Annotated in this window: 104 protein-coding genes, 2 tRNA genes and 1 pseudogene (2 of these 107 only partly in view); 49 read left to right on the forward strand and 58 right to left on the reverse strand. The window is 65.1% G+C overall.

The window, feature by feature from the left end; genetic code table 11:
* Positions 1-1657: the 3' portion of an efflux RND transporter permease subunit gene (locus ACWJI3_RS10325; RefSeq protein WP_480203626.1), read on the forward strand. Its footprint begins 1505 nt before the window's first position; the window shows 1657 of its 3162 coding nt (coding positions 1506-3162); its start codon lies off the left edge, out of view; its stop codon occupies positions 1655-1657.
* A 755-nt stretch (positions 1658-2412) separates the two neighbouring features.
* Here ACWJI3_RS10325 and psaB read toward each other — a convergent pair.
* Together psaB and psaA are read right to left on the reverse strand one after the other, a co-directional pair.
* On the reverse strand, positions 2413-4626 hold the full coding sequence (gene psaB / locus ACWJI3_RS10330) for a photosystem I core protein PsaB (protein ID WP_094514338.1): 2214 nt from the start codon (positions 4624-4626) through the stop codon (positions 2413-2415).
* Between the two features lie 21 nt (positions 4627-4647).
* Positions 4648-6951: a photosystem I core protein PsaA gene (psaA, locus tag ACWJI3_RS10335; RefSeq protein ID WP_094514341.1), complete on the reverse strand. Its 2304-nt coding sequence runs from the start codon at positions 6949-6951 to the stop codon at positions 4648-4650.
* A 513-nt stretch (positions 6952-7464) separates the two neighbouring features.
* Here psaA and ACWJI3_RS10340 point away from each other — a divergent pair.
* Both ACWJI3_RS10340 and cobJ read left to right on the forward strand, forming a co-directional pair.
* Positions 7465-8934 carry a hypothetical protein gene (locus ACWJI3_RS10340; protein WP_480203627.1) on the forward strand — a complete coding sequence of 490 codons (1470 nt, stop codon included), beginning with the start codon at positions 7465-7467 and terminating at the stop codon, positions 8932-8934.
* Positions 8931-10721: a precorrin-3B C(17)-methyltransferase gene (gene cobJ, locus ACWJI3_RS10345; RefSeq protein WP_480203628.1), complete on the forward strand. Its 1791-nt coding sequence runs from the start codon at positions 8931-8933 to the stop codon at positions 10719-10721. The genes ACWJI3_RS10340 and cobJ overlap by 4 nt, the downstream gene beginning before the upstream one ends.
* 67 nt (positions 10722-10788) lie before the next feature.
* On the opposite strand, the gene ACWJI3_RS10350 is transcribed toward cobJ, so the two are convergent.
* Positions 10789-10862, reverse strand: a tRNA-Pro gene (locus tag ACWJI3_RS10350).
* Between the two features lie 67 nt (positions 10863-10929).
* On the opposite strand from ACWJI3_RS10350, the pseudogene lipA reads away from it, so the two are divergent.
* Positions 10930-11802 (forward strand): annotated as a pseudogene (gene lipA / locus ACWJI3_RS10355) (lipoyl synthase); the annotation flags it as partial.
* 79 nt (positions 11803-11881) lie between these two features.
* Here the strand turns inward: lipA and gltB are convergent.
* Positions 11882-16477 (reverse strand): glutamate synthase large subunit, encoded by a 4596-nt coding sequence (gene gltB, locus ACWJI3_RS10360; RefSeq protein WP_480203629.1) that lies wholly within the window; start codon positions 16475-16477, stop codon positions 11882-11884.
* 126 nt (positions 16478-16603) lie between these two features.
* Here gltB and ACWJI3_RS10365 point away from each other — a divergent pair, with 126 nt between their 5' ends.
* From ACWJI3_RS10365 to ACWJI3_RS10405, 9 genes are all read left to right on the forward strand, one after another.
* Positions 16604-18562: a phosphodiester glycosidase family protein gene (locus ACWJI3_RS10365; protein WP_480203630.1), complete on the forward strand. Its 1959-nt coding sequence runs from the start codon at positions 16604-16606 to the stop codon at positions 18560-18562.
* 187 nt (positions 18563-18749) lie between these two features.
* Positions 18750-19106: an AIR synthase gene (locus ACWJI3_RS10370; protein ID WP_094514356.1), complete on the forward strand. Its 357-nt coding sequence runs from the start codon at positions 18750-18752 to the stop codon at positions 19104-19106.
* A 53-nt stretch (positions 19107-19159) separates the two neighbouring features.
* Positions 19160-19534, forward strand: coding sequence for a 30S ribosomal protein S12 (gene rpsL, locus ACWJI3_RS10375; RefSeq protein WP_094514358.1), 375 nt, complete (start codon positions 19160-19162; stop codon positions 19532-19534).
* Positions 19535-19580: 46 nt separating this feature from the next.
* Positions 19581-20051 carry a 30S ribosomal protein S7 gene (rpsG, locus tag ACWJI3_RS10380; protein WP_094514363.1) on the forward strand — a complete coding sequence of 157 codons (471 nt, stop codon included), beginning with the start codon at positions 19581-19583 and terminating at the stop codon, positions 20049-20051.
* A 100-nt stretch (positions 20052-20151) separates the two neighbouring features.
* Positions 20152-22227 carry an elongation factor G gene (gene fusA / locus ACWJI3_RS10385; RefSeq protein ID WP_480203768.1) on the forward strand — a complete coding sequence of 692 codons (2076 nt, stop codon included), beginning with the start codon at positions 20152-20154 and terminating at the stop codon, positions 22225-22227.
* Between the two features lie 39 nt (positions 22228-22266).
* Positions 22267-23496 carry an elongation factor Tu gene (tuf, locus tag ACWJI3_RS10390; RefSeq protein WP_094514369.1) on the forward strand — a complete coding sequence of 410 codons (1230 nt, stop codon included), beginning with the start codon at positions 22267-22269 and terminating at the stop codon, positions 23494-23496.
* A gap of 176 nt (positions 23497-23672) precedes the next feature.
* Complete coding sequence (gene rpsJ, locus ACWJI3_RS10395; RefSeq protein ID WP_094514372.1) at positions 23673-23993, forward strand: 30S ribosomal protein S10; 321 nt, start codon at positions 23673-23675, stop codon at positions 23991-23993.
* A gap of 347 nt (positions 23994-24340) precedes the next feature.
* Positions 24341-25012 (forward strand): LON peptidase substrate-binding domain-containing protein, encoded by a 672-nt coding sequence (locus ACWJI3_RS10400; protein WP_255140368.1) that lies wholly within the window; start codon positions 24341-24343, stop codon positions 25010-25012.
* Positions 25012-26031 (forward strand): methyltransferase domain-containing protein, encoded by a 1020-nt coding sequence (locus ACWJI3_RS10405; RefSeq protein ID WP_480203631.1) that lies wholly within the window; start codon positions 25012-25014, stop codon positions 26029-26031. Before ACWJI3_RS10400 ends, ACWJI3_RS10405 begins: the two co-directional genes overlap by 1 nt.
* Here the strand turns inward: ACWJI3_RS10405 and pheA are convergent.
* Positions 25991-26845 (reverse strand): prephenate dehydratase, encoded by an 855-nt coding sequence (gene pheA / locus ACWJI3_RS10410; RefSeq protein ID WP_480203769.1) that lies wholly within the window; start codon positions 26843-26845, stop codon positions 25991-25993. The two genes, ACWJI3_RS10405 and pheA, sit on opposite strands and share 41 nt — an antisense overlap.
* Before the next feature lie 58 nt (positions 26846-26903).
* On the opposite strand from pheA, the gene ACWJI3_RS10415 reads away from it, so the two are divergent.
* Positions 26904-27416, forward strand: a complete 513-nt coding sequence (locus ACWJI3_RS10415) for a DUF1997 domain-containing protein (protein WP_094514383.1) — start codon at positions 26904-26906, stop codon at positions 27414-27416.
* Between the two features lie 137 nt (positions 27417-27553).
* Here the strand turns inward: ACWJI3_RS10415 and ACWJI3_RS10420 are convergent, their stop codons facing one another.
* The 3 genes from ACWJI3_RS10420 to ACWJI3_RS10430 form a co-directional block, all read right to left on the reverse strand.
* Positions 27554-28222, reverse strand: coding sequence for a ribonuclease HII (locus ACWJI3_RS10420; RefSeq protein WP_480203632.1), 669 nt, complete (start codon positions 28220-28222; stop codon positions 27554-27556).
* Between the two features lie 29 nt (positions 28223-28251).
* Positions 28252-30333, reverse strand: a complete 2082-nt coding sequence (locus tag ACWJI3_RS10425) for an Rne/Rng family ribonuclease (RefSeq protein ID WP_480203633.1) — start codon at positions 30331-30333, stop codon at positions 28252-28254.
* 464 nt (positions 30334-30797) lie between these two features.
* A complete protein-coding gene (locus tag ACWJI3_RS10430; protein WP_480203634.1) occupies positions 30798-33611 on the reverse strand; it encodes a TIGR03960 family B12-binding radical SAM protein in 2814 nt (937 codons plus the stop codon).
* Positions 33612-33828: 217 nt separating this feature from the next.
* On the opposite strand from ACWJI3_RS10430, the gene ACWJI3_RS10435 reads away from it, so the two are divergent.
* From ACWJI3_RS10435 to ACWJI3_RS10445, 3 genes are all read left to right on the forward strand, one after another.
* Positions 33829-35085 carry an LL-diaminopimelate aminotransferase gene (locus ACWJI3_RS10435; RefSeq protein WP_255101334.1) on the forward strand — a complete coding sequence of 419 codons (1257 nt, stop codon included), beginning with the start codon at positions 33829-33831 and terminating at the stop codon, positions 35083-35085.
* Between the two features lie 71 nt (positions 35086-35156).
* Positions 35157-35483 (forward strand): ATP-dependent Clp protease adapter ClpS, encoded by a 327-nt coding sequence (gene clpS / locus ACWJI3_RS10440; RefSeq protein WP_480203635.1) that lies wholly within the window; start codon positions 35157-35159, stop codon positions 35481-35483.
* Positions 35483-36340, forward strand: a complete 858-nt coding sequence (locus ACWJI3_RS10445) for a CPBP family glutamic-type intramembrane protease (protein ID WP_480203636.1) — start codon at positions 35483-35485, stop codon at positions 36338-36340. Before clpS ends, ACWJI3_RS10445 begins: the two co-directional genes overlap by 1 nt.
* Positions 36341-36991: 651 nt before the next feature.
* Here the strand turns inward: ACWJI3_RS10445 and ACWJI3_RS10450 are convergent.
* From ACWJI3_RS10450 to cofG, 4 genes are all read right to left on the reverse strand, one after another.
* Complete coding sequence (locus tag ACWJI3_RS10450) at positions 36992-38188, reverse strand: HlyD family secretion protein (protein WP_480203637.1); 1197 nt, start codon at positions 38186-38188, stop codon at positions 36992-36994.
* A 38-nt stretch (positions 38189-38226) separates the two neighbouring features.
* Entirely contained in the window at positions 38227-40374 is a 2148-nt protein-coding gene (locus ACWJI3_RS10455; RefSeq protein ID WP_480203638.1) for a peptidase domain-containing ABC transporter, read from the reverse strand.
* Between the two features lie 399 nt (positions 40375-40773).
* Positions 40774-42330 carry a photosystem II high light acclimation radical SAM protein gene (locus tag ACWJI3_RS10460; RefSeq protein WP_480203770.1) on the reverse strand — a complete coding sequence of 519 codons (1557 nt, stop codon included), beginning with the start codon at positions 42328-42330 and terminating at the stop codon, positions 40774-40776.
* A 98-nt stretch (positions 42331-42428) separates the two neighbouring features.
* Entirely contained in the window at positions 42429-43439 is a 1011-nt protein-coding gene (gene cofG, locus ACWJI3_RS10465; protein WP_480203771.1) for a 7,8-didemethyl-8-hydroxy-5-deazariboflavin synthase subunit CofG, read from the reverse strand.
* Positions 43440-43657: 218 nt separating this feature from the next.
* Between cofG and psbA the strand changes: the two genes are divergently transcribed.
* Entirely contained in the window at positions 43658-44737 is a 1080-nt protein-coding gene (gene psbA, locus ACWJI3_RS10470; RefSeq protein ID WP_255140374.1) for a photosystem II q(b) protein, read from the forward strand.
* Positions 44738-45045: 308 nt separating this feature from the next.
* Here psbA and ACWJI3_RS10475 read toward each other — a convergent pair whose 3' ends face one another.
* Both ACWJI3_RS10475 and ACWJI3_RS10480 read right to left on the reverse strand, forming a co-directional pair.
* Entirely contained in the window at positions 45046-46437 is a 1392-nt protein-coding gene (locus ACWJI3_RS10475; protein WP_480203639.1) for an APC family permease, read from the reverse strand.
* The gene (locus ACWJI3_RS10480; RefSeq protein ID WP_480203640.1) at positions 46434-47333 is read right to left on the reverse strand and encodes a methyltransferase domain-containing protein; all 900 of its coding nucleotides are present in this window, start codon (positions 47331-47333) and stop codon (positions 46434-46436) included. Before ACWJI3_RS10480 ends, ACWJI3_RS10475 begins: the two co-directional genes overlap by 4 nt.
* A gap of 525 nt (positions 47334-47858) precedes the next feature.
* Between ACWJI3_RS10480 and aroC the strand changes: the two genes are divergently transcribed.
* Positions 47859-48947, forward strand: a complete 1089-nt coding sequence (aroC, locus tag ACWJI3_RS10485) for a chorismate synthase (protein WP_255100677.1) — start codon at positions 47859-47861, stop codon at positions 48945-48947.
* A 118-nt stretch (positions 48948-49065) separates the two neighbouring features.
* On the opposite strand, the gene ACWJI3_RS10490 is transcribed toward aroC, so the two are convergent.
* The 6 genes from ACWJI3_RS10490 to isiD all read right to left on the reverse strand — a co-directional run bounded on the left by ACWJI3_RS10490 (position 49066) and on the right by isiD (position 55496).
* On the reverse strand, positions 49066-49746 hold the full coding sequence (locus tag ACWJI3_RS10490) for a bifunctional 4-hydroxy-2-oxoglutarate aldolase/2-dehydro-3-deoxy-phosphogluconate aldolase (protein ID WP_480203641.1): 681 nt from the start codon (positions 49744-49746) through the stop codon (positions 49066-49068).
* Between the two features lie 73 nt (positions 49747-49819).
* Positions 49820-51664 (reverse strand): ATP-dependent zinc metalloprotease FtsH3, encoded by a 1845-nt coding sequence (ftsH3, locus tag ACWJI3_RS10495; RefSeq protein WP_094514883.1) that lies wholly within the window; start codon positions 51662-51664, stop codon positions 49820-49822.
* A gap of 55 nt (positions 51665-51719) precedes the next feature.
* Entirely contained in the window at positions 51720-52907 is a 1188-nt protein-coding gene (gene sat / locus ACWJI3_RS10500) for a sulfate adenylyltransferase (RefSeq protein ID WP_094514887.1), read from the reverse strand.
* Between the two features lie 178 nt (positions 52908-53085).
* Positions 53086-53904 carry a photosystem II manganese-stabilizing polypeptide gene (gene psbO / locus ACWJI3_RS10505; RefSeq protein WP_480203642.1) on the reverse strand — a complete coding sequence of 273 codons (819 nt, stop codon included), beginning with the start codon at positions 53902-53904 and terminating at the stop codon, positions 53086-53088.
* 112 nt (positions 53905-54016) lie between these two features.
* Positions 54017-55309: a bifunctional phosphopantothenoylcysteine decarboxylase/phosphopantothenate--cysteine ligase CoaBC gene (coaBC, locus tag ACWJI3_RS10510; protein WP_480203643.1), complete on the reverse strand. Its 1293-nt coding sequence runs from the start codon at positions 55307-55309 to the stop codon at positions 54017-54019.
* Positions 55299-55496, reverse strand: a complete 198-nt coding sequence (isiD, locus tag ACWJI3_RS10515; protein WP_198948334.1) for a protein IsiD — start codon at positions 55494-55496, stop codon at positions 55299-55301. Before isiD ends, coaBC begins: the two co-directional genes overlap by 11 nt.
* 204 nt (positions 55497-55700) lie before the next feature.
* Between isiD and ACWJI3_RS10520 the strand changes: the two genes are divergently transcribed.
* Positions 55701-55773, forward strand: a tRNA-Ala gene (locus ACWJI3_RS10520).
* Between the two features lie 431 nt (positions 55774-56204).
* Here ACWJI3_RS10520 and ACWJI3_RS10525 read toward each other — a convergent pair.
* Both ACWJI3_RS10525 and ACWJI3_RS10530 read right to left on the reverse strand, forming a co-directional pair.
* Positions 56205-56516 (reverse strand): hypothetical protein, encoded by a 312-nt coding sequence (locus ACWJI3_RS10525; protein WP_094514899.1) that lies wholly within the window; start codon positions 56514-56516, stop codon positions 56205-56207.
* Between the two features lie 553 nt (positions 56517-57069).
* On the reverse strand, positions 57070-57327 hold the full coding sequence (locus tag ACWJI3_RS10530) for a hypothetical protein (protein WP_480203644.1): 258 nt from the start codon (positions 57325-57327) through the stop codon (positions 57070-57072).
* Between the two features lie 138 nt (positions 57328-57465).
* Between ACWJI3_RS10530 and ACWJI3_RS10535 the strand changes: the two genes are divergently transcribed.
* The 3 genes from ACWJI3_RS10535 (at position 57466) to ACWJI3_RS10545 (ending at position 58542) form a co-directional block, all read left to right on the forward strand.
* Positions 57466-57627 carry a PCP reductase family protein gene (locus ACWJI3_RS10535; RefSeq protein WP_094514906.1) on the forward strand — a complete coding sequence of 54 codons (162 nt, stop codon included), beginning with the start codon at positions 57466-57468 and terminating at the stop codon, positions 57625-57627.
* Positions 57628-57763: 136 nt separating this feature from the next.
* Entirely contained in the window at positions 57764-57964 is a 201-nt protein-coding gene (locus ACWJI3_RS10540; RefSeq protein WP_094514908.1) for a hypothetical protein, read from the forward strand.
* Between the two features lie 218 nt (positions 57965-58182).
* A complete protein-coding gene (locus tag ACWJI3_RS10545; RefSeq protein WP_480203645.1) occupies positions 58183-58542 on the forward strand; it encodes a DUF565 domain-containing protein in 360 nt (119 codons plus the stop codon).
* Here ACWJI3_RS10545 and ACWJI3_RS10550 read toward each other — a convergent pair.
* Together ACWJI3_RS10550 and ACWJI3_RS10555 are read right to left on the reverse strand one after the other, a co-directional pair.
* Entirely contained in the window at positions 58529-59563 is a 1035-nt protein-coding gene (locus tag ACWJI3_RS10550; protein WP_480203646.1) for an aspartate carbamoyltransferase catalytic subunit, read from the reverse strand. The genes ACWJI3_RS10545 and ACWJI3_RS10550 overlap by 14 nt on opposite strands.
* Positions 59560-60315 (reverse strand): DNA-3-methyladenine glycosylase, encoded by a 756-nt coding sequence (locus ACWJI3_RS10555; protein ID WP_480203647.1) that lies wholly within the window; start codon positions 60313-60315, stop codon positions 59560-59562. The genes ACWJI3_RS10550 and ACWJI3_RS10555 overlap by 4 nt, the downstream gene beginning before the upstream one ends.
* A gap of 21 nt (positions 60316-60336) precedes the next feature.
* On the opposite strand from ACWJI3_RS10555, the gene ACWJI3_RS10560 reads away from it, so the two are divergent.
* Complete coding sequence (locus tag ACWJI3_RS10560) at positions 60337-60480, forward strand: hypothetical protein (protein ID WP_198948333.1); 144 nt, start codon at positions 60337-60339, stop codon at positions 60478-60480.
* A gap of 47 nt (positions 60481-60527) precedes the next feature.
* On the opposite strand, the gene ACWJI3_RS10565 is transcribed toward ACWJI3_RS10560, so the two are convergent.
* A complete protein-coding gene (locus tag ACWJI3_RS10565) occupies positions 60528-60827 on the reverse strand; it encodes a DUF6679 family protein (protein ID WP_480203648.1) in 300 nt (99 codons plus the stop codon).
* 80 nt (positions 60828-60907) lie between these two features.
* On the opposite strand from ACWJI3_RS10565, the gene ACWJI3_RS10570 reads away from it, so the two are divergent.
* Positions 60908-61771, forward strand: a complete 864-nt coding sequence (locus ACWJI3_RS10570) for a creatininase family protein (protein WP_480203649.1) — start codon at positions 60908-60910, stop codon at positions 61769-61771.
* Positions 61772-61819: 48 nt separating this feature from the next.
* Entirely contained in the window at positions 61820-62113 is a 294-nt protein-coding gene (gene gatC, locus ACWJI3_RS10575) for an Asp-tRNA(Asn)/Glu-tRNA(Gln) amidotransferase subunit GatC (RefSeq protein WP_255141607.1), read from the forward strand.
* Between the two features lie 10 nt (positions 62114-62123).
* Here the strand turns inward: gatC and crtR are convergent, their stop codons facing one another.
* From crtR to pstS, 5 genes are all read right to left on the reverse strand, one after another.
* Positions 62124-63164 (reverse strand): beta-carotene hydroxylase, encoded by a 1041-nt coding sequence (gene crtR / locus ACWJI3_RS10580; protein ID WP_094514934.1) that lies wholly within the window; start codon positions 63162-63164, stop codon positions 62124-62126.
* A 41-nt stretch (positions 63165-63205) separates the two neighbouring features.
* Positions 63206-64354 carry a sensor histidine kinase gene (locus ACWJI3_RS10585; protein ID WP_480203650.1) on the reverse strand — a complete coding sequence of 383 codons (1149 nt, stop codon included), beginning with the start codon at positions 64352-64354 and terminating at the stop codon, positions 63206-63208.
* Between the two features lie 13 nt (positions 64355-64367).
* A complete protein-coding gene (locus tag ACWJI3_RS10590) occupies positions 64368-65072 on the reverse strand; it encodes a response regulator transcription factor (RefSeq protein ID WP_255100663.1) in 705 nt (234 codons plus the stop codon).
* Between the two features lie 56 nt (positions 65073-65128).
* Positions 65129-65764, reverse strand: coding sequence for a Crp/Fnr family transcriptional regulator PtrA (ptrA, locus tag ACWJI3_RS10595; RefSeq protein ID WP_094514993.1), 636 nt, complete (start codon positions 65762-65764; stop codon positions 65129-65131).
* Positions 65765-66047: 283 nt separating this feature from the next.
* The gene (gene pstS, locus ACWJI3_RS10600) at positions 66048-67028 is read right to left on the reverse strand and encodes a phosphate ABC transporter substrate-binding protein PstS (protein WP_480203651.1); all 981 of its coding nucleotides are present in this window, start codon (positions 67026-67028) and stop codon (positions 66048-66050) included.
* 246 nt (positions 67029-67274) lie between these two features.
* Between pstS and ACWJI3_RS10605 the strand changes: the two genes are divergently transcribed.
* Positions 67275-67925, forward strand: a complete 651-nt coding sequence (locus ACWJI3_RS10605; protein WP_094514953.1) for a ParB-like protein — start codon at positions 67275-67277, stop codon at positions 67923-67925.
* A 21-nt stretch (positions 67926-67946) separates the two neighbouring features.
* Here the strand turns inward: ACWJI3_RS10605 and ACWJI3_RS10610 are convergent, their stop codons facing one another.
* The gene (locus ACWJI3_RS10610; RefSeq protein ID WP_480203652.1) at positions 67947-68180 is read right to left on the reverse strand and encodes a hypothetical protein; all 234 of its coding nucleotides are present in this window, start codon (positions 68178-68180) and stop codon (positions 67947-67949) included.
* Positions 68181-68304: 124 nt separating this feature from the next.
* Here ACWJI3_RS10610 and ACWJI3_RS10615 point away from each other — a divergent pair, with 124 nt between their 5' ends.
* Together ACWJI3_RS10615 and ACWJI3_RS10620 are read left to right on the forward strand one after the other, a co-directional pair.
* A complete protein-coding gene (locus ACWJI3_RS10615) occupies positions 68305-69120 on the forward strand; it encodes a sterol desaturase family protein (protein ID WP_480203653.1) in 816 nt (271 codons plus the stop codon).
* A 129-nt stretch (positions 69121-69249) separates the two neighbouring features.
* Positions 69250-69621, forward strand: coding sequence for an AbrB family transcriptional regulator (locus ACWJI3_RS10620; protein WP_094514962.1), 372 nt, complete (start codon positions 69250-69252; stop codon positions 69619-69621).
* A gap of 17 nt (positions 69622-69638) precedes the next feature.
* On the opposite strand, the gene ACWJI3_RS10625 is transcribed toward ACWJI3_RS10620, so the two are convergent.
* Both ACWJI3_RS10625 and ACWJI3_RS10630 read right to left on the reverse strand, forming a co-directional pair.
* Positions 69639-69890: a hypothetical protein gene (locus tag ACWJI3_RS10625; RefSeq protein WP_094514966.1), complete on the reverse strand. Its 252-nt coding sequence runs from the start codon at positions 69888-69890 to the stop codon at positions 69639-69641.
* Between the two features lie 245 nt (positions 69891-70135).
* Positions 70136-70300: a hypothetical protein gene (locus ACWJI3_RS10630; protein WP_255100659.1), complete on the reverse strand. Its 165-nt coding sequence runs from the start codon at positions 70298-70300 to the stop codon at positions 70136-70138.
* A gap of 159 nt (positions 70301-70459) precedes the next feature.
* On the opposite strand from ACWJI3_RS10630, the gene ACWJI3_RS10635 reads away from it, so the two are divergent.
* Positions 70460-71389, forward strand: a complete 930-nt coding sequence (locus ACWJI3_RS10635; RefSeq protein ID WP_094514970.1) for a transglutaminase family protein — start codon at positions 70460-70462, stop codon at positions 71387-71389.
* Entirely contained in the window at positions 71386-72240 is an 855-nt protein-coding gene (locus ACWJI3_RS10640) for a PhzF family phenazine biosynthesis protein (RefSeq protein ID WP_480203654.1), read from the forward strand. The genes ACWJI3_RS10635 and ACWJI3_RS10640 overlap by 4 nt, the downstream gene beginning before the upstream one ends.
* Positions 72241-72719: 479 nt before the next feature.
* Here ACWJI3_RS10640 and ACWJI3_RS10645 read toward each other — a convergent pair whose 3' ends face one another.
* A complete protein-coding gene (locus ACWJI3_RS10645) occupies positions 72720-73073 on the reverse strand; it encodes a DUF7734 family protein (protein WP_480203655.1) in 354 nt (117 codons plus the stop codon).
* Positions 73073-73687, reverse strand: coding sequence for a DUF3177 family protein (locus ACWJI3_RS10650; RefSeq protein ID WP_480203656.1), 615 nt, complete (start codon positions 73685-73687; stop codon positions 73073-73075). The genes ACWJI3_RS10645 and ACWJI3_RS10650 overlap by 1 nt, the downstream gene beginning before the upstream one ends.
* Positions 73688-73746: 59 nt before the next feature.
* Between ACWJI3_RS10650 and ACWJI3_RS10655 the strand changes: the two genes are divergently transcribed.
* Genes ACWJI3_RS10655 through ACWJI3_RS10670 form a run of 4 tightly spaced genes read left to right on the forward strand, consistent with a single transcriptional unit; the run spans position 73747 to position 78115 of the window.
* Positions 73747-75042, forward strand: a complete 1296-nt coding sequence (locus ACWJI3_RS10655) for an FIST signal transduction protein (RefSeq protein WP_480203657.1) — start codon at positions 73747-73749, stop codon at positions 75040-75042.
* A 6-nt stretch (positions 75043-75048) separates the two neighbouring features.
* Positions 75049-75750 carry a tRNA (guanosine(46)-N7)-methyltransferase TrmB gene (gene trmB, locus ACWJI3_RS10660; protein ID WP_255141617.1) on the forward strand — a complete coding sequence of 234 codons (702 nt, stop codon included), beginning with the start codon at positions 75049-75051 and terminating at the stop codon, positions 75748-75750.
* Entirely contained in the window at positions 75751-77091 is a 1341-nt protein-coding gene (locus tag ACWJI3_RS10665) for an IctB family putative bicarbonate transporter (RefSeq protein WP_480203658.1), read from the forward strand. It begins immediately after the preceding gene.
* Positions 77084-78115 carry a BadF/BadG/BcrA/BcrD ATPase family protein gene (locus ACWJI3_RS10670; RefSeq protein WP_480203659.1) on the forward strand — a complete coding sequence of 344 codons (1032 nt, stop codon included), beginning with the start codon at positions 77084-77086 and terminating at the stop codon, positions 78113-78115. Before ACWJI3_RS10665 ends, ACWJI3_RS10670 begins: the two co-directional genes overlap by 8 nt.
* On the opposite strand, the gene glmM is transcribed toward ACWJI3_RS10670, so the two are convergent.
* Together glmM and ACWJI3_RS10680 are read right to left on the reverse strand one after the other, a co-directional pair.
* Complete coding sequence (glmM, locus tag ACWJI3_RS10675) at positions 78116-79513, reverse strand: phosphoglucosamine mutase (RefSeq protein ID WP_255100653.1); 1398 nt, start codon at positions 79511-79513, stop codon at positions 78116-78118.
* Between the two features lie 65 nt (positions 79514-79578).
* Positions 79579-79797: a hypothetical protein gene (locus tag ACWJI3_RS10680; RefSeq protein WP_094514987.1), complete on the reverse strand. Its 219-nt coding sequence runs from the start codon at positions 79795-79797 to the stop codon at positions 79579-79581.
* A 113-nt stretch (positions 79798-79910) separates the two neighbouring features.
* Here ACWJI3_RS10680 and ACWJI3_RS10685 point away from each other — a divergent pair, with 113 nt between their 5' ends.
* Positions 79911-81908 (forward strand): lytic transglycosylase domain-containing protein, encoded by a 1998-nt coding sequence (locus ACWJI3_RS10685; RefSeq protein WP_480203660.1) that lies wholly within the window; start codon positions 79911-79913, stop codon positions 81906-81908.
* Positions 81909-81944: 36 nt separating this feature from the next.
* On the opposite strand, the gene ACWJI3_RS10690 is transcribed toward ACWJI3_RS10685, so the two are convergent.
* Both ACWJI3_RS10690 and ACWJI3_RS10695 read right to left on the reverse strand, forming a co-directional pair.
* Positions 81945-82481, reverse strand: a complete 537-nt coding sequence (locus ACWJI3_RS10690; protein ID WP_255141658.1) for a hypothetical protein — start codon at positions 82479-82481, stop codon at positions 81945-81947.
* Positions 82482-82509: 28 nt separating this feature from the next.
* A complete protein-coding gene (locus tag ACWJI3_RS10695; protein ID WP_094513552.1) occupies positions 82510-82923 on the reverse strand; it encodes an NIL domain-containing protein in 414 nt (137 codons plus the stop codon).
* Positions 82924-83027: 104 nt separating this feature from the next.
* Between ACWJI3_RS10695 and ACWJI3_RS10700 the strand changes: the two genes are divergently transcribed.
* Together ACWJI3_RS10700 and thyX are read left to right on the forward strand one after the other, a co-directional pair.
* The gene (locus tag ACWJI3_RS10700) at positions 83028-83594 is read left to right on the forward strand and encodes a thioredoxin domain-containing protein (protein ID WP_480203661.1); all 567 of its coding nucleotides are present in this window, start codon (positions 83028-83030) and stop codon (positions 83592-83594) included.
* Positions 83595-83623: 29 nt separating this feature from the next.
* Positions 83624-84349 carry an FAD-dependent thymidylate synthase gene (thyX, locus tag ACWJI3_RS10705; RefSeq protein WP_480203662.1) on the forward strand — a complete coding sequence of 242 codons (726 nt, stop codon included), beginning with the start codon at positions 83624-83626 and terminating at the stop codon, positions 84347-84349.
* 87 nt (positions 84350-84436) lie between these two features.
* Here the strand turns inward: thyX and ACWJI3_RS10710 are convergent, their stop codons facing one another.
* Positions 84437-85702 (reverse strand): glycosyltransferase, encoded by a 1266-nt coding sequence (locus ACWJI3_RS10710; RefSeq protein WP_480203663.1) that lies wholly within the window; start codon positions 85700-85702, stop codon positions 84437-84439.
* A 379-nt stretch (positions 85703-86081) separates the two neighbouring features.
* On the opposite strand from ACWJI3_RS10710, the gene ACWJI3_RS10715 reads away from it, so the two are divergent.
* Positions 86082-86429: a hypothetical protein gene (locus ACWJI3_RS10715; RefSeq protein ID WP_480203664.1), complete on the forward strand. Its 348-nt coding sequence runs from the start codon at positions 86082-86084 to the stop codon at positions 86427-86429.
* A 225-nt stretch (positions 86430-86654) separates the two neighbouring features.
* On the opposite strand, the gene ACWJI3_RS10720 is transcribed toward ACWJI3_RS10715, so the two are convergent.
* The 3 genes from ACWJI3_RS10720 to ACWJI3_RS10730 all read right to left on the reverse strand — a co-directional run bounded on the left by ACWJI3_RS10720 (position 86655) and on the right by ACWJI3_RS10730 (position 88755).
* Entirely contained in the window at positions 86655-87146 is a 492-nt protein-coding gene (locus tag ACWJI3_RS10720; RefSeq protein WP_480203665.1) for a hypothetical protein, read from the reverse strand.
* Between the two features lie 130 nt (positions 87147-87276).
* Complete coding sequence (locus tag ACWJI3_RS10725; protein ID WP_480203666.1) at positions 87277-88326, reverse strand: hypothetical protein; 1050 nt, start codon at positions 88324-88326, stop codon at positions 87277-87279.
* A gap of 228 nt (positions 88327-88554) precedes the next feature.
* Positions 88555-88755 carry a hypothetical protein gene (locus tag ACWJI3_RS10730; protein WP_480203772.1) on the reverse strand — a complete coding sequence of 67 codons (201 nt, stop codon included), beginning with the start codon at positions 88753-88755 and terminating at the stop codon, positions 88555-88557.
* On the opposite strand from ACWJI3_RS10730, the gene ACWJI3_RS10735 reads away from it, so the two are divergent.
* On the forward strand, positions 88684-88836 hold the full coding sequence (locus ACWJI3_RS10735) for a hypothetical protein (protein ID WP_480203785.1): 153 nt from the start codon (positions 88684-88686) through the stop codon (positions 88834-88836). The genes ACWJI3_RS10730 and ACWJI3_RS10735 overlap by 72 nt on opposite strands.
* Positions 88837-90537: 1701 nt before the next feature.
* Here ACWJI3_RS10735 and ACWJI3_RS10740 read toward each other — a convergent pair.
* From ACWJI3_RS10740 to ACWJI3_RS10770, 7 genes are all read right to left on the reverse strand, one after another.
* Entirely contained in the window at positions 90538-92061 is a 1524-nt protein-coding gene (locus tag ACWJI3_RS10740; protein ID WP_480203667.1) for an IS1182 family transposase, read from the reverse strand.
* A gap of 425 nt (positions 92062-92486) precedes the next feature.
* Positions 92487-93194 (reverse strand): macro domain-containing protein, encoded by a 708-nt coding sequence (locus tag ACWJI3_RS10745; protein ID WP_480203668.1) that lies wholly within the window; start codon positions 93192-93194, stop codon positions 92487-92489.
* A gap of 1 nt (position 93195) precedes the next feature.
* On the reverse strand, positions 93196-94017 hold the full coding sequence (locus ACWJI3_RS10750; RefSeq protein WP_480203669.1) for a DUF4433 domain-containing protein: 822 nt from the start codon (positions 94015-94017) through the stop codon (positions 93196-93198).
* Positions 94018-94195: 178 nt separating this feature from the next.
* A complete protein-coding gene (locus ACWJI3_RS10755) occupies positions 94196-94900 on the reverse strand; it encodes a hypothetical protein (protein WP_480203670.1) in 705 nt (234 codons plus the stop codon).
* 199 nt (positions 94901-95099) lie between these two features.
* Entirely contained in the window at positions 95100-95771 is a 672-nt protein-coding gene (locus ACWJI3_RS10760; RefSeq protein WP_480203671.1) for an EcsC family protein, read from the reverse strand.
* Between the two features lie 124 nt (positions 95772-95895).
* Positions 95896-96546, reverse strand: coding sequence for a hypothetical protein (locus ACWJI3_RS10765; protein ID WP_480203672.1), 651 nt, complete (start codon positions 96544-96546; stop codon positions 95896-95898).
* A 282-nt stretch (positions 96547-96828) separates the two neighbouring features.
* Positions 96829-97515 carry a hypothetical protein gene (locus ACWJI3_RS10770; RefSeq protein ID WP_480203673.1) on the reverse strand — a complete coding sequence of 229 codons (687 nt, stop codon included), beginning with the start codon at positions 97513-97515 and terminating at the stop codon, positions 96829-96831.
* Between the two features lie 361 nt (positions 97516-97876).
* On the opposite strand from ACWJI3_RS10770, the gene ACWJI3_RS10775 reads away from it, so the two are divergent.
* Positions 97877-98356 (forward strand): hypothetical protein, encoded by a 480-nt coding sequence (locus ACWJI3_RS10775; protein WP_480203674.1) that lies wholly within the window; start codon positions 97877-97879, stop codon positions 98354-98356.
* A 249-nt stretch (positions 98357-98605) separates the two neighbouring features.
* Here ACWJI3_RS10775 and ACWJI3_RS10780 read toward each other — a convergent pair whose 3' ends face one another.
* On the reverse strand, positions 98606-99235 hold the full coding sequence (locus ACWJI3_RS10780; protein WP_480203675.1) for a hypothetical protein: 630 nt from the start codon (positions 99233-99235) through the stop codon (positions 98606-98608).
* Between the two features lie 370 nt (positions 99236-99605).
* Between ACWJI3_RS10780 and ACWJI3_RS10785 the strand changes: the two genes are divergently transcribed.
* A complete protein-coding gene (locus ACWJI3_RS10785) occupies positions 99606-100229 on the forward strand; it encodes a hypothetical protein (protein ID WP_480203676.1) in 624 nt (207 codons plus the stop codon).
* 137 nt (positions 100230-100366) lie between these two features.
* Positions 100367-101014, forward strand: a complete 648-nt coding sequence (locus ACWJI3_RS10790; RefSeq protein ID WP_480203677.1) for a cell division protein SepF — start codon at positions 100367-100369, stop codon at positions 101012-101014.
* A gap of 723 nt (positions 101015-101737) precedes the next feature.
* Here ACWJI3_RS10790 and dcd read toward each other — a convergent pair.
* Positions 101738-102331 carry a dCTP deaminase gene (gene dcd, locus ACWJI3_RS10795; RefSeq protein WP_094513575.1) on the reverse strand — a complete coding sequence of 198 codons (594 nt, stop codon included), beginning with the start codon at positions 102329-102331 and terminating at the stop codon, positions 101738-101740.
* Positions 102332-102335: 4 nt separating this feature from the next.
* A complete protein-coding gene (locus ACWJI3_RS10800) occupies positions 102336-102884 on the reverse strand; it encodes a cob(I)yrinic acid a,c-diamide adenosyltransferase (RefSeq protein WP_480203773.1) in 549 nt (182 codons plus the stop codon).
* Positions 102885-103235: 351 nt separating this feature from the next.
* On the opposite strand from ACWJI3_RS10800, the gene ntcA reads away from it, so the two are divergent.
* The 3 genes from ntcA to ACWJI3_RS10815 are packed head-to-tail and all read left to right on the forward strand — an operon-like array spanning position 103236 to position 105747.
* Positions 103236-103964 (forward strand): global nitrogen regulator NtcA, encoded by a 729-nt coding sequence (gene ntcA / locus ACWJI3_RS10805; RefSeq protein ID WP_094513583.1) that lies wholly within the window; start codon positions 103236-103238, stop codon positions 103962-103964.
* Positions 103965-104002: 38 nt separating this feature from the next.
* Positions 104003-105238, forward strand: coding sequence for a DUF3084 domain-containing protein (locus ACWJI3_RS10810; protein ID WP_094513586.1), 1236 nt, complete (start codon positions 104003-104005; stop codon positions 105236-105238).
* Positions 105235-105747 carry a RuvC family protein gene (locus ACWJI3_RS10815; RefSeq protein ID WP_480203678.1) on the forward strand — a complete coding sequence of 171 codons (513 nt, stop codon included), beginning with the start codon at positions 105235-105237 and terminating at the stop codon, positions 105745-105747. The genes ACWJI3_RS10810 and ACWJI3_RS10815 overlap by 4 nt, the downstream gene beginning before the upstream one ends.
* Here the strand turns inward: ACWJI3_RS10815 and ACWJI3_RS10820 are convergent.
* The 4 genes from ACWJI3_RS10820 to psbH form a co-directional block, all read right to left on the reverse strand.
* Positions 105744-106001, reverse strand: coding sequence for a DUF3146 family protein (locus ACWJI3_RS10820; protein ID WP_094513590.1), 258 nt, complete (start codon positions 105999-106001; stop codon positions 105744-105746). The genes ACWJI3_RS10815 and ACWJI3_RS10820 overlap by 4 nt on opposite strands.
* An 82-nt stretch (positions 106002-106083) precedes the next feature.
* A complete protein-coding gene (gene pth, locus ACWJI3_RS10825; protein WP_094513593.1) occupies positions 106084-106725 on the reverse strand; it encodes an aminoacyl-tRNA hydrolase in 642 nt (213 codons plus the stop codon).
* A gap of 54 nt (positions 106726-106779) precedes the next feature.
* A complete protein-coding gene (locus tag ACWJI3_RS10830) occupies positions 106780-107130 on the reverse strand; it encodes a TatA/E family twin arginine-targeting protein translocase (RefSeq protein WP_480203679.1) in 351 nt (116 codons plus the stop codon).
* 103 nt (positions 107131-107233) lie between these two features.
* Positions 107234-107434: a photosystem II reaction center phosphoprotein PsbH gene (gene psbH, locus ACWJI3_RS10835; protein ID WP_071800830.1), complete on the reverse strand. Its 201-nt coding sequence runs from the start codon at positions 107432-107434 to the stop codon at positions 107234-107236.
* A gap of 122 nt (positions 107435-107556) precedes the next feature.
* On the opposite strand from psbH, the gene psbN reads away from it, so the two are divergent.
* Positions 107557-107700 (forward strand): photosystem II reaction center protein PsbN, encoded by a 144-nt coding sequence (psbN, locus tag ACWJI3_RS10840; RefSeq protein ID WP_233133062.1) that lies wholly within the window; start codon positions 107557-107559, stop codon positions 107698-107700.
* On the opposite strand, the gene ACWJI3_RS10845 is transcribed toward psbN, so the two are convergent.
* Positions 107688-110801: an alpha-mannosidase gene (locus ACWJI3_RS10845; protein ID WP_480203680.1), complete on the reverse strand. Its 3114-nt coding sequence runs from the start codon at positions 110799-110801 to the stop codon at positions 107688-107690. The two genes, psbN and ACWJI3_RS10845, sit on opposite strands and share 13 nt — an antisense overlap.
* Before the next feature lie 77 nt (positions 110802-110878).
* On the opposite strand from ACWJI3_RS10845, the gene ACWJI3_RS10850 reads away from it, so the two are divergent.
* Positions 110879-110998 (forward strand): photosystem II reaction center protein I, encoded by a 120-nt coding sequence (locus ACWJI3_RS10850; RefSeq protein ID WP_006172424.1) that lies wholly within the window; start codon positions 110879-110881, stop codon positions 110996-110998.
* A gap of 122 nt (positions 110999-111120) precedes the next feature.
* A protein-coding gene (locus ACWJI3_RS10855) for a DUF3769 domain-containing protein (protein ID WP_480203681.1) crosses the window boundary here: on the forward strand, positions 111121-112507 show its start. 1889 nt of this gene lie beyond the right edge of the window; 1387 of the gene's 3276 nt are visible here — the first part of the coding sequence; it begins with the start codon at positions 111121-111123; its stop codon lies beyond the right edge, outside the window.

The raw sequence follows: 112507 nt of genomic DNA on the forward strand, positions 1-112507 counted from the left end.
GCAGGAGCCGGCCCGGCTCAGAAGGTTGCTGCACAAGCCGCAGGTGTGGCTGGAGCGCCTCGGCCATCACTACGGTCGTGCCCTCGAGCGCAGCTTTCGTCGCCGGCGCCTCGTGCTGCTGGGGCTGGTGGGGGGCATCGTGCTGGCGGTCTGGGGCCTGGGGCAACTGCCCACCGGATTCATCCCCCAGGAAGACGAGGGCCAGATCCGGGGCGTGGTGATGTTGCCGGGTGGTGCCTCGATCCAGGCCACAGAAGCCGTGCTGGAAAAGGTGCGGGAACGGGTGGTGGAAGAGCCGATGGTTCGGATCGCCAACTTCTATGCCGGGCGTTCCTTCGGCGACAGCGCCCCCAACCGCGGCATCTTCTTCATCCGGCTCAAGGAGATGAGCGAAAGGGGCACCAGTCGTGAAAACAGCAACGTGGCGGTGGCCCGACGGCTGGAACGGCGGCTGCGGGCAGAGATCACAGACGCGGCGGTGCAGGTGAGCGTGCCGCCAACGGTGCGCGGCTTCGGTGGCGAAGGGGGTCTGGAGCTGGAAATGCTCGACGTCAGTGCGGGACGGCTTGACCTGGCGGCGTTCGAGCAGGAAACCCGCCGCTTCATCGCAGCCGCCAATGCCAGCGGCGACTTTGAGCGGGTCAGCACGCGCTTCAGCGCGGACGCCCCACTGCTTCGGCTACTGCCCGACCGGCTGCGCATGGCCTCGCTGGGGGTTGAGCTCAACACCGTGGTCAACACGCTGGGCTCCAGCTTCGGAAGCCGCTACGTGAACGACACCTTCGAGAGTGACCGTGTGCGCCGTGTGGTGGTGCAGCTCGACGGGAGCAGTCGGAACACAGCAAATGATGTGCTTGCCCTGCAGGTGCGCAGCAGCGCCGGTGACCTGATCCCCTTGCGTGAGGTTGTGCGCATCGAGCAGTCCACGGGCCCCACCACCATCAACCGCAGCCGGCTGTCGCGGTCCATCACGATTCAGGCCGTGCCGCGCTCCGGGCTCAGCACCGGGCAGGCGATCGCTCGCCTCGAAGCCATCCAACAGGACATGGGGAACGCCTTGACGGATCTGGAGTGGGTGGGGCTGGCGCGCGAGGAACAGCAGGCGGGCGGCAAAACGCTGACGCTGTTCGTGTTCGGCGTGGTGGTGGTCTACCTGGTGTTGGCCGGTCTCTACGAGAGCTTTCTCGACCCCCTGATCATCCTTGTGACCGTGCCACTCGCCATGCTCGGGGCGCTCGTTGGCCTGGCCAGCCGAGGATTGTTCCTGGATGTGTATGCCCAGGTGGGCTTGCTGGTGCTGGTGAGCCTGGCAGCGAAGAACGGGATCTTGATCGTGGAATTCGCCAACCAGCGGCTCCAGCAGGGAGTTGGCCTGAGAGAAGCGATCGAAGAAGCGGCCATCAGTCGCCTGCGACCGATTCTCCTCACCGCGGTGTCCTCATTGGTTGGTTTTCTGCCGCTGGTGTTCGCCACCGGCGCAGGATCAGCAAGCCGGATCAGCATCGGCACCGTGGTGTTCTCCGGCTTGTTGGTGTCCACGCTGCTCACCCTGTTCGTGGTGCCGGTGATGTACCTGGAGATGAAGCTGCTGGAGGGAAGAAAGTGGTGGCCCCAGCGAAAACTCACATCAGCGGCGACCGATTCCCGGCAAGGCTGAGAGCAAGGGATTGGTCCTGAGACCCCAGGCGCCTGGATGGTCCGGGGCTGGAGACTCATGACCCTGAGGTGGACCCCGAAAACTGAACCAGCCCTGAAAAGAACTTTCCGGCCGGCCAGACTTGGCCAGGAGAAGCCCCTGGCTTTCGCACTTCTGTCTTGGCGCGATACTGCCCTGGATCTTCCCAAGCAAGACCAGTAGAAGACCGAGCTGATGGGGAGCAAGCTGATCGTGCACCAGGCTGATACAAACAAGGCTGTCAAGATGCGGAGCTGAACAAACGCAGACCGGACGTCCGCCACGCTCATTCGAAACCCGCCTCGGCTCTCCCACTCAACGCTCCTCCATAACGAGACCAAAGAACGTCCGGCCCGACTTGCTGCCGATGAATCCAGATGCATGCAACTGAGTGGAGCCGCGTGCGGCTGAAGGCTGCTGGGTCCATGGTCCTCAGTGCGTGGCGGGTCGCCCCTCCCATCGGCCCTCACAGTGCTTGGTCATCCCAGGACAGCGCTGGACCACACCGCACTGAACTCAACGGATCTGAACTGAGCTGAACTGGACTGGACTGGACTGGACTGGACTGGACTGAACACATGGGGTATTGCCAGGACGAGGCCGTAGGGCTGTCGGTCAGGCTGCTCTCCACCATGGCCAGCCGTGCGCAACTGCGGAAGTGAGGCGCATGAAAAAACCCCCGGGTAGACCCGGGGGTGAAGGAGGATCGTCCCTCGAAGATCAGGCTGGCCGCAGGGTCAGCCGAATTTGCCGGAGGTGGATGCGATCAAGAAGGCTGCGTATGTGAGCACGTAGCCAACGGAGAAGTGCGCCAGACCGACCACACGGGCCTGAACGATCGAGAGAGCGACGGGCTTGTCACGCCAGCCCACCAGGTTGGCGAGCGGGGTGCGCTGGTGTGCCCAGACGATGGTTTCGATCAGCTCCTGCCAGTAACCGCGCCAGGAGATCAGGAACATGAAGCCGGTGGCCCACACCAGGTGACCGAAGAGGAACATCCAGGACCAGACGGCCAGGTTGTTCGACCCGAACGGGTTGTACCCGTTGATCAGCTGGGAGCTGTTGAGCCAGAGGTAGTCGCGGAACCAGCCCATCAGATAGGTGCTGGATTCGTTGAACTGAGCCACGTTGCCCTGCCAGATCGCCAGGTGCTTCCAGTGCCAGTAGAAGGTGACCCAACCCACCGTGTTCAGAGCCCAGAACACCGACAGGTAGAAGGCGTCCCAAGCAGAGATGTCACAGGTGCCGCCACGGCCGGGGCCGTCGCAGGGGAAGGAGTAGCCGAAGTCCTTTTTATCGGGCATCAGCTTGGAACCACGGGCGTCCAGAGCACCTTTGACCAGGATCAAGGTGGTGGTGTGCAGGCCAAGCGCGATGGCGTGGTGCACAAGGAAGTCGCCAGGGCCGATGGGCAGGAACACATCGGTGTTGCCGTTGATGGCATCGAGCCAGAAGTGATCACCAGGGATGTTGGCCGAAGCCAGGCTGGCGGCACTGCTGGGGTTCGAGAGCAGCACATCCATTCCGTACATGGCTTTGCCGGAGGCAGCCTGCACGAACTGGGCAAACACGGGCTCCACCAGGATCTGCTTCTCGGGGGTTCCGAACGCCACGACCACGTCGTTGTGGACGTAGAGGCCGAGGGTGTGGAAACCGAGGAACAGGGAGACCCAGCTGAGGTGGCTGATCAGAGCTTCCTTGTGATCAAGCATCCGAGCCAGAACATTGTTCTTGTTGGCTTCGGGGTCGTAATCACGAATGAAGAAGATCGCACCGTGAGCGAAGGCACCGACCATCAGGAAGATGGCGATGTACTGGTGGTGGGTATAGAGAGCAGCCTGCGTCGTGTAGTCCTTGGCGATGAACGCATAGGACGGCATGGCATACATGTGCTGTGCCACCAGGCTCGTGACCACACCCAGCGAAGCCAGGGCCAGACCGAGCTGGAAGTGGAGCGAGTTGTTGACGGTGTCGTAGAGGCCCTTGTGCCCAGCGCCGAGGTCACCAGGGGTGCCCTTGGGGGGGTTGTGAGCATCAAGGATCTCGCGGATCGAGTGACCGATTCCGAAGTTGGTCCGGTACATGTGACCGGCGATCACGAAGATGCAGCCGATCGCCAGATGGTGATGGGCAATGTCCGTGAGCCAGAGCGCCTCAGTCTGGGGGTGGAAGCCGCCCAGGAAGGTGAGGATCGCGGTGCCGGATCCCTCAGCGGTACCGAACACCTGGTTGACGGTGTCGGGGTTCTCGGCATACACACCCCAGTTGCCGGTGAAGAACGGAGCAAGACCGGCGGGGTGGGGCAGCACGTTGAGGAAGTTGTCCCAACCGACGTGCTGACCGCGGGCTTCGGGAATCGCCACGTGGACCAGGTGACCGGTCCAGGCGATGGAGCTGAAGCCGAACAGAACAGCCAGGTGGTGGTTCAGACGGGATTCAGCGTTCTTGAACCAGGCCAGGGAAGGCCGGAACTTGGGCTGAAGGTGAAGCCAGCCAGCGAACAGGGCCCAGGCCGACAGGATCATCATGAAGATGGAACCCTGATAAAGCTCGGCGTTGGTCTTCATTCCGATCGTGTACCACCAGTGGTACAGGCCGGAATAAGCGATGTTCACCGGAGAGGTGGCACCCGCCTGAGTGAAGGCGGTGATGGCCCCTTGGCCGAAGTGAGGATCCCAGATCGCGTGAGCGATGGGACGGACATGCAGCGGATCGGCGACCCACTGCTCGAAGTTGCCCTGCCAGGCGATATGGAACAGGTTGCCGGAAACCCAGAGGCCAATGATGGCCAGATGACCGAAGTGGGTGGAGAAGAGCTTCTGGTAAAGCTTCTCCTCGGTCATCCCGTCATGGCTCTCGAAGTCGTGAGCCGTGGCGATGCCGTACCAGATACGGCGGGTCGTCGGGTCCTGTGCCAGACCCTGGCTGAACGAAGGAAATTTCGTTGCCATTGGGAAAGGTCAGGTGTGAGGTCAGCCGACCGCGATGAGTCGGGACAGGAAGAAGGCCCAGGTGGTAGCGATACCGCCCAGAAGGTAGTGAGCAACGCCCACGGCACGACCCTGAGTGATGCTCAGAGCACGTGGCTGGATGGCCGGAGCCACTTTCAGCTTGTTGTGAGCCCAGACGATGGACTCAATCAGCTCTTGCCAGTAGCCGCGGCCGCTGAACAGGAACATGAGGCTGAAAGCCCAGACGAAGTGAGCACCCAGGAACATCAGGCCATAAGCACTGGAAGAGGTGCCGTAGCTGTTGATGACCTGAGCGGCCTGCGCCCAGAGGAAATCGCGCAACCAGCCATTGATGGTGATGGCGCTCTGAGCGAAGTTGCCATTGGTGATGTGCTGAACGCTGCCGTCCGCATTCACCGTGCCCCACACATCGCTCTGCATCTTCCAGCTGAAGTGGAAGATCACGATCGAGATGGAGTTGTACATCCAGAAGAGGCCGAGGAACACATGGTCCCAAGCCGAAACCTGGCAGGTACCGCCACGGCCGGGGCCGTCGCAGGGGAAGCGGAAGCCCAGGTTCGCCTTATCGGGGATGAGCCTGGAGCTGCGGCTGTAAAGCACACCCTTCAGCAGGATCAGCACGGTGACGTGGATCGTGAAGGCGTGGATGTGGTGGACCATGAAGTCGGCCGTTCCCAGGGGGATCGGGCCGGCAGCCACCTTGCCACCCACAGCAACAACAGCGCCATTGAACACTTCGCTCACACCGGCCAGCGCGTTGGGCGCAGTGGTGCCGGCTGCAGCGGCGTGCAGGCCCTGAATCCATTGAGCGAAGATGGGCTTCAGCTGAATGGCGGTGTCACTGAACATGTCCTGGGGACGGCCCAGGGCACGCATGGTGTCGTTGTGGATATAGAGGCCGAAGCTGTGGAAGCCAAGCCAGATGCACACCCAGTTGAGGTGGCTGATCAGGGCATCACGAGCTTTCAGAACCCGGTCAAGCACGTTATCGATGTGCTGGGCAGGGTCGTAGTCGCGGATCAGGGCAATGGCCGCGTGAGCGCCAGCACCCACCACCAGGAATCCGCCGATCCACATGTGATGCGTGAACAGCGAGAGCTGGGTGGCGTAGTCGATGCCGATGTAGGGATAGGGGGGCATCGAATACATGTGGTGCGCCACGATGATCGTGAGCGAACCAAACAGCGCGAGGTTGACCGCCAGCTGGGCATGCCAGGAGGTGGTCATGAACTCGAACAGGCCGTCGTGACCCTTGGGTGCGGGGAACAGCAGGGGATCGCCCTTCTGACCCTCAAGGATCTCCTTGATGCTGTGGCCGATGCCCCAGTTGGTGCGGTACTGGTGGCCGGCAACGATGAACAGGACAGCGATCGCCAAGTGGTGATGCGCGATGTCGGTCATCCAGAGGCTGCCCGTGACGGGATTCAACCCACCTTTGAAGGTGAGGAAATCGCTGTAGGCGGCCCAGTTGCCCGTGAAGAAGGCGGAAAGGCCCGCTCCGAAACCGGGGAACAGCTGAGCGATCAGGTCCTGGTTGAGGAATTCGTGGGGGAGGGGAATGTCCGCCACCGAGGCGATGGTCTTGCCATTGAGCACCAGCGGCTTGCCGGCATCCATGGCATCCATCAGGGCCGTGGTCGGCAGGGACACGTGCAGGAGGTGACCCGTCCAGGACAGGGACCCCAGCCCGAGCAGACCGGCCAGATGGTGGTTGAGCATCGACTCAACGTTCTGGAACCACTCCAGCTTTGGGGCTGCCTTGTGGTAGTGGAAGACACCGGCGTTGAGCATCAGACCGGCCATCACCAGGGCGCCGATTGCCGTGCAGAGCAACTGGAACTCACTGGTGAAACCCCAGGCTCTCCACACGTGGAAAAGACCTGAGGTGATCTGGATGCCGTGGAAGCCGGCGCCCACATCGGCGTTGAGAATTTCCTGGCCGAAAATGGGCCAGACCACCTGAGCACTCGGTTTGACGTGCAGGGGGTCGGCCAGCCAGCCGGTGTAGTTGGAGAAGCGGGCACCGTGATAGAAGGCGCCGCTCAGCCAGATGAAGATGACGGCCAGATGGCCGAAGTGAGCGCTGAAGATCTTCCGGGAGACCTCTTCAAGGTCGCTCGTGTGGCTGTCGAAATCGTGAGCGTTGGCGTGGAGGTTCCAAACCCAGGTGGTGGTTTTGGGACCTTTGGCGAGGGTGCGATCGAAGTGCCCGGGCTTACCGAGAACATCGAAGTCGACGGGAACGGGGTTCCGGTCAACCATGGCCTTCGCCGTTTTCCCACGCTCTGGTGGGCTGATGGTCATCGAGACGTTCCTCGAGGGACGGGGTCGAGGTGGAGGTGGAGGTGGAGGTCCACCGCTCCGGCCGGGTGCAGGCACCTGGCCGGCGGGCCGAACAGCACCGCGGATCGGAATCCGCCATGCCGTTGACTCCAGAGGGCAGGGGCGTGGCGAAAGCCAAAACCCGTTGCCACGACTGGGGCAAGGGCCCCGATGAGGGGACCGCTGGCGAGAGTATAGGGGCGAGCTTCTGGCCGTTTGCCGAGGAAGTAACAAAGGTTCAATCCCCTGGCTCTCCTGTCTGGGACTGGGCTCTCCCGCCCGATTCTTGTCATTGAAATGCCGGGGATAAGCCCCCATTTGTTATCCGGCAATTCCGGATGTTGGAGCGTTGATTCAAGTCCTCAGGTCGGCATCGATTCTGCGCTCACCAATGGGCCAGCAGAATGCCCAGGCCGTCGTCAGGGCAGGAGCAACGAGATGGTCATGGCGAGCCTGCCTGCCCGGAAGCTGCCGCACTTGCGGGGTTCACGCGCCTTGGGGCGGACCATCAGCGCCGGCCTGCTGTGCCTCACCGTGTTGCTCAGCGGAGGCTGGGGCTGGAGAAACGCCGGCTCACCTCCGCCTACCGCTGCACCGGCTCCGCTTGCCAGCGGCACCGTGCGCGAAGTCGCGCCGCCCCGCCCGACTGAGCAACTCAAGGAGGTGCTCAGCGCCCATCGCCCGCAGCTGACGATCGTTGCGCCGGCGCCGGACACCGTTCTTCCCGCCGACCCCTGGACCCTGGAGCTGCGTGTGGCTGACTGGCCGCTGGCGGGGACCAACCCAGACGCTCCCGGCCCCCATCTGGTGGTGCAGCGCGACCAGGAGACACCGATCCGGGTCGGTGCGATGCCTGCCAGCCGCAGCGAGGAGGACTCCGCCGATCCGCGCACAGTGAAGGTGCCGATGGAGCCGCTCACTCCAGGCAGCCATCGGATCAGCGTCTACGCCGCCTACCCCTGGGGTGAAGCGGTGAAAGCGCCCGGCGCCAGCACCCAGATCCGGTTACACCGCGCCGCCGCCAACCCCCTGGGAGTGCCACAACCCGCCAGCCCCCAGCTGATTCCGGCCATTCCTTTCGACCTGATCCAGGCAGAACCGGTGCTGATCGACTGGCTGCTGTTCGATGCCCCCCTGCAACACCTGCGCGACGGCGACGACAGCTGGCGGTTGCGGATCACCCTCAACGGCGACAGCTTCCTGGTGGACCGTCAGACCCCGATCTGGCTGAAGGGGCTGACCAGCGGGGAAAACGCCATCCAGCTGGAACTGCTTGATGGGAGGGGCGACCCGCTCAATGCACCCTTCAACTCCCTGGTGACGGCGGTGACACTCACGGCTGGGGCTCCATCGCGCTGGCCCTCCACTCCCCTCAATGACGCTGAGCTGAAGCAGGCCCTGCTGGGCGGAGCGGTCGGAACCTCCCCAGCAGAGCCGGCGCCGCCCAATCCGCCGGCGCCACCAGGGAAGCCATTTCCACTGGGGCAGTCATCTGCTTCTGGGCAATCTTCTGCTCCTGGGCCGCAGGATCCGGGCGACAACTCGGGCGCCAGCGCCAGAAATGCGGAGGAGGAAGCAGAAGCGGAGGCGGAGGAGCCGGAACCTGCCACCCTCGCCGCTCCTTCTGACACTGCTGCGCTCTCCGCTGCCGACCTCGCAGACGGGGAGCAGGTGGGGGCAGCATCCATCGCCGAGAAGGACGCCCCCCCACCTGAACCTGAGCTCGAGAGCCAACCTGAACGTCAGGCCAAAGCCGAAATCGAAACTCAGCTCAAAACGGGTAACAAACCTGGGCCCGAAATCGAACCAGAACACGAGCCGGAAGACCCGCCAGCTCTTGGCGATGGGATTGTCTCCATCCATGGTGCACCTCGCGAAAGCGATGCCGACGACGGACCGACAGCCGGCCCGTCCGCCGATGCGGGCGAATCGCCGGCGATCGGGCGTGCCAGGTTCGGCGCATGAACGACCCCACGCCTGACGCCTTGCCCTTGCCCTGCCGGGGACTCAGCCTCAGTCCTGCCGGCCAGCCCCTGCTTCAGCGGCTGCACCAGGCCGGGCTGGTGCAGGACATCGCCAGCCCCGAGGAAGCCGGCGGCACCTATCTGTCGCGGGAGTGGGGCAACAGCCGGTCCTTCGTGGCTGTGGGTGCCTGCGGCGCCATCACCCGGCTGATCGCACCACTGCTGCAGGGCAAAAGCCAGGATCCGGCGGTGGTGGTGGTGGATCCGGCCGGACGCTTCGCCATCCCGCTGCTGGGCGGCCATGGCGCCGGGGCAGAGCGTCTGAGCCAGCAGGTGGCGGCCCTGCTGGGCGGCCAGGCCGTGCTGACAGGCGCCAGCAGCGGCAGCGGCCGCCTTGCCCTCGATGGCTTCGGCACCGCGTGGGGATGGCGGCGCGGCAGCGGCGACTGGAATGGCCTGATGCAGGCAGCGGCCAGGGGGGAGCAGCCATTGGTGCAGCAGACCAGCGGCTCCCCCCTCTGGCGCGAGCTTGAGGCGGCCCGGCAGCTCAGCGACGTGCCCGACCCGGCAGCTCCTGTGCTGGTGATCAGCGATCAACTGGGTATGGGCTGTCGCTGGCACCCTCCCAGCCTCTGGCTGGGGGTGGGCTGCGAGCGCGGCACCAGCTTCACCCTGCTGGAGCGAGCGGTGCTGACGGCGCTGCAGGAGGCTGGGCTGGCACCGGAGGCCGTCGCCGGCCTGTGCAGCGCCGACCGCAAAGGGGATGAGCCGGCACTGCTGGCACTGGCCGCTGAGCGCCAGTGGCCGCTGCGGCTGTTCAGTGCCGCCGAGCTCGCCGTTGTGCCGGTGCCGACCCCTTCGGCGGCCGTGGCGCGGGAGATGGGCACGGCCAGCGTGGCGGAGGCGGCAGCGCTGCTGGCCGCCGGACCCGGGGGCTGCCTGCGCCAGGCCAAACGCATCGAACGCTGCCGCAGCGACGAACGCGGGGCCGCCACGGTGGCGGTCGCGGCCGCCGCCGAGCAGTGGGCGCCGCAACGGGGCCGGCTGCATCTGATCGGCAGCGGGCCTGGCGAGCTGGCCCTGCTCACTCCCGATGCCCGTGCCGCACTGGCGGCGAGCACGGTCTGGGTGGGCTACGGCCTGTACCTCGACCTGCTGGAACCACTGCGTCGGCCTGATCAGCTGCGCTGCGACGGCCAGCTCACCCTGGAGCGGGAACGGTGCCGCCAGGCGCTGGAGCTGGCGATGCAAGGCCTGACGGTGGCACTGGTGTCATCGGGCGACAGTGGCATCTATGGCATGGCCGGGCTGGCGCTGGAGCTCTGGCTGGCCCTGCCGGCCGAGGCCCGCCCCGGCTTCACGGTGCATCCGGGCATTTCCGCGCTGCAGCTGGCGGCCGCCCGCGCCGGAGCCCCCTTGATGCACGATTTCTGCACCATCAGCCTGAGCGATCGGCTCACCCCATGGGAAACGATCGAAACCCGCCTGCGCGGGGCAGCTGCGGGGGATTTCGTGGTGGCCCTCTACAACCCGCGTTCGCGCGGACGCGACTGGCAACTGGCCCGGGCCTGCGCCCTGCTGCTCGAACAGCGGGGCGGCGACACGCCGGTGGCCCTGGCCCGGCAGCTGGGGCGGCAGGACGAGCAGGTGAGCCTGCACCGGCTGGCGGACCTGCCGGTGGCGGAGGTGGACATGCTCACGCTGGTGCTGATTGGCAACAGCACCACACGGATTCAGGACGGCCGCATGGTGACCCCCCGCGGTTACCCCGGGGCTGATCTGGCCTGAGCCACGGTTGATCTTGCCCTTGACCGTGCCAACGCGGCGAAATCCGCGGACGCTGTGAAGTTGAAAGTCGGGATGACAGGATTCGAACCTGCGGCCCCTTCGTCCCGAACGAAGTGCGCTACCAAGCTGCGCTACATCCCGATGGGGAGAGGATAGGCGATCGCCGCTCCGGGGCCCCTAAATTCATGGGCTGTTCAGGCGTGGGTCCGTGTCGCAGCTCAAACCCGACTGGCTGCGCGTCAAAGCCCCGCAACGGGAGCGCATCGGCGCGGTTGCCGACCTGTTGGTCGACCTCAAGCTCAACACGGTCTGCCAGGAAGCCAGCTGCCCGAATATCGGCGAGTGCTTCGCCGGTGGCACGGCCACGTTCTTGATCATGGGGCCGGGTTGCACCCGCGCCTGCCCTTACTGCGACATCGATTTCGACCGAAGCGTGCGGGCGCTGGATCCCACCGAACCGGAACGCCTGGGCGAGGCCGTGGCCCGGCTGGGTCTGCAGCATGTGGTGATCACATCGGTGAACCGCGACGACCTCGACGACGGGGGCGCCAGCCAGTTTGTGGCCTGCATCGCCGCCGTGCGTGAGCGCTCCCCCGGCACCACCATCGAGCTGCTGATCCCTGACCTCTGCGGCAACTGGGAGGCCCTGGCCGCCGTCATGGCAGGTAAGCCCGAGGTGTTGAACCACAACATCGAAACGGTGCCGCGTCTGTACCGGCAGGTGCGTCCTCAGGGCGAGTACAGCCGCTCGCTGGAACTCCTGGCGCGGGTTCACGACCAATGGCCAGCCACGTACACCAAATCGGGCCTGATGGTGGGCCTGGGCGAAACCGACGCCGAAGTGCTCGACGTGCTCGCCGACCTGCGCCAGCACCACGTCGACATCGTGACGATCGGCCAGTACCTCTCTCCAGGGCCGAAACACCTGGCCGTTCAGCGTTTCGTGGAGCCTGCCACCTTTGCAGCCTTCCGCCAGCAGGGGGAAGGGGAGCTGGGATTCCTGCAGGTGGTGAGCTCACCGCTCACCCGCAGCAGCTACCACGCCGGGGAGGTGCGGCGGCTGATGCGGGAACATCCACGCGGCGACGGCAACCTCGGCAAGGAAACCGGGGCTGGCGGCACAGCACAGCCCCTCGCGGCAACGCGGAGCTAGTGGAGCCCTAGGCGGGCACCGTGACGCGGCCCTCAGCCAGACCGACGGTGGCCAGCTCACTGGGGGGAACGAGCACCTTGAAGCGGGGACGCCACTGAGGCCAGTTGGCAAGCACCTCGGCGGCCCGGCGGCTGCCGGTGAGCTCGAGATGGGTCTCCAGCAATGGCTTGAGCAGTTGCTCCTGCTCGGGGGTGTCCAGCGGAACCATCGAGACGATCTCCGGGTTGAGCCGGGCGGCGAGTCCGTCGTGCTCGTCGAGCAGGAATGCCACGCCACCGGTCATCCCGGCGGCCACGTTGCGGCCGGTGCTGCCGAGAATCACCACCACGCCTCCGGTCATGTATTCGCAGGCGTGATCGCCGCTGCCTTCGACCACAGCGACCGCGCCGCTGTTGCGTACGGCGAAGCGCTCACCCGCCCGGCCCAGCGCAAACAACTCGCCGCCGGTGGCGCCGTAGAGGCAGGTGTTGCCCAGGATCACCTGGGCGCCGGGATCGGCCGCGCCGGCAGGGGGCACCACCACGAGCCGCCCGCCGTTGATGCCCTTGCCGACGTAATCGTTGGCCTCGCCCACGAGGGTGAGCTGCATGCCGCGCAACAGGAAGGCACCAAAGCTTTGGCCGGCCCCGCCCTCAAAGCGGAGATCGAGCAGACCGTTGAACCCCTTGTTGCCGTGAAGCGCGGCGATTTCGCCTGCAATCCGCGCTCCCACACTGCGGTCGGTGGTGAGGATGCGCAGCTGGCGCTGGATCTTGCCATGGCCTTCGATCGCCGCCAGCACTTCAGCGTCCTCCAAGAGGCTGTCTTCGAGGATGGGGCCATTGCCGTGGGCGGACGCCTCGTGCTGCAGCCAGGAACGGTCGCCGGCGTGGGGAACCGTATCCAGCAGGCAGGAGAGATCCACCGAGCTGGTCTTGACCAGCTGCACCGACCGGCGCTGGAGCAGGTCGTTGCGGCCGATCAGGTCCTCCAGCCGCGCCACGCCCAGCACGCTGAGCAACTGGCGAACTTCCTCGGCCACGTAGGCGAAGAAGTTCACCACGTGTTCGGGGATGCCGGTGAAGCGCTTGCGCAGCGCCTCCTTCTGGCTGGCCACACCCACGGGGCAATTGTTGGTGTGGCAGACGCGGGCCATGATGCAGCCCTCGGCAATCATGGCCACCGAGCCGAAGCCGAATTCCTCGGCACCGAGCAGGGCGGCCATCACCACGTCCCAACCGGTCTTGAGGCCGCCGTCGGCACGCAGCAGCACCCGGTCGCGCAGGCCGTTGGCCAGCAGGCTGCGGTGCACTTCCGACAGACCCAGCTCCCAGGGGCTGCCGGCGTGCTTGATCGAACTGAGCGGCGAGGCACCTGTGCCTCCGTCGTGGCCGGAGATCTGGATCACATCGGCATTGGCCTTGGCCACACCGGCGGCGATCGTGCCGATGCCGATCTCAGACACGAGCTTCACAGACACCTTCGCGGCCGGATGGACCTGGTGAAGGTCGTGGATCAGCTGGGCCAGATCCTCGATGGAATAGATGTCGTGGTGCGGCGGCGGTGAGATCAGGGCGACGCCGGGTTTGCTGTTGCGCAGCCAGGCGATGTAAGCATCCACCTTGGGGCCGGGCAGTTGGCCGCCCTCGCCGGGCTTGGCTCCCTGGGCCACCTTGATCTCCAGCTGGGTGCCGCTGCGCAGATACTCCGGCGTGACGCCGAAGCGGCCGGAAGCGATCTGCTTGATGGCGGAGCAGGCTGTGTCGCCGTTGCGCAGGCCACCGATGGTGGGGAGGGTGGGGGAATGGCCGCCGGCGTCGACGTCGTGGAGCGGGTGATAGCGGGCGGGATCCTCGCCCCCTTCGCCGCTGTTGCTCTTGCCGCCGATGCGGTTCATCGCCACCGCCAGCACTTCGTGGGCCTCACGCGAGAGGGCCCCGAGGCTCATGCCACCGGTGCAGAAACGGGAGCAGATGCTTTCGGCGCTCTCCACCTGATCAAGGGGCAGCGGCTGGGGAGCGGGGGTGAGCTCAAGCAGGTCGCGCAGGGAGGTGACCGGACGGTTCTCCAGCAGGGTGCGGTAGGTGGAGAAGTGGTCGTAGCCGGGGCCCGCTGCCACGGCGGCATGGAGGGCCTTGGCCATCTCCGGGCTGTTGAGATGGAATTCGCCGCCGGTGCGGTATTGAACGAAGCCCATGAACTCCAGCTTGGTGCGATGGAGTTCGGGGAAGGCCTTGGCGTGGAAGGTGAGGGTTTCGCTGGCGAGATCCGCCAGGGTGAGGCCAGCCACCCGGCTGGTGGTGCCTCGGAATGCCAGCTCGATCAGGTCGGCGCCGATGCCGATCGCCTCAAAGATCTGAGCCCCGTGATAGCTGGCCAGCATCGAGATGCCGATCTTGGAGAGGATCTTGCGAAGGCCGGCTTCCAGGGCCTGGCGCACATTCGCCTGGGCCGCAGCGGCATCAATGGCGGGCAGCCGACCCCGCTCGATCAGAGAGATGGTCTTGGGCAGCTGCAGCCAGTGGCGCGTGGTTTCCCAGGTGAGCCAGGGGCACACAGCACTGGCACCGAAGCCGATCAGGCAGGCCAGGTGATGGGTGCTCCAGCACTGAGCGGTGTCCACCACCAGAGAGCAATGCAGCCGCAGGCCCAGACCCAGCAGGTGGTGGTGCACCGCACCCACGGCCAGCAGAGGCGGGATATAGGAGGTGGTGGGCGAAAGACCAGATCCGCAGCGGTCGGAGAGCACCAGGATTTCGGCCTGGTTTCGCACGGCCTGCTCTGCCTCCTGGCAGAGCCTCTGCACCGCATCGCCGAGGCCGGCCGGCCCCGCTTCCACCGGCAACAGGGTGGAGAGGGTGATGGTGGCCAGGCCCTGCTCCGGCAGTGCCTTGAGCTCCGCCTCATTGAGCAGCGGCGACTGCAGATGCAGCACCGAGGCAGAACCGGGCTCGGGCCGCAGCGGTGAGCCCCGGCGGCCGAGGTGCATCTCCAGGCTCATCACCAACTCTTCCCGCAGGGGATCGATCGGCGGGTTGGTGACCTGGGCGAAGCGTTGCTTGAAGTAGTCGTAAAGGAGGTGGGGCTTGGAGGACAGCACCGCCAGGGGGATGTCGTCGCCCATGCAATACGTGGGCTCCTTGCCCTGGCCAGCCATGTCCTCGATCACCAGATCGAAGTCTTCGGCGGTGAAGCCGAAAGCGGTCTGGTGCTGCAGCAGGTCGAGGGCCCCCAGGTTCGTCTCGGTGATCCAGGGCCGGCTGTCGAGCGAGCGGCGGTGCTCCAGCAGCCAGGCGCCGTAGGGATGGCGGGCCGCCACTTCCTCCTTCACCTGCCAGTTGCGCAACAGGCGGCCCTGCTCGAGATCGACGGCGAGCATCTGACCGGGGCCGAGACGGCCCTTTTCGATGATGCGGCTTTCGTCGATCTCCAGGACGCCGGTTTCCGATCCCATCGCCACCAGGCCGTCGCTGGTGATGCAGTAGCGGGCGGGGCGCAGACCGTTGCGATCGAGCGTGGCACCCACGCTGCGGCCATCGCTGAACACCAGCAGGGCCGGGCCATCCCAGGGTTCCTGCACACAGGCTGAATAGTCGTAGAAGGCCTGAATCGCTGGCCGTGATTCCAGCTCCGGTTGCTGCCGGAACGCCTCGGGCACGAGCGTGAGCAGGCTGTCGGTGATCGGCCGACCGCTGCGCACCATGAGCTCGAGCATGGCGTCGAGGTTGGCGGAATCGCTGAAGGCGGCGTTGACCACCGGCTTGAGGTCGTTGGCGGCGTCGCCCCAGATCGCATCGAGGTGCGACTGGGCAGCGTGAGCCCAGTTGATGTTGCCCAGGAGGGTGTTGATCTCACCGTTGTGACCCAGCAGGCGCATCGGCTGCGCCAGGGGCCAGCGCGGCAACGTGTTGGTGCTGAAGCGGCGGTGGTACACGGCGAAGCTCACCGCGAAGCGGGGGTCGCGCAGGTCGGCGTAGAACGCCGGCAGCACCTCGGAGCGCACCATGCCCTTGTAGACGACCGTGCGGCTGCTGAAGGAGGCGAAGTAGAGATCGCTGGGGCCGGGGCCCCAGGCTTCCCGCACCAGATCCCCGACGCGGCGGCGGCAACGGAAGAGCAGGGCTTCGAGCGCATCGCCAGCCACCTCGCCTTCCACGAGCCACTGCTCGATGGCGGGGGCCGTCTGGCGGGCCAGTGGGCCGAGCACCTCAGGCGCTACAGGCACCTCACGCCAGCCGATGCTGCGCAGGCCCAGGCCGGCGGCCGCCTGCTCACAGAAGGCGCGTGCCACAGCTCGGCGCTCCGCCTCGGCGGGCAGGAACAGCATCGCCAGACCGCGGGGCCGACCCTGTTCGCTGCGGGCGGCGGGCCAGACCGCTTCCAGGTAGGGCCAGGGGATGCCACAGAGGATGCCGGCACCATCCCCGGAATCGCCGTCGCCACCGCAGCCACCGCGGTGCTCCATGCAGTGGAGACCATGCAGGGCCTGGGCGAGCAGAGCATGGCTCGCCTCGCCGCTGAGCTGGGCCAGAAAGCCAACGCCGCAGGCATCGCGCTCGCCCGCCACGGCCTCAGGCGCCGGACTGTCGCAATGGGGCCAGACGGGACGGGAGAAGTGAGGCATAACCCAGGAGAGACCTGCGGTGACCGGCGGCAAACCCGAACTGCGGGATTGACCGCTCCTTGAGGAAGGGGAACTCTAGAGACAGGCCCACGGGGTTAGCGTTCACCACCAACGGAAGCTGGCCTGATGCCGAGGCCTTCGCCATTGCCGCTGTTCCGCCGTCGTGCCAGGCGGGAAGCCGTTGCTGGGTCTGGCGCCATCCAGGTGAGCGGCGGCCTGAGGCGTGTGCTGCTGCTGGGCAGCGCGTTCGTCAGCGGCAGCCTTTGCGCCGCATCGCTGCTCATCGCTCCGGGAGCGGGGGCGCAGAACCGCTGGCCGCCGCCCGTTCCGCCGCCCCCGGCCCTCGAACCTCAGCGCCTGCCGCAACGCTTCGGCACAGCATCCACCGCTGAGACCGGCCAGCGCCTGGAGATCAACGGCCGCCGGCAGACGGCTCGCTGGGAGCAGCGGGGCTCCGCCAGCCGGGGGGATCTGGAGCTGTGGCTGCCCCTGGAAGTGCTGGAGGGCCAGCTGGGCTTCACCAGCCGCTCGTCCACACAGGGAGGCCTGGAACTCGAGTGGTTCGGCCGCACGCTGCTGGTGCCTGCCGGGGCTCAGCGCAGCCTCGACGACGAGGTGGCCGTGGATGTGAGCCGCCTGCTGCTGGATGCCGGCGTGAGCTGGCAGCGGCAGGAGCGGGGCACCCTGCGGCTGGAACTGCCGGCGGCCACGCTGGAGCAGATCCGGGTGTCCTCGCCGGGGGCGATCGCCAGCTCGGGCGTACGGCGTGTGGTGCTCGATCTCAGCGGCCCGGCATTCGTGCGGCGAGAGGCTGGCGAACTGCAGATGGCGCTGCGCAGCACCCCGGCCCAGCTGGCCCAGCTGCAATCCCTCGGCCTGCAGGCGCGCCCCGGCAGCGACGGCCTGACGATCGCCTTGCCGGCCAGCGGACCCGGGGCCGTGCTCACCCTGGGCGGGCCGGCCCGCGTGGTGCTTGATCTGACTGGTGCAGCTCCAGGTCCGGTGCGCGCCACCGCGCCAAGCACCGCCCAGCTGCAGGCCCTGCTCAACAAGGGCATCACCGTGGAGCGACAGGTGCGCGCCCTCGGCAACCGACGCATGCTGGTGAACAGCGTGCGGCTCGATCCCCGCCGCAGCCCCGTGGAGCTGCGCCTGCTCACCAGCGCCGAGGGGATGGAAGGCCTCACCTCCCTTCCTCAGCTGGCAGGGCAGGAACAGGCCCTGGTGGCCATCAACGGCGGGTTCTTCAACCGGGTGCGGCGTCTGCCCCTGGGAGCCCTCAAAGACGACGGGCGCTGGCTTTCAGGACCGATCCTCAACCGGGGGGCCGTGGGCTGGCAGGACGGCGCCGTACCGCAGTTCGGCTGGCTGAGCCTCACGGAATGGGTGAGTGACGGCAGCGGCCAGCGCCTGCCGGTGATGGCCCTCAACAGTGGCTATGTGCAGCGAGGCCTGGCGCGCTACACCGCTGAATGGGGGCGAAGCTATCGGGCGATCAGCGGCGGGGAAACGGCCCTGCTGGTCAACGGCAGCATGGTGCGGCAGCAGTTCAACAGTGCCCAGCTGGAACAGGGCATCGCGCTTGGCCCCGAGGACGTGCTGCTGGTGGGGCGGGGCGGGGTTGTGCCGCCGTGGGACGTGGGCAGCCGGTTGAGCCTGAGCAGCCAGCCGACCCATCCGCTCGGCCAGAGCCGCTCGGTGCTCGGGGGTGGTCCGCTGCTGCTGCTGAACGGGCGCACCGTGCTCAATGGCAGCGCCGAAGGCTTCAGCGCCGCTTTCCTGCAGCAGGGGGCGCCCCGCACGGTGATCGCCAGCGATGGCTCTCAGATCTGGCTCCTCACCCTCCAGGGGGTCGAGCATGCGGGGCCCACCCTGCGGGAAACGGCCCAGCTCCTGCAGCAGCTGGGCCTGCGCGATGCGCTCAACCTCGATGGCGGCAGCTCCACCGGCCTGATGCTCTCCGGCACCCTGTCGGTGCAGGGCCGAGGGGTGGCCGCCCGCATCCACAACGGCCTGGGTCTGGTGCCTCGTGACCCCTCTCGCGCCGCCGCCGCCTCAGAGGGCTCCACAGCCAGCTCCCCCTGAGACCGCTGCCTAACGGCGAGCTGTTGCGTAACGGTGGGCTGCTGCTGAACGCGGGCTTACCGCCTACCCGCGGGCTCCGGTCTGGAACCTGCATGCGGCGCGGAAGCCTCCCATGGCCGGACAGCTCGGCAGGGTCGGGGCGCTGCCAGAGTGAAGGCCACCACGCCATCCTTGCTGAGTTCTCCCAATGCCCCGAGGCCTCACCGTGCAGCTGACGCCGGCAGCCGCCGCCGAACTCGGTCGCCAGGCCGCTGTGGCCGGCACGCCGGGGCTGATGCACCTCGATCTGGTGGAGGGCACCTGCGAGCAGTGGGTGATCCGCCTGCGTCCGGGGCATCTGGCCGGCACCCCTGTGGCCCGTGCCGATGGCCTCACCCTGCATGCACCCGCCGACCAGATCGGCCAGCTGGCCGGCCTGAGCCTTGATTACCGCGGCGATCTCAGCGGTGGCGGGTTTCTGATCCGGCCGGGCGAGGGGGTGGCGTGCTGCCCGTGCGGAGCCGCCTTCAGCCGTCAAGGGCGTCGGGGTGCCACGACAAAGTAAGGTGGCGGATTGTGGAAAACGGTCGGACGTCCGACCCATCTCTCCGGCCCTCAATGCCCACGATCCAGCAGCTGATCCGCTCCGAGCGGCAACGCCTCACCCGCAAGACCAAATCCCCAGCGCTGCGGGCCTGCCCCGAGCGCCGTGGTGTGTGCACCCGCGTGTACACCTCCACGCCGAAGAAGCCCAACTCGGCGCTTCGCAAGGTGGCCCGCGTGCGGCTCACCTCCGGCTTTGAGGTCACCGCCTACATCCCCGGCATCGGCCACAACCTGCAGGAGCACTCCGTCGTGCTGATCCGCGGCGGTCGGGTCAAGGATCTGCCCGGGGTCCGCTACCACATCATCCGCGGCACCCTCGACACCTCCGGTGTGAAGGATCGCCGCCAGAGCCGCTCCAAGTACGGCGCCAAGGCTCCCAAGGCCTGAGTCCTGCCTCTTCGTTTCCCTTTCCCGCTTCCCTCTCCTCAGGTTTATGTCACGCCGCAACGCTGCCGAGAAGCGCCCGGTTCTCCCCGACCCCCAGTTCAACAGCAGGCTGGCAACCATGGTTGTGGCCCGGCTGATGAAGCACGGCAAAAAGTCCACCGCACAGCGGATTCTTTCTGATGCCTTCGGGCTGATCAGCGAGCGCACCGGCGCCGACGCGCTGGAAGTGTTCGAAACCGCCGTGCGCAATGCCACCCCCCTGGTTGAAGTGCGCGCCCGCCGCGTTGGTGGCGCCACCTACCAGGTGCCGATGGAAGTGCGGCAGGAGCGGGGCACCGCCATGGCTCTCCGCTGGCTGGTCAACTTCTCGCGCGCCCGCAACGGCCGCAGCATGGCCCAGAAGCTGGCAGGTGAACTCATGGACGCGGCCAACGAAGCCGGCAGCGCGGTGCGCAAGCGCGAGGAAACCCACAAGATGGCAGAAGCGAACAAAGCCTTCGCCCACTACCGCTACTGAGTTCACCGGCTCTGCCTGGATCGCGGAATCCCGGCACACCAGAGCTAACCCTTACACTTACTCCGCATTTTTGTCGATCACCCTTCGGAGACCTCAGCTCGTGGCCCGCGCCTACCCCCTGGAACGCGTCAGAAATATCGGGATTGCCGCCCACATCGACGCGGGCAAAACCACCACCACCGAGCGGATTCTCTTCTACTCAGGTGTCGTCCACAAGATGGGCGAGGTGCACGATGGCGCCGCCGTCACCGACTGGATGGAGCAGGAGCGGGAGCGCGGCATCACCATCACTGCGGCGGCCATTTCCACCAGCTGGAAGGACAACCGCATCAATATCATCGATACCCCCGGCCACGTCGACTTCACGATTGAAGTGGAGCGGTCGATGCGGGTTCTCGATGGGGTGGTGGCTGTGTTCTGCGCCGTGGGTGGCGTCCAGCCCCAGTCCGAAACCGTGTGGCGGCAGGCCGATCGCTACAACGTGCCCCGCATCGTGTTCGTCAACAAGATGGACCGCACGGGTGCCAACTTCCTGAAGGTCTACGACCAGATCAAGGACCGCCTGAAGGCCAACGCGGCACCGATCCAGCTGCCGATCGGAGCAGAAGGAGAACTCAAGGGCATCATCGACCTGGTGCGCCAGAAGGCGATCATCTACACGAACGATCTCGGCACCGACATCATCGAGGGAGACATCCCCGACGACATGAAGGAAGAAGCCGCACTCTGGCGCGGCAAGCTCATGGAATCGGTGGCCGAAACCGATGAGGAGCTCCTCGACAGTTACCTTGAAAACGGCGAACTCACCGACGAGCAGCTGGTCAAGGGCATTCGCGTCGGCGTGGTGAAGCACGGCCTGGTGCCGATGCTCTGCGGATCCGCCTTCAAGAATAAAGGGGTGCAACTGGTGCTCGACGCAGTCGTCGACTACCTACCCGCACCGGTGGACGTTCCGCCGATCACCGGCCTGCTGCCCGATGGCACCGAGTCCAACCGTCCCTGCGACGACAATGCTCCCTTCAGCGCACTGGCCTTCAAGGTGATGGCCGACCCCTACGGCAAACTCACCTTCGTGAGGATGTATTCGGGGGTGCTGCAGAAGGGCAGCTATGTGATGAACAGCACCAAAGACAAGAAGGAGCGGATCTCCCGCCTGATCCTGCTCAAAGCAGACGATCGCGAAGAAGTTGACGAACTGCGCGCTGGCGATCTCGGGGCCGTTCTCGGCCTCAAGGACACCACCACCGGCGACACGCTCTGCGTGGAGAGTGCGCCCATCATTCTGGAATCCCTGTTCATCCCAGAACCGGTGATCTCGGTGGCGGTGGAGCCGAAGACCAAGGGCGACATGGAGAAACTCTCCAAAGCACTGCAATCCCTCTCTGAGGAAGATCCCACCTTCCGCGTTTCCACCGACCCCGAAACGGGCCAGACCGTGATCGCCGGCATGGGCGAGCTTCACCTGGAAATCCTGGTGGATCGCATGCTGCGGGAGTTCAAGGTGGAAGCCAACATCGGCGCTCCGCAGGTGTCTTACCGCGAAACGATCCGCGGCAAGGCCAAAGGTGAAGGCAAGTTCGCCCGCCAGACCGGCGGTAAAGGCCAGTACGGCCATGTGGTGATCGAAATGGAGCCGGGTGAGCCCGGTTCCGGCTTTGAGTTCGTCAACAAGATCGTCGGCGGCATCGTGCCGAAGGAATACATCGGTCCTGCCGAAAACGGCATGAAGGAAACCTGCCAGTCCGGCGTGATTGCCGGTTTCCCGATGATCGATGTGAAGGTCACCATGGTGGACGGGTCCTACCACGATGTCGACTCTTCGGAGATGGCTTTCAAGATCGCTGGTTCGATGGCCTTCAAGGACGGCGTCAAGAAGTGCAATCCTGTACTCCTTGAGCCGATGATGAAGGTGGAAGTCGAAATCCCCGAGGACTACCTCGGTTCGGTGATCGGCGACCTCTCCTCACGTCGCGGGCAGGTCGAAGGCCAGTCCATCGACAACGGACAATCCAAAGTCCAAACCAAGGTGCCCCTGGCCGAGATGTTCGGCTACGCCACCCAGCTCCGATCCATGACCCAGGGTCGGGGTATTTTCTCGATGGAGTTCAGCCATTACGAGGAAGTTCCTCGCAATGTGGCTGAGGCCATCATCTCCAAGAATCAGGGCAATTCCTGATCTCTCACCCCCAACCAACACCCCCGATTCTTTCCTTCAATGGCTCGCGAGAAGTTTCAGAGGAACAAACCTCACGTCAACATCGGCACCATCGGCCACGTTGACCACGGCAAAACCACCCTCACCGCCGCCATCACCAACGTGCTGGCATCCCTTGGCCAAGCGAAAGCTCAGGCCTATGACGACATCGACGGTGCTCCTGAGGAGAAGGAACGGGGCATCACCATCAATACCGCCCACGTCGAGTACGAGACAGAAGGCCGTCACTACGCCCACGTCGACTGCCCGGGTCACGCGGACTACGTGAAGAACATGATCACGGGTGCCGCCCAGATGGACGGCGCCATCCTGGTGGTGGCCGCCACCGATGGCCCCATGGCCCAGACCAAGGAGCACATCCTGCTGGCCAAGCAGGTGGGCGTGCCCGCCCTGGTGGTGTTCCTGAACAAGAAGGACATGGTCGACGACGAGGAAATCCTCGAGCTCGTCGAACTGGAAATGCGTGAGCTGCTCAGCAGCTACGACTTCCCGGGTGACGACATCCCCATCGTGGCCGGCTCCGCTCTGAAGGCCCTCGAGTTCATCCAAGGGGGCGGCAAAGGCAACCGGGGTGACAACGAATGGGTCGACAAGATCCTTGACCTCATGGACGCGGTGGATGAATCCATCCCCGAACCCGAGCGCGAAATCGACAAGCCCTTCCTGATGGCTGTCGAAGACGTGTTCTCGATCACCGGTCGTGGCACCGTGGCCACTGGCCGGATCGAGCGCGGCAAGGTGAAAGTGGGCGAAACCGTTCAGATCGTCGGCATCAAGGACACCCGCGAAACCACCGTCACCGGGGTCGAGATGTTCCGCAAGCTGCTCGACGAAGGCATGGCGGGCGACAACGTCGGTCTGCTGCTGCGCGGCATTCAGAAGGAAGACATCGAACGCGGGATGGTGCTGGTCAAGCCCAACTCGATCAAGCCCCACACCAAGTTCGAAGGTGAGGTCTACGTCCTGAAGAAGGAAGAAGGCGGCCGTCACACCCCCTTCTTCGCCGGCTATCGCCCGCAGTTCTACATCCGCACCACCGACGTGACCGGCCAGATCACGGCCTTCACCGCCGACGACGGCACCAACGTGGAGATGGTGATGCCCGGTGACCGCATCAAGATGTCCGCCGAGCTGATCTGCCCGGTGGCGATTGAGCAGGGCATGCGCTTCGCCATCCGCGAAGGCGGCCGCACCATTGGTGCGGGCGTGGTGTCCAAGATCGTGGAATGATCCTGATCTAGGGTCTTGGCCTTGGGGGGGTGCCTGCGCGCAGGCTTCTCCCCCCTCGGCTTGCCCCTTCCGGCTTTCAGGCCACTCGCACCTCGGCAATTCAGGCTTCAAGCCTGATTCATCGTTTTCTGCACCGGCAGCGTTCTTGCTGGCGGATGCCTCACCCGCATTTCCCCATGTCCACCGCCATCGCTCAGCAGAAGATCCGCATCCGTCTCAAGGCGTTCGACCGCCGCATGCTGGATCTTTCCTGCGAAAAAATCATCGAAACCGCCGATCACACCGCCGCCACGGCTATCGGCCCCATCCCCCTGCCCACCAAGCGCAAGATCTACTGCGTGCTGCGCTCACCCCACGTGGACAAAGACTCCCGTGAGCACTTCGAAACCCGCACCCACCGCCGCATCATCGACATCTACAGCCCTTCCTCGAAAACGATCGACGCGTTGATGAAGCTTGATCTCCCGAGTGGCGTCGATATCGAAGTCAAGCTCTGAGCCGCATCGGCCCCGCCCCTGCACCCGCCTGGCTGTTCGTGAATGGGTTGGCCCAGGCTGCCCCAGAATTCGCTTCCCCTTGCTGCTGCCTGCGCCCCATTGACGCCCCCGCCCGCTTCCCCGGCGGGCTTTGTTTTTTCTAGAATCGATCCGTCAGGCTGCCCGGCGCTTCAGGAGCTGCCAGGGCCGGCGCAGCCAGCGCCAGCCCTTGCCGTGTTGTTTTCTTCGAACATCGAGGCAAAACACTCCTCGCTGCTTCTTTCTGGCAAAGCACCCGGGCACCGGCCCTTTCAGGCCTTCTGCTCCCTTCCATCCGTTTTTCCAGCCCTTTCTCCACCCACCCATCCGTGACTGATCTGGCCGTGAGGGAACTCCCCCTATTCCCCCTGCCGGATGTGGTGCTGTTTCCGCAGGAAGTGCTGCCGCTGCATATCTTCGAGCCTCGCTACCGCATGCTCCTGCAAACGGTCCTGCAGACAGATCGCCGCTTCGGGGTGATCCGCTGGGACCCACAGGAAAAGAAGATGGCTTCTGTGGGCTGTTGCGCGGAAATCCTCCAGTGCCAGACCCAGGAAGACGATCGCAGCAACATCGTGACCATGGGGCAGCAGCGTTTCCGTGTGCTCGAAGTGGTGCGGGAGGCCCCGTTCCGGGTGGGCATGGTGAGCTGGATCGAAGACGAAACCGACGAGAGCCCGGAAACTCTCAACGCCTTGGCCGGCAACGTGACCCAGGCCCTGCGGGATGTGGTCGACCTCACGGGCAAGCTTGTGGGGCGGCCCAGCAGCCTGCCCAACGATCTGCCTGACCTGCCACGGGAGCTCTCGTTCTGGATCGGTTCCCATCTGGGCGGCCCCGTGGCCGATCACCAGCAGAGCCTGCTGGAGCTCACCGACACCGGCGAGCGGCTGCGTCAGGAATTCGCCCTGCTCGACCAGACCCGCCGCCAGCTTGCGGCCCGCACGGTCCTCAAGGACACCTTCAAGGATCTGGGTGAGCCCCCCAGGGATCCCTCCTGATGGCCGGCCTTCCCCTCCCCGCGCTGGCGGCTGTGACTTCTGTGGCCGTGCTGGCGGGCGCCTTCGTGGTGTGGCAGCGGCGCAACCGCAGCTTCGAGAGCACTGCCACCGTGGCGGAGGCCTACGACCGCTGGACGGAAGACCGGCTGCTGGAGCGGCTGTGGGGCGATCATGTGCACCTCGGTCACTACGGAACCCCACCGCATCGGGCCGACTTCCGTGCCGCCAAGGTGGCCTTCGTGCACGAGTTGGTGCGCTGGAGTGGCCTGGATCAGCTGCCCCCTGGCTCCAGGCTGCTGGATGTGGGCTGCGGCATCGGTGGCAGCGCCAGGATCCTTGCCCGTGACTACGGCTTTGAAGTGCTGGGCATCAGCATCAGCCCGGCGCAGGTGGAGCGGGCCCGTCAGCTCACCCCAGCGGGCCTCAGCTGCCGGTTTGCCGTGATGGATGCCCTTGATCTCGACCTCCCGGATGGGGCCTTTGCTGCGGTGTGGAGTGTGGAGGCAGGGCCGCACATGCCCGACAAGCAGCGCTACGCCGATGAACTGCTGCGCGTGCTGGCTCCCGGTGGGCTGCTGGCGGTGGCCGACTGGAACCGCCGCGATCCCTCCGCCGGAGCGCTCAGCGCAGTGGAGCGCTGGGTGATGCGTCAGCTCCTGGATCAGTGGGCCCACCCGGAATTCGCGAGCATCCCCTCATTTCGCCGCAACCTGGAGCTGAGCGTCCATGCCGGCGGCGCTCACACCGACACCGACGACTGGACCCGCGCCACCCTGCCCTCCTGGATCGATTCGATCCTGGAAGGGGTTCGCCGGCCGGGCGCCGTGCTGGGGCTGGGTCCGGCCGCCGTGCTGCAGGGCATACGCGAAACCCCCACCCTGTTGCTGATGGACTGGGCCTTTCGCCATGGCCTGATGGCGTTCGGTGTCTTCCGCTGCCGCCGCGGGCCGGACACCACGCCCGCGGCGGCCGCCCTGGCTAACCAGCAGGCGAGCGCTCCTCCTCGGCGAGATTCGTGAGCGGATAGGCCCCGAACAGAGCCAGGTGCTGGCACAGCCCCCTGAGCTCCTCGATCGCCTGCTGGAGCGCCTCACCGGCCGCAGGCCGCTCAAGATCAACGAAGAACAGATACTCGCCCATCTCACGTTTGGACGGTCGCGACTCGATCCGGCTCATGTTCAGCTGGCGATGCGCGAAGCAACTGAGCGCCTCCAGCAGCGCACCCGGGCTGTTGGCATGCAACGAAAACGCCAGGCTGCAGTGGGTGCTGCCTTCGGCGGGACCCCCCTCTTTCTGCAACAGCAGGAAGCGGGTGCAGTTGCCGATCACGTCATTGACCGGATAGGCCAGCACCTCAAGCCCGTGCTCCCCTGCCGCCTGACGCGAGGCGATCGCTGCGCGGAAGCGGCTGCCTGCCACCAGCCGGGCGGCTTCGGCGGTGGAGCTGGTGGGCAGCTGCAGGGCATCGGGCAGGTGTTCCGCCAGCCACTGGCTGCACTGGGCCAGGGCCTGGGGATGGGAGAGCACCTCGCTCACCCGGTCGATCGGACCGCTGCCCAGCAGGGCATGGCGGATCGGCAGCACCAACGCCCGGCGGATCTGCAGGTCGGAGTGCTCCCAGAGCACATCAAGGCAGGCGGTGACGCCGCCCTCCACCGAATTCTCCACCGGAACCACGGCAGCACTGCAGCCACCGTCGGCGAGGGCCTTGACCACAGCACGAATGCTGCCCTGCGGGACGAATTCCGGATCCTGGAAGCCTTCCAGGGCAGCGAACTGGCGCGCCGCCTGTTCTCCGTAGGTGCCGACGGGTCCGAGGAAGGCGAGACGCATGGGGGAAAGGGAGCGCAGACCGGTGGATAGGATCATCCTCCGCCGGCCTCCCCAGGCGATGTCTCTGGCCTTCAGCGCCAGCCAGCAGCTCACCTTGCCGGTTCACGGGCAGGCCGAGCAGCTGGCCGATTACCTCGATGACGAACAGCGGGTGATCCGGGCCTTGCTGGAACCGCGCCAGCTCACGCCGCTCAGTCCTGGCCACTACCAGTACGAAGTGAGCGGATTCAAGGTGTTCCAACTGCAGGTGCAGCCGGTGGTGCAGTTGCAGGCCCAACGGGAGCCGGGGCGGCTGGAGCTGGAAGCCCTCGATTGCCGCCTCGTGGGACTCGAAGCCGTGGACGACTTCGAGTTCACGCTCCAATCCTGGCTGGCGGTGAACGACGGCGGCCTGGAAGGCGAAGCCCTGCTGGGCGTGCGCGTGAGCCGCCCCACCGTGCTGGGGCTGATCCCGCCGCGCGTGCTGGAGGCCACCGGCCGCTCACTGCTCAGCGGCATCCTGCTGGGCATGCGCAAGCGGGTGGGGCAGAACCTGCTGAGTGATTTCAGCCAGTGGTGCGAAACCCGCTGAACCCGCTCCCGGCGGCCATGGGCTTCGCAGAGACGGCAGGCAGTACGGCAGGCAGTGGACAGTGGCCTTTTCCAGAGGCGATAGCGGTCTGCACAGAGGCGGCAGAGAGCTCACAGAAGAGGCCCGGGGCTGATCATTCAACGGAGCGGCGGCCAGTCGGTGCCGGCCAGCACCTTGCCCAGAAAGCAGGCCCGGTGCAGCGGCGTGGGCCCGAGCCTGCGCAGGGCCTGGCGATGCAAGGCCGTGCCATAGCCGGCGTGCCGCTCCAGGCCATAGCCAGGGAAGCGGCCGGCCAACCGCTGGATCAGGCCATCGCGGGCCTGCTTGGCCACAACGCTGGCAGCGGCGATCGACAGGCAGTGGCGATCGCCTCGCACCAGGGTGATCTGTGGCCCGCTCCACAGGCGCAGCGGCAGCACCCCATCGACAATCACGAGGCGGGGCGGCGCTGCCAGCCGCTGCAGCGCTCGCAGCATGGCCAGTTCGGTGGCGCAGCGGATGCCGTGATGGTCGATCTCCTCAGCCGAGGCCTGGCCGAGCGCGAACTGCGCCGCCGCCTCCACGATCAAGGGCAGGAGCCGACGGCGCTGCAACGGCCGCAGGGCCTTGCTGTCGGTGAGTCCGGCGGCTGCCAGAGGCGGCAGCGCGGATGCCGGCAACACCACGGCGGCGGCGAACACCGGCCCGAACAGGCTGCCCCGCCCAACCTCATCGATCCCTGCGCAGACACCGGGATCATGCTGGGCATAGGGATCGGCTGGAAGCTGCGGCTCTGCTGCCGCTCCTTTCCCAGGGTGGGCGCCCACGGGCCGTGGAGAGCGGGCAGGCGCTGGGCTCAGACCGCCGCCGAAGAACGGCGGCGGCGGCGGCGGGGCTCACCGGCCGGGTCTTCGGCAGGGGTTTCGGGGGCGGGATCAGGCTCGCTCTGAGCGGCCACAGCGGCAGCCGGGTGGTCGGTGATGCTCACGGCGGCGGGCGTGGCACGGCCGACGGTGCGGGTAATCGGCACCTGCAGCACCGTGGTTTCAATCACGGTGGTGTGGACTGCGGGAGAACGGTCGGTGTCGATCGGCAGCGGGGTGATTTCCACCATCACGGCATCACCGGGATCGCGGGTGGAACTCCAACGGTCTGTGCCGGTCTCTGCCGTTGAAACAACGACGGGGGCGGGAGCATCGCTGGGGTAGTCGGCAGCGGTGCGGGGGGCAGCGGCGCCATCGCCACCGCCACGGCCGCCACGGCGACGCCGCCGGGAGCCTGAGCCGGACAGCTGCTGACGAGCGGCGTCGAGCACCGCCTCCTCTGATTCGCCGGGGCGCACGACCCGGACGACCACGTTGTCGCCGGCAGGGGGCGACTCCAGCAGCAGGGCGGGGTTGAGGCCCATCCAGCCGTAGACGAATTCCTGGTCGTCGTCCATGGGGACAGCCACCAGCTCGGGGTCGTGGCGGCGGCTGACGCCTTCAGAAGCACTCAGCGGTGCTTCCACCACCCGGGGAGCGGCCGGCTCGTCGTCGATGGAGACGAGCACGGGGGTGACTTCGATCAGCTCATTGCCGCTGCGGCTACCGCGACCACCGCGTCCACCACGGCGGCGGCCACTGGGCTCGGGCGCGGAGGGGCTGGGCGCCTCGGCGCGGGCGGAGGCAGCGGAGCGCACCAGGCCGGTGACCGTGGCGAGTGGCTGGAGGGTGTCCTTGCCGGGGAGAACGGCCACGTGGCCGAGGCCACCGCAGCTGGGGCAGGCGCGACCGAACAGCTCGTAGATGTTCTGGCCCTGGCGTTTGCGGGTGAGTTCCACCAGACCAAGCTCGGTGAGCTGGGCGATCTGAGGTCGGGCGGCGTCGTCGCGCACGGCCGAAGTGAAATGCTCGAGCAGCATCAGCTGGTCGCGGCGCGACTCCATGTCGATGAAGTCGATGATCACCACACCGCCGATGTTGCGCAGCTTCAGCTGACGCGCGATTTCAGCCGCCGCTTCGCAGTTGGTCCAGAGGACGGTTTCCCGTGCATTGGCGGAACGCGTGAAGGAACCGGAGTTCACATCGATGACAGTGAGCGCCTCGGTGGGCTCGATGATCACCGACCCGCCGGAGGGAAGATCGACGCGCGGCTTGAGGGCATCGCGGATGGCGGCGTTGATCTTGTGGTGCTCAAGGATGTCGGTGCTTTCGACATGGTGCTCCACCAGCAGATTGGCCTGATCGGCACCGAGGAAGGCGTTCACGCGGCCGACGGCCGCTTGGGTGTCAACCACCACGCGCTGCACCTCGGGGCTGTAGAGGTCGCGCAGCACCCGATGGACGAAGTCTTCGTCGCGGTTGAGCAGCGCCGGCGGGGTGGCCGTTTCCGCCGCTTCCTGGATGCCCTCCCACTGACGCAGCAAAGCTTCGAGATCATCGATCAGCAGCTCCTCGCTGATGCCTTCGGCTTCGGTGCGCACCAGCAGGCCGGCGCCGGGCGGCTTGATCAGCACACCCAGGGCCCGCAGTCGGTTGCGCTCGCTCTCGGCACTGATCCGCCGGGAGATGTTGACCCCCTGCCCATGGGGCTGAAGCACCAGGTAGCGGCCAGGCAGCGTGAGATTGCCCGTGAGACGCGGCCCCTTGGTGCCGGTGGGCTCCTTCATCACCTGAACCAGCACCTTCTGGCGTGGCTCCAGCAGTTCAGTGATGCCGGCAGCACCCTTCCTGAGCCTCAGTGGGCCGAGGTCGGTGACATGAATGAAGCCATTTTTCTCGCTCTCTCCGATGTTGACAAACGCAGCATCAATGCCGGGGAGCACATTCTCGACGCGCCCGACGTAGACGTCGCCGATCTGGTAGCGACCCTGGGCAACGATCAGTTGATCGACGCGTTCGTCGTTGAGCACCGCGGCGATGCGCAGTTGCTCCGCAATGACGATCTGCTGGGGCATGGAGGAAAGAGGGTGGCTCGGAGAAGCCCTGCCATGGGATGGGGATTACCCCCGGAAGCAATGAAGCGATGAGCCGATCGTGCTGAGAAGCCGACCGTCTGCTGCATCAGCAGAATGAGACGGAAGAAAAAGCCTTTGAGGAGCAAGCTCTGGAGGTTCAGCCTCCGTTGACGCCCGAGCTGCCGGAACGGGAACGGACCGGTTGCTGCTGGGTGTGACTACGGCGAACACGCCGCAGGAGCGGGGGCCATAGACGATGCGGCTGTGGATCGAAAGCCACAGACGGATCTGCCGTCTGAGGTGAAATTAGCACGCGCCAACCCCAGGCCCTTCTGCCGCTGGATCTCGGCCCCGAGCCGTTCACCTTGGTTCGCAGGAGTGCATCGCTGCTGTGGCTCGCAGGAGGGGGTAGCCAGCGTGGCTGGCTGCTGTTGAGGGCGACCTGCCGCTGCAGGCCTTGGCCCTCAGGCCGGCGGCGCCAGAATCAGACGTTCACGCCGGCAGGGGCCCAGACGCAGGGGCTGGCCGAGCGCCTCCACCAGCCACTGGCGCACCTGATCGGGGCGGATGCTGCGGCCCTGGGCATCGATGCGGGCCTGCAGGCGGAGTGTCACTGAGGCAGCAGCTGTGCCCTCCCCGGTAGCGGCGGCCGCAGCTTCGGCGCTGGCTGGGGCGGCGGCTTGAGCGGCGGCCGTGATGACACGAGAGGTTTTGTCAGCGCCCTGCGGCGCTGGCAGCAGCTCCAGCGCGATCAGGCAGGGGCGGCAGTCCCGCTCGCGGGGGCGGCCTTTCTTGTCGCTGTCCCGCCAGGTGAGGGTGGCGGACTGCAGCAGATGCTCGATCGCCCGGTGCCAGTCGTCGGTGGACGGAGCCATCCCGGGCTCTGCGCCGGCGGCGACCTCCGGGAGCAATTGCAGGCTCCAGTGGGCCTCCGCCAGTTGCTGGGAGAGAGCCGGGCCCGCCAGGGGCACCTCCTGCACCGAGTGCAGGGAGAAACCCTGTGGAAGCTGGGCCTGCAGCCGCGCGAGCACCTCCTCCGGTGGACAGACCTGAGCGAACTCCAGATCGAGCCATTCACCTTCCGCCTCCACACCCAGCGGCAGCGCCAGGGCGAACTGCAGCCGGGGCAGGGGATGAAAACCGCCGCTGAAACTCACCGGCAGCTGGCTGCGGCGCAGGGCCCGCTCCAGCACGCGGGCCAGATCGAGATGGCTCAGCAGTGCCAGCGAGCCCCGCTTGCTGAAGCCGAAGCGCAGCCTTTGGATCCGTTCGCTGGCGGGGCTGCGCGGCGGCTGCGCCGCAGGGATCGGTGGAGGCGCCACCACCACGTTGTGGCCGAACTCCGGCCCACAGACGCCGCAACTGCTGCAACCCTCAAAGGAGCAGTCCGGCACCACCACTGCAGCGAGGGCCCGTTGCAGGTCTTCGGCCAGCCAGCGCTTGTCGACACCGGAATCCACGTGATCCCACGGCAGTGGCTGGGCGCAGAAGGCCTCCAGATCAGCGCCGCTCAAGGCACCGGTGGCCGTCCAGTCCCCCAGCTCCAGCGCCCGGTAGCGGCCGCCCAGTCCCTCGGCCTCAATCGCCCCGGTCCAGGCGGCGTGGGTGCGGTCGATCGTTTCGAACCAGGCATCCATGCCGGCTCCGGCCCGCCAGGCCGCCTCCAGCACCGGTGCCAGGCGCCGGTCGCCCCGGCCGATGAAATCCTCCATCGCCGACAGGCGCGGATCGGTGACATTGCACTTGATGCCCTTGAGCGTGCGCAGCTCCCGGCGCAGCAGCTCCTGGCGCCGCCGGAACTCCGCTGTGGACACGCTGTGCCACTGGAAGGGTGTGTGGGGCTTGGGCGTGAAGTTGCTGATCGTGAGGTTCAGCTCCAGCCGCCCCAGATCGCGGCACTGCTGCTGCAAAGCGCGGCAGGTGTCGGCAATGCCGATCACATCGGCGTCGGTTTCACCGGGCAGGCCGATCATGAAATAGAGCTTCACCTTGCGGTAGCCGTTCTCCATGGCGGTGCGGATGCCGCGCAGCAGCTCCGCGTCGGTCAGCCCCTTATTGACGATGTCGCGCAGGCGTTGGGTGCCGGCTTCCGGGGCGAAGGTGAGGCCCGCCTTGCGGGTGCCGCCCAGGATGTGAGCAATGTTCTGGTCGAAGCGGTCCACCCGCTGGCTGGGCAGCGTGAGGCTGACGTTGTGCTCGGAGAGGCGGTTGCGCAGCTCCACGCCCACCGCAGGCAGGGCGAGGTAATCGGAGCAGCTGAGCGACAGCAGGGAGAAATCGCTGTAGCCGGTGCGGGCCATGCCCTCCTCCACCGCTTCGATCACGGCCTCGGGTTCCACATCGCGGGCCGGACGGGTGAGCATGCCGGGCTGACAGAACCGGCAGCCCCGGGTGCAACCGCGGCGGATCTCGATCGTGAGCCGGTCGTGGACGGTTTCGATGTGGGGAACGAGGCCCATGCCGTAGTGGGGCATGGGGGTGGCCACCCGCCGCAACACGCGCGCCGGCAGCTCCGGCCGCAGCGGCTGAAGGGTGACACCATCGGGGCCCGGGGCATAGAGCGCCGGCACGTAGACGCCGGGCACCTGGGCCAGATCAGCCAGCAGCGCTGAGCGGCTCAGCCCGTCGGCCTTGGCCTCGGCCACCACCAGGCCAATCTCCGCCAGCAGTTCCTCGCCGTCGCCGAGGGCGAAGAAATCGAAGAAGGCGGCGAACGGTTCGGGATTGCTGGTGGCGGTGGGGCCGCCGGCGAAGATCAGGGGTGGGGCTGCCGGGTCGTTGAGCGGCAGGTCGCCCCGGTCGGCGGCCCGCAGTGGCAATCCCGCCAGATCCAGCATCTCGAGGATGTTGGTGGCGCCCAGCTCATAGCTGAGGCTGAAGCCGAGGATGTCGAAGACGGCCAGGGCGCGGCGGCTTTCGACAGCGAACAGGGGTTGGCCCTGCTGGCGCAGGCGCTCGGCCAGGTCGGGCGCCGGCAGGTAGGCGCGATCGCAGAGCTGGCCTGGGATCGCATTGAGAATCGAGTAGAGAATGATGTGGCCGAGGTTGCTGGCGCCCACCTCGTAGAGATCGGGATAGGTGAGACACCAGCGGGCACCGGCGCTGTCCCAGTCGCGCGGCAGCACGCCCCGTTCGTTGCCCAGGTAACGGGCGGGGCGGGCGATGGTGCTGTCCACCAGCTGGTCGAAAGCGACGCGCCCGTGAGGCAGCGGAGGGGTCGCGGCGATGGCGGTGGGCGTCGCGGCAGCAGCGGAACCACACGAAGTCGCCATGGTCATGGCTGAACGCTCAGCAGGCCGCAGGCTGATCGTAGGCAGCTGTCAAGGAGCGCCCGCAGCTAGCTGCTGGTGCGTGCGGGGCAGGGCAGGGCAAGCAAACGGGGCAACTGCAGCAGGGGCCTGACGCAGCGGTGACCTGCGGCGTTGCACTCGTGCTGCTTCCAGCGCGTGCGGCGCCGTAGCAGGATGCCTGCCAGCGACATTGGCGGCGGCAGCAGTGGTTCAGGTCAACGGCAACTACCTCAAACTCAAGGCCGGGTATCTCTTTCCGGAGATTGCCAGGCGCGTGAAGGCCTTCGCAGCGGCCCATCCCGACGCCCCCCTGATCCGGCTCGGCATCGGCGATGTGACCGAACCGTTGCCTGCAGCCTGCCGCGAAGCGATGAAGGCCGCCATCGACGCCATGGGCACGGCGGAAGGCTTCCATGGCTACGGCCCGGAGCAGGGCTACCTGTGGCTGCGCGAAGCGATCGCCCGCCACGATTTCCAGGCCCGCGGCTGCGCGATCGATGCCGAGGAGATCTTCATCTCCGATGGCTCCAAATGCGACAGCAGCAACATCCTCGACATTCTCGGCCCCGACAACCGCATCGCCGTCACCGACCCCGTTTATCCGGTGTACGTGGACAGCAATGTGATGGCGGGCCGCACCGGTGAGGCTGACGCCAGCGGCCGGTACGGCGGCCTCACCTACCTGCCGATCACGGCCGACAACGGCTTCATCGCCCCGCTGCCCGAGCAGCCGGTGGACCTGATCTACCTCTGCTTCCCCAACAACCCCACCGGCGCTGTGGCCACCAGGGCCCAGCTGCAGCAGTGGGTCGACCATGCCCGCGCCACGGGCGCCCTGATCCTGTTCGATGCTGCCTACGAGGCCTTCATCCAGGACCCCGAGCTGCCCCACTCCATCTATGAGATCGAGGGGGCCCGCGACTGCGCCATCGAGTTCCGCTCCTTCTCCAAGAACGCCGGCTTCACCGGCACGCGCTGCGCGCTCACCGTGGTGCCCCGCGGCTTGATGGGCACCACCGCCGCAGGAGAAGCGGTGGAGCTCTGGGGGCTGTGGAACCGGCGGCAGAGCACCAAGTTCAACGGCGTCAGCTACATCGTGCAGCGGGGCGCCGAAGCGGTGTACTCCGCCGCAGGGCAAGCCGAAGTGAAGGCTCTGGTGGCCTTCTACATGGAGAACGCGGCGATCATCCGCCGCGAGCTGGCGGCGGCCGGTCTGCAGGTGTACGGCGGCGAGCAGGCCCCCTACGTGTGGCTCAAGACCCCCGCCGGCCTCGATTCGTGGGCCTTCTTCGACCGTCTGCTGGAGGAGGCCAACGTGGTGGGCACCCCGGGCAGCGGTTTCGGCGCCGCAGGCGAGGGCTACTTCCGCCTTTCAGCCTTCAACAGCCGCGCCAACGTGGAGGAGGCGATGGCCCGCATCGCTCGCGCCTCCCTGGTGCCTGCTTCCGCCGGAGTTGCCTAAATTCGAACCTCACGTTTCTGGCTGCGCGCCGCTCGTCACCCCGTCCCCTTGCCGTTGTTCCTCCTTTGGCGATGATCCTTCCTCAGGCGGTTGAAACCCCCGGCCGATCACCCGGGGGTGCGGCGGTGATCGACAAGGAGGTGCAGCGGGTGCGCAAGCCCTCGCCGCGCTACCGGGTGCTGCTGCACAACGACCCTGTCAACTCGATGGAGTACGTGGTGTCCACCCTGCGGCAGGTGGTGCCCTCCCTGAGCGAGCAGGACGCCATCGCCGTGATGCTGGAAGCCCACAACACCGGCGTGGGGCTGGTGATCGTCTGCGATCTGGAGCCGGCGGAGTTCTACAGCGAAACCCTCAAGGGCAAGGGTCTCACCAGCACGATCGAACCGGAGGCGTAGTGGAGCCCCTGGCTCCCGCGCCGCTGACCACACCGGAACAGCAGAGCCGCCGGCCCCATGGCCTCGGCACCCTGCTGTACGTTCCTGTGCTCTACGGCGTGGGCTGGCTGACGGCGCGGCCGCTGCAATGGTTGGCGCCGGGCCTGCGGCCTGATCAGATCGACCTGGCCGGGCTGGTGGTGGCCCTGCTGCTCCTGCTGTTCAGCCTGCCCTGGCGCCTACGCCGCAGCTGGGGAGCCACCCATCCCTGGCGGCGGCTTGGAGTGGTGGCGACACCGCTGATGGCGGTGCGGGCGTTCTTGGGCGGACTGGCCAAGGCCGCCCTGCTGCTGGCACTGGTAGCCGCTGTGCTGCTGGCCAGCGGACAGGCTGCGTGGCAGCTGGATCTGAAGGCCGGCGAGCTGCTCAACGCCCTGGCCCTGCTGCTGGGGGTGGGCTTCGCCGAGGAATTGCTGTTCCGCGGCTGGCTCTGGGGTGAGCTGTCCCTGCAGCTGAGCCGCCGCCGCGCCCTGCTGCTGCAGGCTGCGCTGTTCGCCCTGGTGCATCCCTGGTACCGGGCCGGCAACCCGGGAGCCATCGGACTGCTGGGCGGGCTGATCCTGCTGGGGCTGGCTCTGGCCCTGCAGCGACGCAGTGACGGGGGCGTGCTGTGGGGAGCGATCGGCCTGCATGGCGGCCTGGTGGGCGGCTGGTTCGTGCTCCAGACCGGGCTGCTGCAACTGGCGCCTGAGGCGCCGGCCTGGCTGGTGGGACCCGGGGGGGAGGTGCCCAATCCAATCGGAGGCCTGATCGGCTGGCTGGGGCTGGGGGCACTGCTGGCCTGGAGCTCCCTTACAGAGAGACGCGAACCGGGTTGATGGAGTGGTGGATACCCGTTCCAGGATCACAACCGATCGCTGATGTCCAGGATGAATCAATACCTCCAACCAAGCGAACCGCAGCGCAAGGATGGTCAGTCATCCAGCAATCATTCGCAAAGACATGTCCTTGAGCGCCCCTGTGAACAGTGGGACCATGACTGACGACTGCTGCAGAAATGGAGAATGGTCGCCAGAAAGCTTCTGTAGCCTTGATGGCTTTCCAGCAGGACATTGCCACTCCGTTGAAGCAGCCGCCCGATCGATTCATCACGATTCCGTTCTTTTTTGTCCGGTTGACTCGCACTCCCCACCTCCATCCTCAGTGATTTCCTCCCTGCTGTCCGATGCACAGAGCGTCGGGGTCTGACAAGGTTTCGATGCCGCTTCACTGGCCGATAGGAGGACGGGACTTCGGATAAAGATCCCGCCAAGACCTCCCAAGGGATTGACAATCAGATCCCTCCAAGACATGCCAGAGGCCCGTCCCCGGGTTGGCGATCAGCCGCCCCTGCGTTGCCGACGTGAGGACAGAGACCGCCCTTGAGGTATCTGAGACCCCGCCCGGCGGGGATGATTTTGTGCGGAGTTTCAAGCTCAGCTGAACATCATCAAAGCCTGGAGATTCGGAATTCATCGCAAGATCGATCGTCAGGTGGGCAAAACGAATCTCCCCTTGCGCAGAACGAAGCGCAGCACCGTTTCCATTCTCGTGGTGATGTCCGCGGTGAAGTTCATTCCCAGACGCACGTCACAGCGCCTTGAGCCGGATCGCATCACCGTGGTGTGCGGCACCACGGTGACTTCGTATCCCGACGAGGACCCTGCTGCTGATGGCGCTGGGGATTGAGGCGGTGCCTGCGCAGCCGCCGGCCTGATCACGTCTGGAGAAACAGACCGCACCGTTCCCCGCAGGGTGCCGAAATCGGGGAAAGGACAACCAGCAAGGCGAAGATCCACCCGCTGCCCTGGCTTCACGTTGTCGATATCTTCGGAGGCCACGGTCATCTTCGCCACCAGCCCCCTGCCGCTGGGGGCGATGCGAGCCAGCTCCTGGCCCTGCTGGACCACCTGCTGGGGGTTGAACAGCTGCATGGAGAAGAGCACTCCATCCACAGGCGCACGCACCAGGGTGATGCCCAGATCCCGGCTGACCTGGGCGCGTTCCCCGCTGTTGGCGGCGAACTCCTGGGCGAGCCTGGAGAGCTGGGCATTGTCGCGAAAGCGCACCTCCTCGACGGCGCGTCGGGCCTTGGCCAGGTCGGAGCTGGCCACCTCCAGGTTGGCGGCCTTCTCATCGAGCTGGAGCGGTGCGATCGCTCCGCTGTTCCTCAGCAGCTGGAAGCGGTTGAACTCCGACTGGGCCAGCTGGAGGGCGGCCTGGGCCTTCTCCACCTGCAGCTCAGCACCCTGCACCGCCGCCCTGTTCTGGCTGCGCAGGGCCTCCAGTTCCCGTTCGAGGGCGCTGCGGCTGGAGGCCAGTTGCTCCCGCCTTCCCTCCAGGTCGGCGGGATCCAGCACCGCAATCACCTGGCCCCGACGCACGGTCTGATTGGCCCGGGCGTCGACGCTGCGCACCCGGCCGCTCAAAGGGGCATGGATGACACTGGTTTCTCCAGTGGGGCGAATCTGGCCGCTTCCACGCACCACCACCCGGTAGGGCCAGACCGCCATCAGGCCGACCGCGCTGACGAAGCTTCCCAGCATCACCAGACCGAGAAGCCTCACCCACGGCCGCACCGAAGGTAGAAACTCCTCGCTGGTGCTGGGCCGGATCACCAGACCGGCATCGACCTGCCGCGCTGCGAGTCTCTCAGGCTTTCGGGACTCCGCCGACACCGTCAGCATGGACCGAGCCGAGGGCGGATCAACAGGAGATGGATCGCTCATGCGGGCAGGAGATAGGGGGTGAGTGGTTCCACATCGCGCAGGTCCTGGGGCCGTCCCTGAAACTTCACCTTGCCGCGCTCCAGGTACACGATCCAGTCGCAGCGGAGGATCACGCTGGGTCGGTGGCTAACCATCACGGTGGTGAGACCCTGCCGCAGCGGCAGAAGCCGATCCAACAGACGGCGCTCCAAGCCGGGATCAAGAGCCGCTGTGGATTCATCCAGGATCAGCACCGGCGGCCTGGCCACCAGCGCCCGGGCGATCGCCAGACGCTGCCGCTGGCCGCCGGAGAGGTTGGCACCGAACTCACCCAGCACTGTCTGATAGCCGTCGGGGAGCTCGCGGATGAACTCATCGGCCAGGGCCAGATCACAGGCAGCCACCACCTGATCGAAGCCGGCATCGGGATAGGTGAAGCGAAAGTTCTCCAGGATGGTTCGGTTGAAGAACTGCGGATCCTGTGGGATGAGCGCCACCTGCTGCCGGAGGCACTCGAGCGAGATGTCCTTGAGCCCGTAGGGTCCGTAGTGAATCGTGCCGGTCTGGGGCGGATAAAGACCCGCCATCAGCTTCACCAGGGTGCTTTTGCCGCAACCTGATTCGCCGATCAATGCCGTCATGAAGCCGCCGGGGATCGTGATATCGAAATCCTTGAGCAGCTCCATGCGCCCGGCATGGTGAAAGCCGAGATCCTGGCAGCGGATCTCACAACCCAGTGGAAGCGCCACCCAGGGCTTCGTTGCGGCCTTGGGATCCTCCACCGTGCCATTGAGCACCTCCGAGAGGCGATGGAACACCACCTGAGCAGTGATGAAGTCGCCGGCGAAGGCCACAAGCGAATCCAGGAACTCCAGCACGTTGAACCCCATGCCGTTGAAGGCCAGCAGCTGGCCAATGCTCAGCCGGCCGGCGATGACAAAAGTGCTTCCATACCAGAGCAGCGCCAGAGTGGTGACGTTGGAGAGAAGCTCGGTGGTGCTGGAGCCAAACAACTTCAGCTGCAGCGTCTTCCAGCGCAGATGAGACAGGGTTCCGAAATTGCTCTGGTATTCATCCCAGACCTGCGGGGTAGCTTCGGTGGTTTTGAGAACCTGGGCCCCGCGGAAAGCCTCGACCAGGAACCCCTGATTCTCGGCGGACTGCACGATGAGACGGCGGGTCTTCTGCCGCAGCGCAGGCAGGAAGAGCAGATTGGCACTCACCACCAGCAGGAATGCGAGCAAGGCAACGACCGTGAGGGCAGGGCTGTAGGCCAACATCACCGCGAGCGACACCAGGGCGACGAAGAGCTGGCTGGGGAGGCCGAGCACCACATCGCCGATCAGACCATTGATGCGGTTGACATCGCTGATTCGGCTCACAACTTCGCCGCTGCGGTGGCTGTCGAAATAGGTCATCGGCAACCTCAGCAGCTGATGGCCGTACTCGAGCAGCATCCCGAGTTGCAGGCGCTGGGCGAAATGGCCCACGAGATGGCCCTGCAGCAGGGAGATCAGGTTGCGGAAGACGAACAGCAACAGCATTCCCAGCCCAAGGCTGGTGAGCAACTGGCTGTCCCGCCTCACCAGCACGTCGTCGGTGAGGAACTGCATCAGCAGCGGCATCGCCAGAGCGAGTAGACCGATCACCGCATTAATCGCCAGGGCCTGCACTAGCAGGCCCCGATAGGGCAGCACCAACCTCAGGAACCGCAGGAAGGGGGCCCGTTGAGCCTCCTCCTGTTGGCTCAGACGTTGGAGATCGGGCTCGAGCAGCAGCATCACGCCGTTGCTCCAGCCCTCCAGAAACTCCCGCTCGGACAACCAGCGCAGCCCAACAGCCGGATCGGCGATCAGGTAGCTCTGCCTGCGCTTAACGTGGAGGACCACCCAGTGATTGCCCTTCCAGTGGCAGATCGCTGGCAGGGGAACGGTGTCGAGATGCCGAAGCAAGTCGGACTCGGCACGCACCGCTCGGGCCTGAAAGCCGATGGCGTCGGCCCCTCGGCGCAGCCCCAACAGAGTGGAACCGAGGGAGCCGGTGCCGACCAGCTCACGCACACGCGCGAGAGAAAGATTCCTGCCGTACTGGCGAGCCACGGTCGCGACACAGGCAGCGCCGCAATCCTCCTCGGAATACTGCTCGACGAAAGCGTAGCGGGGCATTGAATGGAGAACGCATCAGGAAAGTAGGGGACTAGACGTTCAAGTGACACTGAAACTGTGGCGGTTCGCAAACCGAATCAACGGCGCGCCGCGACATAGAGCCTCACACTAAGGAAGATTTTGTAGGCCTTTTCAAGCGGCCGGCTGTCGAAAGGGATGGGGCAGCCAGCTGGATCTTCCTCAACCAGGAAGACCCAGCGAGAGCGAACCCATTCCCCAGCAGATTCAACAAGCCCTTTCGGCGCGCTGACTTAGCACCCTGGTATAAAACCTGTGCAACAGAATGGGCCGAGGATGCGGAACAAAGTCATGGACGACTTGGAGCCTGAAGACCATGCAGTGAACGAGAGTCAAGAGTCCGGCCGTCTGCCGCCACCCCGCTGAACGCTCCAGAAATCATCACCCGACAGCCGTAGCAAGGGCCCGGCGCCCTTCCACCGGCGCATGCAGCGACTCCTCCAACGGGGCCGTGCCGTAATCGCGCTCGAGCAGATCCATCACGGTGCGGCCGAAATCAGCGGGGTTCGTCTCGAAGGCTTCCAGACAGATCCGGCCGAAGGTGCTGCCGAGTGGCTCGGGATTCCAGAGCAGTTTCCTGGCCGTCCAGGGCATCATGCTCATCGGGTTGTAACCGGGCTGCAGAATGTTCTGATCAAAGGCGTATTGCTCCAGGTGCGTGTGGGGCTGCAGGCCGATGAAGAAGATCGCCGGCTCCACCTGCTGCACGCCGAAGATCCGCTCCAGCTCCCGGTGATAGGCCACGGTCTGGCGGATCGTTTCCGGCCGTTCATCAATCACGTTGAAGGAGTAATTAACGGACACCGTTTCGCGGAAGCCGGCGCGCACCAACAGGCGGCAATTCTCCAGCACGGTGCGAAGGTTGTAGCCCATGCGCATCTTGCGCACCAGCTCCTGGCTGCCGGAGGTAATGCCGATCTCGAAGTAACTCATGCCCGTAGCTACCATCAACTCAGCCAGTTCAGCGTCCAGGTTGTCGGCGCGGATATAGGCCGCCCAGCGGATATCGCTGAGCCCCTCCGCCTGAATCGCCCGCAGCAGCTCCTTGGCATCCTCGATATAACGACGCGCAGGAATGAACTGGGCATCGGTGAACCAGAAGCCGCGCACGCCGCGGTCGTAGAGCTGACGCATCTCCGCCACCACCTCAGCCACAGGGTTCACCCGCACCTGCTTTCCTTCCACCACCGTGTACACGCAGTAGCAGCAGTTATGCGGACAGCCTCGCTTGGTCTGCACGCCCACATAGAAATCACCCGCATCGAGATACCAATCGAGCTGGGGCCAGATCGAAGCGATGTAGTTGTAATCGCAGGCTGTTTTGATCAGACCGGCGGGCTGCTCGTGAATCAGGCCAGGCCGGGGCTCTTCGCCCACCACAAAACAGCGTTCACCATCCAGTGAGACTCCTTCAATCAGCTTCTCCAGCAGTGGCTCGCCTTCGCCCACCGACACCACCGTGCCCTTGGGCAGGCGACGGCCCAGCTGCTCGTAGAACACGCTCACCGCACCACCGCCGAGCACGACGCGGGCGCTGGAGTGATAGCGACGGGAGCGGGCCAGGCCCTTGCGCACTAGGCGCAGATTGCGCCACAGCTCTCCATAGAACGCCCCCATCAGACGCAGCCCCCCGATGGCACCGCGCAGGCGTTTCAGCGGGTCGCGCGCATAGAACACCTCGAAGGAGTTCTGCAGGGGGTTGCCGCCCCGGCCATCCACCGGCGCATAAATCTGAATATCGCGCCAGGAGAACACCAGCAGGGTGGGACGGAAGGCGTCGATCGTGGCCAGCAGCACCCGCTCCACATCCAGCACCGGCAGGGCCGCCAGATCAAGCAGGCGTTGGGGGAGCTGCGGGAAGCGCTTGTGCAGATGATCGGCCAGATACACCGGACCGACGGGAAAGATCGGATTGCAGGGCAAGCGGATCAGCAGCACCCGCTCGCCATTGGGGCCTTCGGCGTGATCGGCCGGCCGGCCCGGCGAAGGTTCCGGTGAAGGTTCGATGGTGGTGGCGTGCGGCACGTCCAGCCGGTTCAGGCGAAGTCGGACGCTAACAATCTCACTTCAAGATCAGTGGCCCGGCGGCGCAGGGCAGGCGGCAGCCAGGCGATCCAGGCGGGCTGCACGCACAGCCGCGGGCGCAGCTGCCAGCCGGCGGCCGCCAGCCGGGCAGAGAGCTGGGCCGGGCTGGGTTGGGGGTAGGCGGGATTGATCACATCGTGAACATCGATGCCGCCCAGGTCGTTGATGCCGGCAGCGATCGCGTCCGCCAGGCCATCGAGCGGCCACAGGTTGGCGGGCAATTGGAGGTTCACCTCAGGCGGCAGCAGCCGGCGCGCCAGCCGGATCGTGTCGAGCACCGCCGCCTGCTCCGCAGCATCCAGCGGGCGGGCCTGCGCGCCATCGGGACGCCAGGGCTGAAGAATCACTTCCTGGAGATGGCCCCAGCGGCGCTGCAGCCTCGCCAGCAACTCCAGCGCACGGCGGCGATCCGCCGACGTTTCGCCCACGCCCAGCAGCAGACCGGTGGTGAACGGAATGCCCAGCCGGCCGGCCTGCACGAGCTGGCCGATGCGCCGCTCCAGCCGCTTGCTGGGGGCGGCCCGGTGGAGACGGTCGTAGGCGGGGCCCAGCCCTTCGAGCATCAGCCCGAGCGAGGGGTTCAGCCGCCCCAAGGCCGCCATTTCCCGCGGCGAGAGCGGGCCGGCATTGGTGTGAGGCAGGCGCCCCATGGCGAGCGCCTCCCTGCTCAGCGCCAGCAGCCGGGCGAACCAGGCGGCCCGCTGCGGAGAAGCGGGGGCGGTTTCTCCGGAGAGCAGCAGCACTTCGCTGGCCTGAGGCCGTCGGGCGAGCTGCTCGCGGGCTTCAGCTGTGGTGAGCAGTGGCGCATTGCCGGGGGGGCGGCGAAAGCTGCAGTAGGTGCAGGCGTTGAAGCAGGCGTGGGTGGGCACCAGGGTGACGCTGGGGCTCCAACGCACGACGGGGTCGCGGCTGCGGCGGATCGCCGCGTGGCTTCGCCTTCTGTACTGCCGTTGCAGCTGCATGCTCATCTCTGCCGGTGCAGCTGCCTGTTCATCCGCCTGTGTGAACGCTCTTGCGCCGCCACTGCTGAAAACGAAGCCAAACCTTAAGCGCCCCACACATCCCGCAATGTGCTGTTACATTGCGTCAGGCGAAAGGCTCCGGCCTGCGGAGGGGACGTTCCCCCCGACGCTTTCGCCTTACTTAACCGACCCCTTCGGGGGCCACACCCAACGCTCTCATGACCACCACTCTTCAGCAGCGCCAAGGCGCGTCTGCATGGAGCCAGTTCTGCGAGTGGGTCACCTCCACCAACAACCGCCTCTATGTGGGCTGGTTCGGTGTGCTGATGATCCCCACCCTGCTGGCCGCCACGATCTGCTTCATCGTGGCCTTCATCGCTGCCCCCCCTGTCGACATCGACGGCATCCGTGAGCCGGTCGCCGGTTCGCTGATGTACGGCAACAACATCATCTCCGGCGCCGTTGTTCCTTCCAGCAACGCCATCGGCCTGCACTTCTACCCGATCTGGGAAGCCGCCAGCCTCGATGAGTGGCTGTACAACGGCGGTCCTTACCAGCTGGTGGTGTTCCACTTCCTGATCGGCATCTTCTGCTACATGGGCCGCGAGTGGGAACTCTCCTACCGCCTCGGCATGCGCCCCTGGATCTGCGTCGCTTACAGCGCTCCTGTGGCCGCTGCTTCCGCCGTGTTCCTGATCTACCCCTTCGGTCAGGGTTCCTTCTCTGACGGCATGCCCCTCGGCATCTCCGGCACCTTCAACTTCATGCTGGTGTTCCAGGCGGAGCACAACATTCTGATGCACCCCTTCCACATGCTGGGTGTGGCTGGTGTGTTCGGCGGCTCCCTGTTCTCGGCCATGCACGGTTCGCTCGTCACCAGCTCGCTGGTGCGTGAGACGACCGAAAGCGAGAGCCAGAACTACGGCTACAAGTTCGGCCAAGAAGAAGAGACCTACAACATCGTGGCTGCTCACGGCTACTTCGGTCGCCTGATCTTCCAGTACGCCTCCTTCAACAACAGCCGCAGCCTGCACTTCTTCCTGGCCGCCTGGCCGGTGGTTGGCATCTGGTTCACCGCCCTGGGCGTGAGCACGATGGCCTTCAACCTCAACGGGTTCAACTTCAACCAGTCGATCCTCGACGGCCAAGGCCGCGTGGTGAACACCTGGGCGGATGTGCTGAACCGTGCAGGCCTGGGCATGGAAGTGATGCACGAGCGCAATGCGCACAACTTCCCGCTCGACCTGGCATCTGCCGAAGCCACCCCTGTGGCCCTGACCGCTCCGGCGATCGGCTGATCCCCTACGTTCTTCAACAGGTTTTCATTGAAGACAGGTTGAGGAACACCGATCGATCAGCAGCCCCCGCAGATTGCGGGGGCTTTTTTTTGGCAGGAAGCAGTCAGAGGTGGATGGGGTTAGGCGCAGGTCTGCGGGGTGGGTATGGGTGTGGGTGTGGGCAAACAGGGTGCGTGTGATGAAGAACGGCTTAGGGCCAGGGGTGGTGGCTGCCGCCTGTGAGCACACGGCGCACGCATAACGGCATCGGCTCAGACTGGCGGGAAGCGCGTGAACAGCCTTCCGTGCAGATCCCGGGCAAGAACGTTCTAAAGAAGGCGGAGCTTTCGCTGCCGCAGGCAGAGGCCTACCAGAGCAACAACGCCAGAGAGCAAGACAAACAGAGAGAGGAAAGCCGATTCATTGGCAGCGGCATGCTGGAAGCTTGAAAACGCTAGATAAACACATGCCACAGCGAAAAGAAGCGGACACAAGGGGAAGAGTGGCGTCTGGAAAGTGTTAACGCTTGGCGCACCGGAGCGGCGGCGCAGGATGATCAGGGACAGTGCAATCAGGGTGAGAAAAGCCCAGAAGAGGGGTGCGGTGTATTCCACGATCGCCGTGAAGCCATCGGGTTGAACGGCGGCGATCGCAATCAACGCGCTGCTGAAAAGGCTCTGAACCAGAAAACTCCGGGTGGGGGTGCTTCGTACCCTCTGCCATCCGCCGAGGAAGCCAAGGGCCTGCCAGTCTTGGCCAAGGGCATGGTTGGCCCGGGCACCCATCACCATCGTTGCGTTGATGCTGGTGAGGGCGGCCGCCCCGATCAGCAGGATCACAGCCAGCTCTGCCCAGCGGCCAAGGGACTGGCCCAGAACATCCACGGCGGCAGCAGAGCTTTGGGCAAGCCCGGAGATCCCCAGCGCGGAAAGCAACGACAGGTTGAACACCAGATAGATCGCGGTGATCAACACCAGGCTCAGCACCAGCACGTTCGTGACCGCGCGAGGCCCACCTCTCACCTCTGAAGAGATGGTGGCGGCCTCATTCCAACCACCGAAGGTAAGCAGCACGAACACCAGGGCTGTGCCCAGGCTGGCCGGACGGGGACTGCTCTGAAAGGCCTCGGTGGAGATAGACGCGAGGTGACCATTGTTGGCAAAACCGGCAATGCTGATGATCAGCAAACCAACCAGGATCACCAGCACCAGTGGTTTCTGGATGCCGGTGGCCACGCGCAGCCCCAGCAGATTCGAGGCCGTGAGCACGAGTACGACAACCAGCGCCCCCAACCCTTCAGATCGGAGGCCCAGGGGCAGCAGACGGCTGAAGGCGTCGCTGAACACAAAAGCAAGCAGAGCAATCGAGCCAGGATTGATCACCGTGGCCTTGGTCCAGGCATACAGGAACGACAACCTGCGGCCATAAGCCAGGGTGAGGAAGTGATACTCACCGCCGATGTGGGGGTAAGCGGAACTGAGTTCGGCATAACAAAGGGCGCCGGTGAAGCTCACCACAGCCCCCACAACCCAGGCAGTGATCAACCAGCCGGGATCCTGGGTGAACTGCGCCACCAGGCTGGGGGTCTTGAAGATCCCGGCTCCGATCACCAGGCCAACGATCAGGCAAACAGCTTCCCATTGGTGGACCACCCTGGCTGGATTGGTCTGGGCTGATGAGGAGGACGTCATGGACTCTGCCTGCGCGCACAATTGGCTCATGGCCGACTCCGCAGCCCTTGGCTGATTCGGCCACCTGACAGCTGCACGTCCACCCCCTGATCGCTCAGGGTTCCGGCAAGGATTCCAGCCCGGACCGTTCCCTTGAACGTGCCGCGGGGTTGGTCACCATTGGCTGATCTGGTGCCGTAGGTGAAGCTGATCGCTTCGCCCCGCATCCGTCCGGAGAGAATGCTGAGGCTCTCACCATTGAGCAGCAGGCGGCCGCCCAGCAGCTGGAAGGACTGCTGGATGTCAAGCTCCGCTGCCGGCTTCGCACCCTGTGCGCCCAGCTGCCAACGGCCCTGCACCGAGGCCGGAACCACCCAGAAATAGCCTCTGCCCCCTTCCAGCTCAATGGTGGCATCAGCCGGCCAGGTGCCCATATCGAAGGAATTGGATACAACCCGGGTGCCCGGACGCATCGCCAGGATGGTGGGCTTCAGCTTCACGTTAAGTTGTGGCAGGAGATAAAGCGTGAGCACCGTGGCTTCGCTGAAATCCTCTTTGAAGATGTCTCCCCTGATGAACGTCACCTTGTCGTTCACTGCGGCCCGAGCGGCATGACGTTTGGCAAGCGCAACCAGATCTGGGTTGTACTCAATGCCAACAGCTTTAATCCCATAGCGTTGAGCCGCGCCGATTACAATCTTGCCGTCTCCTGAGCCAAGGTCGTAAAGAATGTCACCGTCCTGGATGTTCGCGATGTCCAACATGGCCTGCATCAGGGCATCCGGCGTTGGCACCCAGATCACGTCCTTCCCTTCCTGACCCACGCTTGGCTGGTACAGCACATCGCCTGGCGTGGCTTGGGAGCCATCGGCCCTTGCAGCGACCGGTGGCAGCAGCCAGACCAACAACACTGAGGCGACCAAGGCCAGGCCATTGATCCTCACCATCGAACGGCTTGTTCTTCGAGCCGACCTAAATAGCTCGACTGGATGACCGCCGCAGTGGGACAAAGGGGGCATCACCTCAATGGATCATCTCGCCACCATCTTGGTGGCCTTCGCTTCAGAGTTGATGTGTTCCACAGCACTCGAGATGTCCATTCTGATCCAACGGAGAATCCACTCTCTTGCGTGCAATAGCGGAGTGGAATGCCCAAGAATGGGCCGAAAGCTTCCCCTTTCGCCTGCGACCTTCTCCATCCAAATGACGGAGCATTCACTGCCTTGGCGCTGAGAACAATGACCCTTCACCGATCTTGAGTGCATGCAGGTTGCAGGGCATCGATCCAACCGCCAGCGGCCCCGCAGGCCGCGGGAACGGTGTGGCGCAGACCTCAGGCGCGGGCCATCGGGGCGGGGATGAGAAGCGAGGGGAGCAGCACCAGGCAAGCGACGCCGGCCTGAGACAGCAGTGAGGTGATAGCTGAGGCGCAGCAGCTCGAATCAGTAGGCTCCAGCCAGTGCAATGGCGCCATGGGCAGCAGCTTCGGCCAGCTCTTTCGTATCAGCACCTTCGGCGAATCGCACGGCGGCGGCGTGGGGGTGATCGTGGATGGCTGCCCGCCGCGGCTGCCGCTGGATCTGGCAGCGATTCAGGCCGAGCTCGACCGGCGCAGGCCTGGGCAGAGCCGCATCACCACCCCCCGCAAGGAAGCCGATCAGGTGGAGGTGCTCAGCGGGCTGCTCGATGGGGTCACCCTCGGCACCCCGATCGCCATGGTGGTGCGCAATCAGGACCAGCGTCCCGGCGACTACAAGGACATGGAGGTGGCCTTTCGCCCCTCCCACGCTGATGCCACATACCAGGCCAAGTACGGGATCCAGGCCCGCAGCGGCGGTGGCCGCGCCTCGGCGCGGGAAACGATCGGCCGGGTGGCCGCCGGTGCGATCGCCAAGCAGTTGCTGGCCCGCGCCCACGGCACCGAGGTGATGGCCTGGGTGCGGCGCATCCACACGATCGAGGCGCAGATCGATCCAGCGCTGGTCACCCTGGCGGCTGTGGAGGCCAACATCGTGCGCTGCCCCGACCCTGAAACGGCGGAGCGAATGATCGAACGGATCGAGACGATCGGCCGCGAGGGCGATTCCTGCGGTGGGGTGATCGAGTGCGTGGTGCGGCGGCCGCCGCCAGGGCTGGGCATGCCGGTGTTCGACAAGCTGGAGGCGGATCTGGCCAAGGCGGTGATGTCACTGCCAGCCACCAAGGGCTTTGAGATCGGCTCCGGCTTCGCCGGAACCCTGCTGCGAGGCAGTGAGCACAACGATGCCTTCCTGCCCACCGCGGATGGCAGCCTGCACACCGCCACCAACAATTCCGGTGGCATCCAGGGCGGCATCAGCAACGGCGAGGAGATCTGCCTGCGGGTGGGCTTCAAGCCCACCGCCACGATCCGCAAGGCCCAGCAGACGGTCACGCTGGCCGGGGAGGCCACCACGCTCGCAGCCAAAGGACGCCACGATCCCTGCGTCCTGCCGCGCGCGGTGCCGATGGTGGAAGCAATGGTGGCTCTGGTGCTGGCCGATCACCTGCTGCGTCAACAGGGGCAATGCAGTCTCTGGTGATCACGCTGATGCCGGGGCCGGCGGCAGGAGGGCGGCCGCCCGCTGGGAAGCAGGCAGGCTCCCGCAGCTCGTGGTGGGCACAGCTTTCCGCTGAGGCTGCCACGCACACAAGGTTGGCTCAGGCCTGAGAGAAGGGCAGCCATGGCCCGTTGTTTGCAGGACTGTCCGGATCATCTGCGTTCTTGGCTGAGGCGGCTGCTGAAGCCAGCTTGAGGGCCTGCAGCAGCAGCGCCAGCTGAGGGTCCAGGGCAGCCTCGGGGCCGGCAGTGAAGAGGGCGGAGCCCATGGTGACCGCCTGCACCCCCGCCGCCAACCAGACGGGCACATCGGCGGGGCGCAGGCCGCCGGCGGCGATGCAGAAGGGCAGCGGAGCCAGGGGACCGGCCAGCAGGCGCCAATAGCCCGGGCCGAGCGCCGCCGCCGGAAACAACTTGACCAGGCCGCAGCCCAGGCGCCGGGCAAGGTTGACCTCCGTGGGGGACATCACCCCTGGCACGAGCAGCAGATCGAGCCGTGCCGCCTCGGCCAGCAGCTCGGGGCACAGCAGCGGCGACATCGCATAGGACAGACCAGCCGCACGCACATCGGCGAGGGCAGTGGCCGTGGTGATCGACGCTGCCCCCAACAGCAGGCCGGGAAACTGGCGTTGCAACGCCTGGCACTGCTCCACCCAGCCGGACTGGGGCGACCAGGCCACCTCCACATGCCGCACGCCCGCTGAGGCCAGCTGCTGCACTTGCCAGTGGAGTGCGGCGGCCTCAGTGCAGCGCACCACGGTGAGCAGGGGCTGCTCCCGCAAAGAAGCAATGAGCCCGCCAGTGGCGGGCCCCCAATCTGCAGCCCCAGAGAGGGGCTGCAGGGCACCGGCAGGCTCAGACGTACTCGGCGACCCGCACATCGCTGCGGATCAGCAGCTCCTGCAGCTCCTCGGCATCCACGGTTTCCTTTTCCACCAGGATGTCGGCGAGTTCATCGAGCACCGAACGGTTGTCGGTGAGCACGCCCTTGGCACGGCGGTAGGCCTCTTCCACCAGTTGCCCCACCTCCTCATCGATGGCGGCGGCGGTGTCTTCGGAGAAGTCGCGCTCGGCGGCGATGTCACGGCCGAGGAACATGCCGCCCTGGGAGCGACCGAGGGCCACAGGGCCGAGCCGATCGGACATGCCGAAGCGGGTAACCATCTGGCGGGCGACACGGGCCACCTGCTGGAGGTCGTTGGAGGCACCGGTGGTGACTTCGTCTTCGCCGTAGACGATCTCTTCAGCGACACGGCCACCCAGGGCCACAGCCATCTGGTTCTGCAGGTAGGCGCGGGAATAGAGGCCCGATTCCATCCGCTCTTCACTGGGGGTGAAGAAGGTGAGGCCGCCGGCCTGGCCACGGGGAATGATGCTGATCTTCTGCACCGGGTCGTAGTCGGGCATCAGGGCGCCCACGAGGGCATGGCCCGCTTCGTGATAGGCCACGAGGCGTTTGCGCTTCTCGCTCATCACCCGGTCTTTCTTCTCGGGGCCGGCCATCACGCGCTCGATCGCGTCGTTGACCTCATCCATCGACACTTCGGTGAGCTGACGGCGGGCCGCCAGGATCGCCGCTTCGTTGAGCAGGTTGGCCAGGTCGGCGCCGGTGAAACCGGGGGTGCGGCGGGCGACGCGGTCGAGGTCGACGTCCTTGGCGAGGGTCTTGCCGCGGGCGTGGACACCGAGGATCTGCAGCCGGCCCGCGTAGTCGGGGCGATCGACCACCACCTGGCGATCGAAGCGACCCGGCCGCATCAGCGCTGAGTCGAGCACATCGGGGCGGTTGGTGGCAGCCACGATGATGATGCCGGTGTTGCCCTCGAAGCCGTCCATTTCGGTTAGCAGCTGGTTGAGGGTCTGCTCGCGCTCGTCGTTGCCACCGCCGAGACCGGCGCCGCGCTGACGGCCCACCGCGTCGATCTCATCGATGAACACGATGCAGGGGGCATTCTTCTTGGCCTGCTCAAACAGGTCGCGCACGCGGCTGGCGCCCACGCCCACGAACATCTCCACGAACTCCGAACCGGAGATCGAGAAGAAGGGCACGCCGGCCTCACCGGCCACCGCCTTGGCGAGCAGGGTCTTGCCGGTGCCGGGAGGGCCCACCAGCAGCACGCCTTTGGGGATCTTGGCGCCGACGGCCGTGAAGCGATCGGGGTTCTTGAGGAAGTCGACCACCTCGGTGAGCTCGAGCTTGGCGCCCTCGATGCCGGCCACATCACCGAAGGTGACCTGGGTCTGCGGTTCCATCTGCACCCGGGCCTTGCTCTTGCCGAAGCTCATGGCCGGGTTGCCACCACCGCCCTGGGCGCGGCGCAGCAGGAAGAAGAGGCCGCCGAGCAGGAGCAGGGGGAACAGCAGGCTGCCGATCGCCTGTTGCCAGGCCGCCGGTTCGCGGCTGGGCTGCACGGCGATGTCGACGTTGTTGTCGGTCAGCAGCTTCAGGAGGTCCTTGTCAGGGGCGAGGTTGACCACCGCGCGGCCGCCATCGTTTTCGACGATCTGTGCGGTGCCCCGGTCGGGGGAGATGAGCACACGCGACACCTGCTTGCCTTGCACCGCTTCAACGAAGTCGCTGTAGCGGAGGGTGCGGGGGGCGTTGGCCGGGTTGGGCCGGTCGAGGAAGGCCGTTCCCACGGCGATCACCACGACGGCAAGGAGCACATAGAGCCCCGCATTGCGCCAGCGCTTTTTCACCCTGTGTGCTCCTGATGAGATGGAAGTAACGGAATGTTAATGGGGCGGCAGGCCGTCAGACGGCGCGCAGGACCTCCACCACGCTACGGAAGGCAAACCATTCCGGGATCTCCTCGCCGCTGCGCAGCATCTGACGGAACTGGGTGCCGCTGAGTTTCTTCACATGCAGCCCGCGGGCCTCGGCGTGCTCGGCGGTCACGTAGCCCTCCTCCTCGGTGTACACGAGGTTGAGCGACGGCACCGTTTCCATGCCCAGCTCGGTGGCCTGGTCGCGGGCGAAATCCTGCGCCTGGTAGGGGCCGTAGAAGTCGTCGCCCGTGAGGGACGATTTGCAGCCGGCCATGTCGCGACCGATGATGAAGTGGCTGCAGCCGTAGTTCTTGCGGATGATCATGTGCTGCAGGGCCTCACGCGGGCCGGCCATGTGCATGGCGTAGGGCAGATAGGCCCAGCGGATGCGGGGGTTGTCCACCTCGGCGGCCAGCCGCTCATACGACTGAAAGCGCACCTCGCCGGCGATGTCGTCTTCCTGGGTGGGGCCGCAGGTGGGATGCACCAGCACCACGGCATTGGCGCTCACGTTGGCGGCGTGCAAGGCACGGGTGAACAGCTCATAGTGGGCCCGGTGGATCGGGTTTCGGCACTGAAAGGCCACCACGTCTTCGCTGGCGGGCAACTGGCTGCGCACTTCGGCCGGCGTCTGGCAGGGAAAGACCCGGCGGGGCAGCTCCAGGCCCTGCAGCATGCCGCCGAGGTAGAAGCGCCCGCGCTCGCCGCAGATCATGCGCACCGCCGGGTGCTCGATCGAAGTGGTGCCGTAGCAACCGGCCGCCTCACGCACCTTGTCGGGCTCCCAGCGGCTCTCGACCGTGAGCACCGCCAGGTCCTGACCGCGGTAGGTGAGCAGCAGGCGATCGCCCGGGGCGATGGTGTCATCGTCGGTGTCCATCACCACCGGCAGGCCGAACAGCAGGCCCGAGGTGGTGCGGTGCCCGCTCACCACAGCGTGGTAATCCTCTTCGTGCATAAAGCCGCGCAGGGGCGAGAAGCCGCCCACCATCAGCAGTTCCACGTCGCAGGCGTTGCGATCGGAGCACTCCAGCACCCGATCCACACCGGCCTTCACCGCCGCCACCTGCTCGGGCGGCACGCGCAGATCAACGAGCGTGCCGCCGTGGGGCGCGATCCCATGAACCATGGGTTGGCCGTCAGCGGAAGTGGTTGAGGTCACGGGCAGCGACATCAGGGAATGGAGAGATTCTTTCAGAGCACCCTTGCCTGGGTGGTGAACAGGGGAGCCCGGCCCGATGGGCTCAGCGGTGGGGCGTCTGGAACGCCCGCGCCGATGGGAAGGGACGAAAAAGCCCTTCCGGAGACTGCTCCGGAAGGGCTTGGCGAAATGCGGAAGGCCCGGGCCTGGCTCAGGCCTCTTCGAGGCGTCCGAACAGCTGTCCGGTGACCTTCACGTCGACAGCCTGCTTGCCGCCCATGTCGGTGTCGGAGGGCTGGATCGCCGTGAACACCCCGGCGAATTCACCGGTGGCGCTGTCAACCTTGGTGATCGAGAGGCTCATGGAGCCGCGACCATCGATGTACTGCTTGGTGTTCTCCTTGGCCAGGGCTTCGTCGTCACCGGCCGGCACCAGGCCCATAGCGCTGCTGTAGCCGGTGGTGAGTCCACGGCCCTTGGGATCGAGGAAGTTGCTGGTGCGGTAGCTGGGGGTGCGGTAGGTGCCTTCGAAATCGGTGCTGGTGCTGATCGCGGCCCCGTTGGAGGTGGCCAGAAGCTCCTTGCTGGAGAAGGTGAACGGCACTTCCTCACCACCAGGCATCAGCACGGTGATCGGCTGGAAGTCGATGCCGCCGAGCTCCTTGAAGGTGAGGGAGTCACCGGAGACCTTCAGGTCGCCATACACCTGATCCAGGCTGGAGGTGTAGCGGGTGAGGATCTTGCCGGCCACGAACTGGGCTTCCTGCCGCTTGTTGGCGGGTTCACCCTTGACGAACACCTCGCTGGGGTGGAGGCAGATGTCGCGAAGCTGATAGCGGGCGCCGGAATCGAGGGGAATCGTGCCGCGCGCAGAATCGGGAAGGGTGGGGCAGTCGTTGGCCTTGCCCGTGTTGACGATGTCTTCGTAAGTGACGTTGGAGCGATCAACAGCTTTGGCACCGCCGCCGCAGGCGGTGACCATGGTGAGGCAGAGCGCCAGCACGAGTGCGAGCAGGGGTCGGAAACGCATGGGGAGAAGCCGCGCGGGCAGGGTGAAACCTTGTTAAGGCGTGCGTCGCGGCGATCCTACAGAGGAGAAACCCGGGCTCCTGCAGCGCAGTTGCGCCTCTCAACAACATGACTCACAGCAGCCTGGCCGGTGCCGGTGGGGCAGGCTCGGAGGCCGGCGGGAGCAAGGCGCCGAGCGCATCAAGCAGCTGGTGGGCCACGGCCAGTTTCCCCATCGAAGCCAGCGGGCGCTCGTCGGAGCCCGGCCCCAGCAGCCAGCCCTGGTTGGTGGCGGCGGCGAATCCGGCACCGGGCTGATCAATCGGATTGGCGAACAGGAGATCACAGCCCTTGCGCTGGAACTTGGCCCGGGCCTGGGGAAGCACATCGCCGGAATGGGCCGCGAAGCCGAGGATCCGCTGGCCGGACCGGCGCTGGCTCACCAGTTGCTGCAGCAGGTCGGGCACCTCCTGCCAGCCCGCCTGCAGGGACAGCGCCAGCTCCTCCTTGCCCAGCTTGGTGGGCAAGGGCGCTGCCCTGCGGTGGTCGGCCACCGCCGCCGTCATGGCGATCGCATCGGCTTCGGGCTGGAGGGCGAGCAGCCGCTGCTGCAGCTCAGCGGCGGTGACCACCGGGTGAAGCTGCAGCCCCTCCAGCCAGGCGGCCTCCACGCTGAGCGGACCATGCACCAGATCCACCTGCGCCCCCCGCAGGCGGGCGGCCTGAGCCAGCAGCACCCCCATCCGCCCCGTGCTGGGGTTGGTGAGGCAGCGGGCCGGATCGAGGAATTCGCGGGTGGGACCGGCGCTCACCAACAGCCGACGGCCGCGCCAGTCACGGCTGGCGCCATGCAGGCGGAGGGATTCGAGCGCCAGTTCCAGCAGGGCCGGCTCGGCCATCCGTCCATCGCCCTGCCGGTCGCAGGCGAGCAAGCCAGGCTCAGGGCCCAGCGGCAGCACCCCGGCAAAGCTCTGGAGGTCGTGCCAGTTGCGGCGCACCCCAGGGCTGCTCCACATGGCGGTGTTCATGGCGGCGGCGGCGAGCACCGGCGCCTCGGCGGCCAGCAAGGTGCTCGCCAGCAGGGTGTCACCGAGGCCATGCACCCACCGGGCCAGGCTGCTGGCACTCAACGGTGCCACCACCACCAGATCGGCCCATTCGGCCAGTTCGATGTGCAGCGGCCGCGCCGCCTGGTGGCTCCATTGGTCGGCCTCCAGCAGGCAACTGCGGCGGCTGAGGCTGGCCAGCGCCACCGGGCTCACCAGCCGGGTGGCGCTGGGGGTGAGCACGCAGCGCGTCTCGGCGCCCCGCTTGGCGAGGGCACTCACCAGGCCCGGCAGCTTGACGGCGGCGATGCTGCCACTGATGCCCACCAGGATCCGGCACCCCGCCAGGGGATCAGGACGACTGTCGCCCTCATTCCTCATCGAACGGTTCCTGATCCACCAGATGGACGTAGGGGCGGGCCAGCTCCGGGCGGTGAATCGCCAGCGCCCGCATCAGGTGCCAGTCCTGCAGGCCAGCGAAGGGGGTGGGGTAATCGTCTTCATCGAGGCGGCGGGCCAGCTCGGCGATCGCGGCTTCATCAAAGGCCTCAAGCCGCTCGGGGGTGATCGCTGGGCCACCGCTTCCCTGCGGCTGGCCGGCGGCCTCGGACGTGGACGGAGCGATGGGGTCGGCCAAGGCAATGGAGACAGATGTCCGGTTTCATTCCATCGCATCAACGGCCTGGCGGCTGCTCGCTGCCTCAACGGCCCTGCCAGCGAACGCCCAGCCGCCCCGGCAGACACCCAGGCGGCAGTGATAGCTTTTCGCCACGGGGAATTAGCTCAGCTGGTAGAGCGCTGCGATCGCACCGCAGAGGTCAGGGGTTCGAGTCCCCTATTCTCCATCGGCTTCTCAGACTTTCAGGCACTCGGTTCAAAGGGGCTCCGCCCCCTGCGGAGATAGTCGTAGACGTAAGACAGCTTTGCTGCAGCAGCCCGTCAGCCCTCTCCTCCCGTTCTGCCAGAGCCAGGAAGCCACTGAGGCCGCCATCGATGAGAGCCAGGCCATGCCGGCGAATGCAAAGCGGAGAGCCGGCACCCCTAAGCCATGAGGTGATGAGCCGTTGGTGACCGGACGGTTCGTTTCATTGGCTCTGTGAGCTGGCGGTGGGACAAGCAGGATCACAGCGCCCGAGGCAGGCACGCCTGGCTGACGGGAGCGAATCGACCAACGGGAGCAGCTCAGCCAAGAGCGGAAAGGCTGGGCACGGAAAGGCTGCGCGCGGAAAGGCCGAGATGGGATCAGGCGCTGGCTTCTGCCTGAGCGACCGACGCTCTAGAAGTCGGCGTAGATCTTCTGAAAGGCAGCGAAGGTTTCCTGGTTGTTCATTCCAGCCACGGCGACCACGATCGTGCCGATCTTGCTGCTGCAAGAGACATTCAGGGTCATCGGCAAGTCTGCGTGAGCGGCGTAGAAATCGGATTTGTCTACCACTTCATGCTCGGATGTAAACCCATGCTTGTTGGCGAGCATGGTGGCCCGTTGAACACAGCCTTCAACTGACTTGACGCCCAGGATGGCATCTGCGTACACATAGGGGACTGCCAAAGCCGGAAGTGGAAGGGCGATGGCGGAGGCCGCCAGCATGGCGAAGGGCGCCAGCCGTGCCGGGCATCCAAAGACTGACATTGCGTTCCGTGAACTCTGTACAGCTTACCCGGGTCAAAAAGATGCAACAAAGAATGACAACAATCCAACGCATTGAGCAGCGACCCATGCGCATGGAGCACAAACCATGCGCAAGGAGCAGCGCGAACCATGCCGTGAATCAGCCGCGAACCATCTGCAGACATCACACCATCAGAGTGGTCGGGCCCATGGATTCACAGATTCATCCAACAGGCGAAGAATCCACGGCAGGCGGCCACCTGCACTCTTCCACCGTCTCCACCGGTGGAGGGCGGCTCACGGACTGAGCAACTCCTGCACTGAAGAAGAGATCTCGCTCCTCAGGGATGTTCAGCGCGGGGCGCCAAGCACCGGCCAGAGATCATCCTCTGCTTCTCACGAGCGGGAGCCGTTCAAGTCTCACGGTCGGGAAGCCTTCAGGTCTCACGTGGGAAAACCCTTCAAGTCTCACGCACCCGAGGAGCTCAACTCTCGCGGGGGAAAGCTCTTCAACTCTCTCAAGGGCAGCGCTTCAACTCTCGTGTGCTGAAGCCGCTGAACTGGTGCTGGCATCGAGCAAGCCGGCGAGGGCGGCCTGATAGCTGTCACGGTCGGCGGGGTCGCCCACAAGCGTGATGGCACCGCTGTCGGGCCACCAGTTGAGGCGGAGGTTGGTCTGCTTTTCGTCGAAGACGAACATCTCGTACGCCCCCTTGTGCTCCCAGTGACCGGGATGGTCGAGGCTGGTGACGATGGACTTGAGCTCGTCGAGGCTTCCGTGAAACTGCACGCAGGGGGCATCCGATCCGCCCACTCTTGCAAAACGGCTGTCTCCGGCCTGTTGCCTATGCGACCTGACGCCAGGCCTCCCCTGCCGATGCGATGGGCCGCAAGGCCTCCCCACATCCTCCAACGACTGACCTGAACCATGGACTGGACCAGCGACGCCGAGCAGAAGCTCAAGGAAGTGCCCTTCTTCGTGCGCCCCGCCGTGCGGCGTCGGATCGAAGCGCTGGCGCAGGAGGCGCAGCTCAGCACGATCGATCTCACCTTCTACGACGAGGCACGAGCCCGCTTCGCGCGCCGCTGAGCACGCCGGTTTCCGTGCCACCGACGGTGCGGCAGGCACGGCTGGGGGTCCTGCTCCGGCTCAACCCTTGCCTGGCCAGCGGGTCAGGGGGGGTCGATAGGGTAAAAGGGAGCTCAGCATCCTGCCTCCCGCCTCCATGTCGCAGTCAAAGCGAGAACAGGTCGTCAGCCATCTCCGCTACATCCGTCAGGAATTGCGCGAAATGCACCAGGGCGTCATGGAAGACGGCCTGCTGCCCGAGGCCGGCGAGGTGCGCGGCGTGATGGCGCAGATGGAAGCACTGCTCGAACTGCTCGAGGGCAAGGGCGCCCGCAAGAACAAGGACGGCGACGGCTGAGGCCGGCGGTCCCTTGACAGCACCGGCCGAGGGTGCATCTTGCCGGGACGCGAAACCATCGGTTGTCTGGGGCCGTTCCCATCCCCCTGGCCCGGGCCCTGCCCGGGCCTTTTTATTTCAATCCCCTATGGATGGCGTTTGGGGGTACCCCCCACACCAGAAATGGTGTAAAAAGTGTTCGGCAGTTGTCCGGGCCAGGTGATGGGGATCGCCAGCCGTTGCTCCTGCCACCCTCTTCCGTGACCCGCCTGCAGCAGACCAGGCTTCATCGCCAGATCGGTCTGGCCGGTGAACGGCTGCAAGGTTGGGCCCACAATCCCTGGCGCCGGCTGTCTCTGCAGGTGATCACGCTGCTGGGCGGCTTCTTCATGGGGGGCTCGGTGGGCATGCTCATCGGCGCCCTCTCCTATCTGGACCCGGTCGCCGCCCTGGCCAGCGTGGCGCTGATGGAGCTGTCGGTGCGCACCCGCCGCGCCCTGCTGCAGCAGAGCGGCGACCGCCTAACCCTGCAGCTGATCGATGCCGCCCGTACCGGCTTCCTCTACGGGCTGTTGCTGGACGGTTTCAAGCTGCTGTGAACGGGTCGGGTTCAGCGGCAGCCAGCAGATACAACAGCGCCATGCGGATCGGAATGCCGTTGCGCACCTGCTCTTCCACCAGGCAGCGGCTGGGATCATCCAGCAACGCACCGCTCATCTCCACGCCACGGTTCACCGGCCCCGGGTGCAGCACCGGCACCGGCTTGCCGCACAGCTCGAGCCGCCGGTGGCTGATGCCGTAGTGGCGGTGGTAGGTGTCCAGACTGGTGAGCAGGTGCTGGTGCATGCGCTCCTGCTGCAGGCGCAGCGTCATCACCGCATCGGCGCCCGGCAGGGCCTCCTCCAGCTGACGCACAATGCGGATCGAGCCGCGCCGCTCCACCGGATCGTGCGCCTGGCCCGGCGGCGGTGCCTGCACGAAGGCCGCGAAGCCATCGGGCAGCAGCGTGGCAGGACCGCAGAGCACCACATCCGCGCCGCAGGCGGTGAGCGCCCACAGGTTGGAGCGGGCCACGCGGGAATGGAGCACATCCCCCACGATCACGATGCGCTTGCCGGCCAGGGCAGCGGGTGTGGGCGCCGTCGGCTCGAACCAGCGGGCGAGGGTGAGCAGATCCAGCAGGCCCTGGCTGGGATGGCTGTGCAGACCATCGCCGCCGTTGAGCACCGCCACCCGCTCGCCGCTGCGGTCGAGGGCGCGGGCCATGGCGGCGGGTACAGCAGCGCAGGCATGACGCACCACCAGCACGTCGGCGCCCATGGCCACGTAGGTGCGGGCGGTGTCGAGCAGGCTCTCGCCCTTGCTCAACGAGCTGGAGGCCGGTGAGAAACTCTGCACATCAGCTGACAGCCGCCGGGCAGCCAGCTCGAAGCTGCTGCGGGTGCGGGTGCTGGGCTCGAAGAACAGGCTGGTGACCAGACGGCCCTGCAGGGCCGGCAAACGCCGCGCGCCGCTGGTGGGCAGGGAGCGGAAGCGCTGCGCCAGCTCCAGCACGGTGGCGAAGTCGGCGAGGGAGAAGGCGGAGAGATCCAGCACATGGCGGTGGCTCCAGCGGCTCATGGCAGCCCACCCGGTGTGGCCATCGCGGCGGGGCAGAAGGCCACCGCCGGCCGGGGCGGGCGATCGCCCCGCGCGCGGCGGCTGACGCTGCGACTGGCGCGCAGATACCAGCGCCAGGGCAACTCCTGGGCCTGGGAAATGCCGATGCGGGTGGTGCACACCATCGGGTCGTCACCCGCGTGCTCACAGCCCTGCCACCAGCGCTGGAGCGCCTCCGGGCGCGGCGCGATCCAGGCCCCCTGCGGCGGTGCCAGCAGCTGGCGGTCGTGGCAGCGGTTCAGCCCGAAACGCCGCGCCAGCAGAGCGGGGCCGGCAGCGATCCTCTCGGCCTCGCCCGGCAGGGCCACGGCCCTGAGCAGGACCCCACTGGCGTAGTCGTCGTGTCCTGTGACCACATTCACGCAGTGATGCAGGCCGTAGGTGAGATACACATACAAGCGGCCCGGCGGGCCGAAGAGGGTGTCGTTGCTGGGGGAACGGCGGCGGTGCCCATGGCAGGCGGGTTCACTCTGGCCATAGGCCTCGGTTTCCACCACCACCCCCCAGACATGGCCGCCACCGGGCAGGGCGCGCACCAGCAGACAGCCCACCAGATCGGGGGCCACCTGCTCGGCCGGACGGGCGAAGGCCTTGAGCGGCAGGCCGGCGCCGGCCGCAGCGGGCAACCGGTGATCGCTCGCGCACACGGCTGCGCCCGCCGGGTCGCCACCCGCCAGACTGGCGTCGGCGGGGGTGGTCACAGTCCCTGCCATTCGTCTGATCGGCTCCTTCCCTTGTCCAGCGCTCTCTCCAGTTTCAACCTCGGCACCGTGCTGCTGGCCGGCAGCGGGCTGTTCGTCCTGGCCACGCTCTACTTCGGCACCCGCGGTGGCTTCTACGACACCGACGATTACGACGGCAACGGCACTGCCCACTGAAGTCGAGCCAGCGGGCGTTGTGCCTGGGCAAACCCGCCCAGCCGCGTTCAGCCCTGGCTGTGCAGCCGTTCCGATTCCGGGCAGTCGTCGGCGGTTTCCAGATCCTCCGCACTGCCGCTGCGGCTGAACGAGGCCAGCCGGGTGCTCACCGCCCCGATCGATTCCAGCCGCACGCTCACCTCCCAGCTGTGGCGCTCGTCGTCGTCGGCCATGTCGTAGCGGAGGGTGACCAGATCACCCACGATCTCCACCACGGTGGCCTGCTCGATCCAGCACTGCTGATCCCGCAGGAACACCCACACCGGGCGTTTCTCGCTGCAGAACTGATCCAGCTTGCGGTGCAACATCACCCTCCCGGCCAGCGCCGGACGAGGCCGGGTCAGGCCCGGTTGGCTTCGATCCTAGAGATGATGCACGGGACACTTTCATGCGGCGGCCGCGCCGCCTTTCGCCGGTGAGCACCACGTCCTCCCCTGCACCGGCCACGGCGGGCAGCCCCGCCGTTCCGGGCCCGGTGGCCAGTCATGAGGCGATCCGGCTGCAGCTGCGCAGCTGGCCGGAGGTGGAGGCCTACCTGGAGCACTGCAAGGGGGTGATCGTGCCGCTCGGCTCCACCGAACAGCACGGGCCCACCGGCGCCATCGGCACCGACGCCCTCACCGCCGAAGCGGTGGCGCTCGAGGTGGGACGCCGAACCGGCGTGCTGGTGACGCCCGCGCAGGCCTTCGGCATGGCGGAGCACCACCTGGCCTTCCCCGGCACGATCAGCCTCCAACCCGCCACCCTGCTGGCCGTCCTGCATGACGTGGTGCTGTCGCTGGCACGGCATGGCTTCCAGCGCATCTTCGTGATCAATGGGCATGGCGGCAACATCGCCACAGCGCGGGCCGCCTTCGCCCAGGCCTACGGCACCGCCGCCGCCCGCGGGCTGCCCCATGCCACCGAGCTGCGATGCCGGCTGGCCAACTGGTTCATGGCGGGGCCGGTGATGCGGCAGGCCCGGGAGCTCTATGGCGATCGTGAAGGGCACCACGCCACCCCAAGCGAAATCGCCCTCACCCTGCACCTGGAGCCCAGCCTGATCGCCCTGCAGCGCCCCTTGCCGGAAGCGGCGCCGGCGGGCCCGATCCACGGGCCGGAGGATTTCCGCCGCCGCCACCCCGATGGGCGCATGGGCTCCGATCCCTTCCTGGCCACCGCCGCCCATGGCGCGGCCATCCTCGATCAGGCCGCCAGCGCGCTCACCGCCGATCTCGAAGCCTTCCTCAGCGACGGGGAACCGGCCGACTGAACGGGTGGGCGCAGGCTAGGTTCGGCCTCAGATGTGAGCTCCGGTGCGATGAGCAGGATCGACAGCGACGACGTGCGCAAGGTGGCCAAACTGGCCCGCCTGGAGCTGCCTGAAGAGAAGATCGCCACTTACACCAGCCAGCTGGAGCGCATCCTCGATTACGTCGCCCATCTCGAGCAGGTGGACACCGAGGGCGTGCCAGCCACCACCCGCGCAGTTGAAGTGGTGAACGTGACCCGCGAAGACCGGGTGGATCCCACTCCCGTGCGCGAGGAACTGCTGGGGTTGGCGCCGCAGCGCCAGGGCGATTTCTTCCGGGTGCCGAAAATCCTGGCCGATTAGCTTCTTTCGCTCAGCTCACCGTGGAGCGGGGCACAGGGGAAACGGCGGTGCGGTGCAGCAGCGCCAGCACATGACGGCGGGCACGGGGGCTGGGGAAGAGCGCGGCGATCGGGCGCAGGCGACTGCGGCGGCGCTTGTGGCTGCGGATGCCGCAGAAGATGTCGTAGAGGAAATTGATGCCGTCGTGGCGGGTTTCAAACAACCCCAGCCGCTGCGGTGAGCCTTTGGATTCGAGCAGATCCTGGGTGGCGCGGTAGGCGTCCTGATACTCGAACCAGGGAATCGAGGGCCAGAGATGGTGAACCAGGTGATAGTTCTGGCCCATGATCAGCCAGTTCATCACGCGACTGGGATACACCCGGGCGTTCTGCCAGCGGTTGCGCGAAAGGAAGGGGCGGTGAGGCAGATAGTCGAAGAAGAGGCCCAGTGTGACACCCACCATCAGCGCCGAAGCGAACCAGACGTTGAGCACGAACGGCAGGAAGTTGAAGCGGATTGAAGCAGCCACGATCGTGAAGAACAGGGCCCGGGCCAGACCCCACTCGAGCAACTCCCAGCGCCGCCAGAGGCGATGGCGGAAGAAGAACACTTCGTGGTAGAAGAAGCGCGGTGCAATCAACCACAGCGGCCCGAACGTGGACACGATGTGGTCGGGGTCGCGCTTGGGATCGTTCACATGGGCGTGGTGCTGAAGGTGCACCCGCGTGAACACCGGAAAGCTGAAGCCCAGCAGCAGCGCCGCGCCGTGGCCCATCACCGCATTCCAGAAGCGGTTGGGATGGGCGGCGTTGTGGCAGGCATCGTGGATCACCGTGCCCTCCAGGTGGAGCGCAAGGAAACCGAGCAGCAGCAGCACCGGCAACGACCAGTTGCCCACGAACCAGCCCCAGATACAGAGCCCGGCCAGGGCGTAGCCCGCCAGAAACAGACCCACCGTGGGATTCCACGGCTCCGGCGGGTCGAGATACATCTTCGGCACCGACTGCCGCACAGGAGCCGTGCTGGCAGAGGCGGCATGCTGTTCAGGCGGGAGGGCCAGAGCTTGTGTCATCCCCTGATCCGACGCCCTACTGGCAATGGTGAGCCCTCACCTTACGGGGAAACCGAAGGAAGGGGCGACTCGCCCCGCGGCAGCACCAGCTCCACCAGGGCACCACCGGCTGGATGGTTGCGAGCCTCCACCCGACCGCCGTGGGTGAGGGCAATCTGCTGCACGATCGCCAGGCCCAGGCCGCTGCCGGAGCGGCGGCTGCGCACCCGGGAGGGATCACCGCGGTAGAAGCGCTCGAACAGATGCTTGAGGTCGGTGTCGCTGAACCCACAGCCGCGATCGCGCACCGTGAGCTCCCACCACTGCCCCGTGCCGCTTATTTCCACGTCAATCGCGGTGCCGTCGGGGGTGTAGCGCAGGGCGTTATCGAGCAGGTTGAGCAGAGCCCGGTGCAGGCGGCTCCCATCCCCCCGCAGCGGCGCGCTTGGGCAGGCCGCCAGATCGAGGCTCACGGCGCGCTGGTCGGCCAGGGGGCGCAGGCTGCTCCAGGCCTCTGCCAGCAGGTCGCGCAGGTCGAGGCAGCGGTAGCGCTCGTCATCGCCGGGGAGGCTGTTCTCCAGCCGCGACAACTCCAGCAGGTCCCCCACCAGCTCCCGCAACCGCTCCAGCTCACGTTGCAGCCGCTCGATCAGCACGACGTTGGAACGGGTGGCCTGGGCGGCCAGGCTGTCGCCCACCAGCAGCAGGGCCGTGAGGGGCGTCTTGAGCTCATGGGCCACATCACTCACCCAGCGGCTCTGTTGATCAAGCTGGGATTCGAGCGAGCGGCGGCTGCTGAGCCACACCGCCATCCAGCCGTCCTCTCCGGGCAGGAGGGTGGCTTCCAGCGGCTCGGCCCCGAGGCTCCACTCCACCCGCTGGGCCCGCTCCAGCCGGCGGGAGCGCTGGACTGCCTCCTCCAGCTCGGGTGAATGAACCAGCTGGCTGAGCTCTTCGCCACGCAACAGCGAATCGGCGGGCAGCTGCAGCAGATACTCAGCCTTGGTGTTGATCGCCTGGATGGTGCTGGCCCGATCGAGGGCCAGCCAGCCGTGCGGCGCCGCAGTCAGCCAGGCGAGCAACTGGGAGCGGCTGAGCGGGGGTACCGCCTGCGCACGGGCCTGAAGCGAACGGCGCCGCCAACTGGCGGCCGCCCGGGCCAGGCCCCAGCCGATCAGCACGCCGAAGGCCAGGGTGAGCAGAGACCTCACGGGAACACAGCCCTCAACCGAAGCGGTAGCCGAAGCCTCGCACTGTGAGGATGTGTTCGGGAGCGGAGGGGTTGGCCTCCAGCTTTTCCCGCAGCCAGCGGATGTGCACGTCCACGGTCTTGGTGTCCACCACGTAGTCGGTGCCCCAGACCTCATCAATGAGCTGGTTGCGGTTCCAGACCCGGCCGGGGTTCTGCATGAAGAACTCCAGCAGGCGGTATTCCTTCGGCGAAAGGTTCACATTCACCCCCTCGCGGGTGACACGGAACTCATCGGGATAGAGGGTGAGACCCGCATGGCTGATGGCGGGGCGCACCGGAAAGCGCTCGGACGGGCCCTGGGAGCGGCGTAGCAGGGCGCGGCAGCGGGCCACGAGTTCACGCAGCCCGAACGGCTTGACCAGGTAATCGTCGGCGCCGAGCTCAAGGCCAAGCACCCGATCGGTTTCGGTGTCACGGGCGCTCACCATCAGGATCGGTGTGTGGGCATCGCTGCGGCGCAGATGGCGGCACACATCCAGGCCGCCCACACCAGGCAGCATCAGGTCCAGCACCACCAGATCAAAGCCACCGCTCGACGCCTGCTGGCGGGCATCGATCTGGTTGATCGCCTGACGGCCGTTGGAGGCACACACCACATCGAAACCTTCATGGCGGAGTGCCTCTTGAAGGGTGGTTCTGATGCCTTCATCGTCATCGACGATCAGCAGCCGTGGCATGGGGGTTCCGGCCCAGGGGGCATCCTGGGCTGAAGCTAGGCCAGGCTCCTGCCGGCTCATCGGCGCTTGGGCAGATGGCTGATCACCAGATGGCGCTGCCCATCGATCTGCAGCCAGCCCTCTTCACGCAGCACGCCCAGCACGCGGGTGACGGTGACGCGGGTGGTGGAGAGGGCGCTGGCCAGTTCCTGATGGGTGAGCCGCAGGTTCAGCCGCAGGCCGGTGTCGCAGGCCTGGCCATAATCCTGAGCCAGCAATTCCAGGAAGCCGCGCACCCGTTCTTCAACGCGCCGCAGCCCCAGCAGCGACAGCATGGTTTCGGCCTGGCGGTAGCGCGACACCAGGGCCTGCATCATCGCCATGGCGAGATGGGGGGACTGCTCGATCTCAGCGCAGGAGAGGCAGAGCAGATCGGAATCGCAGATCGTGTAGGCGCCATAGGCCTGCACATTGGTGAGCGGCTCGCCGAAGGGTTCGTTGGGGCCGGCCAGGCCGAGCAGCAGTGCATCGCCGTGCATGGTGACGGCCTCAAGTTTCACCATGCCGCGCACCACCAGCCAGATGCTGTTCTTGATCAACGGCACACCGCTTCCGGCGGTGACGTGCAGCAGGTTGCGGTTGCGATAGCTGGTTTCGAGGATGTCTCGAATGGCGCCGCTGCGGCCGGCATCACGGAAAGGTGTCGAAACCATGGCCATCACCCGGGGACACCATTGAGCGTATGGAGGACTACCGACAACGAGGCAAAGGCCGGATAAGCAGTCGGTTAAGCAGCGGCTAAGGCCCCGGGCGGCGAGCAAGGCACAGGCGCTGGGCCGCCCCCAATCGGACGCAATGTTTCAAAGAGGCTGCGGGTCAAGACAAGTTCAAGACCAAGATCAACGCCCCTCAAAAAGAAAGGGGGGCCGAAGCCCCCCTTGCGGTTGGGGAAGACCGAGATGAGCCTTCCCGCTTGCGAACGCCTGAATCTGAGGATCAGGAGCCGATGTTGGCGATGGCCTTGCGGGCGCTGTTGAGAATGGCGCCGCGCAGGGGCACATATCCGAGGTCGTCAGCCTTGCCCTGGGCGGCAGGGCTGAGCAGATGGGTCATGGCCGCACGGATCGAGCTGGCCTTGGCGCCATTGCCCTTGCGGTACGCCAGCACCCAGGTGAGGGTGGCGATGGGGTAGCTGTCAGCGCCGGCCGGGTTGGGCTCTTCACCCGCCAGCATGGAGTTCAGCTTGATGTTGTTGAGGGCGGCGGCGCCACTCTTGAGGTTGGGGAGCACGAACTTGCCCGCCTTGTTCTGGACGGCAGCCGCGCGGATCCGGCCCTTCACGAAGGCCTGGTTGAGGTAGCCGATCGAGCCGGGGGTGTTCTGGATGATGCCAGCCACGCCTTCGTTGCCCTTGCCGCCCACACCGACGGGCCACTTGACGGCTTTGCCTTCACCCACGCGGCTCTTCCAGGCCGGCGAGAAGGAGGACAGGGAGTTGGTGAACGCGAAGGTGGTGCCGGAGCCGTCGGAGCGGTGAACCACGGAAATCCGGCCGGGCTTGCAACCCAGTTGCTTCCAATCGTTGATCACGCCCAGGAAGATATCGGCAGCCTGCCGCTGGGTGAGCTTGAGGTTGCAACCGGGCTGGTTGAAGGCAATCGCGATCGTGCCGCCCACGGTGGGGAACTGCACCACGCCACGGCTCACCTTGGCAGCATCAGCGGCGCTGATCGGCTCATCGGTGGCACCGAAATCAACGGTGCCAGCGATGAATTGGCGCACACCTGCGCCCGAACCAACCGACTGATAATTGACCCTGGTGCCACCACCAGCGGCGAGATCAGCGAAGGCACGTTGGTAGAACGGGGCCGGGAATGTGGCGCCAGCTCCATTCAGTGCGGTCTGTGCTGTGGCCGCCGCACCGACGCCAAGAACAGCAAGAGAACCAAAAACCAGGGCCTTCTTCGCGAAGGTCATTGGAGCAGCCGATTGAAAGACTCCTGATAGTTAGCAGCGCCAGATGACCAGGCGTGTAATGGAATGGTTAAGAGCCTGTCAAGATCAGAGAGGAATGGAACATTCTCCGCGCGAACGGGCTGTTCATGAACGAAACAACAGATCAAATCGTGTAGAGAGCAACTCCCGCCCGCAAGCCAAGCTGTCTCCGCCGGCCACGCCGGCAGCGCCTGACCGCACCCTCCTCCGGACACACCCCTCCCGTTCATGTCCCAGCTGCAGCAACCCTTCGAGCCCCTGCCGCCGCCGCCCGAGGCCGAGGCACTGATCGAAGTGCCGGTGGCGGAGCTGCAGCCCACCCAGATGTGCATCGGCATGGCGGAGGTGCTGCACCGGCGCGCCGACTTCCGGGGCGAACCCGACAAGCAGCGGCGCAACTACCTGCGGAAGAAGCCGGTGCCGCTGGCGCGCAGCGCCGCTGGCGGCCTCTGGATGGTGGACAGGCACCACCGCCTGCGCGGCCTGCTGGATGTGGACCCCGGGGCCACCGCCTACGGCTACGTGGTGCGTCAGCTCGACCACAGCGACCGACCCTCGGTGCTGCGGGAGCTGCAGGCGCTGGGCTGGCTGTATCTGTTCGACGGCCGCGGCCAGGGCCCCTTGCCGCCGGAGCGGCTGCCCAGCAGCCTGCTGGACCTGCACGACGACCCCTACCGCAGCCTGGTGTGGAAGCTGAAGCGGGAGGGGGTGATCGAGGCGGCCCCCCTGATTCCCTTCCATGAGTTCCGCTGGGGGGCCTGGCTGCGTAGCCGTTACCTGCCACCGTTCACCTCCCTGCGGCTGGAGCCGGCCCTGCCGGCCGCCCGCGCCCTGGCACGCTCCCAGGCCGCCTCGCGGCTGGCGGGCTGGAAAGGCTGATGGCTGAGGACTAGTGGCTGATCACGCAACAGCTGGCGGAACCCGGTGCAGGGGATTCCCAGGCTTGACGGCGTTCTGCAGCCGGTCGCGGTCCGCGAGGGCGAAGTCGTGTGCCCGCTCCCGGAAGGCGGCGGTGAGGGAGGCGGTCGCCGAAACGGTGAGCACTTCGCCGGCGGTGGTGACGGTGGTGACGGTCAGGACCAGCACGGCGCTTCCAGCCACGGCCAGGAGCGCCAGCCGTCCTGTGCCGACCACCGCCGGTGTGGCATTGCGAACAGAACCTTGGCGGGTTGGGGGGACAGCCGGGAGCGTGCCAGGGGGAAACCCACCCTGGAGGAATCGGCCAGCGCCCATACGGTGAAGGGAATGGCGGTCAGGCATGCAGAGCCACGGGTTCGGCTTCTACGTGGTGGTGTTCTTCGCGGTGATCGTGCTGCGCTACTTCCTCGTGGCCGGAATCTCCCATCTGCTGTTGTACCGATCGGAGCCGACGGGCGCCGCGGCGATCATGGCCGCAGCGGCTTCGTCGCAGCCTCCGGCGATCGGCCGCCGCCCCTCGCGCCGCTGGATCGGCCATGACATCCGGCTCTCGATGATGTCGGCGGCGATCTTCGCACTGGCCACCGCCGCGATGATGACGGCCTACAACCATGGCTTCACCCTGCTATACGACGGCACCAGCATGCGTGGCCTGCTCTATGCCGCGTTCAGCTATGGCGCCGTGCTGATCCTGCAGGACGGTTATTTTTTCGCCACCCATCGGTTGTTCCATCACCCTGCCCTGTTCGCGCGCTGGCATCAGGGTCATCACCGATCGCCGTGCCCTACACCCTGGACCTCCTTCGCTTTCGATCCGGCCGAAGCGGCGGTCCAGGCGGTGTTCCTCGTGGCGATCGTGTTCGTGGTGCCCCTCCATGTGGTGACCCTGCTGGCGGTGCTCACCACCATGAGCGTGTGGGCGGTGGTGAACCACCTCGGCCTCGATCGCCTGCCCGGTTCATTTCCGCACCACTGGCTGGGACGCTGGGTGATCGGCCCCCAGCATCATTCGCTCCACCACCGCAGGCACAGCGTTCACTTCGGTCTTTATTTCACGTTCTGGGACATCCTCTGCGGCACCCAGGATCCTGTCTATAGCAGGGAACTGAGCCCTCGTCCAGAGCCATCATGCCCAGTGTCGCCAGGGACCAGCTAAGCGAAGACGCTCCATTTTCGGGCTCGGTCATACGATGTTGCCGCTGGATCGCAGCTTGAATTGGCCACCCACTTGCAGAGGCATACCCTTCGATTGCTATGTTGAAGACGTCTTCAGGCGCATCCGAACATGCTCACTGGATCTGATTTGCTGGCCAAAGTCAAGGAGCTTGGCGATGCCTCCAAGTCTGAGCTCGTCCGCAGCTGCGGTTATCTCAGCACCAAGAAGGACGGCACCGAGCGGCTCAACTTCACGGCCTTCTACGAAGCTCTGCTGGAAGCCAAAGGCGTGAGCCTCGGCAATGGCGCGGGCTCACCGGTCAGCAAGGGCGGCCGCAAACTCAGCTTCGTGGCCACCGTGCAAGGCAATGGCAACCTGCTGGTGGGCAAGGCCTACACCGGTCTGCTCGATCTCAAACCCGGCGATGAGTTCGAACTGAAGCTGGGCCGCAAGCAGATCCGCCTCGTGCCTGTCGGCGGCGACGACACCGACGAAGACTGATCGTCGGCCCTGAGCGATCAACCCTGGGCGAAGGGTGTTGCAGCCAGTTGCTGGCGCAGCCGATCAATTGACCGACCGGTCCTATCGTGCTGCGCCACCCAAACGAGCGGGCACAGGATCAACGAGAAGCCCAGGGTGAGCGGGACCAGTCCCAGCGCCCACAGGATGCATCGGTTACCGCAGAGATAGTGCACCCGCTGGTGCTCGTTGATCATTCCGTACCGCCGGGCGGCCATCACGATCGCCTGTTCTTCTTCCGTCAGTCCCATCGCCAGGGGGCTCTTGAAGGCGCAGAACTGTTGTAGAGGCCCAGGGTTGAGGTTCCGTTAAGGCCACCAAGCCGAAGCACCCGTCAGGGTTTGTGGCACCACAGTCGGTTGTGTCGACCGTCACGGCGATGGGCTGGACCGGGTGGTCGCGTGTGCGGCGTCGCCAGTTGTTGTGTTGGCGTGTGTGTGGTGCCCAGTTCCGTGGTGCCGGTCACCGGCAGCGCGCGGGGAAGGGGCCTGGCTGCTCAGGTGTTGTCGGCTCGTTCGATCGGCGCCAGGCTGCGCAGATAGCGCTTGCGCTGCCCTGAAGCCCAGGGCTCGTCGATGCGCGTGGACAGGGCGCCGTCGGGGTCGGCTTCAGGACCGGCCGGCTCAGGCCCGGCCAGGGATCGGGGAAGCGACTTGTTCATGACGACACATTAAGGAGGCGGCTGGCAGGCCGTTGGTGCGCGGCACAGCCAAACGCATGTGTCAGCGAATGCCAAGCGATCCGGCGGCTCAACCTACGGGAGGCACGATGGTGAAACCCCCTTGCACCAGCCGGCGCCGAGGCCGAACTCCCCCGACTGATGCTGTTTCACATCCGCCATCGCCTCGATTACAGCTACGACCATCCGGTCTTCCTTGAGCCGATGACGCTGCGGCTGACACCGCGGCAGGACGCGAGCCAACGTCTGCTGCGTCACAGCCTGCGCATCGTGGAGCCCCCCCTGGGCCAGGCGAGCATCGTGGAGCCCGACGGCAGTGATGCCGTGGTGCTGTGGTTCGGGGAGAAGCGGCAGTCGCTGGTGATCGAGGTGGAGTCGGTGGTGGAGACCCTGCGCGACAACCCGTTCGCCTGGATCGTCACCGATGCCGGCGCTCAGCACCTGCCGGCGCACTATCAACCGGGGGAAGCCGCCTCGCTGGCCCCCAGCTGCGGCGGAGCCGTGGCGGAGCCGGTGCGCAGCTGGGCGGCCGAGCTGGCCGCCGGTGCCCAGCACCACACGCTCGATTTCCTCACCCAGCTCACCGACACCATCCACCTCACCTTCCATCACGTGGGCCGGCCTGACGGTGAACCGCTGCCCGCCAGCGACTGCCTCACCAGCCGCTGCGGTGCCTGCCGTGACACGGCGATGCTGTTCGTGGAGGCCTGCCGCAGCCAGGGGCTGGCGGCGCGCTTCGTGAGCGGCTACTCGATGCACCACCCCCCGGAGGTGAGCGAGCAGGAGCTGCATGCCTGGGCGGAGGTGTACTTGCCCGGCGGAGGCTGGCGTGCCTACGACCCGAGCCTCGGTCTGGCCGTGGCCGACGGCCATGTGGCGATCGCCGCCGCCCCCGACCACCAGCTGGCCGCACCGGTGTCGGGCACCTACCGCGGCACCGGCATCGGTTCCAACATGGGTTACACCGTGCGGCTGCGGGCGGCGGCAACCGCCGCGGAGCTGAACCTGCCGCCAGCCGATGCCTTCCCTGGTGGCGGCGCTTCGCTTGGCGAGGGGGCCGCGATCCGTTGAGCCTTTCCTCCACACTGCCCTCCCAGCTGCACCGCCTGGCCGCCTTCACCGACCGCGCCGATGGTGGCAATCCGGCCGGGGTCTGGATGGGCGAGACGTTGCCGCAGGTGGAGGCGATGCAACGCCTCGCCACGGCGGTGGGGTATTCGGAAACCGCGTTCCTCACACCAGACCACGGCGACCAGTGGCAGGTGCGCTACTTCAGCCCGGTGGGGGAGGTGCCCTTCTGCGGCCACGCCACGATCGCGGCGGCCGTGCTGCTGGCGGACACCGGAGCCGGCCGGAGCTTCGTGTTTCAGACCCCGGTGGGGGCGGTGCCGGTGCAGGTGGAGGAGCGGGAGGGCCTGCTGCAGGCGTCGCTCACCTCGGTGGAACCCCGCCAGGCGCCTGCCTCTGAGGCCCTGGTGGCCGGGGCACTCGAGGCCCTGGGCTGGCAGGCGGCGGAGCTCGACCCGGCCCTGCCAGCGGTGAAGGCCTACGCAGGCGCCTGGCACCTGGTGCTGGCCGCCGCCACGGCCGAACGCCTGGCCCAGCTCCACTACGCCTTCGAACCCCTCAAGGCGCTGATGCTGCGCGAAGACCTGCTCACCCTGCAGCTGGTGTGGCGCCAGGACCGCCAGCTGTTCCACAGCCGCAACCCCGCTCCGGTGTGCGGGGTAGTGGAGGATCCGGCCACCGGCTCGGCCGCTGCCGCACTCGGCGGGTACCTGCGCGCCGCTGGCCTGGTCCCCGTGCCCACCACGCTGCAGATCCGCCAGGGTGAGGCCATGGGCCGGCCCAGCCAGCTGCGGGTGACGGTTCCGCCCACCGGCGGGATCGTGGTGAGCGGCGGCGCGGTGCGCCTGCCTTGAGCGGGCGTGGCCTGGGTCTGGGGCTGGGTATTGGCCTGGGTCTGGGCTTGGTGATCGCCGGCGGCACCGGCAGCGCAGCAGGCGCTGGTGGTGCTGGGCCCACTGCCCACTGCGAGGCGCTCCGGGCCGCGCTGGAGCAGGTCCTGCGCCAGGCACTGGCGGCGGAAACGGCCTTGCTGTCGCGCACCCGCCGCGAGATCTGCCCCGACCTGGAGGCGCCGGCTGAGGCGCCGGGAGTGGTGCCTCCAGTGGCCGGGACGTCCAAGGCCGCCGGGGCTGGCACAGCCGAGGCCCCGGCGATCGATTTCGGTGCCCTGCGGGCCTGCCGGCAGGAGGCCGAGCGGCAGGTGCAGAGCCGCTGGCCCCTGCTGTATACCGATCAGGCTCGTTTCCGCTACTTCACCCCCGCCGGGGCAGCCGTGGCCCGTGAGGCAGATGCCCTGCGGCAGCGCCGTGCGGCGGCGGGCTGCCTGCTCGGCTCACGCCCAGGCCGCCGGGTCGAGGAAACCGTCCAACGCACAGGCCGCCACCAGCACCTGTTCGTTGCTGGGATCGAGCGGGCCGGCCAGCAGTTCGGCGCTACCGAGCACGGCACCGGGCGGTAGGGCGCTCTGGTCGGGGTCGTAGGCGGTGGGGTGGGTGACGCTGCTCGAGAAACCGCGAAAAATCAGCAGTTCAAAGGGCTCCCAGGCAGAGGTTTGAGCAGCAGCAGCCTCCACCTCAGCGGCCTCCAGCGCCAGGGGCAGCTGCCCGCGCAGGCGCAGGACGCGGTCGGGGTGCTCGCGGCTGATCTGCTCAAGGCGCTGCAGCAGTGACGACGGGCCCGGCCCCATCAGAAACCGCCCGCCACCCGGCCGAAGCGGGGCAGCCGCACCAGCAGCCACTGCAGCATCCCCACCGCGTAGAAGGCCAGCGCCAGATAGCCGAAGAAGGCCGTCAGCCCTGGGGTGAGCTGCCCGCCGAACACGAAGCCGAACACCCGCACGGCCACGGCGTGCAGCTGCCGGGGCGCCTCCAGCCACACCTGGCACACCGGCCGGTTCACCCCACCCACCAGGCAGGTGAGCGCCGTGACGCTCAGCATCGCTGCCGTAACGCCGTAGACGGTGAGCGCCCAGCGCCAGGCCCGCACGGTGAGCGGCAGGGGCCGCCAGGGGGGCAGGTCGTCGAGTTCCTCGTTGAGATCCACCCAGAACCACACCGCCACCACCACCAGCACCTCGGCCACCAGCGCCAGCACGTAACCCAGCGGGCGGGCATCGATCAGCAGCAGCACGGAGATGCCCAGCAAGCTGGCCACCTTCCAGTAAATGGAGAGCAGACGCACCAGAGCGCCTTCCCGCCGCGCGACGGCCCACACCAGCAGAACGAGCGGAAGCCCGAGGGCGAACACCACCGCCAGGCGGTAATCCAGCCAGACCAGGGTCCGATAAAGCAGATCTGGCACAGGGGCGGTACGGGAAGCGCCATTATCCGTAGTCGTGCTCCGGCAGTAGGGTCCAGTCCATGGCTGCGCTTTCCCTGCCCTCCTGGCTCAAACGCGGTGAAGCGCCGGCCTCGTGCCAGACGGCCCTGTCCCGTCAGCCGTCCCTGGAAGCCGCTGTCGAGGAAGTGGCGAAGGCCCTCGGCAACCGTGGCGCCAACGATCTGGCCCTGGTGTTCTGCTCCACCAGCTACGCCAGTGACCTGCCACGCCTGCTGCCGCTGCTGCGCAGCCGCCTGAATGCACGCCACTGGATCGGCTGCGCCGGCGGTGGAGTGGTCGGCACCGATGCCAGCGGGCAGGCGCGGGAACTGGAGCAGCAGCCGGCGTTGAGCGTCACCCTGCTGCGGCTGCCGGGGGCCGATCTGCAGCTGTTCGAGCTGGATCCGGCCTCCCTGCCCGATCTCGATGGCGACAACCTCGACTGGATCAACTGGGTGGGCGCCGACCCGGAGCGGGCCCGCTCCATGCTCCTGTTCGTGGATCCCACCTGCCAGAAGATCAACGATCTGATCAGTGGCCTGGATTACGCCTACCCGTCAGCTGCCAAGGTGGGCGGCATCGCCGGCCACCACAGCGCCGAACACGGCTCGCTGCTGTTTGACGGCCGCGTGCTCACCGGCGCGGTGGGCTGTCTGATCGGCGGCGCCTGGAGGCTGGATCCGGTGGTGGCCCAGGGCTGCCGGCCGATCGGGCCGGTGTTCGAGATCGAGCAGGCGGAGCGCAACGTGGTGCTGCAGCTCAGCTCCGGCGCACAGACCAACAGCCCGGTCAACTGCCTGCAGGGGATCCTGCAGTCGCTCACGCCGGCGGAACGGGAGCAGGTGCGCCATTCGCTGTTCCTGGGCGTGGCGCGCAGCAACTTCAGCCTTCCCGGTGACAGCAGCCAGGCGGAGCCCACCGCCTTCCTGGTGCGCAACCTGCTGGGCGTCGACCCGCGCAACGGCGCCGTGGCCGTGGCGGAAAAACTGCGGGTGGGCCAGCAGGTGCAGTTCCAGCTGCGCGATGCGGCCGCCTCGCGCCAGGAACTGCGGCAGTTGCTGCGCCGCCAGGCCCGTACCGACGACGCGCCCCTGGTGGCGCTCCTGTTCGCCTGCCTGGGCCGCGGCGAAGGCCTCTACGGCCAGCCCGATGGCGATGTGAGCGTGTGCCGCGAGCAGTTCCCGCAGGTGCCCATCGCCGGGGCCTTCTGCAACGGCGAGATCGGCCCGGTGGCGGGCACCACCCACCTGCACGGCTACACGGCCAGCTGGGGCTTCCTGGTGCCCAACCACGACGACGACGGCGTGCCCCCCGCGGCGGCCCGCGCCGAGGGCTGAGCCTTGGTGCGTCAGCACGTCAACCCGCTCAGCCGGGTGCACCAGCAGCCGCGGCCGTTGCCGCCGTTGCTGGAGCTGTTCGCCCAGCCCCAGCTGCCGCTCCATCTCGACATCGGCAGCGCCCGGGGCCGCTTCCTGCTGGCGATGGCGCCGCTGCAGCCCGGCACCAACTTTCTTGGGGTGGAGATCCGCCGGGTGCTGGTGGAGGCCGCCGAGCACGACCGCCGCAGCCTGCAGCTCGACAACCTGCGCTTTCTGTTCTGCAACGCCAATGTGAGCCTGCTGGACTGGCTGGCGCAGCTGCCGCCGGGCCGCCTGCAGCGGGTCACGCTGCAGTTCCCCGATCCCTGGTTCAAGAAACGGCACCAGAAGCGGCGGGTGCTGCAGCCGGCGCTGGTGGCGGCCCTGGCGGCGGCCTTGCCTCCCGGCGGCGAGCTGCTGCTGCAGAGCGATGTGGAGGCGGTGATCGTGCCGATGGTGCAGGTCACCGAGGCGAGCGGGTGCTTCGAGCGGCCCGCCGAAGACCCGCGGCCGTACCGCCCCACGAACCCGCTGCCGGTGGCCACCGAGCGGGAGCAGCACGTGCTGTCACTGGGGCTGCCGGTGTACCGGGTGCTGTACCGGCGCAACGGCGCGGCCGCACCCGATCCGGGGGGGCTGGAGCAAGCCGCCTGCCGCACCCATAATCCGCCCACGCCCGGCGCCTGAATGTCTTCCACCTCCCCCACCGCCCTGGGCCCCGCCAGCGGCTCCGTTCCCTGGCTGCTGCGCTGGCAGGGCCTGCTGGCGGGCTGGGCAGCCGGGCCACTGGGTCGTCGCCTGCCGCTGCTGGCCGGCCTGGTGCTCTGCGCGCTGATGGCCGGGCTGCCGCTGGTGACCCGCACCGGCCTCAGCCTGCTGATCACGGCGGCGGGGCTGCTGTGGCTGCTGTGGGCGCTGTGCACACCGGCGGGGCGGATCGGGCCGATCAGCGGCTGGCTGCTGGTGATGCTGGGCGTGTCGGTGCTGGCCACGGGCTTTTCGCCGGTGCCTGCAGCGGCGGCCAACGGGCTGATCAAGCTGCTGAGCTATCTCGGGGTGTACGCGCTGATGCGGCAGCTGCTGGCCACGGCGCCGCCCTGGTGGGACCGCATCACGGCCTGCCTGCTGGGCGGCAGCCTGCTGGTGAGCGTGATCGGCATCCGCCAGCTCTACGCCGATTCCTCCGCCCTGGCCCGCTGGTCGGATCCCAATTCGGTGGCGCAGGGAACGGTGCGGATCTACAGCACGCTCGACAACCCCAACCTGCTGGCCGGCTACCTGCTGCCGATCCTGCCGATCGCCGTGGTGGCGCTGCTGCGCTGGCAGCGACTGAGCGCCCGGCTGTTTGCGCTCACCACCGCCGTGCTCGGCAGTGCGGCCCTGGTGCTCACCTACAGCCGCGGCGGCTGGTTGGGCCTGGTGGCCGCCTACGGGGTGCTGGCGGTGCTGCTGCTGCTGCGCTTCACCCGCCACTGGCCGCTGTTCTGGCGGCGCGTGTTTCCACTGCTGCTGATGGTGCTGGCGGGGCTGGTGCTGGCGGTGGCGATCGCCAAGGTGGAGCCGCTGCGGGTGCGGGTGATGAGCCTGGGCGCCGGCCGGGAGGACAGCTCCAACAATTTCCGCATCAACGTGTGGATGGCGGCGATCGAGATGATCAAGGACCGCCCCTGGCTGGGCATCGGGCCGGGCAACAGCGCCTTCAACCTGATCTATCCGCTGTACCAGCAACCCAAATTCAACGCGCTCAGCGCCTACTCGATCCCGCTGGAACTGGCGGTGGAGGGGGGCATCCCCGGCCTGCTGGCCGGGCTGGGGCTGCTGGTGGCCAGTGTGCGGCTGGGGCTGACCCAGGTGCGCGCCAACGGCCACCAGGCCCTGCCGGCCCTGGCAGCAGTGGCCGTGATCGCCGGCCTGGCCGTGCAGGGGGTCACCGACACGATTTTCTTCCGGCCGGAGGTGCAGCTCAGCGGTTGGTTCTGCCTGGCCACCCTGTCAACGCTGCCGGCCGCCGCCCGAGCGGATGGCTGAGGGCCTCCGCATCAATGGCGGCGAGCCGCCCGCCCTGCTGGCCGGCTTCGATGCCGGCCAGACCCACACCACCTGCCGCCTGGCGGCAGTGGATCCCGGCGGCGGCTGGCGGGTGCTGGCGGAGGGCCAGGGGCCGGGGGTGAGCCATCTGGAGGCCGCCGGCGGCGAGGAGCGCTTCGGCGACGCCCTGCGCACCAGCCTGCAGGCGGCCATCAGCGCGGCTGGGATGGTCGGGGCGCCGCTGGCGGGGCCGGGTGCCCCCCGGCTGGCCGCCGCAGGCGTGGGCGCCAGCGGCATCGAGCACGGCAGCGGCGTGCAGCAGCGGGGGCAGGCGCTGGCGGCGGCGGCCCTGCAGCTGCCGACGGGGCGCGTGCTGGTCACCGGCGATGAGCGCACCGCCCTGCGTGGCGCCTTCAGCGCCGACGGCCCCGCCGGCGCCGGCATCGTGGTGATCAGCGGCACCGGCTGCATCGCGCTGGGCCGCGACGGCCGCGGCCGCGAGCATCGCTGCGGCGGCTGGGGCTGGCTGCTCGACCAGGGCGGCTCCGCCTGCGATCTGGGCCGCGACGCGTTGGCGCTGGCGCTGGAGATGGCCGATGGCCGGCGGCCGGACACCGGGCTGCGCTCCGCGCTGTGGCAGGCCCTCGCCGAGGGCGATGGGGTGGTGACGGCCCAGCGGGTGAAGGCAATGGTGGTGGCGCCGGCGTTCGGGGCCGCCGGCTTCGCGCGGCTGGCCCCCTGCGTGGAAGCGCTGGCGACGGCGGGCGATGCAGACGCGCTGGCTGTGCTGCAGCGCTCCGCCGACGCCCTCGCCGCGCTGGTGCATGGTGTGGCGGCGGCGCTGGCGCTGGGGCAGCCGCGGGTGTGCGGCCAGGGCGGCGCCCTGCGCCACCTGCCGACCTTCGCCGCGGCCTACCGGCGGGCGCTGGCCACCCGCCTGCCGGGCGCCACGCTGGTGGAGGCCGCCGGCGATGCCTGCGACGGTGCCCTCAGCCTTGCCGCCGATCAGCTGGCTGGTCTCTGATCAAACGCCGTTGAGCTCGGCGGCCGCCAGATCGGCCAGATGCGACGACCAGTGATCAACGGCGGCGGGTTCAGCCGCTTCCACCATCACCCGCAGCAGCGGTTCGGTGCCGCTGGCCCGCACCAGCACCCGGCCTTCGCCGCCCATGGCGGCCTCCGCCTGCGCCACCGCCTCGCGCAGGGGCAGGCTGTCCTGCCAGTGCTGACGCCGCTGGCGGTCGGGAACGATCACGTTCACCAGCACCTGGGGATAGGGCGAGAAGCTGGTGTCCATCCAGTCGGCCAGGGAGCCGGCACCGGCGTGGATGCGGGTGGCCACCTGCAAGGCCGTGAGCAGGCCATCGCCGCTCATGCCGTGATGGGCCGAGAGGATGTGGCCCGACTGCTCACCGCCAAGGGCAGCGCCGCTGGCGGCCATGGCGGCATGCACGTGCTGATCACCCACAGGGGTGCGATCGAGCACACCACCACGCGCTAGCCAGGCCCGCTCGAAGCCCAGGTTGGACATCACCGTGGCCACCAGGCGGCTGCCTGGCAGCTCACCGGCCGCCAGCAGCTCCCCGCCCCAGAGGTAGAGGATCTGGTCGCCGTCCACCACCCGGCCGCGGCCGTCCACGGCCAGCATGCGGTCGGCGTCGCCATCGAACGCGAAGCCCATCGCCGCGCCATGGGCCAGCACCGCCTGCCGCAACGGCTCCAGGTGGGTGCTGCCGCAGCCCACGTTGATGCGGCTGCCGTCGGGGTTGCCATGCAGCACCGTGAGATCGGCGCCGAGGGCGCGGAACACCGCTTCACCGCAGGCGGTGGCCGATCCCCAGCAGAGGTCGAGCACGATCGGGCAACCGTCCAGGCGGCGCCCCGCCACGCTCGCCAGCAGGGTGTCGGTGTAGGCGGCCAGCAGCTCGGGCCGCTGCCGCACGGCGCCGCAGACACCGGAGGAGGCGCTGGCCGTGGCGGTGGCACGGCCGCGCAGGCCGGCTTCGATCACCTCCTGCTGCTGCCGGTCGAGCTTGTCGCCGCTGGGGCCGAACACCTTGATGCCGTTGTCATGGGGCGGGTTGTGGCTGGCCGACACCATCAGCCCGCCGGCGGCACCGCAACGCCGGATCGCACCGGGCACGGCGGGGGTGGGGCAGAGCCCGAGGTCCCACACCTCCCGACCGGCCGCCGTGAGGCCGGCGGTGAGCGCCGCCACCACCATCGGGCCGCTGCTGCGGGAATCCATGCCGACCAGCACCGCCCCCTCGGGCGGCAGCACCTGGCCGCACCAGTAGCCCACCTGCAGGGCCAGCAGGGGCGTGAGATGGGTGCCGACGCGGCCGCGGATGCCGTCGGTGCCGAACCAGGTGCCACCGGCACTGAGTGGCGGGCCGATGGGCAGGGGGGCCGGCTCCGCCATGAACACGCAATCGCTGGGCGCAGATTAGGAGCAGGCCTCCAGGCGGACGCTCCAGGCGGCGCCAGCTACACGCTGCGACGGGGCCACCACACCCAGCGCACCAGTTCGGCCACGGCCCAGAGCAGCAGAGCGCCCACCACCCAGCCGGGCAACGCCCGCAGCGGCCAGAAGGGGCGGAGGAAGAACACCCCCGCCGCCAGGGCGGTCACGGCCAGGGCGCGGCGGCGCTGTCGGGCACCGGGCAGGGTCGTCAACCAGGGAGGCAGGGAGGGCCGCAGCGCCATGGCGATCGGAGACGTGGTTCCAGAATGCCAAGACTTTGCCGGCGTCAGCGCCACCCCTGCCGCCTGTGCCCAGTCCGCCAACGGCCGCTGCCCCGACGCGCGGCCCACGCACCTTGGCGCTCACCGTGCTGGGGAGCCTGGCCCTGCTGGTGCTGGGCCGCCAGGCGCTGAACGCCCGGCCCCTGCCCACCCCCGACACAGCCACGGCGGCGCTGGAACGCACGCGGCAGTGGGACCTGGACCCGGAGCGGCGCCGCGAGGCCAGCCTGCTGCTCACGGCCCGGGCGGCGGCCACGCCGGCCCGGCAGCGCCAGCTGCTGCAGGGCCAGGGCTGGGGGCGCGATCCGCTCGCCGCGGTGGCGCTCAAGCTCGATGCACTGGCGGCCGGCAAGCTCGGGCAACCCCTGCTGGCCACGGCCCGCTGGCGCGAGCTGCTGCGCCGTTTCCCGGCCGACCCCGCCAGCGCCGATGCGCTCTATGAGCTGGGCCGCAATGACCCTGCCCTGCGCGCGCAGCTGTGGCGCCGTTTCCCCGCCCACCCCGCCGCGCTCGCTGCCGCCGCCGAGGCGGGCCCGGGGCCGGCCCAGCGCCGGGCAGGCGCCCTGCACCTGGCCCGCTGGGGCGCGCGCTGGCCAGGGGCTGAAGGGCTGCTGCGCCAGACTTGCCAGCTGAAGGCGCCACCACTGAGCGCCGCCGAGCGGCGGGTGCTGGCACGGGGGCTGGGGGACCTGGGTGATGGCGCCGCAGCAACGGCCTGCCTGGCGGGGGCGCCGTCTGATGCGGCCACAGAGCTGGTGATCGGCCGGGCGTTGCTGAAGGGCACGGCGGCCCAGAACCAGGCGGGCGAGGCGCGGCTGCTGGCCCTGGCCAGCCGCTGGCCGGCGGCACCGCAAGCGCTGGAGGCCGCCCGCCTGCTGAGCGGCAACGACAGCCCGACGACCCTGGCGCGGCTGGCACGGTTGCCACAGGCGTTGCAGCAGAGCGCGCCGGTGGCAGCCCGCCGCGCCACCACCAGCGGCAGGGGCTGGCAGCAGGTGCTGGGCCGCTGGCCCACCGATCCCGCCAGCTGGGAGCTGCAGTGGGAGCTGGCGCGCGAGGCCCTGCTGAAGCGCCGCTGGGCGGCGGCGGCGGTGCTGCTCTCGGCGCTGGAGCCGCAGCAACTGCCCAGCCCGCTGGCGGCACGACAACTGTTCTGGCTGGGCTACGCGCAGCAGGAACTGGGCGAGCAGGCGGCCGCACGCCGCTCCTGGAGCCAGCTGCTGGAGCGCAACCCCTGGGGCTACTACGGCTGGCGGGCACGGGTGCGGCTGGGGCTGGATGCCCCGCTCGGCCTGCGCAGCAACGGCAGCAGCGAGGACACCATGCCGCCCGCCCCCCCGTGGCAGCCGCTGCGCAGCGGCAACGGCAACCTCAACCGCCTGTGGCGGCTGGACCAGCCACTGGAGAGCTGGGAGCGTTGGCGCACGGCGCGCCGCAACCAGCCGCCCCAGCAGCCGGCGGAGCTCACGGTGGAGGGCCGCCTGCGCCAGGGCGTGGGCGACGACTGGACGAGCCTGGGGCAGCTGGAACTGGCCAGCCTGCGCTGGGTGGGCGCCAGCTGCCGCGCCAGCCTGCCGCTGGAGCAGGCGCTGCATCCGTTGCGTTTCGGCGCGATCTTCGGGGCGGCGGCCACGGCGGAGCGGCTCGACCCTGCCCTGCTGCTGGGGGTGGCGAAGCAGGAATCGCGCTTCACGCCGGGGGTGCGCTCACCGGTCGGCGCCGTGGGGCTGCTGCAGCTGATGCCGGCCACGGCGGCGGAGCTGGCCGGGGCGCCGGTATCGGATGAACAGCTGCGCCAGCCGGAGGTGAACGTGCCGCTGGGGGCCCGCTACCTGAACCAGCGGCTGCGCCAGTGGAGCGGCAATCCCTTCCTGACAGCCGCCAGCTACAACGCCGGCCAGGGCTCCGTGGGCTCCTGGCTGGAGGAGCCGCCCGACCCCAGCCTCTCGCTCAGCCGCGAGCCGGAACTGTGGGTGGAGGCGATCCCGTTCCCCGAAACCCGCCTCTACGTGAAGAAGGTGCTGGGCAACGTGTGGAGCTACCAGGCGCTGGCGCAACAGCAAGGCTGCTGAGCATCCACCGCAAGGCCGCAGCCTCGATCAGCTCACTCACACCTGCAGCGGCCGCCAGATCCCCTCGAGGAACAGCCAGCGGCCCAGGCCGATGCCCACCAGCACGTAGAGGCTGAGCACCAGGGCCAGCTGCGGCGGCGGGGGCACCACCCGGATGCGGGCGAGGTCGAGGCGGGCCAGGAACACCGAGGAGCCGAGGATCATCACCTCGGCCACCAGGCGGCCCAGATCGATCATGTAGATGGCGAGCACGCTCACCACCAGCAGCGAGAACACCAGCGTGAACACCTTGCTGGCGTTCATCAGCCGCGACACCTGGGCCAGCAGGTAGCCGGGCATGGTGCAGAGCACCACCACCATCAGCGAGTGAAGGCACTCCACCGACCAGAACAGCTGCTGGTGGCGCGGCAGGGCGAGGAGTGACACCGCTTCGTGCGGGTAGACCAGCACCCACTGCATGCCGAGGTAGGCGCTCACCGCCAGCAGCACCACCAGGAACGGAGCACGCACGGGCAGCAGCGTGAGCCGCAGCAGTGCCCGCACCGGGCCGTTACGCGGTTGGGCCTTCACCATGGCCGGCGGCGGCGGTGGGGAGGTGCCGTCATCGGGGCTCCAGCACCAGCGCGATCGCTTCGAGCGGACAGCTGGGGATGCACTGTTCGCAGACCAGGCAGCGTTGGGCATCGAAGCTAAGCCGCCAATCGGGTGGCGCACTGCTAAGGGCGCCACTGGGGCAGACGCTGGAGCAGATGCCGCAGTCGACGCAGCGGGCCGGGTCGATGCGGATCTCCCCGGGGGCGCGATCGAGCGAGAGGCCCAGGCTTTCCAGCCACAGCTCGGCGGCGTCGAGCTCGTCGATGTCGCCGGAGAGCTCCACCACCATGGTGCCGCTCTGGTTGGGGGCCACCTGGGCGCGCAGGATCTTGGCGGCGATGTCGAAATCCACCGCCAGGCGGTAGGTGATCGGCTGATGCACCGCCTGGCGAGGGAAGTGAAGGGTGAGGCGGCGCTTCAACGGAGGGGAGGGCGCTGCGAAACCCCATGCTGACGCAGGCAGCCCCGGCCTGCAGCGCGTAGCTGCCAGAGTGCCCCAGCCCGAGGCGAGCCATCCACGCCCCGATGACCGAACCGCCCATCGACCCCATTTCCTCACCACCACTGGGGCGCCGCGAACGCATGGTGCTGGCCGGCCTGGCCGCCCTGCTGGCACTGGTGCTGTTCTTCGCGCGCGGCTGGCTGCAACCTCAGGCGCCGCTGGAGCAGCTGGCGCGGCGGTCGCTGGAGCTGCCGGTGGCGCTGGCGAATGGACGGCCCACGATCCTGGAGTTCTACGCCGATTGGTGTGAGTCGTGCCGGACGATGGCGCCAGCGATGGAGGCGGTGGAAAGCCAGAACCGCGGGAAGCTGAATGTGGTGCTGCTGAATGTGGACAATCCCCGCTGGGGCCCGGAGCTGGATCGTTTTGAGGTGAACGGCATCCCACAGCTGGAGCTGTTCAACCGCAAGGGCCAACCGATCGGCCGCTCGCTGGGCCTGCGCAGCCCGGCGGAACTGGCCGCGATCACGATCTCCCTGCTCGACGGCAAACCGTTGCCGCGCCTGGCCGGCGTCGGCAAGAGCAGTGGACTGGAGCAGGGACCGCAAAGCAGCGACCCCGCCGCCGTCGGCCCTCGCAGCCACGGCTGACGACACACCCACCCTCACCGAGCCCGCCCATGGATCCCCGCTTCCGGGTTGAGCTGATCGCCGCCACCCCGAACCCGCAGCAGTGCGTGTACGCCGGCATGCATCAGGACTACAGCGAGGGCTTCGTGGCCGCCGACCGCGCCGACTGGCCGGATGAAACCAAGGCCGGTGAGATCTGCGTGAAGCGCCTGCTGGCCGGCGAACGCGGCCACTACGGCCCACTCGAGCACGCCCAGATTGTGCTGAACGTGGGCTGGTTCCCCCATTCGGTGATGCAACAGGCGCGCACCCATCGCGTGGGCGTGAGCTTTGATGTGCAGTCGATGAGATACACGGGCGACAGGATTCGCAAGGCCGCCAATGGTGAAATAGACCTGGAAGAAGTGTTCTACCTGCGGCCCGTGGGCGCCTATAGCGATAGGCAAGGCAAGAAATACATCTACGACGAAACGCAGCGGGCCATCGACCTGGAGCTGTGCCGCGCCGCAGCGGCGCGTTACCGCGACCTGCTGGATGCCGGCTACGCGGAAGAGCACGCCCGCGGCATCCTGCCGTTCGACTACCGCCAGCACTTCGTGGTGAGCTTCACGCTGCGCGCCTTCCTGCACTTCCTTGATCTACGGGCGAAGCTTGATGCTCAGCAGGAGATCCGCGAACTCTGCGATCTGATGTGGCCCCATCTGCAGGGCTGGGTGCCGCAGTTTGCGGAGTGGTACGAGAAGAGCCGGCTGCATAAGGCGCGGTTGGCGCCTTGAGGACGAAAGTCTGACGTGGACGAAAAGCCTGAGGCACACCAAGGAGCCAAGGGCTTAGCGAGACAGGCCATCCACATGCTCGACGTCTTACCCAGCCCTCTCAAACCACCGCTCGATCAAGTCAACGGCCATTGCGATTCCATCCTCCGCCCGAATCCGCTCACCGAGCGTGGTTGCCTTGGCGCGGATCGTGTCATCACTCACAACAACCTCGATGGCCTCACTCAGACGTTCAACAGTGAGCTTGCGCCGAGGGACGCACGTCGGCCCGACTCCCAGGTCGCTGACACGCCTGGCCCAGAAGCTCTGATCGCCCAGCACAGGCGTGACGATGGACGGCACGCCAGCCGACAAGGCTGCGGCTGTGGTGCCGGCGCCGCCGTGGTGCACGATGGCCGCCATGCGCGGGAACAACCAAGCGTGTGGGATTGACCCCACCATGTAAACGGAATCGGGCAGATCGTTCGTTGTGAGCCCGCCCCAACCGGAGGAGAGAACACCACGCTGGCCGGTCCGCTGCAGCGACTCCAGCACCAGCTCTGCCGTCGCCTCCGGGTTCCTGCTTCCCATGCTTCCGAACCCCACGTACACCGGAGCTGGCCCCCCTTCCAGGAAGGCCACCAGCTCTTCCGGCGGATGCCAATCCTCTGAAGGTTCAAGGAACCAATAGCCCGTGACATGGTTCCGGGAGGACCAATCCTGCGGCACCGGGATCACGTGCGCGCTGTATCCATACAGGCACAGGTGGCCCGCGCCCGCCAGCGCAGCGAACGGCCCCCAGAAGCCCGACGGCTTGAGCCCCAGAACCTTCACCCGAACGATCGCGTCCGCCGACCGCGACGATTGCCACAGCATCTGCTGGGTGACGCGATGGGACGCAGCGTTCGCCCAGGACGTGAGCGGCGTCTGAGGGACTGGCATGAGCACGCCAGGAAACGCGCTGGTTGGCGAAAACGGGTAGAGGTAGGCCTGCACGAACGGAACAGCAAGCTTCTCTGCGAGCGCCTGTGCAACGAACAGCCCGCCCAGGCCACTGACGATCACGTCGACGCCTTCGCAGGCGGCCAGACCATTCGTGGCCGCCTGGACCGCCACCCGTTCTGCCGACACCCCCATCGCGGCCATGATCTTCAGAACGTTGCCCGCTTCCAGGAGGTCATGCATCTCGCTGGCGATCGCCTCGGTGCTCACCCCCGTGTCGCAGAACTCCAGCCCATGAGCGCGGACGAGCTCGCCGAAGTCGCTGGATGTGACAACGCGAACGGAATGCCCCGCCTGCTTGAGCCCCACTCCGAGCGCAACGTGCGGTTGCACGTCGCCACGACTACCCAGCGCAATGATGGCGATTCGCACGTGTCCTCAATCCCGTGGTTGGTCTTTCCAACGCTAAAGATCAGCAGCGCACCTGAGCGCCTAGTCGAGCATAGATTCTGCGTTCCCGCCGTTTAAATCTGGATGCCAGAAGGGCATTACCCTATACAGAGACAGGCGATGACGCCCTTGACTTGCGGACAGAGAAACACGCCTCCAACTAACAACAAGGACGTGCTAGGTTGCCAAGGATAGTAGTTCTATTTCCATTCAAAAGTTGACTAAATTCCCCGCACCGCCCCCACCGCATCCTCCATCGAGTGACAACTCAGGCCACCAACCCCATCGGCTGGGCAAGCATAAGCCGCTGCTTGGCATTATTGGCCTAGTTGCACTGCTAGCAATTACTGTTCATGCTTGCGTGACAGATCAGAAGAAAAAAGAGATTCAACGCGCTGTTGCGAGAATGGACAAACTCGAAACAGATTGGAATTCTGATCTTCAGATTGCTACTGCGACTAGCAGGATTGCCCTTGCGGGGCCAGTAATGAAGCTACGCGAGCGAGAGGAGGAATTAGCCAGCAGGGAAGTCCCAGAGTGCCTTTCCAAGGCAAAGACCGCATTCTTGGCTCACATGCGTGCATCCATACAAGCCTTTACGTCGTTCATGGCAGACCGAGAATATACATCATCGGCTCACATGCTTGAAGCAGCAAAGCAAATTGAGACCTACAATAAGTCAAAGGTCCAGTGTGAGAAGCTTCTATAGCACAATGAATTAATGCCTCCTAAGGTCCGCGCCTCTACATGCTGAATGAGTCCACAATTCCTATGCCACGAGAAAGACTAGATTGAGCATAGATCGGTCACTAGAATCACGTCTTGCTCCTTCTAGCGCTTCCCCTGAGTGGCAGGCAGAGAGCCCGGGGCGGGGCAGCAGAGTGCTAGTGGGGGCCTGTCCACTCGAGGGGCCTGTAGGCATCATTAGCACAGCTTAGTGCTGGGTCTGATCGTTAAATGCTCCTGGAAATAACTCACTCTCTGGCACTCTATTTCTAGGTGATTCAGAACGCTTCCAGCGGCCATACCTGAAATCGTTTTCGACTCGTGAAACTAATGCCCATAGCTCGGTGCCATCTGCAGCCATGAATCGGACTGCTCCAGAGCGAACCAGTAACCGACGAAGCTCATTTGACTCAAATCCTCCAAGGTGGTGCTGGATCATCGGGAACGAGCGATATGGAAATTCAGAGAGGGAAAGCATGCCTATAATTGCCTTTTCTACAGATGTTTCGGTTGCATACTCTGCCATTAGCTTCTCCCGTTGTGCGATGATTTCTTCCTCAAACTTCCTTCGCTGAAAGCTAAGCTCTGCAGCCAGTTTCTTCCTTTGCTCGCGAGCGGCAAGGACAGCGCCAAAGATGGATGCACCGGCCGCAATAGCTGGTATTAACAATAAAATCCAAGCTGGCGTTGATGTGTTCATTGTTTAGTCTGTTGCATAACGCCAAGATCAGCGGCGGAAGAATCCTATACGCTCAACACGAATCTTTGGCTCCGGCCACTGCATCTTGATGTTGGGTGACATTCGCTTCCAGACTAGCTGCGGCCAATGACTAATGATTAACAAGCTTGTTTATCTTGCACAAAGACTCATCTGAGTATTCAACCTCAACCAAGCCGCTGTCAGGTAAAACTTGTATTCGCACACTCTTAGGATCACCCTTCTCTATCATAACTTGGAGAGGCGTGTCACTGCTCTCTCGAATAAAGTAGTGCAAAACAAAAAATGGATTGAAATTGACAACAGCAGCTGGTACTTCGGCTTGCGATGATTCTAATACATCGGCAACAGAAAACTGGGATAGCTGCCACTCGCTAGAATCACTTGACCTACTGAGCCTGCTTATCATCAGAAGATTTCGATGAAGATAGTTGAACGCTAGAATTGGACCGATCAGCTCAGGCCCTTTCTCGCTCAACTTCCAACAAACGAATGTTAGTGGAACTTTCGCGATCCGCTTACATGGATCAAGGCATATGATCTCAAAGCCTCCACCATAGGAAAAGTTGTGATTATCTTCTGAGACAATCTCAGAAAAGAGGGCATAGCCGATACGGGCAATAAGCTCTGCCATCCAGTTCTCAAACTCAGTAACCGATCCGTCAGAGCTTTTTACTCTGAAATCAAGACATTCGAGGAAATGATATTGTCCGCTGCCGGCATATTTGATCTTGGTATCTTTATCCAAGATTGTTTCGCCGGTGAGATAGTCTTGGATAAATTGATGGATTTGATCAGTCTGGCTGTCATAATGTGCGCCAAAGAAAATAAGGCTTACCGAGTCAAGCTCATAAGTGGTCAAGCCGGAGTTGCATATTAGTCGAAGAATTTCTTCACTTGAATAAGGCGGACTCAACTCTTTGGAGATTCTCCGAATCAAGTGTTGTGCAACAACCTTTGATCCTGACCATGCTACAGCCAAGCTATCGTTTACGCACACTACTTTTTGGCACAGACCGACTAGATGCAATGGAGTGGCTGGCTGATCCTCGTGAAATCGTGTTGGCAACTCGATTGGGTCAACCCTTTCAATTCCAGAGAGGAGGAGATCTCCGACGAGAAGCCAATACCCTTTGTGCTGGAATGAAGCGATGATCGTCATGGCTGATTTTGACCCAAGAGTGCTGGCTTGCAATGATACCTAGGTAGTCTTCATTATCGCCCAACGCCCCAGATCAGAAGCGGGCCAGGCCTCACTGGCATCATAAACATTTTATGATCCCGTCTTCTGCATCTGGATGTTGGGCAGGCATTCGCTTGTCAAGAAGATAACCTTCAAGTCAGGAACTGGGCGACTGGAACTAGGCCATGATGGTCACTCTTCTGACTGTTAACTGCAGGGCATCCAGAGAGAGCCCATTGCATGAACCCTTGTGCATCCGAGTTCTATGGCTTTCTTCAAGGCAGTCTCTCTGCTGAGGTAGGCGTATAGATTCCGGCCACTCTGATCATTGTGGTGATGAGTCTGTCCGCCATGGTCCCCTACGCGGAAGGGACCCATACCCTCCATGCCAACCCACCACACACCCATCACATTCACAGCAGCGATAAGGATGCCCATGCCCACCACGGAGGCATTGATCACTCCTATGGCCACGGCGCCGATGCTTAACACCCCCATAGGTACGAGGAGGCCGATGCTTGCGACGCTCATGGGGACAATACCGATCTAAAATGAACTGATTGGAGACCAAATCTCTGCAAATCAGACAAGCATCCGATGAAATTGATCTGGTATTCCATCCTGCTGCAATTCCCACCAATCTCACCGATAGCTGCATGGACTGCCACAGTGAGCTAATTCGTTGATGGCGACATGCTCCGAATCGAAGAAGCTGGCACGAAGATTACGGTCTGAGTGGCCTGCATCGATGCCCCTGAGATGGCATAGGCTACATATGTCAACCAATCCCGCGCCTACCTGTAAACTCTCTTGAGGCTCTTGTCTCCGGTGACGCTCCTCCCCTAGACGACTGGCAGCTATGGCAGCACCTTGGCGAAGATATTGGGGAAGTGAACCTGAACCTGGCGATGGTGGAGGCCAGCGAGGCGTTTTCCTACCGGCAGTAACTACAGCAGTGCAAGACAAAGGAGTATCTCGATGCTGAGTACGGGGCCTCCAGGAATCGCTTTGGGGTCTGGTCTGTACCAAGGGGGATTCCGAGGACTTGGGATTTCCGTCGGGCCCAGCGCTTCAGTGGATGATTCAGCACGGCCAGCCCCTCAGTGGCCCCGCGAGATCGCACTCTTGGTGACTGGCTTGAAGCTTGGGGAGGATTCAGCGAAACGCAGACAAGCCATACTCCTCTTGCAAAATAGATTTGGCCTCATCATTGTTGACAACAGACAGCAGAAGAGACTATAGAGTCTGACCCATTTTCGCCGGAGTCACCATGCTATGTGCCTCGCGCCTCCATCGGAAACCAGATGGGGCCTAATCTCAGTGAAGGTCCTTAGTCTATAAAATCGTTGAATCCACAATTCGGTGATCGTTATCCCCCTGCTCTTCATCAAGTTTTCGTTGACAAGCCAAACTATAATCGCGCCAACACAACTTAAAGACCCAGCAGCTATTGAAATGCCAAGCCTAGCTAGCGGCCTCTTTTTTTCATACAAGACACACTCCCTCCCCTTGTCTGACTTAATGTAATCTAATGCTTGCTGGCGCAATCGCGGCAGCTCTGCAACTTTAGATATCTTGTAATCACCAAAATCGGCGCTATCTAAAGCGTACTTTTTCCAGTGAATCCATTCTTGGACCTTTGTTTGTATTTTAATATTTCTAGCAATGAGTGAGCCCGTGCTAATGCTGGCTCCTTGGGAAAAAAAGCAGCACTCATAGATGCAGCTACTAGAGTGCACCCTGTCCCCACAAGGTCCGATGAGCTTGATGGACTAACCAAAACCTCTGCTTTCTCAGCAAGAAACATAATGATTATATCGTCGAGTGATAGTGATTCTGGGACGATCAGGCCAACTCTCTGAAGAGCCTTGACTTCTATCGGAGAAAGAGAGGAATTCAAATGCATTGTCGAGGCGGGACAATTGCCAAATCTATGCAGCTTAGGATACTGTTGACGCGCGTCAAGCTTGCCGGCAACCGCAGCCTCCGCCTTGGTGTTGAACGTCGCCTTCTTCGCCCCCTGGTCGGTTTGCTGTGCGCAGGCGGGTCCGGCACAAAACACGCCCAGGAGGCCATCAACGGTTGCGAGCTAGGAGCATGTCGCAGGTTGCGTCCAGGCCAGAGCGTTGTGGTTGAGCCCCTGTGATTCAGGGATGCCTGATCACAGCTCTGGCAAACTAAACCAAATCCTCAGGCCGGGGCCATCGATGCCCGGAACAGCTTGAGCAAGTTGTGCGTGGTGGCCATCAGCGCCCATTCTCCGTTCACCTTCTCCAGGCCCCGCAATCGGAAGCGATCCAGGCCCCTGGCGCCCTTGATCTGACCAAACACCGGCTCCACAATCGTTTTGCGCAGGGCGTAGACCGCCTGGCCGGCCTTGGACCGCAGCTTGCGATCCATCCGGTCCCTGGCATCGAGATCTCTGGGGGCGCGGCCCCGTAATGGTCTGGGCCTGTGGCCGTGCTGCTGCCGGCTGGTTGAGATGTAGGCCGCCAGTCCCTTCTCCTCGCAGGCCTCCAGGTTGGCGGCGCTGCAGTAGCCCGCGTCCGCAATCAAGGCATCGGGCAACCGGCCGGTATTGGCCTGAATCCGCTCCAGCATGGGCAACAGGTGCACCGCATCGCTGGGCTGGTTGCTCACGCCGATGGCCACGATCACCTGGTGATCACCATCCACGGCAGCCTGGGCGTTGTAGCCCTGAATCCAGCCGCCAGAGCCTTTGAGGATGTGGCTGCCTGGATCGGTGAAGTTCCGCTGCGCGCTGGGCCTGGGTTTGCCGGCTGCATCGGTGGGGAGCTGTCGGCACGGCATCGCCAGAGAATCACGATCGGCCGTCAGGGCAGGAGATTCCAGGCCTGCGGCCAAGGCTGTCTCGATCGCCAGCGTCTGGGAATCCTCCGTTCGTTTGCGGGCACCACGGCTGCGGCGTGCGGCCCGCTTGCTGCGCTGTTCGTCGCGACTGGCCTCGGCGTCCGCAGCCTGCTGCTCGGCTGCCTCGGCTTGTTCTTCCCGTTGACGGGCCTTGGCGGCGGCAGCATCCGCTTCCAGCTCCGCCTTGGCCTTGCGGATCCACTCCAACCGGCTGGCGCGGCGCTGCAGCTCTTCCGGCAGTTCATCGCCGCGTTTGCCCTGGCCGTGCCGCCCGTCCTCCTGGGCATCGATCAGCTCCGCCTTGCGCAACAGCGCCCGCATCTCGCCTTCCAGCTGCTTCTCGCTTTTCAGCATCCGCTCGTGGCTCAGGGCCTTGTGCTTGCTGGCATTGGCTTTCACCTTGGTGCCATCCAGTGCCACCTGGCGCAGGCTCACCAGTCCCGCCTTCTGGCAGAGCCGCAGCACCTGAACGAAGAGACCCGCCAGAGCATCAAGGTGGCGGCGGCGAAAGGCGCTGATGCGGCTGTGGTCCGGCTGCTGGTTACCGGTGAGCACCCGGAAGGCCGCGTCATCCCAGCAGGCCTTCTCGATCCTGCGGGAGCTGGACAGCCCGACGCAGTAGGCGTACAGGAGCAGCACCACCATCATCCGTGGGCCGTAGGCCTTCTCACCCCGGGGATCCTTCTGGCGGTAAACGGCGTGAATCGTCTTGAGATCGAGCTCAGCGGCCAGATCCAGCAGCAAAAACACCAGGTGGTTCTCCGGCAGCCACTCCACCGGTGACGTCGGCAGGAGCAGGGTCTGCTCGAGGTTCCAGGGGCGGAAGGACTTGGGTTGGACCATGCCCCATCCTCTCGCCCAGACCAATCGCAGTCACTGGGATCTGGGCAGATTCAGGGGCGCCTGTGGAGAGGATGCGGGCGGATCTATGCGCGACACGCTCCTAGGCGAATACCTGTCATTGACGTGTAATGGGAGATGGGCCCACTCGTTCCTTTTTTTGCAGAGCGAGGTATGGTCTCGATGTTTCGAAGTGCCAATTTACCAATGACTTAATGCTCTCCTTGTCCGTCCAACGCTCAAGATCAGCGGCGGGCATTAGATCTATGCATAAACAGCCAAGCATCGGTCCCCGCCTGCTGGATCTTGATGCTAGACCCCCATGCGTAGACCATAATGACGAAGAAGACAAAGCGCAACGTAGACGCAAAGGAGATACGCCTTCAGTTGATCTGATTTAGTCGAAATCCGCACAACATGCTAAAATCCTATAGTTCCAACCAGGGTTGAACAATCGTACTATTACCATGCTTGCGATCTTGGGTGGCAAATCTGAACAGTCGCTCCAGGGTAGTTGATCCTATGCCCTTAATCGATGCAAGACGACCAAGTTGAGTAATTGATGGATTCTGAAGAGCGTCAACCACAGCCCTAACGTGATTAGCTCTTAGGCCGGTTTTTGCTTTGATCTCTTCGGCTGTCATTTTCAGAAGAATGCTCTTAAAGTTAACATATAGATCATCTACAGCCGCTGGATCATAATGATAGATTTCGACTGGTATCCTGCATCTTGAGAGATATGAAGTCATGATTTCTTCTGATCTGCTCGAATTGATGCCTCCATGCTGAGCGCCCAAGAGCGGGAACGCGACTGATGTGATATTCTTGTCTTCATATGTATCAAGAAATCTTCTGAGCCCTGCATGAAGATACTCCTCCTTGCTTGGATTCTTCCAATGTTTCTTTGTTGGGAAATTCAGAATCCATCGCTCTGGATACTTAAAGAGCCATAGCTTTCCGATGTCGAGCAATTTCTTTTCGCAAATCTGAACATACTTTGCATTCATTTCAGGGTACCTAAGCTTGCACTCAAGGGCAAGTCCCGCACCCATAACACCTACACAATTAACAGTATTGACTACAGTTTGGCACTTGCTGCCAAAGATGTTGCCCTTAATTACTTTCAAGGTACTCATGTCAGAAGTAAAGACCTCTGTCCACAACAGAGTTGATTCGGGTTAATGTCGCAATCTGCGTCTGAGTCACAGTATTGCTACAAGCAATCATCTGTATAAATGAGGACTCAACGTGCGAATATACAAGAACTTCGGCGCACTTGCGACGCTTGCCATCCTCATAGTCGGACCAGAATCTCGCACGCAGGACATCTCTTGAACCAGATAGAACAGTTTCATCGTCGGAAAACAGCGTAGCATTAGAAGCCGCATTCCCATCTGTAAACAGATGAGGGTGGTTGCTGAGTACTTGAGTTGAAACAGCTAGCATTATGATATTGTCTTGAATTTCCCTCCTTCTATATAGCATTGGATTTCTAGGGCTCAGATAGAATGGCACATAATCATGAATGCTCCTATTATAGATCGGCTCAATTCTTTCGCGTCTAGCCTGAACAGAAGAATCAGATATATCTGCAATTACAACTCGATTTCTGGTTAGAACTGATTTGGCCAGCATTCCGCTCTTGAGAATCGATGCCAGTTTTTGTATATGTGTCATGTGATATAGATACTCAAACTCTCCAAGGATTAACCGGCGTGGCTTTTCATGAGCCAAAGATAAATGATAGTGATCGGCAATTCGAGAATCTCTTGTCCCGTCATCCCATTGGATAAGGGCGTCGAATCCCGATACAAAAAAGCGTGCGGTAAGCTTAACTATCCTGCCTGCCTTTAGCTTTCGGCTTTGGCCGCGCCCTGCGATGCCATGGTAGGAGTCGTTCTGCGTAGCGCCGTAGCGAGTCTCAATAACAGAGTCTCCAACCTGAAATTGACACGCCATAGTGGAACTGATGAATCAAAGTGCGGGGCTTGGGCTTTGCAAGAAGTCAGGGATGAGAATGTAGTTGAAGAATTTGGTGAGTCTAACGCTGCCCCTGAGTAGCAGGCACAGAGCCTGGGGTGGCGAAGCTGAAGGCTTGTGGTGGCCTGTCCACTCGAGGGGCGTGTTAGCGGGATTTTTAGGCTATGTCCTGAAACAATTCAGAGACTCGTGACGTGATTTCTGAAGTCGCTCCTGACAGTATCGGTCCCAAATACTCAGAGATGGTTCCTGCCATCTCCTCGCCAGCACTGTCAGCAAACCTTCCGCCAAGCTTTACCAAGACACCTTTGATAACACCACCGAATGTGCCATCGGGTGCGCCAGCCGCGACCAAGGCGGCCTTGACTGCCATCTGGTTTGCTGACGGCACGCAATCAACGACTAAGGCATTGAATGCATCCTTACTCAGCCTGACAAGGCTTGGCGAAAATGACCCATCCGTAGCGAAACCCAATCGCTGAAGCTTGTCTTTCAAATGGTCAAGAACAAGTGGGTTCTCAATCTCTAGGCAGAATAGATCTCCCTGCTTCAAAACATGAGGCCTAATCAGAGATCCCCTGAGGAGTTCGTCTAGTTGTGTCTTCCCAAGGCGACGCAGATCTCGTTCATAGACCAAGCTTCGCGCCTTTGATCGAGAGACTCTCAGCAACTGAATTAACCTATAAAGGCTTGGCTCTGAGTCGAGGTAGCCAATCCGAACCAAGCCCTCTAGAATTAGCAGATCAATCTCTCTTTTTGGGAGAGCGCCAAATGCAGGCTTGGCATACTCGGACAAGATGTACTCCAATGTAGCCCGACATGCTGCATCGTCTGCGTCAGCGATCGCCTCTTGAATTGTCATGATGACTGGGTACACCTTGGCAAGACCATTAGAAATCTAGCGACCATGGATCTCTACGTCTACAAACGGCGTACGCCATTTCCGCTAACGCTGCCCCTGAGTGGCAGGCAGGAAGCTTGTGTTGGCGAAGCATAGAGCCATTGGTGGCCTGTCCACTCAAGGGGCTTGTTATACTGATTGTCCACAACCTGCTATGTGGCTATTGCCCTGCTTGCCAGGTTCTGAAGTACTCATCCTTAAAAGAAGATCTCATCTTCTTGGCCGCATTGCCAGCAAAGCCATAGTTAATACTTGCTCCAGCTACGGCGCCGACAACTGGAATAAACTTTGCAGCCTGCTTCGTGGTAATGGTTGCGCCAAGCTTCGTCGCCACTAGAATAACAAGCTTAAGAATGTAGTTGCTATATGCACCTCTCTTTCCGGCAATAGCCGCGGCCCTTGCGAGCTGCTGACGGATCGCCGCCTGGGCGACACTATCAAAGCCCAATGCGCAGAGGTATATCTCTACGGTTCTCTCCCGCTGCAGCGTGTTGGAGACGTCAAACCCATTAAGCACAGCCAGCCTCTGATTTAGTCGATACAATTGTGCAGCCATGTTGGCGATATCCACCCCACCAAGAGTTATTGCCGTGGCAACACCTCCGGATCCAGCCGTGGCTCCACTAATTGCGCTATACCTTGAGGCCAAGCCAGAGTATTGGAGCATAATATCTTCGATACGCCAATAGTTCTTGGCCTGCTCCCTGAAGTCTTCAATTGAATCAACTTGGAGGCCCGCTGAGCGAGCGTCTCCAATGACGTCCTCTGGTTTTATGTCAATTACAATTTCCTTGAGCTTGCGAATTGCACTACGCGGGTCAAAGGGATCCATAAGCGCGGCGAGAGCTATTCAACAAAGCATACATCTGTATAGCGCTCCAGATCAGAAGCGGGCATGAATCTCGGCGGAGAAATCAGCCTTTGCTCCCGTCTTCTGTATCTGGATGTTAGGTGGGTCATGCTTGTTGACTTGCTCTACCCACAATTCTGAGGATTCCCTTGTGGTTGAATCGCGGTTGACGAATCCGGTATGAAATCTCATATAGCCATGGCATCCAGAAGCTAAGCGATGCATGTATCGCGACCAAGTCGCGCCGTTGAATCAGAGACCACTCTGGATGTGAGTGCGCATAGATTAATGTCTTGTCTTTTGGATGGATAGTTGCTGAACCGTCCTCGTGCTTCTCGAAGATCGCTTCATGATAATGAGGCACCTGATGAATTAGCCGATTTCGTAATCGGAAAATTCTAAATAAAAGCAACACCCGCTCGTTCTTCCGATCCACTTCTAGCCTAAATTCTGAGATTAGCGGTATTAGCAGTCCCAGCTTCTCCTCGATCCTCAAGCGAAGGTAAGGACTGGCATAAGCCTCATAATTGTCTCCAAGAAGGCGGCGAAAGTGCCGGATGTATGCGTGATTAAGTCTGTACTCAATTGCCGCACAGACTGATACTACATAGGCAGGCAGCAAAGGATGTTCATCAATCGGCGTACTATTCGGCTGTCTTATCAGCGAAAGAAGCTGATCAGCGGCAACTCGTGTGTTTGGGGATTCCTTTTGCATGTGGACTTCAACTTGATAACCTTTTGAAACGGGCTTAATCATGTTGACGAGCCTTTGGAAAAGCAGATCTACTGAGGTTACAGCTGTGGCCGAAAATGATGATCGTTCATCAGCCTGTGTCACAGGATGGCTACAGCTTCTAGCAGTTGCAGTTCGAGCCCTGCCCTGCGACCACTAAATTAAAATAATCTAACACAGAAACGTTGGGTGGATTCATGCACGCGTCGTACTTCCATGCCACCTAACGCCAAGAGCAGAAGCGGGCAGGGAAATACGACCAAGAATCATCCTCTGCTCCCGTCTTCTGCATCTTGCTGTTAGCAATCACCTTCTCGCCTCAGCAATTTTTGTTTTCCACGTGTTGAGCCATTCTGCAGATTCAGATTCGCTCTTGAGCGCATAGATGTCTAATGGAAAGTCTGTTTTCTGCTCTCTCGATTGATGAGTCCAAAGACTTGTGCCTGCATCTTCTGAAAGATGGATCTCAGATCCTCCAGAGACAAGAACGTAGTATAGGTTCTCTTGCTTCAACGCATCAAGGTAGTGCATCCGCATCAAGGTCACGGGTTCGGATATGTCTACGTCGTTACCGAGGATAGGCTGAGCCCACCGCAGGAGCTGAAAGTACATTTCATTGTTTCGGTGTCCTTTTACGGTGGTTAGGAGCCCGCGTGTGCGACCTGTCGGGTACTCTGCAACGTAGTAGCCGATTAGGGGCTGTTCGAAGGCTACTTTTCTGCCCACTCGGAACTCGATCCAGCTGAGACGGGAGATCTCGAAGTTGTAGATCGGTCCGCCATCCGAGGTCACCTCAATGCGTCTGTCGGTGTACTTGTCGCTGTCGACTTTCTCAAGTAAGGCCCGCACTTCAATTTGGGGCATCAAAGCGACGATAGCTGCCTTGGCTTGCAGATCAGCTGCTCGGTATTGAGCAACGCTCGCAACAACGCTTCCCGTCGTCAGCACAACGCCGAGAATTGAAATGATCGTAGCGAATCGCTCTGATTTCATAGTGATTGCTAACGCTCAAGATCAGAAGCGGGCAGCTCCTCTTGGTGATGAAAGAGTATACCTGCGCCCGTCTTCTGCATCTGGATGTTAGACGAGCTTGCTTGGGTCAATAGCTCTCACCGTATATGGCATGGTCTAACCCATAGCCGCCGCTCCTCCATCAAGCGAAGCCACCCCCCGTACATAACTGGCTACTATGGAATCCAGCCCACCTAGGCACTCCAGCACCGCTCCCACATAACTCTGCTGCTGCGGTCTGGCCTTGCTGGTGGCCACTCTCCTGCCCGGTATGTTAATCCCGATCTGGGTAGAGGAGATGTGGGGAACCCAATAGAATGTTGGCAATTGCAATCGCAATCACATGCAAGAATGCTCTGTTTTTTTGGCTGGAGATGGCAGTGTCTTTGCAGACCCTAGGCGATGCCATGCATACGAAGAACTCCTCAAGTCTTTGGGGCAGATCGACCGGAACTCGCTTTCAGCTCTTCGCTCCGGACAGCCCGCTTCGTTGTTGAGCTGGGTCGATGAGGCGGAATCTGGCGAGAAAAAGTTGGACAGGATGCTGGCACTATACTACTTAACTTACAGGCTATTTGGAGAGCTAGATAATGTTAATGAGCTGCTGAGTGACGCCTTCTCTTATGAAGTCTCTGGCTGGAAAAGCAAGTATGGGGGCATTGCCAGGGAGCTCGTCAATCTTCCGGGGAATTCTAGCAAGGAGGATGTCTGGAGGCTTTTACGAAAATACGATTCAAACAGGATCTCCTGCGTCCTAGAGGCTATCGAGGACTCAGAGATTCCCCTCAGGATTTATAAGATGATCAAAGAATACCTCCCTTGATGCCGCGTTCACGCTGTTAGTTACCGGGATATGTCTGTCCGATGGCTTCAACTACCCCTTGTTCGCTGCGAAAGCCTGCTTGCATCCACTGTGCAGCTCCCCTACCCTCCGGATAAACTGTCCGACTGTTCGACCTAACCTGCCAGTGGAGGGAGTGGCTGCAAGCCCCGACTCAGACAATGTTCGGAGTACCTCAAGCCGGGCCTACAGTTTCTGACGCAGCGGGCAAGGCTGAGTGAGGGATTAGTCCTATGCACGCTGCTGAATGTACATTTGATCTCTTTCAAAGCATGAGAAACGATGGACAGTTGAGACCCTGATAGCGCGGTCAGCCATGACAACGAACTCAATTTCACCACCAATTCCGTCTCGTTCCGCAAGTGGCTTACCGTTGTCATGGCGTTGCTGTTCCAAGACTATTTCGACCATGTAATCAGGAAAGCGAATGTCGTCAGTTGGTTCGATTGAAATGACTGGCTTGAATCCAAGTGCGTCGGGAAGCCTGTCAGGCTCAAACCTCTTCTCCGACCGATATGCATACCCAATGTACCGCTTCTCGGCCGCTGAGTATCCAAAATGGTAGATCGTCACAGTCAATCCGTCCAGTCCGCCCTCTGCGTCGACTGAGGTTCGGAAGATGACGGGAGCAATGGAGTTCAGTTCTTCAATCGATGTGGAGGCCAAGTGAGATCGCAGATACTCAAACCATCCGTTGATGAAGAATCCGTGACCAGTACCAGCAACGAGTAACTCGGACTCATCCATGGCCAGAAACTTCCTTTGAAAGGCGAGTGGCAGGCGATCTTTCGCGCCAATCACCAGTGTGTCCATGGCGATGCAGACCTGGTCAGGCTGAAGCGCGAATACAAGTGCAGTCATGGATTCAGATCAGAGGCCTAACGCTGCCCCTGAGTGGCAGGCAGAAAGCTATTGCTATCGAAGCAGAATCGACGGCGGCCTGTCCACTCCAGGGGCTTGTTCGAAGGTGTCGCATCTTCACTGGCAGCGCTTGCGGATCTTCGCCTCGCCCGCAGAGCTCAAGTCACCTCAGCCACACATCTCACACAGGCGCTCAATCTCAGTCCAAGGGCCGAGACGACCTTCAGAATGGTGTCAAAGCTCGGACTGGGCGAAAACGCAGAAAGATCATGAGCCGTGAAGAAGAATGTTGCTTTTTGGGAAAGCCTCTGTATTGTGGCACAGATAAGCCGCCAGTCGCGCTCCCCTTTCTGATTGATTGGTAGCGTCAATGTATCAAAACATTCGCAAAGCAGATGGGGGTTCCTACAGCGAGGAAGAAATAGTTTCGGGCGAGACATTATCTAGCCCTCCCAATGCAAGTGCACCAGAGAAAGATTGTGAGGCCAGCGACAACCCTGAAGGCGTAGATTGTGATACTGACGAAATTGAATTGGAGATGAAAAAGATGAAGCTAAGGCAAATGAGATTAGAGATCGATCGAGAGGTGTTAAAGCTTGAACAGGATAAAATGTATGCGCAAATTGCCCATGAAAAGGAGATGTTGAGTCTAGAGACTGATAAAGGCAGAGCTCAATTTCAATTATCTTACTATAAAACACAGCAAGACAGGTATTGGCAAGACCTTTTCGATGAAAAGAGAAGTAGACGGAGGCAAGAACGCGTATACTTCTCATTCAGGATGCTAGTCAGTCTGCTACTAGTCATAGCTGGCCTTTGGCTTCTTTCACGCGGAGATAGCCTTGGGGCCTATCTACTTGGAACTGGGGCGGGCTCAGTAGGTCTCCACTCAGCTTCAAATGTTTTTGGCAACAATACTCAGAACATTAGAAAAGAAAGCCATGAATCTACAGATGTTGACAAATCTCTCCCAAGACTAAATGGAGGATCATAAAGATGGCATACCAAATGAGGCGCTTCCTTGAACTTCTAGCATTAAGTAAGCCAACTAGTCCAAAGTTTCTTCTCCAAGCAATTGTTGTATCACTTGTACTCGCTGCAATCGTTAATAGATTCGTCACGACAGGTGTCATGTCCACTGACAAATATGGATCGATTGGTCAGTCTTTACTTTTTGCCGCAGGCGCTTTTACCTCGATATTCATATATCTTCTTGAACAAAGTAAGTCCGAGAAAGTTAGCGCACTTTCCGAGAGTACAGATCAAGGATCTGATTACAAAAGCTTTATTAACTCTTTGTCTAGTCCTTCAAGAAAGACGGATACTAAAAATGGAGAAAGTAGATCTAGTGAAGTTATTTTATTTGAACCGCATTCGTTTGATGAGGTTCCTCCGATTGTATCAAGTATTGACCAAGGAAAGGCAGCGATAGTTAATCTTACATTGATGGAGCCTGATCAGGCTCAACGATCTGTCGACTTTATTGCCGGCGGAACATTTAGTTTAGGTGGTCATCAAGAAAGAGTGGCCGAATCAGTTTTTTTCTTTGCACCCCAAAATATGGAAGTTTCAACCATGAACCATGAGCAGCTTAAGTCGAGTGACTCAGCACAGTATCAAAAGGTTCTTGCTGAGCCGCTGGGAGAAACATTAGATCTTAGTACTGGGTCGCCTACTGAAATCCCAGTCTCGAACAAGGATAATCCTCAGGTCTCTGAAGAAAAGTTAATTGATAGCTCTAGTGAGCCAAATGCAGACTTGGCAAATGATGTGGGGTGACGAATGCAAGACACTCGAAATGTAGATAGCCCACAATATACAGCAAATAGAAAGATCATAATTGTTCTTTTGCGCATTCTGCCTGGCTGTCTTTAATGTCTATCAGGCCCATTCTGTATTCAAGTGTTCCAAAGGCGCCTAAGTCGCCCACATACACTCTTCACCACGCAAAAGGTGATTATCAAGATATGGCCAATATTAAGACGAGCTACTGTGCATCTATTTCCAGCCAACCAGAAATGACTTCTGACCACTCACATGCAACACAATCTCATGCATCATGGCTACGCCTGCTTGCTATTGATGGATCAGAGGCCTTACGAACTGCACTATTAGTGCCGATGTCAGATTTGCCAACCTGCTAATGAAAACTGGTGAATTTCTCGATCCTTCGAACTTGTTATTGGACAGTTCTGCAAACCACACCCCATAGCCGCTCCCCTTCTGCAAACCACAGGAAGAAGGCCTCCACAAGCATCCCGCAAGCCTGATTCTGAAGCGGTTTTGGCCAGCCTGCTGAGAGAAGCCACCGTGGTTCGCGGGTCAGATAACTACTGTGCATGACGATACACAGCCTGCTGGCTTCTTCTGATGGGAAGGCTTCTTGAACCACACGTTTGAAGCGATGGAATCGGTTCAGCTCTCTCACCTTCTAAGCCCATAAACAGAACACACATGCAAGCCATCGACCTGCTCCACAACTCCCCACTCCCCGAATCCCCATCAAACCTTCGCCAACGTCACCCGCTCCGGCTGGTGCTGGTACTTCCCGGCCCGGTCGCTGTAGGTGGTCTGGCAGGGCTCGCCCTCAAAGAACAGCAGCTGGCAGATGCCTTCGCTGGCGTAGATGCGGCAATCGGCGCCGGAGGAGTTGCTGAATTCCAGGGTGAGGTGGCCTTCCCAGCTGGCTTCAGCGGGGGTGGTGTTCACGATGATGCCGAGGCGGGCATAGGTGCTCTTGCCCAGGCAGATCACGGTGATGTTGGCCGGCACCCGCAGCAGCTCCAGGGCCACCCCCAGTCCGTAGGAATGGGCCGGCAGGATGAAGTAGTCGCCGTCGTCGTCGTGGTGCAGGGGCGCCGGCTCCAGGTTGGCCGGATTGAACCGCTTCGGGTTCATCACCGTGCCCGGCACATGCCGGAAGATCAGGAACTCCTTGGGTGAGAGCCGCAGGTCGTAGCCGTAGGAGGAGCAGCCGTAGCTCAGCACCGGCGCTGTGCGGTTCTCGGCATCGAGGTGGCGCACCAGCGTGGCCTGGAACGGTTCGAGCATGCCCGCCGCGGCCTGTTCGTTGATCCAGCGGTCGCACTTGAGCATGGGGTCAGCAGTTGCGGCGGAGCTGGGTCACCTGGTCGGCCATCGCCAGCAGCGCGGGCGGCATCGATGGCCCCGTGAGGATCACATCGAGATGGGCGGGCCGTTGCTCCAACGTGGCCTCCACCTCCGCCGCCGGCAGGTAGCCCAGCGCGATCGCCAGCCCCAGCTCGTCGAGCACCATCAGATCCACCGCCCCATCCAGCAGCTGGCACCGCGTGTAGCCCCACACCTCCAGCACCGCCTCTTGCTCCTGGGCACCGGGCCCCTCGGGCTCCGCGGCGGCCGGTTCGGTCAGGCAGGCGGGCATGGCGGGCCGCAGCCACTGCAGCCGGCCGCATAGCCACAGGCTGCGCTCCAGCCCCTGATCCACGCCGCCCTTGAGGAACTGGCTGATCAGCACCCGGCTGCCCAGCCCCGCGCTGCGCAACGCCTGGCTGAACACGCCGGAGAAACTGCCGCGAAACGGCGCCGTGTGCACCTGCAGCTGGCCTTCGGTCTGGGCGGGGGGCACCAGGGCCAGCGGGCGCGGTGCCACGGGTGCCGTGGGTGCCACAGGGGCTACGGGCGCAGCCGCGGCCGCGCCATGGGGGCGCCCCGGGCCGTGGGAACGGGGGCCACCGGCAGGGCCAGCACCAGAAGGCCCACCACCGCTGGGCATGGAGGGGTTGAGCAGGCTGGCCGTCATCAACACCCCGGTGGATCGCGAAGCCGAATGTAGCGGCGCCAGGCCCCGAAACACCAATCGCACACCACCCCTAGTGTGTAGCCCTGTACTACTTTGCGGAAATCCCGTCGGCACTGGGATTCTGCAGACGGATGTCCACAGGGAACCGTCCAGTTAGTGTGATCGGCTACATGGAGCACGGAAGTCGATCCGTAGCTTCCAACCACTTGTCCAACCGTCATGGTCGGCGCGATGCGCGGATTCAGCCGCACCAGCACCACCCCCGCGCCCGTCACCAGCGGCTTGGCCTCCTCCGCCAGTGGCTCCAGCACCCTGCTGGACGTCATGCGTGGGCTGAGCGGCTGCACCAGCGAAACGGTGGAGCGCGGCAAAACGATCTTTTTCCCCGGCGACCCGGCCGAGCGCGTCTACCTGCTGCGCCGTGGCGCCGTGCGGCTGTCCCGCGTTTATGAGAGCGGCGAGGAGATCACCGTGGCCCTGCTGCGCGAGAACAGCCTCTTCGGCGTGCTCTCCCTGCTCACCGGCCAGCGCTCCGATCGCTTCTATCACGCCGTCGCCTTCACCCGCGTCGAGCTGGTGGCCGCCCCCGCCAGCTCCGTGCGGCGTGCCATCGAGCAGGATGCCAGCGTGGGCCTGCTGCTGCTCCAGGGCCTCTCCTCCCGCATCCTGCAGACGGAGACCATGATCGAGACCCTCACCCACCGGGACATGTCCTCGCGGCTGGTGAGCTTCCTGCTGGTGCTCTGCCGCGATTTCGGTGTCCCCGGCACCGAGGGCATCACCATCGATCTGCGCCTGTCGCACCAGGCGATCGCCGAGGCGATCGGCTCCACCCGCGTCACCATCACCCGCCTGCTCGGCGACCTCCGTCAGGCCGGCCTCGTGCAGGTGGACCGCAAGAAGATCACCGTGTTCGATCCGGTGGCCCTGGCCAAACGCTTCAGCTGAAGGCCCGCGGCCGATACTGGACCCCCTCGCCCTGAATCGTGTCCGGCTGGCTGCTGATCCTGGCCCTGCTGACCCTCGGGGGGGTGCTCGCCACCCTCGGCGATCGCCTCGGCAGCCGCGTCGGCAAGGCCCGGCTCAGCCTCTTCAACCTCCGCCCGCGCAACACCGCGGTGCTGATCACGGTGCTCACCGGCAGCCTGATCAGTGCCGTCTCGCTCGGCCTGATGCTGGCCGTCAGCCAGCGGCTGCGCACCGGCCTGTTCGAGCTCGACAGCCTCGAGCAGAAGCTGCGGGACAGCCGCGACGCCGTCCAACGCAGCGATGCCGCCCTGAAGCGCAGCCTCTCGGCCCAGCGCGACGCCCAGCAGGCGGTGGGCCGGGCCGAACGGGGCCGCCAGCAGGCGCGCCGCCAGCTGGTGGCGGTGGAGCAGCAGGCGGGCCGCCTGCGCCGTGAGCTGCAGCCGCTGCAGAACCAGCAGCAGCAGCTGCTGCGCCAGCGCGATCGGCTCAACAGCGACATCCGCGCCCGCGACCAGGACATCCGCCGCACTGAAGCGGAGCTGGCCCGCGTGAAGGGGCAGATCGCCTCCGGCCAGGCCGAACTCAAAGATCTGGAAACCAAGCTGATCGCCCTGCGCCGCGGCGATGTGGTGATCAGCAGCGGCCAGCCGCTGGCCACGGCCAAGGTGAGCGTTAAGCAGCCGGGCCAGGCCCGTGCCGCCATCGATGCCCTGCTGCGCCAGGCCAACCAGTCGGCCTTTCAGCGGGTGCTGCCGGGGGAACCGGTCAACCGGCCGATCCTGCTGGTGCCCCGCGAAGACATCGCCAAGCTGGAGGCCCTGATCCAGAAAGGTGGCAACTGGGTGGTGAGCATCCTCTCGGCCGCCAACGTGCTGCGCGGCGAGCAGCAGGTGCTCGGCTTCCCCGACCTGCGGCCCAACAAGCAGGTGATCCGCCAAGGCGAGGTGATGGCCACCACGCGGCTGGAAGGCAACGAGATCTCGCCCGAGCAGGTGCGCAACCGGCTCAACCTGCTGCTGGCCGCCTCCTTCGCCAAGGCGCAGCGGCAAGGGTCGCTGGTGGATGGGGTGCAGTTCGATGTGGCCAGCTTCAACCAGCTGGGGCGGGAGCTGAGTGAGCGGCCGGCCGGGCAGGCCGTGAGCCTGGAGGCCGTGGCCGTGCGCGAGGCCGAAACACCCGATCCGGTGGTGCTGGAGATTCGCCGCCTCGATGGCGGCCCCACGCCCCCCTCCTCGCCGAAGCGCCCCTCATGAGCCCCACGCCGGCGGCCGCCGCGTCACCACCACCAGAGCCACCGCCAGAGCCGCAGCCAAAGGCCCTGCCGCTTCCCGCCCATGGCCCCCTCGCCGCTCTCGATCCGGGCCGCTGCAAGTGCGGCCTGGTGCGCTGCGACCCGGCACGGCGGCAGGTGCTGGCCGCCCTGATCCTGGAGCCGGAGCAGGCGCTGGCGCAGTTGCGCGCCTGGCAGGCCGAGGGCGCCGTGGCCGGCGTGGTGCTGGGCGATGGCACCGGCAGCCGCCACTGGAGCCAGCGCCTGGCGCCGCTGCTGCCCCTGCAGCTGGTGGATGAGCGCAGCACCACCCTGGAGGCACGGCGGCGCTTCTGGCAGCTGTTCCCGCCACGCGGCTGGCGGCGCCTGTTGCCCGCAGGCCTGCGCCAGCCGCCCGGCCCCTGGGACGATGTCGTCGCCCAGCTGCTGCTCGAACGCCACCTCGGCCATCCGCTGAAGCGGCCCCCATCCCTGCCGCCGGCCGCCTTCTAGAAGCGCGCCCGCACCGTGAAGGCGTAGTCGCCGCCGGGCTCCAGCTGGTAGTCGGCCTTGAGCAGAAAGCGCAGCAGTGCGTCCTGGATCAGGGCACGACCCAGCGAGGGCTCCACCGTCAGCTCGCCGCGATCGAACGCCCAGCGGAAGGTCCAGGCGAAGCCTCCGGCCACCACCTCGCCCTCCAGCAGCTTCTGGGTGAAGCTCTGGTGCAGCACCCGCAGCTGGGCGGTGGTGGCGGGAAGACGGCTCACGGAGGAAGGAAACGCACGGAGTCAGACGGGAGGCGGAGGCGAAACCATCAACATCAGCCGGGCGGAGGCACCCGGCTCAGCCTCAGGCCGTTGTGGGCTGAAAACTGTTCAGACGATTACCGGCCCGTTCATAGCCCAGCCGCTGGATCACCCCCAGCCCCGCCAGCACCTCGTCGAGCACCGCCTCCACGCAGGCCTGCTCGCTGGGCTCGAAGCGGCCCAGCACGTGCGAAATCGTGCGGGCCTTGCGCGTGACCGGGTCATCGGCCGGGGCGCTGATGCCGATGCGCAGGCGGGGAAACTCTTGGCTGCCGAGATGGCTGATCGTGCTGCGCAGGCCGTTGTGGCCGCCGGCACTGCCGGCCAGGCGCAGCCGCAGGCGACCCAGCGGCAGGTCCATGTCATCGACGAGCACAAGCATCTGGTCAGGACGCAGGCCGAACCAGTCGAGCGTGGCACGGATCGACCGGCCGCTCTCGTTCATGTAGGTGGTGGGCATCAGCAGCCGCAGGCGCTGGGCCCCCTGGCCCACATCCGCCAGCAGGCCCTGCAGGCGCGCATTGGCGCGAAAGCTCACCCGCTCGCGCGCCGCCAGCCGCTCCAGGGCCATGAAGCCCACGTTGTGGCGCGTGCGGGCGTACTTGTCGCCGGGATTGCCCAGGCCCACAACCAGCTGGAGGTCGCCCGTGCGGGCCTCACCGCCCGGCGTGGAAGAGGCGGTCATGGCCGTGGCGGAACGAAGCGGCGGAAGCAGAGTGGCAGAAGCGAGGCGTTGAACTCAGGCGGCCGCCGCAGGCGGTTCGCTGGCAGCAGGGGGTTCAGCCGCTGCGGCGGAGCTGGCTGCTGGAACGGGAGAAGCAGTGGTGATGGCCTGTGCAGGTGCAACAGTCTCAGCGGCGGGGGCGGGAGCCTCTTTGATCGCCACGCTGTTGGCGGTCACCACCGTGTCGGCTTCGGAGTCGATCGCCTTGCGGAACTCCTGCTCGAAGTTGCTGGAGGCCGACTGGAAACCCTTGAGCGTGCGCCCAAGGGTGCGCCCCAGCTCGGGCAAACGCTTCGGGCCGAACACCAGCAGGCCGATGGCCGCGATGACCGCCATTTCCGGCAGCCCGATCCCGAAGATGTTCATGCAGCGGAGCCTGGGTCAGGAACTGAGGCGAAAACAGGCGGCAAAGCGGCAGGCCCGGCAGCCTGTGCCGCCGGACTCTTAGGCCGGAGGATTCAGAGGCAGATCAGCCGAGGCCGTTCCAGTTCACGGTGATGCCGTCGAGCAGCAGCGACTTGTTGTACAGCTGCAGGATCACGAGCAGGAACACCAGGAACAGCACCATGAAGATGCCCATCACCGGCGTGGTGCCCCAACCGGGCACCACCTTGCCGTACTCGGAGTTGAGCGGGCGGAGCAGGTTTCCCAGTGGGGTGCGTTGCGCCATGGCGGGTGAGCCTCTCGGACACATGGATGGGGATCGTTACTGTAAGGGTCGAGGCGGAGACCGGCGCGGTCACTGTCGAGAGTTGTGATCCACCTCCGCCACCCCCAGCAGCCGCCCCTTCCTTGACCGAAACCTCCTCCCCCGCCCTGTCGATCGCGATCACCGTGCTGGTGGCGCTGCTCGCCCTCACCGGCTTCGGGGTCTACCTCGCCTTCGGCCCGCCGTCCAAGGGCCTCACCGATCCGTTCGACGATCACGACGACTGATCCTGAGCGCGCGCCAACCGCCGCACCCGCAGCTGGCGCAGCTCCCAGGGCCTCAGCAGCGGTTCTGCAGACCCGTCGTCCACGACTCCATCCATCCGCGCCTGAGCGCCACCCTGCACCGGCCCGATCACCTGCCACCCCGCTGACAAACCGAGCGGCTGCCGGCAGGGCGAGAGGTTCTGCACCGTGAGCCGCACCACGCCCGGCTCCGGATCCGGCGCGATCACCACCGGGTCGAGCTGGGCCGAGCCCAGGCCAAGCGCCGGTGGTGGCGTGGCCGCTGGCTCGGCCGCTGGGTGGCACCAGGTGGGGGCGCGAAACGCGCGGGCCGCCGCCGGAACCGCCGCCTGACGCCACCCATCCGCGCAGGGCATCAGCGCGAGCCGCAGGCGCTGCAGGCCGTTGTCGGCGCCAGGATCGGGCCAGGTGGGGCCGCGCAGCAGCGATACGCCAAGGCGCTCCGCCGTGCCCGACACGCCCTGCGGCCCATCCAGCAGCAGCGCCAGGCCGCCGCGCTCCGCCTGGCTGCAGGTCCAGGCGACCGCCGGCACCTCCCAGCGGGCCTGCTCACGGGCGGTGCAGGGCACGGCAGGACGCTCCAGCACGCCCGCCGCGGTGTCCGCCGCCCAGCGGCAGGCCCGCTGTTGCAGCGGCACCTCCAGCTGGAGCAGCTCATGGCGCTGGCGCCAGTGCACCCGCAGCACCAGCTCCAGCCAGGGGCTGCCCGCCAGCAGGCGCAGATCCAGCCGCAACGGGCTGGCCCCGCACTGCCCCCGTGCCACCAGACGCACGCACAGGGGCCCCTGCTCCACCAGCTCCAGCGCCGGCTCCCACTCCAGCGGCAGCGGGTGCTCGCGGTGGTCCGCCGCCAGATCCCAGGCATCCCAGAACTCACCCCTGTCGCGCCAGCGGCGCCACTGCAGCGGTGCCGCCAGCTGGGGCTGCCCGTCGGCGCCGCAGAGCTGCTCCAGCCCGCCCGCCCCCAGTTCCGCCGTCAGCAGGCCGTTGCCGATCCGCCAGCGCCCCTCCCCGAGCGACGCGCTCCACACCGGCGCCTGCACCTCCTGCGGCGGCGCGGCTGGCGCCACTGCCGGCAGCGGCCGGCGCTCCAGGGCCAGGGGCGTCAGCCCGGCCGCAGGCGGCAACTGCACCCAGCAGCCGCCTCCCGCTGCCACCTGCTGGGGCAGGGGCCGCTGCGCGAGTGTCCAGCTGCCCGCCGGCAGCCGCAGCGTCAGCGCCGCCGCCGGCAGGGGCTGCAGCCGCATCACCCACCAGGGCTGGCCGGCCAGCGGGGCCTCAGCCGCCGGCGCCCCTCCCTGCAGCCAGGCCAGCAGCAGGCGATCGCGGCGCTGCCGCGCCTCTCGGCGGGCCCGGCGCCACTGCGGCTCCGCCTGCTCGAACACCTCCGCCACCGACGTGCCCGGCAGGATGTCGTGGAACTGCTGAAACAGCAGCGTGCGCCACCCGGCACGGGCCGAGCCAGCTGCCTGCGTGTCGCCCTCCGGCGCCGTGACTCCCGCCGCACCAGCCCACAGCAGCGCCGCCGCCAGGTCGGCTTCGCGCAGCAGCCGCTCCAGGGTGCGGTTGTGGCGTTTCTGGTCGGGCCGGCTGGTGGGGCAGGCGCGGTGCAGCTCCAGGTAGAGCTCGTCGCGCCATACCGGCAGCTGGGCGCGGCAGGGCTCCAGCCGTGCCAGGTAGGGGCGCACACCGCCATGCACCTGCGGGGCAGCGGCGGGCTGCTGCTGCCACAGCGCCAGTTGCTCGTACATCTCCGCCGTCGGGCCGCCGCCGTGGTCGCCCACACCCGGCAGCCAGAGAGCTTCCTCGTGGCCGGTGGCCCGCTGCCACTCCAGCCGGTAACGCTCCATCGCCAGCGGATCGCCGCCGGTGCCGATCGGGGCGGTCATCAGCGCCAGCACTTCGGCGCCGCAGCGCCCCCGCCAGCGGAACAGCCGGTGCGGGAACGGATTCGTGGCATTCCAGGCCAGCTTGTGGGTGCAGAACCAGCGCACCCCGGTGGCCGCCGCCACCACCGGCAGACCGGCGCCGAAGCCGAAGCTGTCGGGCAGCCAGGCGAGCGGGTGTTCCCACTCCGGGAAGGTGGCGCGGCTGTACTCCTGGCCTTCCTCGAACTGGCGCAGCAGCGACGCGGTGCCGATCAGCACGGCATCGGTTTCCACCCAGGGACCATTGAGCGGTTCCCAGCGCCCTTCCCGCATGCGGGCGCGGATCGCGGCAAAAAGCTGGGGGCGGTGCTGCTCCAGCCAGGCGTAGAGCGCCGGGGTGGAATGACCGAAATGGAGGGACGGGTCGCGCTCCATCAGCGCCAGCGTCGAGCGGAAGGTGCGCTCGGCCGCCTGCCAGGTGTCCGCCACCGGCCACAACCAGGCCAGATCCAGGTGGGCATGGCCCGCCACCTGAAAACCACCCGGCGGCGCCAGCACTGCCCGGGCCCGCGCCGCCGCCGCCTCCAGGCTCAGCGCCGCCGGGTCATCGCCTGGCGCAGGGCTCACGGGAGCCGGGCTGCCGGCCGTCTCGCGCAGGGCGGCGAGCTCCAGGGCCGTGGCCAGCAGCAGACCGCCGGGATCGCGGCGATCGAGGGGTTCGGCCTCGATCCGGCTGTGGATCAGCGCGCCATCGTCGTGCAGCGGGCTGCGCAGCTCCAGCTCCAGCTGCAGCGGCTCTCCGCGCCACCAGCGCTCCGGCAGCCGCCAGCGGCAGGCCGCGTCAAACAGGTCACCGCGATGCACCGGCTGCCCATCGACGCGCAGCTCAGCCTCAGCGGCCCACCAGCTGAGCACCAACCGGGCCAGGCCCAACGGGTCAGGCTCGCCGCGCCACGGCTCGGGACACACCAGCGTGGTGCGCAGCAGCAACTCCTGGCCACCGCGGGGCCAGAGGATCAGGCCTCGGGCGTGCCAATCGGGCCGGTACCGCCGTCCCCAGGCCTCACCGAGGGCCACACGCCACTCCCCATCAGGGAAGCGGCGGCACCAGCGGGGCTGCAGGTCGAGGCAGGAACGTGATCGAAACGTTTCAATCCAGGGGCGAAGCTCGGGATCGAGGCCCTGCGTCATCGTTTCCGGTCGGGTGCGACCCATAGGATGATGCCGCTGCCGAAGGGTCGTTCAGGGCCCGCCTGGCGCCTGTCACTCCCTGTCACCCGCCGGACCGGACCATGCTCGCTCTCAAGATTTCGGTTTACTCGGTCGTTTTCTTCTTCATCGGCATCTTCGTCTTCGGCTTCCTGGCCAGCGATCCCAGCCGCACCCCCAGCCGCAAGGACCTCGAAGACTGAATCCCCCGGCCCAGCGCACCGCGTCCCGCTTCGGGCCGGCGCTGGGACAGTGCTCGCCCTGCCCGACAGCGGCCTCTGACCACGGCCGTCGTGGCAGGATCAGCCGCTGATTGGGAAATCGCGTGCCCTCAGCCAACCCACTCAGCTGGGCCATTGGGGTTGCAGGCGTGCTCGTGGCCTGGTCGGGTGCTCCCAGTGTGGAGGCCCGCAACCTTCCCCCATCCCCCCAGCCCCTGGAAGCCGCCGGCGTCACGCCGGGCACCGAGTCTGCTGGGGATGAGGGCGCGCTCAGCCCCTTGGCACTCGGCGACGCCAGCGCTGCGGGCGCGGCCACCCCATCGAGCAATCCCGGCAATCCCGACTCCCTGCCCGCCCCGCCGGTGCCACCCCCGGCCGCTGGCACCGGCAACGCCAACGCCACAACCCCAGAGAACGGCCGCCCGGATTCCTTTCCCAGCCAGGGCCAGGACCCCAGCCCGGTGCCGCTGCCCGGTGGTGGCCCAGCGGCTGATCTGGCTCCCGCACCGGCGGCCGCGGCGGCCTCCCCGCCGCCCCTGCTGCTCGACATCACCGCCGATCAGCAGGGCTTCGATCTGGTGATCAACCGCTATGTGGCCACCGGCAATGTGTCGGCCCAGATGGCGGGTGGCCGCCTGATGGCCGACCGGCTCGAATACGACACCGTGAGCCGGACCGTCTACGCCACTGGCAGCGTGCGGTTCCAGCGCGGCAACCAGTTCCTGCAGGCCAGCAAGCTGCGTTTCAACCTGATCGAAGGTCGTGGCGAGATGGAGGACGTCTACGGCGTGCTCGACCTCACCACTGCCGCTGTGGATCTCAATCCGGAGGTGCCCCCGGCCGAGCCCCTTGGCCCACCACCATCGCTGGCCTGCCCCACCGAGCTGCCGCCGATCCCGGACTGGCACCCCTATCCCTGGGCTGCTACGGCATGGGCCGGTCAGACCACCAACGCCGGCTTCGGCGAAACCTTTGTGTTCCAGGGGTCCCTGCGCAACGACTACCTGCTGGGCGCAGGCCTGCAGCGGCGCCTGCTCCAGGCCGGACCCTTCGCCCTCGAACTCGACCTCAACCTGCTGGGGCACAAGGCCGCCGCTGAGAACAGCGCCGGCATCGCCGCCCAGAGCTTCGGGGAAATCACCGCCGGCATCGGGCTGCGGGCCTGGCTGCAGCCCTGGCTCAGCCTGGGCATCGTGCAGGGGGTGAGCCTCAACACCAGCTTGAGCAACTTCGAATGCAGCACCCGCGAGGATTGCGCGCAGTTTCTCAACTATCTCGCCTTCGAGGTGGAAGGGGCGTTCTCGCCGCAGTGGTCGGTGGTGGGCCGGATTCATCACCGCTCGGGCGCCTTCGGGGTCTACAGCGGTGTACGGGAAGGAAGCAACGCCTACCTGGTCGGGCTCCGGCACCGCTTCGGCAACCCGCCGGCCCGCACGGTGAACCCGCAGGCTGAGCTGCTGCCGCCCAAGGGCTGCCCCAACCGCGGCGCCG

It is taken from the genome of Marcopretia estuarina LEGE 06307 (assembly GCF_056633115.1).

What these genes read in the sequence shown, in the direction of transcription:
- ACWJI3_RS10815 (WP_480203678.1), top strand. Translation starts at nt 105,235, where the DNA reads ATGAGCCCCACGCCGGCGGCCGCCGCGTCACCACCACCAGAGCCACCG.
- ACWJI3_RS10740 (WP_480203667.1), bottom strand. Translation starts at nt 92,061, where the DNA reads ATGGTCCAACCCAAGTCCTTCCGCCCCTGGAACCTCGAGCAGACCCTG.
- ACWJI3_RS10845 (WP_480203680.1), bottom strand. Translation starts at nt 110,801, where the DNA reads ATGGGTCGCACCCGACCGGAAACGATGACGCAGGGCCTCGATCCCGAG.
- ACWJI3_RS10720 (WP_480203665.1), bottom strand. Translation starts at nt 87,146, where the DNA reads ATGAACACATCAACGCCAGCTTGGATTTTATTGTTAATACCAGCTATT.
- ACWJI3_RS10850 (WP_006172424.1), top strand. Translation starts at nt 110,879, where the DNA reads ATGCTCGCTCTCAAGATTTCGGTTTACTCGGTCGTTTTCTTCTTCATC.
- ACWJI3_RS10450 (WP_480203637.1), bottom strand. Translation starts at nt 38,188, where the DNA reads ATGCTGACGGTGTCGGCGGAGTCCCGAAAGCCTGAGAGACTCGCAGCG.
- ACWJI3_RS10635 (WP_094514970.1), top strand. Translation starts at nt 70,460, where the DNA reads ATGCTGTTTCACATCCGCCATCGCCTCGATTACAGCTACGACCATCCG.
- ACWJI3_RS10455 (WP_480203638.1), bottom strand. Translation starts at nt 40,374, where the DNA reads ATGCCCCGCTACGCTTTCGTCGAGCAGTATTCCGAGGAGGATTGCGGC.
- rpsL (WP_094514358.1), top strand. Translation starts at nt 19,160, where the DNA reads ATGCCCACGATCCAGCAGCTGATCCGCTCCGAGCGGCAACGCCTCACC.
- pth (WP_094513593.1), bottom strand. Translation starts at nt 106,725, where the DNA reads ATGACCGCCTCTTCCACGCCGGGCGGTGAGGCCCGCACGGGCGACCTC.
- ACWJI3_RS10830 (WP_480203679.1), bottom strand. Translation starts at nt 107,130, where the DNA reads ATGAACATCTTCGGGATCGGGCTGCCGGAAATGGCGGTCATCGCGGCC.
- ntcA (WP_094513583.1), top strand. Translation starts at nt 103,236, where the DNA reads ATGGTCGGCGCGATGCGCGGATTCAGCCGCACCAGCACCACCCCCGCG.
- ACWJI3_RS10540 (WP_094514908.1), top strand. Translation starts at nt 57,764, where the DNA reads ATGTCGCAGTCAAAGCGAGAACAGGTCGTCAGCCATCTCCGCTACATC.
- ACWJI3_RS10730 (WP_480203772.1), bottom strand. Translation starts at nt 88,755, where the DNA reads ATGGGTGTGTGGTGGGTTGGCATGGAGGGTATGGGTCCCTTCCGCGTA.
- ACWJI3_RS10680 (WP_094514987.1), bottom strand. Translation starts at nt 79,797, where the DNA reads ATGGCGCTGCGGCCCTCCCTGCCTCCCTGGTTGACGACCCTGCCCGGT.
- cofG (WP_480203771.1), bottom strand. Translation starts at nt 43,439, where the DNA reads ATGCAGCTGCAACGGCAGTACAGAAGGCGAAGCCACGCGGCGATCCGC.
- ACWJI3_RS10780 (WP_480203675.1), bottom strand. Translation starts at nt 99,235, where the DNA reads ATGACTGCACTTGTATTCGCGCTTCAGCCTGACCAGGTCTGCATCGCC.
- ptrA (WP_094514993.1), bottom strand. Translation starts at nt 65,764, where the DNA reads ATGGTTTCGACACCTTTCCGTGATGCCGGCCGCAGCGGCGCCATTCGA.
- ACWJI3_RS10415 (WP_094514383.1), top strand. Translation starts at nt 26,904, where the DNA reads ATGTCTCTGGCCTTCAGCGCCAGCCAGCAGCTCACCTTGCCGGTTCAC.
- rpsG (WP_094514363.1), top strand. Translation starts at nt 19,581, where the DNA reads ATGTCACGCCGCAACGCTGCCGAGAAGCGCCCGGTTCTCCCCGACCCC.
- ACWJI3_RS10615 (WP_480203653.1), top strand. Translation starts at nt 68,305, where the DNA reads ATGCAGAGCCACGGGTTCGGCTTCTACGTGGTGGTGTTCTTCGCGGTG.
- ACWJI3_RS10630 (WP_255100659.1), bottom strand. Translation starts at nt 70,300, where the DNA reads ATGAACAAGTCGCTTCCCCGATCCCTGGCCGGGCCTGAGCCGGCCGGT.
- ACWJI3_RS10765 (WP_480203672.1), bottom strand. Translation starts at nt 96,546, where the DNA reads ATGATTAAGCCCGTTTCAAAAGGTTATCAAGTTGAAGTCCACATGCAA.
- ACWJI3_RS10700 (WP_480203661.1), top strand. Translation starts at nt 83,028, where the DNA reads ATGACCGAACCGCCCATCGACCCCATTTCCTCACCACCACTGGGGCGC.
- ACWJI3_RS10785 (WP_480203676.1), top strand. Translation starts at nt 99,606, where the DNA reads ATGTATCAAAACATTCGCAAAGCAGATGGGGGTTCCTACAGCGAGGAA.
- ACWJI3_RS10555 (WP_480203647.1), bottom strand. Translation starts at nt 60,315, where the DNA reads ATGGCAGGGACTGTGACCACCCCCGCCGACGCCAGTCTGGCGGGTGGC.
- psaA (WP_094514341.1), bottom strand. Translation starts at nt 6,951, where the DNA reads ATGACCATCAGCCCACCAGAGCGTGGGAAAACGGCGAAGGCCATGGTT.
- ACWJI3_RS10750 (WP_480203669.1), bottom strand. Translation starts at nt 94,017, where the DNA reads ATGGCGTGTCAATTTCAGGTTGGAGACTCTGTTATTGAGACTCGCTAC.
- ACWJI3_RS10790 (WP_480203677.1), top strand. Translation starts at nt 100,367, where the DNA reads ATGTCCACTGACAAATATGGATCGATTGGTCAGTCTTTACTTTTTGCC.
- ACWJI3_RS10645 (WP_480203655.1), bottom strand. Translation starts at nt 73,073, where the DNA reads ATGGGGCCGGGCCCGTCGTCACTGCTGCAGCGCCTTGAGCAGATCAGC.
- clpS (WP_480203635.1), top strand. Translation starts at nt 35,157, where the DNA reads ATGATCCTTCCTCAGGCGGTTGAAACCCCCGGCCGATCACCCGGGGGT.
- glmM (WP_255100653.1), bottom strand. Translation starts at nt 79,513, where the DNA reads ATGGCGGAGCCGGCCCCCCTGCCCATCGGCCCGCCACTCAGTGCCGGT.
- ACWJI3_RS10550 (WP_480203646.1), bottom strand. Translation starts at nt 59,563, where the DNA reads ATGAGCCGCTGGAGCCACCGCCATGTGCTGGATCTCTCCGCCTTCTCC.
- gatC (WP_255141607.1), top strand. Translation starts at nt 61,820, where the DNA reads ATGAGCAGGATCGACAGCGACGACGTGCGCAAGGTGGCCAAACTGGCC.
- psaB (WP_094514338.1), bottom strand. Translation starts at nt 4,626, where the DNA reads ATGGCAACGAAATTTCCTTCGTTCAGCCAGGGTCTGGCACAGGACCCG.
- tuf (WP_094514369.1), top strand. Translation starts at nt 22,267, where the DNA reads ATGGCTCGCGAGAAGTTTCAGAGGAACAAACCTCACGTCAACATCGGC.
- ACWJI3_RS10570 (WP_480203649.1), top strand. Translation starts at nt 60,908, where the DNA reads ATGCGGCGGCCGCGCCGCCTTTCGCCGGTGAGCACCACGTCCTCCCCT.
- ACWJI3_RS10475 (WP_480203639.1), bottom strand. Translation starts at nt 46,437, where the DNA reads ATGAGCCAATTGTGCGCGCAGGCAGAGTCCATGACGTCCTCCTCATCA.
- psbA (WP_255140374.1), top strand. Translation starts at nt 43,658, where the DNA reads ATGACCACCACTCTTCAGCAGCGCCAAGGCGCGTCTGCATGGAGCCAG.
- coaBC (WP_480203643.1), bottom strand. Translation starts at nt 55,309, where the DNA reads ATGAGGAATGAGGGCGACAGTCGTCCTGATCCCCTGGCGGGGTGCCGG.
- ACWJI3_RS10775 (WP_480203674.1), top strand. Translation starts at nt 97,877, where the DNA reads ATGCAAGAATGCTCTGTTTTTTTGGCTGGAGATGGCAGTGTCTTTGCA.
- ACWJI3_RS10425 (WP_480203633.1), bottom strand. Translation starts at nt 30,333, where the DNA reads ATGCCCCAGCAGATCGTCATTGCGGAGCAACTGCGCATCGCCGCGGTG.
- ACWJI3_RS10655 (WP_480203657.1), top strand. Translation starts at nt 73,747, where the DNA reads ATGGCTGCGCTTTCCCTGCCCTCCTGGCTCAAACGCGGTGAAGCGCCG.
- crtR (WP_094514934.1), bottom strand. Translation starts at nt 63,164, where the DNA reads ATGACACAAGCTCTGGCCCTCCCGCCTGAACAGCATGCCGCCTCTGCC.
- psbH (WP_071800830.1), bottom strand. Translation starts at nt 107,434, where the DNA reads ATGGCGCAACGCACCCCACTGGGAAACCTGCTCCGCCCGCTCAACTCC.
- dcd (WP_094513575.1), bottom strand. Translation starts at nt 102,331, where the DNA reads ATGCTCAAGTGCGACCGCTGGATCAACGAACAGGCCGCGGCGGGCATG.
- ACWJI3_RS10525 (WP_094514899.1), bottom strand. Translation starts at nt 56,516, where the DNA reads ATGCTGGCGGCCTCCGCCATCGCCCTTCCACTTCCGGCTTTGGCAGTC.
- gltB (WP_480203629.1), bottom strand. Translation starts at nt 16,477, where the DNA reads ATGCCTCACTTCTCCCGTCCCGTCTGGCCCCATTGCGACAGTCCGGCG.
- ACWJI3_RS10760 (WP_480203671.1), bottom strand. Translation starts at nt 95,771, where the DNA reads ATGGATCCCTTTGACCCGCGTAGTGCAATTCGCAAGCTCAAGGAAATT.
- psbO (WP_480203642.1), bottom strand. Translation starts at nt 53,904, where the DNA reads ATGCGTTTCCGACCCCTGCTCGCACTCGTGCTGGCGCTCTGCCTCACC.
- ACWJI3_RS10670 (WP_480203659.1), top strand. Translation starts at nt 77,084, where the DNA reads ATGGCTGAGGGCCTCCGCATCAATGGCGGCGAGCCGCCCGCCCTGCTG.
- aroC (WP_255100677.1), top strand. Translation starts at nt 47,859, where the DNA reads ATGGGCAGCAGCTTCGGCCAGCTCTTTCGTATCAGCACCTTCGGCGAA.
- pheA (WP_480203769.1), bottom strand. Translation starts at nt 26,845, where the DNA reads ATGCGTCTCGCCTTCCTCGGACCCGTCGGCACCTACGGAGAACAGGCG.
- ACWJI3_RS10365 (WP_480203630.1), top strand. Translation starts at nt 16,604, where the DNA reads ATGCCGAGGCCTTCGCCATTGCCGCTGTTCCGCCGTCGTGCCAGGCGG.
- ACWJI3_RS10565 (WP_480203648.1), bottom strand. Translation starts at nt 60,827, where the DNA reads ATGTTGCACCGCAAGCTGGATCAGTTCTGCAGCGAGAAACGCCCGGTG.
- ACWJI3_RS10605 (WP_094514953.1), top strand. Translation starts at nt 67,275, where the DNA reads ATGTCCCAGCTGCAGCAACCCTTCGAGCCCCTGCCGCCGCCGCCCGAG.
- ACWJI3_RS10405 (WP_480203631.1), top strand. Translation starts at nt 25,012, where the DNA reads ATGGCCGGCCTTCCCCTCCCCGCGCTGGCGGCTGTGACTTCTGTGGCC.
- ACWJI3_RS10480 (WP_480203640.1), bottom strand. Translation starts at nt 47,333, where the DNA reads ATGGTGAGGATCAATGGCCTGGCCTTGGTCGCCTCAGTGTTGTTGGTC.
- ACWJI3_RS10735 (WP_480203785.1), top strand. Translation starts at nt 88,684, where the DNA reads ATGAGTCTGTCCGCCATGGTCCCCTACGCGGAAGGGACCCATACCCTC.
- ACWJI3_RS10770 (WP_480203673.1), bottom strand. Translation starts at nt 97,515, where the DNA reads ATGAAATCAGAGCGATTCGCTACGATCATTTCAATTCTCGGCGTTGTG.
- sat (WP_094514887.1), bottom strand. Translation starts at nt 52,907, where the DNA reads ATGTCGCTGCCCGTGACCTCAACCACTTCCGCTGACGGCCAACCCATG.
- ACWJI3_RS10625 (WP_094514966.1), bottom strand. Translation starts at nt 69,890, where the DNA reads ATGGGACTGACGGAAGAAGAACAGGCGATCGTGATGGCCGCCCGGCGG.
- ACWJI3_RS10665 (WP_480203658.1), top strand. Translation starts at nt 75,751, where the DNA reads ATGTCTTCCACCTCCCCCACCGCCCTGGGCCCCGCCAGCGGCTCCGTT.
- ACWJI3_RS10535 (WP_094514906.1), top strand. Translation starts at nt 57,466, where the DNA reads ATGGACTGGACCAGCGACGCCGAGCAGAAGCTCAAGGAAGTGCCCTTC.
- rpsJ (WP_094514372.1), top strand. Translation starts at nt 23,673, where the DNA reads ATGTCCACCGCCATCGCTCAGCAGAAGATCCGCATCCGTCTCAAGGCG.
- ACWJI3_RS10620 (WP_094514962.1), top strand. Translation starts at nt 69,250, where the DNA reads ATGCTCACTGGATCTGATTTGCTGGCCAAAGTCAAGGAGCTTGGCGAT.
- thyX (WP_480203662.1), top strand. Translation starts at nt 83,624, where the DNA reads ATGGATCCCCGCTTCCGGGTTGAGCTGATCGCCGCCACCCCGAACCCG.
- ACWJI3_RS10370 (WP_094514356.1), top strand. Translation starts at nt 18,750, where the DNA reads ATGCCCCGAGGCCTCACCGTGCAGCTGACGCCGGCAGCCGCCGCCGAA.
- ACWJI3_RS10745 (WP_480203668.1), bottom strand. Translation starts at nt 93,194, where the DNA reads ATGAGTACCTTGAAAGTAATTAAGGGCAACATCTTTGGCAGCAAGTGC.
- ACWJI3_RS10690 (WP_255141658.1), bottom strand. Translation starts at nt 82,481, where the DNA reads ATGGTGAAGGCCCAACCGCGTAACGGCCCGGTGCGGGCACTGCTGCGG.
- pstS (WP_480203651.1), bottom strand. Translation starts at nt 67,028, where the DNA reads ATGACCTTCGCGAAGAAGGCCCTGGTTTTTGGTTCTCTTGCTGTTCTT.
- cobJ (WP_480203628.1), top strand. Translation starts at nt 8,931, where the DNA reads ATGAACGACCCCACGCCTGACGCCTTGCCCTTGCCCTGCCGGGGACTC.
- ACWJI3_RS10725 (WP_480203666.1), bottom strand. Translation starts at nt 88,326, where the DNA reads ATGACGATCATCGCTTCATTCCAGCACAAAGGGTATTGGCTTCTCGTC.
- ACWJI3_RS10430 (WP_480203634.1), bottom strand. Translation starts at nt 33,611, where the DNA reads ATGACCATGGCGACTTCGTGTGGTTCCGCTGCTGCCGCGACGCCCACC.
- ACWJI3_RS10590 (WP_255100663.1), bottom strand. Translation starts at nt 65,072, where the DNA reads ATGCCACGGCTGCTGATCGTCGATGACGATGAAGGCATCAGAACCACC.
- ACWJI3_RS10755 (WP_480203670.1), bottom strand. Translation starts at nt 94,900, where the DNA reads ATGACAATTCAAGAGGCGATCGCTGACGCAGACGATGCAGCATGTCGG.